This is a genomic window from Sphingomonas sp. (assembly GCF_024508665.1).
GTDB lineage: Bacteria > Pseudomonadota > Alphaproteobacteria > Sphingomonadales > Sphingomonadaceae > Sphingomonas.
The window spans coordinates 1-115343 of record NZ_JANINP010000003.1; the positions used below are offsets into that span (position 1 = coordinate 1).

Annotated in this window: 98 protein-coding genes, 2 tRNA genes and 1 pseudogene (1 of these 101 running past the window's edge); 46 read left to right on the plus strand and 55 right to left on the minus strand. The window is 64.8% G+C overall.

The window, feature by feature from the left end; genetic code table 11:
• From Q0L25_RS05270 to Q0L25_RS05280, 3 genes and pseudogenes are all read right to left on the minus strand, one after another.
• Window positions 1-330, minus strand: a pseudogene (locus Q0L25_RS05270) (hypothetical protein); the annotation flags it as partial.
• A gap of 246 nt (window positions 331-576) precedes the next feature.
• Window positions 577-1722, minus strand: coding sequence for an acyltransferase (locus Q0L25_RS05275; protein WP_296612239.1), 1146 nt, complete (start codon window positions 1720-1722; stop codon window positions 577-579).
• 4 nt (window positions 1723-1726) lie between these two features.
• Window positions 1727-2362, minus strand: a complete 636-nt coding sequence (locus Q0L25_RS05280; protein WP_296612241.1) for a 2OG-Fe(II) oxygenase — start codon at window positions 2360-2362, stop codon at window positions 1727-1729.
• 450 nt (window positions 2363-2812) lie between these two features.
• On the opposite strand from Q0L25_RS05280, the gene rpoB reads away from it, so the two are divergent.
• The 3 genes from rpoB (at window position 2813) to Q0L25_RS05295 (ending at window position 13940) form a co-directional block, all read left to right on the plus strand.
• Complete coding sequence (gene rpoB, locus Q0L25_RS05285) at window positions 2813-6931, plus strand: DNA-directed RNA polymerase subunit beta (RefSeq protein WP_296612243.1); 4119 nt, start codon at window positions 2813-2815, stop codon at window positions 6929-6931.
• Between the two features lie 183 nt (window positions 6932-7114).
• A complete protein-coding gene (gene rpoC, locus Q0L25_RS05290; RefSeq protein ID WP_296612244.1) occupies window positions 7115-11389 on the plus strand; it encodes a DNA-directed RNA polymerase subunit beta' in 4275 nt (1424 codons plus the stop codon).
• A 250-nt stretch (window positions 11390-11639) separates the two neighbouring features.
• The gene (locus Q0L25_RS05295; protein ID WP_296612246.1) at window positions 11640-13940 is read left to right on the plus strand and encodes a TonB-dependent receptor; all 2301 of its coding nucleotides are present in this window, start codon (window positions 11640-11642) and stop codon (window positions 13938-13940) included.
• A gap of 72 nt (window positions 13941-14012) precedes the next feature.
• Here Q0L25_RS05295 and Q0L25_RS05300 read toward each other — a convergent pair whose 3' ends face one another.
• Both Q0L25_RS05300 and Q0L25_RS05305 read right to left on the minus strand, forming a co-directional pair.
• Entirely contained in the window at window positions 14013-14495 is a 483-nt protein-coding gene (locus tag Q0L25_RS05300) for a DUF2846 domain-containing protein (protein ID WP_296612247.1), read from the minus strand.
• Window positions 14492-15133, minus strand: coding sequence for a hypothetical protein (locus Q0L25_RS05305; RefSeq protein ID WP_296612249.1), 642 nt, complete (start codon window positions 15131-15133; stop codon window positions 14492-14494). The genes Q0L25_RS05300 and Q0L25_RS05305 overlap by 4 nt, the downstream gene beginning before the upstream one ends.
• A 160-nt stretch (window positions 15134-15293) precedes the next feature.
• Between Q0L25_RS05305 and Q0L25_RS05310 the strand changes: the two genes are divergently transcribed.
• The 5 genes from Q0L25_RS05310 (at window position 15294) to Q0L25_RS05330 (ending at window position 18605) form a co-directional block, all read left to right on the plus strand.
• Complete coding sequence (locus Q0L25_RS05310) at window positions 15294-16226, plus strand: metallophosphoesterase (RefSeq protein WP_296612250.1); 933 nt, start codon at window positions 15294-15296, stop codon at window positions 16224-16226.
• Between the two features lie 29 nt (window positions 16227-16255).
• Entirely contained in the window at window positions 16256-16636 is a 381-nt protein-coding gene (locus Q0L25_RS05315; RefSeq protein ID WP_296612252.1) for a cupredoxin family copper-binding protein, read from the plus strand.
• 16 nt (window positions 16637-16652) lie between these two features.
• Entirely contained in the window at window positions 16653-17258 is a 606-nt protein-coding gene (locus Q0L25_RS05320; RefSeq protein ID WP_296612254.1) for a sigma-70 family RNA polymerase sigma factor, read from the plus strand.
• Entirely contained in the window at window positions 17255-17989 is a 735-nt protein-coding gene (locus Q0L25_RS05325; protein WP_296612256.1) for an anti-sigma factor, read from the plus strand. The genes Q0L25_RS05320 and Q0L25_RS05325 overlap by 4 nt, the downstream gene beginning before the upstream one ends.
• A 112-nt stretch (window positions 17990-18101) precedes the next feature.
• Entirely contained in the window at window positions 18102-18605 is a 504-nt protein-coding gene (locus tag Q0L25_RS05330) for a DUF1993 family protein (RefSeq protein WP_296612257.1), read from the plus strand.
• A gap of 39 nt (window positions 18606-18644) precedes the next feature.
• On the opposite strand, the gene Q0L25_RS05335 is transcribed toward Q0L25_RS05330, so the two are convergent.
• From Q0L25_RS05335 to Q0L25_RS05355, 5 genes are all read right to left on the minus strand, one after another.
• Window positions 18645-20402 (minus strand): phospholipase D-like domain-containing protein, encoded by a 1758-nt coding sequence (locus tag Q0L25_RS05335; RefSeq protein WP_296612259.1) that lies wholly within the window; start codon window positions 20400-20402, stop codon window positions 18645-18647.
• 68 nt (window positions 20403-20470) lie between these two features.
• A complete protein-coding gene (locus tag Q0L25_RS05340; RefSeq protein ID WP_296612261.1) occupies window positions 20471-21082 on the minus strand; it encodes an ATP-binding cassette domain-containing protein in 612 nt (203 codons plus the stop codon).
• Window positions 21072-21755, minus strand: coding sequence for a molybdate ABC transporter permease subunit (modB, locus tag Q0L25_RS05345; RefSeq protein ID WP_296612262.1), 684 nt, complete (start codon window positions 21753-21755; stop codon window positions 21072-21074). The genes Q0L25_RS05340 and modB overlap by 11 nt, the downstream gene beginning before the upstream one ends.
• Window positions 21756-21930: 175 nt before the next feature.
• Window positions 21931-22701, minus strand: coding sequence for a molybdate ABC transporter substrate-binding protein (gene modA, locus Q0L25_RS05350; protein WP_296612264.1), 771 nt, complete (start codon window positions 22699-22701; stop codon window positions 21931-21933).
• Window positions 22702-22732: 31 nt separating this feature from the next.
• Complete coding sequence (locus Q0L25_RS05355; RefSeq protein WP_296612267.1) at window positions 22733-23050, minus strand: antibiotic biosynthesis monooxygenase; 318 nt, start codon at window positions 23048-23050, stop codon at window positions 22733-22735.
• A gap of 106 nt (window positions 23051-23156) precedes the next feature.
• On the opposite strand from Q0L25_RS05355, the gene soxR reads away from it, so the two are divergent.
• Window positions 23157-23597, plus strand: coding sequence for a redox-sensitive transcriptional activator SoxR (soxR, locus tag Q0L25_RS05360; protein ID WP_296612269.1), 441 nt, complete (start codon window positions 23157-23159; stop codon window positions 23595-23597).
• Between the two features lie 4 nt (window positions 23598-23601).
• On the opposite strand, the gene Q0L25_RS05365 is transcribed toward soxR, so the two are convergent.
• The 8 genes from Q0L25_RS05365 to pnuC all read right to left on the minus strand — a co-directional run bounded on the left by Q0L25_RS05365 (window position 23602) and on the right by pnuC (window position 33953).
• The gene (locus Q0L25_RS05365; RefSeq protein WP_296612271.1) at window positions 23602-26985 is read right to left on the minus strand and encodes a glycosyltransferase; all 3384 of its coding nucleotides are present in this window, start codon (window positions 26983-26985) and stop codon (window positions 23602-23604) included.
• Between the two features lie 72 nt (window positions 26986-27057).
• Window positions 27058-28227, minus strand: a complete 1170-nt coding sequence (locus tag Q0L25_RS05370; RefSeq protein WP_296612273.1) for a glycosyltransferase — start codon at window positions 28225-28227, stop codon at window positions 27058-27060.
• Entirely contained in the window at window positions 28227-29174 is a 948-nt protein-coding gene (locus tag Q0L25_RS05375) for a hypothetical protein (RefSeq protein WP_296612275.1), read from the minus strand. The genes Q0L25_RS05370 and Q0L25_RS05375 overlap by 1 nt, the downstream gene beginning before the upstream one ends.
• Before the next feature lie 47 nt (window positions 29175-29221).
• Window positions 29222-29980 (minus strand): polysaccharide deacetylase family protein, encoded by a 759-nt coding sequence (locus Q0L25_RS05380; protein WP_296612277.1) that lies wholly within the window; start codon window positions 29978-29980, stop codon window positions 29222-29224.
• A 109-nt stretch (window positions 29981-30089) separates the two neighbouring features.
• The gene (locus Q0L25_RS05385) at window positions 30090-30770 is read right to left on the minus strand and encodes a spermidine synthase (protein ID WP_296612279.1); all 681 of its coding nucleotides are present in this window, start codon (window positions 30768-30770) and stop codon (window positions 30090-30092) included.
• A gap of 160 nt (window positions 30771-30930) precedes the next feature.
• Window positions 30931-32742 carry a translation elongation factor 4 gene (gene lepA / locus Q0L25_RS05390; protein WP_296612280.1) on the minus strand — a complete coding sequence of 604 codons (1812 nt, stop codon included), beginning with the start codon at window positions 32740-32742 and terminating at the stop codon, window positions 30931-30933.
• A 75-nt stretch (window positions 32743-32817) separates the two neighbouring features.
• Entirely contained in the window at window positions 32818-33351 is a 534-nt protein-coding gene (locus tag Q0L25_RS05395) for an ATP-binding protein (protein WP_296612283.1), read from the minus strand.
• Window positions 33348-33953 (minus strand): nicotinamide riboside transporter PnuC, encoded by a 606-nt coding sequence (pnuC, locus tag Q0L25_RS05400; protein ID WP_296612285.1) that lies wholly within the window; start codon window positions 33951-33953, stop codon window positions 33348-33350. The genes Q0L25_RS05395 and pnuC overlap by 4 nt, the downstream gene beginning before the upstream one ends.
• 251 nt (window positions 33954-34204) lie before the next feature.
• Between pnuC and Q0L25_RS05405 the strand changes: the two genes are divergently transcribed.
• The 3 genes from Q0L25_RS05405 to Q0L25_RS05415 all read left to right on the plus strand — a co-directional run bounded on the left by Q0L25_RS05405 (window position 34205) and on the right by Q0L25_RS05415 (window position 36485).
• Window positions 34205-34951: a penicillin-binding protein activator LpoB gene (locus Q0L25_RS05405; RefSeq protein WP_296612287.1), complete on the plus strand. Its 747-nt coding sequence runs from the start codon at window positions 34205-34207 to the stop codon at window positions 34949-34951.
• Between the two features lie 66 nt (window positions 34952-35017).
• The gene (locus tag Q0L25_RS05410) at window positions 35018-36316 is read left to right on the plus strand and encodes an FAD-dependent oxidoreductase (protein WP_296612289.1); all 1299 of its coding nucleotides are present in this window, start codon (window positions 35018-35020) and stop codon (window positions 36314-36316) included.
• Between the two features lie 92 nt (window positions 36317-36408).
• Window positions 36409-36485: transfer RNA gene (locus Q0L25_RS05415), tRNA-Pro, on the plus strand.
• A 150-nt stretch (window positions 36486-36635) separates the two neighbouring features.
• Here the strand turns inward: Q0L25_RS05415 and Q0L25_RS05420 are convergent.
• Genes Q0L25_RS05420 through Q0L25_RS05440 form a run of 5 tightly spaced genes read right to left on the minus strand, consistent with a single transcriptional unit; the run spans window position 36636 to window position 43913 of the window.
• Window positions 36636-39137 carry an ABC transporter permease gene (locus Q0L25_RS05420; protein ID WP_296612291.1) on the minus strand — a complete coding sequence of 834 codons (2502 nt, stop codon included), beginning with the start codon at window positions 39135-39137 and terminating at the stop codon, window positions 36636-36638.
• A 10-nt stretch (window positions 39138-39147) separates the two neighbouring features.
• A complete protein-coding gene (locus tag Q0L25_RS05425) occupies window positions 39148-41655 on the minus strand; it encodes an ABC transporter permease (RefSeq protein WP_296612293.1) in 2508 nt (835 codons plus the stop codon).
• Between the two features lie 25 nt (window positions 41656-41680).
• A complete protein-coding gene (locus tag Q0L25_RS05430; protein ID WP_066591359.1) occupies window positions 41681-42361 on the minus strand; it encodes an ABC transporter ATP-binding protein in 681 nt (226 codons plus the stop codon).
• A gap of 5 nt (window positions 42362-42366) precedes the next feature.
• Window positions 42367-43692, minus strand: a complete 1326-nt coding sequence (locus Q0L25_RS05435; RefSeq protein ID WP_296612295.1) for an efflux RND transporter periplasmic adaptor subunit — start codon at window positions 43690-43692, stop codon at window positions 42367-42369.
• Window positions 43689-43913 (minus strand): hypothetical protein, encoded by a 225-nt coding sequence (locus Q0L25_RS05440; RefSeq protein WP_066825277.1) that lies wholly within the window; start codon window positions 43911-43913, stop codon window positions 43689-43691. Before Q0L25_RS05440 ends, Q0L25_RS05435 begins: the two co-directional genes overlap by 4 nt.
• 307 nt (window positions 43914-44220) lie before the next feature.
• Here Q0L25_RS05440 and Q0L25_RS05445 point away from each other — a divergent pair, with 307 nt between their 5' ends.
• Together Q0L25_RS05445 and Q0L25_RS05450 are read left to right on the plus strand one after the other, a co-directional pair.
• The gene (locus Q0L25_RS05445) at window positions 44221-45600 is read left to right on the plus strand and encodes a sigma-54 dependent transcriptional regulator (protein WP_296612300.1); all 1380 of its coding nucleotides are present in this window, start codon (window positions 44221-44223) and stop codon (window positions 45598-45600) included.
• The gene (locus Q0L25_RS05450; protein WP_296612301.1) at window positions 45590-46906 is read left to right on the plus strand and encodes an ATP-binding protein; all 1317 of its coding nucleotides are present in this window, start codon (window positions 45590-45592) and stop codon (window positions 46904-46906) included. The genes Q0L25_RS05445 and Q0L25_RS05450 overlap by 11 nt, the downstream gene beginning before the upstream one ends.
• Window positions 46907-46935: 29 nt before the next feature.
• On the opposite strand, the gene dinB is transcribed toward Q0L25_RS05450, so the two are convergent.
• The gene (gene dinB, locus Q0L25_RS05455) at window positions 46936-48006 is read right to left on the minus strand and encodes a DNA polymerase IV (RefSeq protein ID WP_296612303.1); all 1071 of its coding nucleotides are present in this window, start codon (window positions 48004-48006) and stop codon (window positions 46936-46938) included.
• Window positions 48007-48106: 100 nt separating this feature from the next.
• Between dinB and Q0L25_RS05460 the strand changes: the two genes are divergently transcribed.
• From Q0L25_RS05460 to Q0L25_RS05470, 3 genes are all read left to right on the plus strand, one after another.
• Complete coding sequence (locus tag Q0L25_RS05460) at window positions 48107-49603, plus strand: S41 family peptidase (RefSeq protein ID WP_296612305.1); 1497 nt, start codon at window positions 48107-48109, stop codon at window positions 49601-49603.
• Window positions 49604-49700: 97 nt separating this feature from the next.
• Window positions 49701-50459: an NUDIX domain-containing protein gene (locus Q0L25_RS05465; protein WP_296612307.1), complete on the plus strand. Its 759-nt coding sequence runs from the start codon at window positions 49701-49703 to the stop codon at window positions 50457-50459.
• Window positions 50456-51205, plus strand: a complete 750-nt coding sequence (locus tag Q0L25_RS05470; protein WP_296612308.1) for an extensin family protein — start codon at window positions 50456-50458, stop codon at window positions 51203-51205. Before Q0L25_RS05465 ends, Q0L25_RS05470 begins: the two co-directional genes overlap by 4 nt.
• A 26-nt stretch (window positions 51206-51231) precedes the next feature.
• Here Q0L25_RS05470 and Q0L25_RS05475 read toward each other — a convergent pair whose 3' ends face one another.
• The 3 genes from Q0L25_RS05475 to Q0L25_RS05485 all read right to left on the minus strand — a co-directional run bounded on the left by Q0L25_RS05475 (window position 51232) and on the right by Q0L25_RS05485 (window position 53175).
• Window positions 51232-51786, minus strand: coding sequence for a hypothetical protein (locus tag Q0L25_RS05475; RefSeq protein ID WP_296612309.1), 555 nt, complete (start codon window positions 51784-51786; stop codon window positions 51232-51234).
• A gap of 227 nt (window positions 51787-52013) precedes the next feature.
• Window positions 52014-52280, minus strand: coding sequence for a hypothetical protein (locus tag Q0L25_RS05480; protein ID WP_296612867.1), 267 nt, complete (start codon window positions 52278-52280; stop codon window positions 52014-52016).
• 145 nt (window positions 52281-52425) lie between these two features.
• A complete protein-coding gene (locus Q0L25_RS05485) occupies window positions 52426-53175 on the minus strand; it encodes a Bax inhibitor-1/YccA family protein (RefSeq protein ID WP_296612311.1) in 750 nt (249 codons plus the stop codon).
• 320 nt (window positions 53176-53495) lie between these two features.
• Between Q0L25_RS05485 and thpR the strand changes: the two genes are divergently transcribed.
• Window positions 53496-54038, plus strand: coding sequence for an RNA 2',3'-cyclic phosphodiesterase (gene thpR, locus Q0L25_RS05490; RefSeq protein WP_296612312.1), 543 nt, complete (start codon window positions 53496-53498; stop codon window positions 54036-54038).
• A gap of 141 nt (window positions 54039-54179) precedes the next feature.
• Here the strand turns inward: thpR and Q0L25_RS05495 are convergent, their stop codons facing one another.
• A complete protein-coding gene (locus Q0L25_RS05495) occupies window positions 54180-54716 on the minus strand; it encodes a superoxide dismutase family protein (protein WP_296612313.1) in 537 nt (178 codons plus the stop codon).
• A gap of 132 nt (window positions 54717-54848) precedes the next feature.
• Between Q0L25_RS05495 and Q0L25_RS05500 the strand changes: the two genes are divergently transcribed.
• Entirely contained in the window at window positions 54849-56351 is a 1503-nt protein-coding gene (locus Q0L25_RS05500; RefSeq protein ID WP_296612315.1) for a DUF4403 family protein, read from the plus strand.
• 373 nt (window positions 56352-56724) lie between these two features.
• Here the strand turns inward: Q0L25_RS05500 and Q0L25_RS05505 are convergent, their stop codons facing one another.
• A complete protein-coding gene (locus tag Q0L25_RS05505; protein ID WP_296612317.1) occupies window positions 56725-57798 on the minus strand; it encodes a hypothetical protein in 1074 nt (357 codons plus the stop codon).
• A 91-nt stretch (window positions 57799-57889) separates the two neighbouring features.
• Here Q0L25_RS05505 and Q0L25_RS05510 point away from each other — a divergent pair, with 91 nt between their 5' ends.
• Window positions 57890-58249, plus strand: coding sequence for a hypothetical protein (locus tag Q0L25_RS05510; protein WP_296612318.1), 360 nt, complete (start codon window positions 57890-57892; stop codon window positions 58247-58249).
• Window positions 58250-58347: 98 nt separating this feature from the next.
• On the opposite strand, the gene Q0L25_RS05515 is transcribed toward Q0L25_RS05510, so the two are convergent.
• Window positions 58348-59055 (minus strand): VC0807 family protein, encoded by a 708-nt coding sequence (locus Q0L25_RS05515; RefSeq protein ID WP_296612320.1) that lies wholly within the window; start codon window positions 59053-59055, stop codon window positions 58348-58350.
• 214 nt (window positions 59056-59269) lie between these two features.
• Here Q0L25_RS05515 and Q0L25_RS05520 point away from each other — a divergent pair, with 214 nt between their 5' ends.
• The 4 genes from Q0L25_RS05520 (at window position 59270) to acnA (ending at window position 66537) form a co-directional block, all read left to right on the plus strand.
• Window positions 59270-59983, plus strand: coding sequence for a PDZ domain-containing protein (locus tag Q0L25_RS05520; protein WP_296612321.1), 714 nt, complete (start codon window positions 59270-59272; stop codon window positions 59981-59983).
• 95 nt (window positions 59984-60078) lie between these two features.
• The gene (locus tag Q0L25_RS05525) at window positions 60079-60468 is read left to right on the plus strand and encodes a DUF6632 domain-containing protein (protein ID WP_296612323.1); all 390 of its coding nucleotides are present in this window, start codon (window positions 60079-60081) and stop codon (window positions 60466-60468) included.
• Window positions 60469-60757: 289 nt separating this feature from the next.
• Window positions 60758-63547, plus strand: a complete 2790-nt coding sequence (locus tag Q0L25_RS05530; RefSeq protein ID WP_296612324.1) for a pentapeptide repeat-containing protein — start codon at window positions 60758-60760, stop codon at window positions 63545-63547.
• A gap of 299 nt (window positions 63548-63846) precedes the next feature.
• Entirely contained in the window at window positions 63847-66537 is a 2691-nt protein-coding gene (acnA, locus tag Q0L25_RS05535; protein WP_296612326.1) for an aconitate hydratase AcnA, read from the plus strand.
• A gap of 398 nt (window positions 66538-66935) precedes the next feature.
• Here the strand turns inward: acnA and Q0L25_RS05540 are convergent, their stop codons facing one another.
• From Q0L25_RS05540 to Q0L25_RS05555, 4 genes are all read right to left on the minus strand, one after another.
• Entirely contained in the window at window positions 66936-68627 is a 1692-nt protein-coding gene (locus Q0L25_RS05540) for an EAL domain-containing protein (protein WP_296612328.1), read from the minus strand.
• 74 nt (window positions 68628-68701) lie between these two features.
• On the minus strand, window positions 68702-69268 hold the full coding sequence (locus Q0L25_RS05545; protein WP_296612869.1) for a Smr/MutS family protein: 567 nt from the start codon (window positions 69266-69268) through the stop codon (window positions 68702-68704).
• 25 nt (window positions 69269-69293) lie between these two features.
• Window positions 69294-70544: a murein transglycosylase A gene (locus Q0L25_RS05550; RefSeq protein WP_296612330.1), complete on the minus strand. Its 1251-nt coding sequence runs from the start codon at window positions 70542-70544 to the stop codon at window positions 69294-69296.
• A gap of 264 nt (window positions 70545-70808) precedes the next feature.
• Window positions 70809-71456 carry a Tim44/TimA family putative adaptor protein gene (locus Q0L25_RS05555; RefSeq protein WP_296612332.1) on the minus strand — a complete coding sequence of 216 codons (648 nt, stop codon included), beginning with the start codon at window positions 71454-71456 and terminating at the stop codon, window positions 70809-70811.
• Between the two features lie 179 nt (window positions 71457-71635).
• Here Q0L25_RS05555 and secB point away from each other — a divergent pair, with 179 nt between their 5' ends.
• Genes secB through trpS form a run of 3 tightly spaced genes read left to right on the plus strand, consistent with a single transcriptional unit; the run spans window position 71636 to window position 74801 of the window.
• A complete protein-coding gene (gene secB / locus Q0L25_RS05560; RefSeq protein WP_296612334.1) occupies window positions 71636-72151 on the plus strand; it encodes a protein-export chaperone SecB in 516 nt (171 codons plus the stop codon).
• Window positions 72152-72179: 28 nt separating this feature from the next.
• Window positions 72180-73784, plus strand: coding sequence for a murein biosynthesis integral membrane protein MurJ (gene murJ / locus Q0L25_RS05565; protein ID WP_296612336.1), 1605 nt, complete (start codon window positions 72180-72182; stop codon window positions 73782-73784).
• A gap of 9 nt (window positions 73785-73793) precedes the next feature.
• The gene (trpS, locus tag Q0L25_RS05570; protein ID WP_296612338.1) at window positions 73794-74801 is read left to right on the plus strand and encodes a tryptophan--tRNA ligase; all 1008 of its coding nucleotides are present in this window, start codon (window positions 73794-73796) and stop codon (window positions 74799-74801) included.
• A gap of 221 nt (window positions 74802-75022) precedes the next feature.
• Here trpS and Q0L25_RS05575 read toward each other — a convergent pair whose 3' ends face one another.
• From Q0L25_RS05575 to Q0L25_RS05590, 4 genes are all read right to left on the minus strand, one after another.
• Window positions 75023-75727, minus strand: a complete 705-nt coding sequence (locus Q0L25_RS05575; protein WP_296612340.1) for a hypothetical protein — start codon at window positions 75725-75727, stop codon at window positions 75023-75025.
• Window positions 75728-76942, minus strand: a complete 1215-nt coding sequence (locus Q0L25_RS05580; RefSeq protein WP_296612342.1) for a toxic anion resistance protein — start codon at window positions 76940-76942, stop codon at window positions 75728-75730.
• Between the two features lie 123 nt (window positions 76943-77065).
• On the minus strand, window positions 77066-77965 hold the full coding sequence (locus Q0L25_RS05585) for a DUF4350 domain-containing protein (RefSeq protein ID WP_296612343.1): 900 nt from the start codon (window positions 77963-77965) through the stop codon (window positions 77066-77068).
• Entirely contained in the window at window positions 77965-78534 is a 570-nt protein-coding gene (locus tag Q0L25_RS05590; protein ID WP_296612345.1) for an NADPH-dependent FMN reductase, read from the minus strand. Before Q0L25_RS05590 ends, Q0L25_RS05585 begins: the two co-directional genes overlap by 1 nt.
• A 192-nt stretch (window positions 78535-78726) precedes the next feature.
• Here Q0L25_RS05590 and typA point away from each other — a divergent pair, with 192 nt between their 5' ends.
• Window positions 78727-80568 carry a translational GTPase TypA gene (typA, locus tag Q0L25_RS05595; RefSeq protein WP_296612346.1) on the plus strand — a complete coding sequence of 614 codons (1842 nt, stop codon included), beginning with the start codon at window positions 78727-78729 and terminating at the stop codon, window positions 80566-80568.
• A 72-nt stretch (window positions 80569-80640) separates the two neighbouring features.
• Here typA and Q0L25_RS05600 read toward each other — a convergent pair whose 3' ends face one another.
• From Q0L25_RS05600 to Q0L25_RS05610, 3 genes are all read right to left on the minus strand, one after another.
• Window positions 80641-81309: a peptidylprolyl isomerase gene (locus Q0L25_RS05600; RefSeq protein ID WP_296612348.1), complete on the minus strand. Its 669-nt coding sequence runs from the start codon at window positions 81307-81309 to the stop codon at window positions 80641-80643.
• A 71-nt stretch (window positions 81310-81380) separates the two neighbouring features.
• On the minus strand, window positions 81381-82808 hold the full coding sequence (locus Q0L25_RS05605; protein WP_296612349.1) for a GH1 family beta-glucosidase: 1428 nt from the start codon (window positions 82806-82808) through the stop codon (window positions 81381-81383).
• Window positions 82809-82905: 97 nt separating this feature from the next.
• Window positions 82906-83718 carry an SDR family oxidoreductase gene (locus tag Q0L25_RS05610; protein WP_296612351.1) on the minus strand — a complete coding sequence of 271 codons (813 nt, stop codon included), beginning with the start codon at window positions 83716-83718 and terminating at the stop codon, window positions 82906-82908.
• Between the two features lie 73 nt (window positions 83719-83791).
• On the opposite strand from Q0L25_RS05610, the gene Q0L25_RS05615 reads away from it, so the two are divergent.
• Entirely contained in the window at window positions 83792-84235 is a 444-nt protein-coding gene (locus Q0L25_RS05615; protein WP_296612353.1) for a helix-turn-helix domain-containing protein, read from the plus strand.
• Between the two features lie 65 nt (window positions 84236-84300).
• Here the strand turns inward: Q0L25_RS05615 and Q0L25_RS05620 are convergent, their stop codons facing one another.
• The 4 genes from Q0L25_RS05620 to Q0L25_RS05635 form a co-directional block, all read right to left on the minus strand.
• Window positions 84301-85206: a hypothetical protein gene (locus tag Q0L25_RS05620; protein ID WP_296612354.1), complete on the minus strand. Its 906-nt coding sequence runs from the start codon at window positions 85204-85206 to the stop codon at window positions 84301-84303.
• The gene (locus Q0L25_RS05625; RefSeq protein WP_296612356.1) at window positions 85203-85802 is read right to left on the minus strand and encodes a sigma-70 family RNA polymerase sigma factor; all 600 of its coding nucleotides are present in this window, start codon (window positions 85800-85802) and stop codon (window positions 85203-85205) included. The genes Q0L25_RS05620 and Q0L25_RS05625 overlap by 4 nt, the downstream gene beginning before the upstream one ends.
• 180 nt (window positions 85803-85982) lie before the next feature.
• The gene (locus Q0L25_RS05630) at window positions 85983-86471 is read right to left on the minus strand and encodes an ATP-binding protein (protein WP_296612357.1); all 489 of its coding nucleotides are present in this window, start codon (window positions 86469-86471) and stop codon (window positions 85983-85985) included.
• Complete coding sequence (locus tag Q0L25_RS05635; protein WP_296612359.1) at window positions 86468-86869, minus strand: EVE domain-containing protein; 402 nt, start codon at window positions 86867-86869, stop codon at window positions 86468-86470. Before Q0L25_RS05635 ends, Q0L25_RS05630 begins: the two co-directional genes overlap by 4 nt.
• Window positions 86870-87005: 136 nt before the next feature.
• Between Q0L25_RS05635 and Q0L25_RS05640 the strand changes: the two genes are divergently transcribed.
• The 3 genes from Q0L25_RS05640 (at window position 87006) to Q0L25_RS05650 (ending at window position 90627) form a co-directional block, all read left to right on the plus strand.
• On the plus strand, window positions 87006-87392 hold the full coding sequence (locus tag Q0L25_RS05640) for a hypothetical protein (RefSeq protein ID WP_296612360.1): 387 nt from the start codon (window positions 87006-87008) through the stop codon (window positions 87390-87392).
• A gap of 91 nt (window positions 87393-87483) precedes the next feature.
• On the plus strand, window positions 87484-87756 hold the full coding sequence (locus Q0L25_RS05645; RefSeq protein ID WP_296612362.1) for a DUF3297 family protein: 273 nt from the start codon (window positions 87484-87486) through the stop codon (window positions 87754-87756).
• 57 nt (window positions 87757-87813) lie between these two features.
• Window positions 87814-90627, plus strand: coding sequence for a hypothetical protein (locus Q0L25_RS05650; protein WP_296612364.1), 2814 nt, complete (start codon window positions 87814-87816; stop codon window positions 90625-90627).
• Between the two features lie 153 nt (window positions 90628-90780).
• Here Q0L25_RS05650 and Q0L25_RS05655 read toward each other — a convergent pair whose 3' ends face one another.
• The gene (locus tag Q0L25_RS05655) at window positions 90781-91509 is read right to left on the minus strand and encodes a DUF3142 domain-containing protein (RefSeq protein ID WP_296612365.1); all 729 of its coding nucleotides are present in this window, start codon (window positions 91507-91509) and stop codon (window positions 90781-90783) included.
• Between the two features lie 3 nt (window positions 91510-91512).
• Window positions 91513-93606 carry a hypothetical protein gene (locus Q0L25_RS05660; protein WP_296612367.1) on the minus strand — a complete coding sequence of 698 codons (2094 nt, stop codon included), beginning with the start codon at window positions 93604-93606 and terminating at the stop codon, window positions 91513-91515.
• 239 nt (window positions 93607-93845) lie between these two features.
• Between Q0L25_RS05660 and infA the strand changes: the two genes are divergently transcribed.
• The 7 genes from infA (at window position 93846) to Q0L25_RS05695 (ending at window position 98059) form a co-directional block, all read left to right on the plus strand.
• Entirely contained in the window at window positions 93846-94091 is a 246-nt protein-coding gene (infA, locus tag Q0L25_RS05665; RefSeq protein ID WP_026325702.1) for a translation initiation factor IF-1, read from the plus strand.
• Between the two features lie 76 nt (window positions 94092-94167).
• Entirely contained in the window at window positions 94168-94752 is a 585-nt protein-coding gene (locus Q0L25_RS05670) for a nucleoside triphosphate pyrophosphatase (protein WP_296612369.1), read from the plus strand.
• A 208-nt stretch (window positions 94753-94960) separates the two neighbouring features.
• Window positions 94961-95899, plus strand: a complete 939-nt coding sequence (locus Q0L25_RS05675) for a ribonuclease (protein WP_296612371.1) — start codon at window positions 94961-94963, stop codon at window positions 95897-95899.
• Entirely contained in the window at window positions 95896-96072 is a 177-nt protein-coding gene (locus tag Q0L25_RS05680) for a DNA gyrase inhibitor YacG (RefSeq protein WP_296612373.1), read from the plus strand. The genes Q0L25_RS05675 and Q0L25_RS05680 overlap by 4 nt, the downstream gene beginning before the upstream one ends.
• A 29-nt stretch (window positions 96073-96101) precedes the next feature.
• A tRNA-Phe gene (locus tag Q0L25_RS05685) sits at window positions 96102-96177 on the plus strand.
• 138 nt (window positions 96178-96315) lie between these two features.
• The gene (locus tag Q0L25_RS05690; protein ID WP_296612375.1) at window positions 96316-97452 is read left to right on the plus strand and encodes a GGDEF domain-containing protein; all 1137 of its coding nucleotides are present in this window, start codon (window positions 96316-96318) and stop codon (window positions 97450-97452) included.
• Window positions 97453-97717: 265 nt separating this feature from the next.
• Window positions 97718-98059, plus strand: coding sequence for a hypothetical protein (locus tag Q0L25_RS05695; protein ID WP_296612377.1), 342 nt, complete (start codon window positions 97718-97720; stop codon window positions 98057-98059).
• Here the strand turns inward: Q0L25_RS05695 and Q0L25_RS05700 are convergent.
• The 3 genes from Q0L25_RS05700 to ftsZ all read right to left on the minus strand — a co-directional run bounded on the left by Q0L25_RS05700 (window position 98043) and on the right by ftsZ (window position 103036).
• On the minus strand, window positions 98043-98663 hold the full coding sequence (locus Q0L25_RS05700) for a response regulator (protein ID WP_296612379.1): 621 nt from the start codon (window positions 98661-98663) through the stop codon (window positions 98043-98045). The genes Q0L25_RS05695 and Q0L25_RS05700 overlap by 17 nt on opposite strands.
• Window positions 98638-101331: a PAS domain-containing sensor histidine kinase gene (locus Q0L25_RS05705; protein ID WP_296612380.1), complete on the minus strand. Its 2694-nt coding sequence runs from the start codon at window positions 101329-101331 to the stop codon at window positions 98638-98640. The genes Q0L25_RS05700 and Q0L25_RS05705 overlap by 26 nt, the downstream gene beginning before the upstream one ends.
• Before the next feature lie 148 nt (window positions 101332-101479).
• Window positions 101480-103036 (minus strand): cell division protein FtsZ, encoded by a 1557-nt coding sequence (ftsZ, locus tag Q0L25_RS05710; protein ID WP_296612382.1) that lies wholly within the window; start codon window positions 103034-103036, stop codon window positions 101480-101482.
• A 172-nt stretch (window positions 103037-103208) separates the two neighbouring features.
• On the opposite strand from ftsZ, the gene Q0L25_RS05715 reads away from it, so the two are divergent.
• On the plus strand, window positions 103209-103769 hold the full coding sequence (locus tag Q0L25_RS05715; RefSeq protein ID WP_296612384.1) for a DUF2939 domain-containing protein: 561 nt from the start codon (window positions 103209-103211) through the stop codon (window positions 103767-103769).
• Window positions 103770-103771: 2 nt separating this feature from the next.
• Here the strand turns inward: Q0L25_RS05715 and Q0L25_RS05720 are convergent, their stop codons facing one another.
• Entirely contained in the window at window positions 103772-105931 is a 2160-nt protein-coding gene (locus tag Q0L25_RS05720) for a penicillin acylase family protein (RefSeq protein ID WP_296612386.1), read from the minus strand.
• A gap of 76 nt (window positions 105932-106007) precedes the next feature.
• Between Q0L25_RS05720 and Q0L25_RS05725 the strand changes: the two genes are divergently transcribed.
• Window positions 106008-107279 carry an amidohydrolase family protein gene (locus tag Q0L25_RS05725; RefSeq protein ID WP_296612388.1) on the plus strand — a complete coding sequence of 424 codons (1272 nt, stop codon included), beginning with the start codon at window positions 106008-106010 and terminating at the stop codon, window positions 107277-107279.
• An 11-nt stretch (window positions 107280-107290) separates the two neighbouring features.
• On the plus strand, window positions 107291-108391 hold the full coding sequence (locus Q0L25_RS05730; protein WP_296612389.1) for a heparan-alpha-glucosaminide N-acetyltransferase domain-containing protein: 1101 nt from the start codon (window positions 107291-107293) through the stop codon (window positions 108389-108391).
• Window positions 108392-108782: 391 nt separating this feature from the next.
• Here Q0L25_RS05730 and Q0L25_RS05735 read toward each other — a convergent pair whose 3' ends face one another.
• Window positions 108783-109562, minus strand: coding sequence for a transglutaminase family protein (locus tag Q0L25_RS05735; protein ID WP_296612391.1), 780 nt, complete (start codon window positions 109560-109562; stop codon window positions 108783-108785).
• 90 nt (window positions 109563-109652) lie between these two features.
• On the opposite strand from Q0L25_RS05735, the gene Q0L25_RS05740 reads away from it, so the two are divergent.
• Entirely contained in the window at window positions 109653-110285 is a 633-nt protein-coding gene (locus Q0L25_RS05740) for a YkgJ family cysteine cluster protein (RefSeq protein ID WP_296612392.1), read from the plus strand.
• A 174-nt stretch (window positions 110286-110459) separates the two neighbouring features.
• Here the strand turns inward: Q0L25_RS05740 and Q0L25_RS05745 are convergent, their stop codons facing one another.
• Window positions 110460-110651: a hypothetical protein gene (locus Q0L25_RS05745; protein ID WP_296612394.1), complete on the minus strand. Its 192-nt coding sequence runs from the start codon at window positions 110649-110651 to the stop codon at window positions 110460-110462.
• A 611-nt stretch (window positions 110652-111262) separates the two neighbouring features.
• Between Q0L25_RS05745 and Q0L25_RS05750 the strand changes: the two genes are divergently transcribed.
• The 3 genes from Q0L25_RS05750 to Q0L25_RS05760 are packed head-to-tail and all read left to right on the plus strand — an operon-like array spanning window position 111263 to window position 114106.
• The gene (locus Q0L25_RS05750; protein WP_296612396.1) at window positions 111263-112054 is read left to right on the plus strand and encodes a helix-turn-helix domain-containing protein; all 792 of its coding nucleotides are present in this window, start codon (window positions 111263-111265) and stop codon (window positions 112052-112054) included.
• Window positions 112029-113564, plus strand: a complete 1536-nt coding sequence (locus tag Q0L25_RS05755) for a GNAT family N-acetyltransferase (protein WP_296612398.1) — start codon at window positions 112029-112031, stop codon at window positions 113562-113564. Before Q0L25_RS05750 ends, Q0L25_RS05755 begins: the two co-directional genes overlap by 26 nt.
• Window positions 113564-114106: an AAA family ATPase gene (locus Q0L25_RS05760; protein WP_296612400.1), complete on the plus strand. Its 543-nt coding sequence runs from the start codon at window positions 113564-113566 to the stop codon at window positions 114104-114106. Before Q0L25_RS05755 ends, Q0L25_RS05760 begins: the two co-directional genes overlap by 1 nt.
• 135 nt (window positions 114107-114241) lie before the next feature.
• Here the strand turns inward: Q0L25_RS05760 and Q0L25_RS05765 are convergent, their stop codons facing one another.
• Together Q0L25_RS05765 and Q0L25_RS05770 are read right to left on the minus strand one after the other, a co-directional pair.
• A complete protein-coding gene (locus Q0L25_RS05765; protein WP_296612402.1) occupies window positions 114242-114988 on the minus strand; it encodes a methyltransferase domain-containing protein in 747 nt (248 codons plus the stop codon).
• Window positions 114948-115343, minus strand: partial view of a hypothetical protein gene (locus Q0L25_RS05770; RefSeq protein ID WP_296612404.1) — the final stretch only. 675 nt of this gene lie beyond the right edge of the window; the window shows 396 of its 1071 coding nt (coding positions 676-1071); its start codon lies beyond the right edge, outside the window; the stop codon is at window positions 114948-114950. Before Q0L25_RS05770 ends, Q0L25_RS05765 begins: the two co-directional genes overlap by 41 nt.

Below are 115343 nucleotides of genomic sequence, written 5' to 3' on the forward strand. Positions count from 1 at the left end.
GGCCGGCGCCGATCGCGCCGCCGAGGCGGTCCGCGTATGCGTCACCGTCCGCGTGGTCCGCGTCGCGGTGCGCGTCGTAGTGGCGGCACGCGGCGCCGGCGCCGCGGCAGGTTCGTCGGTCGTCGACGCTGCCGCCGTACCATCGGGCACGGTACGAACGACCGGTGGGATCGGCACGGTCGCCGATGCCGGCGGCGTGACGATCACCGGCTGTGCGGGTGCCGTCTGCGGCGTCGTATCCTGCGCGAATACGGGGGTTGAGACGAGCGCGGTAGCGACCAGCAGGGGCGCCAGTGCGCGGGCTTTGCGGGGGGCGAATTGCTGTTTCATGACGCTGTCAAAATGAGTGGAACCCGCCACCGGTTCCTCGTTTCGTCGCCGTCCGGCCGAGGTCATTTTTGCGATGAGCCGAGCAACCCGTTGAGCAACTTCGACAAAATTGGGTCATTCTTGACGAATGGAGGCTCATACGGAACGCCGGCACCGGCGACTTTCGCAAATATCCGATCTTCACAGGCTGGAGCAGGAAGAGGTTTTGGTGACGCCTGACGATCGCGGTGTGAGTCGGGCGCCGGATCAGGCGGCGCCGTCGAGCCCCGCCGACGGATGGATTTCACGCCGCTCGCGTCGTGGGGCAAAGCGGCGCGCGAGCCAACGGCGCGCCGGCAGATCATAATAGCGCTCGGCCACCGCCGCGATTGCGATTGTCACGGCGATATACAACGCGACGCCCGGCACGCCGAGCCTGGTCACCGACAAACCGAACCGGTGCAGCGTGAAATTGAGCGCGAGCAGGATGGGGAAATTGAGAATGTAGATTCCATAAGCGCTGCGCCCGGCGAAATTGCACAACGGCGCCAGCCAGCGAGGCGCTGGACCAGCCGATGCGAATACCAGCGCCGGCATCGCCAGGACCGCGATCAGGTCGAACGCCGGGCTGCCGTGGGCCGGCCGCATGCTCATGAAGGCGAGCATAGCGAGGATCGACGCCCACCAGGGCAGGCGCACCCAACGGAACTTGCCTGCCGCCCATAGCCGATAGGCCGCGACGCCCGCGAAAAAGCCGTAGACGACGCGCAACGCCCCGACGTGGAAGGTCTCAAACGCTCCCCCGCCTTCGAGCTTGGTGGGCAATGACAGCCCTAGGCCGAGCAGGGCGATCCCGATCACCACGAATACGGCAAGCAGCCGGTTGGTGAGCCGCGGCCCCAGCGTCGACCAGACTACGTTGATCACCAATTCCCACCACAAGGTCCAGGTCGTGCCGTTGAACGGATACGGATGGTGACCATGCCAGCTGAGCCGCGGGATGATCGGAAGCAGAAGCGCGGATGCGACCAGAGACGCGGCGAACTGGAGCGGCTCGGATATCCCGGAGCGGCCCATCATCGCCAATAGCGCGCCGACCGCGATCGCCAACGACAACAGGTATAGCGGATAGACGCGGATCAAGCGTAGCCGCATGAATCCCCCGCCGCCCAGTCCACGCCGCAACTCGCCCTCATAGGCGTAGCTGAGCACGAACCCGCTGATGGCATAGAACATGTCGACGACGAAATAGACGCCCGGCAGTATCCTCAGCACGTGCTCGCCCAGGCAATGATAGAGCAGGATCGCCAGCACGGCCACGCCGCGCAGCCCGTCGATCGTATGGAACAATGGCGGCTGCGAGGGAGAGGGCGCGAGCGATTTGCCGCTCGATAGCGCGATGGCGTCTGTCACGCCCTCACGCGGCCGGCGGGAGCAGCGGCGGCCAGGTCGCCAGCGCGACATGCCGCGCGCGGTCCGCTTCGACCCATGGCCCCCGTGCCCATCCGGTGAAGCTGGTGCGGGGCCCGCCCGCGGTCACCGCCGCCACCTGATGCTGCAAGTCGAGGCCGAGGCGGAACACGGCCAGCGAGCCAAGCACCCCGGCATGATAGGCGAACATCGGCTCCCGGGTCGATCTGCGTCGCAACTCGAACCGGCCGCCTTCATATGGCTCGGTCGTCAGGTTGACGACCATCGCCAGTCGCCGAATGCCGAGCCCGGCGTCGCGGTGCCAGCCGAGATTGTTCCCCGCCAGCATCTGAACCAAATGACCCTCGATATGCATGACCGGATCGCAGCCGGTTAATTGCTCGAGCCAACGCATGAACACGGGGCGGCCCAGCGCGAGGCAAAAGGGCAGACCGGACGGCACCGACAGATCGTTGCCGCGCAGACCGAATTCCTGCAGATTCACTTGCCGGAACGGCGCCTTAGCCGCGACGTCCATCAGCGAGTGGAGCAAGTCGGGAGCGAACACGTCGTGGAACACCGCTCCGCCCTGTCTGGCAATGGCATCGGCAATCGCGGCATTGGTCGCGGCATCGGCGAGCATTGTGGTTTCCTTGACGCCAATGCGTATCGGTGACCGGAACACCCTCGCCTCGGGATAGGGCACCTCGCCGGCTGGCCTCGCTTGTGCCGTCATCCCCGGTTGCCCCCGCCCCACCTCGAATCGCGCTGGTTCGCCCGACTCTATCGCGAAAATGGGTTATAGACTGCTCCGACAAGCGTAAACCCGTCGCGCCCACGGTAAATCTGCGGGCGGCGGTTTGACACTTTCCAACACGCTACCTATATCGCGCTCCTCACCACAGCTTTCGGGAAATGACACGGAGTCGCGCACCGGGTCGATCGAATTGAAAGCTGACGGTTCATACGACGCTGGAAGCTGCCCGTCCACGGCCGGAAACGGAAGTTGGATGCGCGGCTTTTTTGCGTCGCGATGCGTGCCCGCCTCGGGGATCCGGGGCACGAATTTTAAGCTGACGAGGCAAACACCCACATGGCGACCAAAGCGATCGAAGGCACCGCGAAGCGGCGCATCCGCAAGGTTTTCGGCAACATCCACGAAGTGGTGCAGATGCCGAACCTGATCGAGGTTCAGCGCGAATCCTACGAACAGTTCCTGCGCAGCGATCCGTCGATCGGCTACGTCTCCGGTCTCGAAAAGACCCTGCGCTCGGTCTTCCCGATCCGCGACTTCGCCGGCACCGCCGAGCTCGACTTCGTCAATTACGAGCTCGAGCCGCCGAAGTTCGACACCGACGAATGCCGTCAGCGCGGCATCACTTATGCGGCGCCGATGCGCGTCACGCTGCGCCTGATCGTGTTCGAGGTGGATCCGGATACGGAAGCCCGCTCGGTGCTCGATATCAAGGAGCAGGACGTCTACATGGGCGACATGCCGCTCATGACCGAGAACGGCACCTTCATCGTCAATGGTACCGAACGCGTCATTGTCAGCCAGATGCACCGCTCGCCGGGCGTGCTGTTCGACCATGACCGCGGTAAGACCCACGCCTCGGGCAAGTATCTGTTCGCGGCGCGCGTGATCCCCTATCGCGGCTCGTGGCTCGACTTCGAGTTCGATGCCAAGGACATCGTCAACGTCCGTATCGACCGCAAGCGCAAGCTGCCGGTCACGGCGCTGCTCTATGCGCTGGGCCTGACGTCCGAGGACATCCTCAACTATTTCTACAACCGCGTGACCTTCGTCCGCGGCCCGAACGGCTGGCAGATCCCGTTCCAGCCGGAGAATTGGCGCGGCGCCAAGCCGATGTTCGACATCGTCGACGCCAAGTCCGGCGAGGTCATCTTCCCGGCCGGCCAGAAGATCAGCCCGCGTGCCGCCAACAAGGCGCAGAAGGACGGTCTCGAGACCCTGCTGATCCCGACCGAGGAAATCTTCGGCCGCTATTCGGCCTACGACCTGATCAACGAGCAGACCGGCGAGATCTATATCGAAGCCGGCGACGAATTCTCGGCCGAGAATCTCGAGAAGCTCGACAAGGCCGGGATCGATCGCGTCGAATTGCTCGACATCGACCACGTCTCGACCGGTCCGTGGATCCGCAACACCCTCAAGGCCGACAAGGCCGAGGAACGCGAGCAGGCGCTGAGCGACATCTATCGCGTCATGCGTCCTGGCGAGCCGCCGACGCTGGAGACCGCCGAGGCGCTGTTCGCCGGCCTGTTCTTCGATCCGGAGCGCTACGACCTGTCGGCCGTCGGCCGCGTCAAGCTCAACATGCGCCTCGACTTGGATGCCGAGGACACGGTCACGACGCTCCGCACCGAGGACATCCTCGCGGTGGTCAAGACCCTGGTCGACCTCAAGGACGGCAAGGGCGAGATCGACGATATCGACAATCTCGGCAACCGCCGCGTCCGCTCGGTCGGCGAGCTGCTCGAGAACCAGTATCGCGTCGGCCTGCTGCGCATGGAGCGTGCGGTCAAGGAGCGCATGTCGTCGGTCGACGTGTCGACCGTCATGCCGAACGACCTGATCAACGCCAAGCCCGCGGTCGCCGCGGTGCGCGAGTTCTTCGGTTCGTCGCAGCTGTCGCAGTTCATGGACCAAACCAACCCGCTCTCCGAAGTGACGCACAAGCGTCGCGTCTCGGCGCTCGGGCCGGGCGGCCTCACCCGCGAGCGTGCGGGCTTCGAGGTCCGCGACGTCCATCCGACGCATTATGGCCGCATCTGCCCGATCGAGACGCCGGAAGGCCCGAACATCGGTCTGATCAACAGCCTCGCGTCGTTCAGCCGCGTCAACAAATACGGCTTCATCGAGACGCCGTACCGCAAGGTCGTCGACAACAAGGTGACCAGCGAGGTCGTATATCTGTCGGCGATGGAAGAGGCCAAGCACACGATCGCGCAGGCCAATGCCGAGACCGATGCCGACGGCAGGCTGACTGAGGAGCTCGTCTCCGCGCGTCAGGCCGGCGAATTCCTGATGGCGCTGCCCGAGAACATCACTTTGATGGACGTGAGCCCCAAGCAGCTCGTGTCGGTCGCGGCGTCGCTCATTCCGTTCCTGGAAAACGACGACGCCAACCGCGCGCTGATGGGATCGAACATGCAGCGCCAGGCGGTGCCGCTGGTCCGTGCCGAGGCGCCGTTCGTCGGCACCGGCATGGAAGAAACGGTGGCGCGGGACTCGGGTGCGGCGATCGCCGCCAAGCGTGCGGGCATCGTCGACCAGGTCGATGCTACCCGTATCGTGATCCGTGCGACCGGTGAGGTCGAGGCCGGCAAGTCGGGCGTCGACATCTACACGCTGATGAAGTTCCAACGCTCTAACCAGAACACCTGCATCAACCAGCGTCCGCTGGTGAAGGTGGGCGATGTGGTCAATGCCGGCGACGTGATCGCCGACGGCCCGTCGACCGAGTTTGGCGAGCTGGCGCTCGGCCGGAATGCGCTCGTCGCGTTCATGCCGTGGAACGGCTACAATTATGAGGACTCGATCCTCATCAGCGAGCGTATCGTCAAGGACGACGTCTTCACCTCGATCCATATCGAGGAATTCGAAGTCATGGCGCGCGACACCAAGCTCGGGCCGGAAGACATCACCCGCGACATCCCGAACGTCGGCGAGGAAGCTTTGCGCAACCTCGACGAGGCGGGCATCGTCTATATCGGTGCCGAGGTCGAGCCGGGCGACATCCTGGTCGGCAAGATCACGCCGAAGGGCGAAAGCCCGATGACGCCGGAAGAAAAGCTTCTGCGCGCCATCTTCGGCGAGAAGGCCTCCGACGTTCGCGATACCTCGCTGCGCGTGCCTCCGGGCGTGCAGGGGACCATCGTGGAAGTCCGCGTGTTCAACCGCCACGGCGTCGACAAGGATGAGCGTGCGCTGGCGATCGAGCGCGAGGAGATCGAGCGTCTCGCCAAGGACCGCGACGACGAGCAGGCGATCCTCGACCGCAACGTCTACAGCCGTCTTGCTGATCTGCTTGAAAACCGTCAGGGTATTTCCGGCCCGAAGGGCTTCAAGAAGGACACCAAGATCACCCGCGCGGTGCTCGACGAGTATCCGAAGTCGCAGTGGTGGATGTTCGCGTCGCCGAACGACAAGCTGATGGCCGAGATCGAGGCCATGCGGAAGCAGTACGACGAATCGAAGAAGGGGCTCGAGCAGCGCTTCCTCGATAAGGTCGAGAAGCTGCAACGCGGTGACGAATTGCCGCCCGGCGTGATGAAGATGGTCAAGGTCTTCGTCGCGGTGAAGCGCAAGATTCAGCCCGGCGACAAGATGGCCGGCCGTCACGGCAACAAGGGCGTGGTGTCGAAGATCGTTCCGATTGAGGACATGCCGTTCCTTGAAGACGGCACTCACGCCGACATCGTGCTCAATCCGTTGGGCGTGCCGTCGCGCATGAATGTCGGTCAGATTCTCGAGACGCATCTCGGCTGGGCGTGCGCCGGTCTCGGCAAGCGCATCGGCCAGACGGTGGATGCCTATCTGTCGAAGCAGGACGTCAAGCCGCTCAAGGAGACCTTGAAGAAGGTCTACGGCGAGAACGAAACCATCAAGTCGCTCAACGACAACGAATTGGTGGAGCTTGGCAGCAATCTGCGCAAGGGCGTGCCGATCGCGACGCCGGTGTTCGACGGCGCCAAGGAAGCCGACATCGAGGAGATGCTGGAGCTTGCTGGCGTCGACAAGTCGGGTCAGTCGGTGGTGTACGACGGCCGCACCGGCGATCAGTTCGATCGCAAGGTGACGGTGGGCTACATCTACATGCTCAAGCTGCACCACCTGGTCGACGACAAGATCCATGCGCGTTCGATCGGCCCGTACTCGCTCGTCACCCAGCAGCCGCTGGGCGGCAAGGCGCAGTTCGGCGGCCAGCGCTTCGGCGAAATGGAGGTCTGGGCGCTGCAGGCGTATGGCGCTGCCTATACGCTGCAGGAGATGCTGACGGTGAAGTCGGACGACGTGGTCGGCCGCACCAAGGTCTATGAGGCGATCGTCAAGGGCGACGACACGTTCGAGGCCGGCATCCCGGAGAGCTTCAACGTGCTCGTCAAGGAAATGCGCTCGCTGGGTCTGAACGTCGAACTCAAGAACGACGAAGCCGACCCGAACGCGCTGCCCGAGGCGGCGGAGTAAGCCACTCTAGCCCTCTCCCGCTTGCGGGAGAGGGTTGGGTGAGGGTCTTCTTTCTTCTTCTTTCTCATTGCGCCGATCGAAGAAGGAAGAAGGCCCTCACCTTCCCACCGCCTGAGGGCGGCGGGCCCCTCCCTCTCCCGCAAGCGGGAGAGGGGAAAGAATTTCAAGGAAGGGTTCATTCCCATGAACGAACTGACCAATTTCGCGAACCCGGTCGCCAAGCCGGAGACCTTCGACCAGATCCAGATCGGGATCGCGTCGCCGGATCGTATCCGCTCGTGGAGCTTCGGCGAGATCAAGAAGCCTGAGACGATCAACTATCGCACGTTCAAGCCCGAGCGTGACGGCCTGTTCTGCGCGCGCATCTTCGGTCCGATCAAGGACTATGAATGCCTGTGCGGCAAGTACAAGCGCATGAAGTACAAGGGCATCGTCTGCGAGAAGTGCGGCGTCGAAGTTACCGTCTCGAAGGTCCGCCGCGAGCGCATGGGCCATATCGAGCTGGCCGCCCCGGTCGCGCACATCTGGTTCCTGAAGTCGCTGCCGTCGCGTATCGGCCTGCTGCTCGACATGCAGCTCAAGCAGCTCGAGCGCGTGCTGTACTTCGAGGCCTATATCGTGATCGAGCCCGGCGTGACGCCGCTCGAGCGCTTCCAGCTGCTGACCGAGGACGAGCTCCTCGAAGCGCAGGACGAATATGGTGAGGACGCCTTCACCGCCGGCATCGGCGCCGAAGCGGTCCGCATCATGCTCGAGCAGCTCGACCTCGAAGGCGAGCGTGAACAACTTCTCCAGGAGCTGGCGACGACCAAGTCGGAGCTGAAGCCCAAGAAGATCATCAAGCGCCTGAAGGTCGTCGAGAGCTTCATCGAGTCGGGCAACCGTCCGGAATGGATGATCCTCGAAGTCGTACCGGTCATTCCGCCCGAACTGCGCCCGCTGGTGCCGCTCGACGGCGGCCGCTTCGCGACGTCGGATCTGAACGACCTGTATCGCCGCGTGATCAACCGCAACAACCGCCTCAAGCGCCTGATGGAGCTGCGCGCGCCGGACATCATCGTCCGCAACGAAAAGCGCATGCTGCAGGAAGCGGTCGACGCGTTGTTCGATAACGGCCGTCGCGGCCGCACGATCACCGGCGCCAACAAGCGTCCGCTGAAGTCGCTCAGCGACATGCTCAAGGGCAAGCAGGGCCGCTTCCGCCAGAACCTGCTCGGCAAGCGCGTCGACTATTCGGGCCGTTCGGTCATCGTGACCGGTCCGGAGCTCAAGCTGCACCAGTGCGGCCTGCCCAAGAAGATGGCGCTCGAGCTGTTCAAGCCGTTCATCTACGCCCGCCTCGATGCCAAGGGTCTGTCGATGACCCTGAAGCAGGCGAAGAAGTGGGTCGAGAAGGAGCGCAAGGAAGTCTGGGACATCCTGGACGAAGTGATCCGCGAGCATCCGGTTCTGCTGAACCGCGCGCCGACGCTCCATCGCCTGGGCATCCAGGCGTTCGAGCCGGTGCTGATCGAGGGCAAGGCAATCCAGCTTCACCCGCTGGTCTGCTCGGCGTTCAACGCCGACTTCGACGGCGACCAGATGGCCGTGCACGTCCCGCTGAGCCTCGAGGCGCAGCTGGAAGCGCGCGTCCTGATGATGTCGACCAACAACATCCTGTCGCCGGCCAACGGCAAGCCGATCATCGTGCCGTCGCAGGACATGGTGCTGGGTCTCTATTACCTGTCGATGCTCAAGGAGAACGAGCCCGGCGAAGGCATGCTGCTGGCCGACATGGCCGAAGTGCACCAGGCCCTCGAAGCCGGCGCCGTGACCCTGCACACCAAGGTGATCAGCCGCGTCCCGCAGACCGATGAGGAAGGCAAGACCTACCTCAAGCGCTACGAGACGACCCCGGGCCGCATGCTGCTCGGCGAGTGCCTGCCCAAGTCGCACAAGGTGCCGTTCGACACCGTCAACCGCCTTCTCACCAAGAAGGACGTCGGCGACGTGATTGACGAGGTCTATCGTCACACCGGCCAGAAGGAGACCGTGCTGTTCGCCGACGCGATCATGGCGCTCGGTTTCCGTCACGCGTTCAAGGCGGGCATCTCGTTCGGCAAGGACGACATGATCATCGCGCCGGACAAGGACAAACTGGTCGACGAGACGCGCGAGCAGGTGAAGGACTTCGAGCAGCAGTATCAGGACGGCCTGATCACGCAGCAGGAGAAGTACAACAAGGTGATCGACGCCTGGTCGCGTTGCGGTGACCAGGTCGCCAACTCGATGATGAACGAGATCAAGGCGGTGAAGAAGGATCCGGAGACGGGTCGTGAAATGCCGATCAACTCGATCTACATGATGGCGCATTCGGGTGCCCGCGGTTCGCAGGCGCAGATCAAGCAGCTCGCCGGTATGCGCGGCCTGATGGCCAAGCCGTCGGGCGAGATCATCGAGACCCCGATCATCTCGAACTTCAAGGAAGGCCTGACCGTCCTTGAGTATTTCAACTCGACCCACGGCGCCCGCAAGGGCCTCGCGGACACCGCGTTGAAGACCGCCAATTCGGGCTACCTCACTCGCCGCCTGGTCGACGTGTCGCAGGACTGCGTCGTCATGGAGGAGGATTGCGGTACCGAGCGCGCGCTCGAGATGCGCGCGATCCTGCAGGGCGGCTCGACCATCGCGTCGCTCGGCGAGCGCATCCTGGGCCGCACCACGGCCGAGGACGTGGTCGACAAGGACGGCACGGTCATCATCCCTTCGGGCACGTTGCTCGACGAGGCGGCAGTCGCGAAGATCGAGGCCACCGGCATCCAGGGGATGAAGATCCGCTCGCCGCTGGTCTGCGAAGCCAAGATCGGCGTCTGCGGCAAGTGCTATGGGCGTGACCTCGCCCGCGGTACGCCGGTGAATATCGGCGAAGCGGTCGGCGTCATCGCGGCGCAGTCGATCGGCGAGCCGGGCACCCAGCTGACCATGCGTACGTTCCACATCGGTGGCGCGGCGCAGCTCAACGAAACGTCCAACCTGGAGGCGCATGCCGACGGTACGGTCGAGTTCCGCGACCTGCGTCTGATCGTCGATCAGCGTGGCCGCCGCGTGGTGCTGAGCCGCTCGGGCGAGATCGCGATCAAGGACATGGACGGCCGCGAGCTCTCGGTCGATCGCATCCCCTACGGTGCGTACGTCATGTTCGACGATGGCCACATCGTCAGCAAGGGCGACCGCATGGCCGAGTGGGATCCGTTCACCATGCCGGTGATCACCGAGACCGGCGGCACGGTGAAGTATCAGGACCTGCTGGAAGGCAAGACCCTGACCGAACAGGCCGACGAAGCGACGGGCATCACCCAGCGCGTCGTCACCGAGTATCGCGCCTCGACCAAGTCGAAGGAGGATCTGCGTCCGCGCATGACCCTGACCGGTGCCGATGCCAACGAAGCCGCACGCTACATGCTGGCGCCGGGCGCGGTGCTGTCGGTCGACGACGGCGCCACCGTCCAGGCCGGTGACGTGCTTGCCCGTGTCGCTCGCGAGTCCGCCAAGACCCGCGACATCACCGGCGGTCTGCCGCGCGTCGCCGAACTGTTCGAAGCCCGCAAGCCCAAGGAAAACGCGATCATCGCGAAGGTCTCGGGCCGCGTCGTGTTCGGCAAGGACTACAAGGCCAAGCGCAAGATCGGGATCCAGCCCGAGGATGGCGGCGAGGTCGTGGAGTATCTGATCCCGAAGTCGAAGGTGATCGACGTCCAGGAAGGCGACTACGTCAAGCGTGGCGACAATTTGATCGGCGGTTCGCCCGATCCGCACGATATTCTCGAGGTGCTCGGCATCGAGCCGCTCGCGGAATATCTCGTGTCGGAAATCCAGGAAGTCTATCGACTCCAGGGCGTGAAGATCAACGACAAGCACATCGAGGTGATCGTTCGCCAGATGCTGCAGAAGGTCGAGATCACCGACGGCGGCGACACCACGCTGCTCGCCGGCGAACAGGTCGATCGCACCGAGATGGACGAGACCAACGAGAAGCTCGCCCCCGGCCAGCAGCCCGCCCAGGGCAAGCCGGTCCTGCTCGGCATCACCAAGGCGTCGCTGCAGACCCGCAGCTTCATCTCGGCGGCGTCGTTCCAGGAGACCACCCGCGTCCTCACCGAGGCGGCGGTCCAGGGCAAGCAGGACACGCTGATCGGCCTCAAGGAGAACGTCATCGTCGGCCGTCTCATCCCCGCCGGTACCGGTGCGGGCATGAACCGCCTGCGCGTGGCGGCCTCCAGCCGCGACGCCGCGCTCCGCGTCCAGCAGCGTGCGCTGCAGGAAGCGCTGATCGCGCCGAACTCGGCGGCCGAGGAGCGCGCCGCAGAGCTGGCGCGTGACGTGCGCGACGACACCGGCAGCGATGCGCTGGCCCGTGTCGCCCCGAGCGGCCACGGCACCGACGCCGATGCCGGCGAGTATCTGAACGAAGGCGAGTGATCGCCCGGTTCAGCACTTAGGCTGGCAGTGAAATACCGCCGTCCGGGAGACCGGGCGGCGGTTTTCTTTTGCCCGGGCGATATTGTTGCATGGTGGCATCAGGCCTTCGCTATTCGTGAGCCTTTCCACTTTCTTGCCCTGGGTTAGTCTTTTGGGGCCATGACGGCCATGTTACGACTTTGTGCAAGATCCGGGACACACGGATTCGATCGTGGCGGGGAATGCCGACCTTCGACTCCAAGGGGATTTCATGACCTCAAAGCCCAACCGAGCGCTTACGCGCCTCTTGCTCGCCGGCACGGCGCCCGCCCTGTTCCTGATCGCCGTCACGCCCGCCGCCGCGAAGATCGACGAGCCCAAGCCCGCCGCCACCCCCGACGCCGCGCCGCAGGACGACGCCGCCACGTCCGCGGACAAGGGCCTGGGCGATATCGTCGTCACCGCGACGCGCGTGTCGGAATCGTCGAAGAACGTGCCCGTCGCGGTCACAGCGATCACCGGCGAGAAGCTCGCCGTGATCAACTCGGGCGGGCTCGACATCCGCTTCCTGTCGTCGCGCACGCCCAGCCTTCAGGCGGAATCGTCGTTCGGCCGCACTTTCCCACGCTTCTACATCCGCGGCCTCGGCAATACCGATTTCGATCCCAACGCCGCGCAGCCGGTGTCGGTGGTCTATGACGACGTCGCGCTCGAAAACGCGATGCTCAAGTCGTTCCCGGTATTCGATCTCAAGTCGGTCGAAGTGCTGCGCGGGCCGCAGGGCACCCTGTTCGGCCGCAACACGCCCGCCGGCGTGATCAAGCTCGATTCCGCCAAGCCGACCGACGACAAGGTCGGCGGCTATGCCAGCGCGAGCTGGGGCACGTTCAACACGGTCAATGCCGAAGCGGCGCTCAACCTGCCGCTGGGCGGCGGTTTCGCCTTCCGCGCCTCTGGCCTGCTCCAGCGGCGTGACGATTGGGTGACCAACACGTCTACCACCGGCTTTGCCGACAAGAAGCTGGAGGGGTATCGCGACCTCGCCGGCCGGTTCCAGCTCGGTTATTCAAGCGGCAATTTCAACGCGCTGGTCAATTTCCACATCCGCGATCTCGACGGCACGCCGCGCGTGTTCCGCGCCGGTCTGTTCAAGCAGGGCAGCAACGATTTCTCGCCCGGCTTCGACCCCGCCAAGGTCGCGCTCGACGGCTATACCAGTCAGAGCATGACGCAATGGGGTACCAACCTCCGGCTCGATTATCATTTCGACGGCGTGGGCACGCTCTATTCGGTCACCGCCTATGAGAAGGCCAAGGTCGAAAGCACCGGCGATATCGACGGCGGCAACAATTACGTTTTCCCCGCGCTCGGGCTGAACAACGCGCTGTTCCCGTCGAACACCGGTGGGATCACCCGCCCGGCGGAGTTCAGCCAGGAACTGCGCTTCGTCAGCGACCGGTTCGACGGCTTCCAGCTGCAAGGCGGGCTCTATTATTTCCACCAAACGCTCAAATACCACGAATATGACTATAAATTCCCGGCCACGGGCAGCCGCGCGGCCGACCTCGACCAGGATCTTTTCCACGATAACAAGAACGAGAATTGGGGCGTGTTCGCTTCGGTCGAATACAAGCCCGTCGACAAACTCACGTTGCGCGCGGGCGGGCGCTATTCGCACGACCATAAAGACGACCTGATCACCGGCTATTCGCCCAATCTGTTCGGCGTCGTGCTGCCGAGCCGCGCCAAGGTGAGCGGCGGCGACTTCACCTGGGACGTCAGCGCGACATACGCCGTGTCGCCGCAGGTCAATCTCTATGCACGCGCCGCGACCGGCTATCTCGGCCCGGCGATCCAGGACCGCGTGACCTTCGGCAGCAGCCAAACCACGGCGGGCAAGCAGACCACCCTGTCGGGCGAAGCGGGCATCAAGGGCGAGACCGCGGATCGCACCGTGCGGTTCTCGTTCGACGGTTATTGGTGGCGTACCAACGATCTGCAGATCACCGCGGTCGGCGGCCTCTCCAATTCGGCGCATCTGCTCAACGCCAAGCGCGCGATCGGCTATGGCGTCGAGGCCGAACTCGACATGCGCCCAATCCCGCAATTGTTGCTGACCGCGAGCGGGAGCTACAATTTCACCGAGATCCAGGACCCGTCGATCACCGTCGGCGTGTGCGGATCTTTGTGCACCGTGACCGATCCGCTGGCGAGCCCGGGCCAGGCGATCATCGACGGCAATCGCCTGCCCCAGGCGCCGCGCTGGGTGGCGAACTGGACCGCACGCTATTCGATCCCGCTCGGCGACGGCCGCGAAATCTATGCCTATACCGACTGGGCCTATCGCAGCAGCATCAACTACTTCCTCTATGAAGCGAAGGAGTTCCGCGGGCGGCCGATGCTCGAAGGCGGGTTGAAGATCGCATATTCGACGCCGCGTTACGAAGTCAGCGCGTTCGCTCGGAACATCACCAACCAGTTCCGCGCGGTCAGTGCGATCGACTTCAATAACCTGACCGGCATGATCAGCGAGCCGCGGATCATCGGCGGCGCGTTCCGGGTAAAGTTCTGAAAGAAAGAGACATGAAAGACCCGGCCGCCAGAAGCGATTCCGGCGGCCGGGTCTCTTATTTGTCCGGCGATCTTACTTGTCGCCCTTCTTGTCGTCCTTGTCGTCCTTCTTACCGGCCCATAGGGTGAGGCCCTTGGCCTTCTTGGCGAAGGTTGCCTGATCCGACGGCGACAAGTTGGCGCGGCCCGCCATGATGCCCGCACCGATATTGCAGCGGACGAAATAGGTTTCGCCGGTTTCGACCTCGAGGTTCAGCTTGTCGGTCGCCTCACCCTTGGTGAAATAGAGATGCTTGCCGGGCGTCGCGCTGACGACGTGATATTTCCCTGAGCCAAGCCGCGCGATTTCCTTGTCGTCCTCATGCACGGTGCAGCCCAAGGCGGCGCCCATGATCGATCCGGGACGGAAGAAAACGACCTGGCCCATACCGGCGGCCGGCTGGCCCAGCGTGCCCGACTTGGTGGTGATCGCCGGACCGTCGGCGGCAATCGCCACACCCGTCCCGATTGTGACAGCGCCCGCTGCCAGCGCGATCGCGATAATCTTCTTGTTCATTGGCTCCCCTTTTCTGCCGTTGGAATGATGGTTGCGGGCGGCGTCCCACCGCATTGGGCAGTCACCGATTCCGGAATCGCGACATCGGCCGTGATCTTGGCATCTGCATGCGCTCCGTTGGGTACGTTCACTTCGCCACCGCTCATAAAAGCGAGAAACGGTCCCGCGACAGCCATGGCGACCGCAGCATTGGTGCTGTTATCCTTGCCGCGCACCGCAAATTTGAAATGGCCCAGCGGAATCCGCGTATCGCCGCATTGCAGGTAACGCGCTGCCAGGATCATCTCTCCGGCCTTGCCCATTCCCCGCGCCTTCGCGGCGTGGATCACTTCGCCCTGCCCCAGGGTTCCCGAAGGCAAAATGATTCTACCATTGCCGTCCAGCACGGGCGAGAGGAGCCGGATCGGAAAGGTTTCGCCGATTCGGCTAGTCTTCGAATTAAGCGGCGCGGCTACCTCGATCTCGACAGGCGTCATCGCCGCCACCCCACGCACTGGCGGCGCGGCCGTCGCAGGCAGCGGGACTGATGCCGGATTGGCCGGCGTGGCGGCCGGTGCGCTTTGCGGCGTAGTCTGCGCCACACCCTGAACCGCCGCCGTGGCGAACACCACGGCACACAGCACCACTCCGATTTTCATGCGCCCCCCCTGTACGCGCCATCTTGTCGCCGCAGCGCGCGCTGCGCAAGCGACAACCGGCACAAATTTCGCAGCGCGATGAAAGATTTCGATCGCCGCGGGAATAACCGTCCACCCACTGCCGTCTTGGCCATCGATCCCATTCGAAAGGCACCAGGGCATGACCGATGATCCACGCTTCCCCGACCGCCGCGAGGCGTTGAAATGCATGGCCTGGGCGGGCACCGGCGCGCTCTACGCGCTGAACGCCGGCATCGCTCGCAGCGCGATCCTGGACGGCGCCGGCGCGGGTGATGCACCGGCGGCGGACTTCACGTTCCTCCAGCTCAGCGACAGCCATATCGGCTTCGACAAGGCGGCCAATCCCGATGCGCGCGCGACCTATCGCGAGGCGATCGCCAAGGTGAAGGCACTGGCGGTCAAGCCCGACTTCATCATCCATACCGGCGACATCACCCAATTGTCGCGCGACGTCGAATTCGACGACGCGGACCAGATCCTGCGCGAGACCGGCATCCCCGCTTTCTTCGTCCCCGGCGAGCACGACATGGTCGACGAAGGCGGCGGCAAGGCGTTTCTCGATCGCCACGGTAAAGGCAGCAAGGGCGCCGGCTGGTTCAGCTTCGACCATCAGGGCGTGCATTTCGTCGGGCTGGTCAACGTTGCCGACCTCAAGCCCGGCGGCATGGGCAATCTCGGCGCGGCACAGCTGGCCTGGCTCAAGGCCGACCTGGCGGGCCGTAGTGCGTCCACGCCGATTGTGGTGTTCGCACATATCCCGCTCTGGACGGTCTATGAGCAATGGGGCTGGGGCACCGGCGACGCGCAAGCCGCTTTGACGCTGCTCAAGCGCTTCGGGTCGGTGACGATCCTCAACGGCCATATCCACCAGATCGTGCAGAAGGTCGAAGGCCAGATGACCTTCCACACCGCCCGCTCGACTGCTTTCCCGCAACCGGCGCCGGGCACCGCCCCCTCGCCCGGCCCGCAAGTCGTGCCGCCGGGCCAGCTCCGTTCGATGCTTGGCATCACCGACGTGACTTTCCGTCGCGGCGACCAGCGCATCGCGCTGATCGATTCCACTCTTGCCTGAACCTTTGGAGACTAGAGATGCACTCCCGTATGATGATCGCCGTACTCATTCCTGTCGCGGCGGTCATGACCTCGCTTGCCTCGGGCCGCGCCAATCCCCCTGTCGCGGCATCGGCCCGGGGCAAGACCTTGTCGGCTGTGCCCGCCAAGTCCGCCGGTCCGCTAGCGGTCCATATCTCCAACTTCACCTTCGGGCCGAAAATGGTGACGGTGAAGGTCGGCCAGACCGTCATCTGGACCAATGACGACGATATCCCGCATACCGTGGTGGCGACCGACAAGAGCTTCCGTTCGAAGGTGCTCGACACCGGCCAGTCGTTCAGCTTCACCTTCACCAAGCCGGGCCAGGTCGCCTATTTCTGCTCGCTCCATCCGATGATGACGGGCAAAGTGACCGTAACGGCGCGGTGAGACGGGGAGCGTAGAGGTGATCGGCGGCTTTCGCCCAAGACTGGTCGGCGGTCGGGACATGAAGCCCGGTCCCGAGCTGCGCTTTCGCGAGTTGATGCTGCCGCACCTCGACGCGGCCTATAACCTGGCGCGCTACCTGACCAACGACGCCGGCGTCGCCGAGGACGTGGCGCAGGAAGCCTTCCTACGCGCGTTCCGGTCGTTCGACACCTATCGCGGCGGCCCGCCCCGCGCCTGGCTGTTCGCCATCCTGCGCAATTGCTGGCGCGACAGGGTCGGCGAGCAGATCAAGCGCGAGCGCGTCGTCGTGTCCGATGCGAGCCTGTCCGAAGCGCAATCGGAGGCAATCGCCGCTGTTCCGGCTGACGGCGACACCCCGGAGGAATCGCTGGCCCGCGCGCGCGAGGTCGATACGGTACGGGGTGTGATCGCCGCTTTGCCCGAACCTTTTCGCGAAACCCTGATCCTGCGCGAGATGGAAGACATGTCGTATCGCGAGATAGCCTCGGTGACCGGCGTTCCGATCGGCACGGTGATGTCGCGGTTGGCGCGCGCCCGCGAGATGCTGGTGAAACTGTTGCTTCCGGCACGCGCTGCCTCGCAGCAGGAGCGCAAGGCATGACCTGTCCCGACCCGATGCTGCTCCACGCCTTGCTCGACGACGAGCTCGACGCCGCCAATGTCGCGGCGGTCGAGGCGCATCTGCGCACCTGCCCAGCTTGCGCGGCCGAATTCGAGCAATTGAAAGACCTCCACCAGATTATGGCCGACCCGGCATTGCGGCAGCCTGCACCTTCGAGCCTGCGCGACCGTATCGACGCCGCGCTGCCCGCCGCGCCGCATACGGCCAATCCGTGGCCCGCACGGCTCGGCTGGGGTGCTGGCGGCGCGATTGCCGCGGGGCTGGCGCTGACATTGGCCATCCCGCAGCAATCGGCAACGAGCGGGCTCGAGCAGCAGATGGTCGCAAGCCACGTCCGCTCGCTGCTCGCCGACCATCTGGTCGACATCCCGACCTCGAACCGCCACGTCGTCAAACCGTGGTTCAACGGCAAGATCGACTTCTCGCCGCCTACGCCGGACCTCAAGGCCGCGGGCTTCCCATTGGTCGGCGGGCGGCTCGATTATATCGGCGGCCGCGTCGTTCCGGCGATCGTCTATCGCCGCAACCTCCACACGATCAACGTCTTTGCCTGGCCTGCGGGCAAGGCACCGGCGGGCGAGACGATGGCGACGGACGGCTATACGCTCGTCCATTGGCGCCAGGGCGACCTCGATTTCTGGGCGGTGTCGGACGTCGCGGCGGGGGACCTCGACCAGTTCCGCGCGGCGTTCGTTGCCGCCACGCGCTGAATTTTTGGCGAAACGGTAAAAAACCGGCCGAGACGGGTTTTCATTTGCAACTGAGGTCTTATGTCCTCCCGCGGACGCCGATCGGCCGTCCGTTTCTCTAGGGGAGAATCCAGTGGCTACCGAACTTTACGCCCTCACCGCGCCTGTTTTCGTGCGCGCGCTGACCAATCTCGACAAGATCATCGACAAGGCCCGCGCCTTCGCCGCCGACAAGGGAATCGACGAGCAAGACCTGCTCGAAGCACGGCTGATCGAAGACATGGGCAATTTCATTTCGCAGATCCAGCGCGCGAGCGATTCGGCCAAGGGTTGCATGGTCCGGCTGGGCGGCGTCGAGAATGTCGTGATGGAGGACAATGAGGCGAGCTTCGACGACGTCAAGGCGCGTATCGCCAAGACGATCGACTTCGTGAAGTCGGTGCCCGCCGAGGCGATCAACGGCAAGGAAGATGCCGAGGTCGTGCTCAAATTCCCCAATGGCGAGTTCAAGTTTCCCGGGCGCGATTTCCTGATCGGGTTCGTTCACCCGAATTTCTATTTCCACGTCACGACCGCTTATGCGTTGTTGCGCATGAAGGGCGTGCCGATCGGCAAGATGGACTTCCTGGGCGGCTGATCGTCGCGGAGGCGGCCGGTGCCCGCTCGGCGCCGGCCGTCAGTGCCCGAACAGCAGCCGATCGCGCAGATACTGGCTGTCGGCCCGGTAATAGCGTTCGAACCAGGCCGGCTTACCGCTCAGCGCGGTCGGCTTGGCGAGCGTGAGCGGTGTCGCCTCGCCGGCCTTGGCGCCCTTCGGTTTGACCTTCGCATCCTTCATCTTCGAGCGGAAATGCAGGTGATCGAACAGGCGCACAGCCTCGATCGCATAGGCCGTGGCGACGATCGGATCCTGGATCATTACCAAATGATCGCCATTACCGCCCTCCCCGCTCGGCGAGAGGTTGGACGATCCGGTGAAGACCTTGGCGGTCGGCAGGCCGAAATCGGTGACGACGAACTTGTTGTGCAGGTTGATGCCTTTGCGGCCCTGCCACTCGGCCCCGAACGGCGGCGGCGCGTTCTTGGCGAGATAGCCGAAATCGACCACGCCGATCGTGCCGTCGGGCTTGTACACGTCGAGCCTGCTCGGTTTGGCCTCTGCTCCGGGCTTGGGCTCCGCGCTCGCCTTGTCGACCACGCCGTAGCTGAACACCGGCCGCTTCGCGAGACGATCGATCGCCGTCCGCACCGAGCCGCTCTTGGTCTGGTTGAGAAAGGCGATCGAGAAGAACACCGACGACGTGGCCTGATCGATCGCCGCGCCGACCGGCGACAGCCCTATTTCCTTGTCGGCATGCGGCGACAGCGCGATCTGGACGACTGGCTTGTCGGGCGTGGTGAAGGCGTACCATTTGCGGGCCATGTCCGATCCCGAGAACGTCTCCGGCTGATGGAACGCGGCATCGAAATAGTCGCCAAACAGTCCGGCGATGGCGGGATCGCTGAACAGCAGCGCATTGTTCGCCTGAATGTAGAAGCCGCGATAGCTGAAGTTGGTTGAGCCGAGCAGCACGCGTTGGGCCACGCCGTTGCGTCGCACGATGATCACCTTGTTGTGCTGCAGCCCATTGAAATGCATCCGAACGACCTGACCACCAGTGCTTGTCGACAGCCGCGCGGATGCCTTTCCTTCGGCGCCCGCTGGCTGGTTGTGGTCCTTGGGGCTATCGTCGATCACCGCGCGCAGCCGCGGCCCGAGCTTCTCGAGACGGTCGACCAGCCAGCCCAGATTCAAGTCATAGGCAAAGAAATCCACCGTCAGCGTCGTGTCCGCGACAGCCTCGTCGACCAAGGACTGCACGATCGCCGCCGCTTCGAAACCGAGCCAGGTATAGGGATTGTCGTCGCTCGGACTTGCCGGATCGAACGGGGGCGCGAAATCGAGGCCGGCGGCATTGGTCGCCGGCAGGATGTCGTCGCGATTCCCGAACTTGTCGCGATAGGCTTGGGACGATGCGAACGCCCGGGTGAAGCCGATATCGAGAAAACCCGGATGGGTGATGGGATTGAGGTTGATGTTGGCGACGAGTTGCGTGCCCGCAACCAACGACCCATCCGCCGGCATGTGCATCTTGGTCACGCGATAGGAATAGAGCCCGTCGATCGGATCATAGGGGAAATGGACCCAGCGAAACTTCTGAAAGGGCGCCTCGGTCGACGGGAATTGGACGTCGCCATTGATCTTGCTGCCTTCCGGATAGGAGAAGGCTAGGCGATTGCGCAACGGCGCGAACTCGGTCCCGCCTGGATGGAGGACCTCGATCGCGAAGCCGACGAAATCGGGTTCCGGCGCGTCGACGTCCATACCGATCAGGCACATGCGTTCGCCGCGCCACAATTTCAGGTGAAATCCGTCCTTGCTGGCGCTGTCCATCGCGTCGCCCCCCTGCCAGGTGAGATACGGGCCACTTTATCGCATCACACCATGACAGACCCGCGAATTCATGTCCGCATCGGATCGATCTCGACCATCGTCGTCGCCAGCCGCTCCGCCTGGGCTCGGTCATGGGTCACCATCAGGATCGGCAGGCGCAGCCGGTCGCGAATGTCGAGGATCGCGCGCTCCACCTCCTGCGCACGGTCGCGATCGAGCGAGGCGGTCGGCTCGTCGAGCAGCAGGAAAGCGGGGTCGCTGAGCAAGGCGCGACCGATCGCGACACGCTTCGCCTCTCCCCCCGATAGCGTCCGCGGCCAGCGATCGAGCAAATGGGCGATGTCGAGCAATTGGACGACATCCTCGATCGCTGCGGTCCGACCTGCGCCGTAGCCCAGGTTTGCCGCGACCCTCAGGTGCGGGAACAGCCGCGAGTCCTGAAAGACGTACCCCGCGCGCCGACGTTCGGGTGCGACATCGACGCCGGCGCCGAACAGCGCCACGCCACCGACCCGGATATGGCCGCGATCGGGCCGAAGCAGTCCCGCCACCATGTGGAGCACGCTGGTCTTGCCGGCGCCCGACGGGCCGAACAGCACGGTCAGGCCCTCACCGGTCTCCAGCCGCAGCGCGATCTCGGCATCGCCGAGCCGCTTCGAGATATCGAGGTCAAACGCCATGGACCATCGCCGCGCGCATCCGTCGCGCGAGCAATTCCGAGGCGACCAACGCCGCCAGCGCCACCGCGACCGACAATGCCGACAGCCGGAGCGCGATCGCATCGCCGTCGGGACGTTGCAGTGCGGCGTAGATCGCCAGCGGCAAGGTCTGGGTCTGCCCCGGCACGTTGGAGACGAAAGTGATCGTCGCGCCGAATTCGCCGAGCGACCGCGCGAAGCCGAGCACGGTCCCGGCCAGCACGCCCGGCAGGCTGAGTGGCAAGGTGATCGTCCGGAACACGCGCCACGGCCCCGCCCCCAACGTCCGCGCCGCGCCTTCGAGCCGGCGATCGACCGCCTCGATCGATAACCGGATCGCCCGCACCATGAGCGGCAACGCCATCACTCCGGCAGCGATCGCCGCACCGGTCCAGCGGAACAGCACACCGTTGCTCAAGAAACCGAATGGTCCACCAGGCGCGAAGGCGACCAGCAAAAACCAGCCCGTGACCACCGGCGGCACGACCAGCGGCAGGTAGACGATCGCTTCGATCAGGATCTTGCCCGGAAAGCGACCACGCGCGAGCAGCCAGGCGATCGCGAAAGCGATGGGAAGCGCCGCCAGCGTCGCGACCAGCCCGACCCGTAGCGACAGCGCGACGATGACCCATTCCTCGGAGGTCAAACCGCGCATTCCATTTCATCGTCACCCCGGACTTGTTCCGTGTTCGAGCTTCGGCTTGCCCCCGGCAAGCCAAGATCGTGTCCGGGGGACACGATCTCGCTCGAACACCAATCCTCCACAACGGAATCCAGCCGTTGTTGCACGTTGGATGCCGGGACAAGCCCGGCATGACGGCGTGGGGCCATCACTTTGCAGGCACCCCAAAACCAAACCGCGCGAAGATCGCACGGCCGCGCGGCGACAGCAGGAAGCGGCGGAAACCCTCGGCGTCCGGGTTGGTCGATCGCGCCAGCCGGGCGACCGGATACAGGATCGGCGGATGGCTGGTTGGCGGGAACACGCCAGCAACGCGTACTTTCGATGACGCCTTGGCGTCGGTCAGGTAGACGATCCCGAACGGCGCCGCGCCGCGTTCGACCAGCGCCAGCGCCGCGCGAACATTCTCCGCACGTACTATGTTGGGGGCGACCGCGGTCCAGGCGCCGAGCTTCTCCAGCGCCGTCTTACCGTATTTGCCTGCCGGTACGCTGTCGGGATCTGCCATCGCCAGCGGGCCGGCACCCAGCACCCGCGCGAGACGGGGGCCGCTCGTCGGAATCGAAGAATGCCGTCCTGCAGGCTCGACCACGACCAGCCGGTTGCCAACCAGATCGGCGCGCGTTCCCGGCGCGAGCAATCCCTTGGCCGCCAGCGCGTCCATCCACTCCTCATCGGCGGAGACGAACAGATCGCCCGGCGCCCCCGCCTCGATTTGACGTGCCAGGGTGGAGGATGCGGCAAATGAGATTACCGGCCGAGGGTGGCCCGCCCTCGCCCAGACATCCGCCGCGGCGGTCAGCGATTCCTGCAGACTGGCCGCGGCGAGAATGACCGGCGCTCGCGGAGATGGCCCGGCGCCGATCGACAGCGCGGCCAATCCGGCGAGGACGAGACGGCGCGTGAACGGCTGGATCATGCCGCCGCGCATACACCGCGCGGCGGACGCCTCAAAGCACGCGATAGGTGGCGATGTCGGCGCGGATTCCGTGCTTGGCGAAAAAGGCATTGCGATCGAAGCGCCGCTTCGCCTGATGGCGAGCGATCGCGGCGGCGACGATCGGAATAACTTCATCGCTTTCCCATTCGGCCACGGTCACGAAATTATACTCGCCGGGACCGCCGACCTGCTCGAGCAGGTCATGACGGACGAAGCCGGGCTGGGTACGCATCACGGCATCGGTTTCGTCGACCGCGTCGATGAACGCCTGACGCGCGGCATCCGGCACGATGAATTTATCGACGCGATAGAAGGGAGCGGTAGCCATGGACGATGTCTCCTGAGGATCGTGAACCCGGCGCCGAAGCGATTGCCGACGCCGCGAGACGCTCCTATGCAACCTCAAGTTTGGTTCAGGTCAAGGGGCTTTTCGCATGCAGGACATCCCGGCAATGCTGTCGGTCGGAGAGGTCGCGCGGCGCAGCGGCGTGGCGGTGTCGACGCTCCATTTCTACGAAGCCAAGGGCCTGATCAGCGCCGAGCGGTCGGGCGGCAACCAGCGCCGGTTCCGCCGCGGCGTGCTGCGCCGGGTCGCGGTGATCAAGATTGCGCAACGCACCGGCATCCCGCTCGGCGCGATCAAGGCCGCGCTCGACACGCTGCCCGCCGACCGCCCGGTCTCGGGAGAGGACTGGCGGCGCATGTCGGCGGCCTGGCGCGACGATCTCGACCATCGCATCGCCCAGCTCACCGCGCTGCGCGATCAGCTCGGCAGCTGTATCGGCTGCGGCTGCTTGTCGATGGAGGACTGTCCGTTGCGCAATCCGGCCGACCGCCTCGGCAAGCATGCCAGCGGTGCACGCCTGATCGAGTAGACGTCTAGCCCGCCGCCTGCACGCGCCCGGTGCGCTGCAGCTTGCCCCAGCCGACACGCGGACCGCGCAGCGCCTGGGTGATCGCTTTCAGCACGACATAGTACATCACCTGGCGGTAGCCGATCCGCTGCGGGATCAGCAGCCAGAGCAGCGACCATCTCTCGCGCCGTTCGAGCGCGAAGGCGACGATGGCCGAGAGCAGGTCGATCGCGGTGAAGATGAGCCAATAGGCCAGCATCTTCTCGATACTGTGCTGGGTCTGATCCCAGCCATGCTGTTCGACCGCGAGCCAGGTCAGCGCGAAGCTGACGATCAGCGCGAGGTCGATGATCGGGCTGATCGCGGCGAGCACGATCTGGAACAGGATCGCCTGGGGCAGGCCGATCCACGCCAGTCCGCGCGGGCGCCCGCGCCCGATGATCGAGCCGTGCTTCCACAAGCACTGCAGCGTGCCGTAGGCCCAGCGGAAGCGCTGTTTGGCAAGGCCCTTGAAACTCTCGGGGCTTTCCGTCCAGGCGACGGCGAATTGGTCGTAACGGACTTTCCATCCGGCACGCTGGATCGCGATCGTCAGGTCCTGGTCCTCGGCCAAAGTGTCGTCGGGATAGCCGCCGACCGACCGGATCGCCTCGAGCCGCCACGCCCCGACCGCGCCCGGCACCACGGTCATCGCGTCGAGGCTGGCAAGCGCGCGGCGCTCCAGATTCTGCGCGGTGATATATTCGAGCGCCTGCCATTTGGTGACCAGATTGACCCGGTTGCCGACCTTGGCATTGCCCGCCACCGCACCGAGCTTCGGATCGCCGAACCAGCGCGCCAGTCGTGCGATGGTGGTCGGCTCGAACTGGGTGTCGGCGTCGAGCGCAATGACGATCTCGCCGGTGGCCAGCTCAAGCCCCTGGTTGAGCGCGCGCGCCTTGCCGCCGTTTTCTAGCGTCAACAGGCGTACTCTCGGATCGTCGGCGAAAGCGTCGCGCACGATCGCGCTGGTGCGGTCCTTCGATCCGTCGTCGATCACGATGACTTCGATCCTGACATCGGTCGAGGCAAGCACCGTCCGGATCGACCGCTCGATCACCGCTTCTTCGTTATAGGCGGGGATCATTACCGTCACGAAGCGTTCGGGATCGATCGCGGGGAATATCGTACGCCCCTCGCGCCGCGCCTGGATCAGCGCGAGCGCCGAGAGGATCACGGCCCGCAGGATGCCGATCGAGATCGCGAAGAGAAATATCCAACCGAGCGCGGTGACGACGGCGCCGATCGTGCCGAACAGGAATAGATCGACTTGGGCCGCGGCTCGGTCGCCTGGCGAAATCGGCGGCATCGCCTGATCGCGCGACAGGCCGGCGAGCTCGGACACCGGCACCAAGGTGAAGCCCATGGCGCGCAGCTTTTCGATGATCGTCGGCAGCGCCTCGATCGTCTGCTGACGGTCGCCGCCTGCGTCGTGGAGCAGGACGATATTGTGGCTGCATTGCGAATCGTCGCCCGACGCACAGCCGGTGCCGCGCTTGGCGACTCCATCGACGACATTGTCGATGATCGCCTGGACGCCCGGCCGCTGCCAGTCCTCGGCGTCGACATGTAGGCCGACCGAGATATAGCCGCGCTGCTGCGCGGCGTAGACAGGACCAAGCTCGTCCGCCGTGGTCGGCTCCGCGTCGCCGAAATAGGGGGCGCGGAACAGGCGCAGCGAGCGCCCGGTGAAGGCCTGGAACAACCGCTGGTTGGCGTTGAGCTCGATATCGGTGTCTGTCGCGGAGGCGCCGGCGAGATTGGGATGGGTGTAGGTGTGGCTGCCGACTTCATGCCCCTCGCGCACGATGCGTTCGAGCAGCCCGCGTTCGGTCAGGCCATTCTCTCCGACCATGAAGAACGTCGCCGGCGCATTGTAACGCTTCAGGATGTCGAGAATCTTCGGCGTCCATTGCGGATCGGGTCCGTCGTCGAAGGTCAGCGCGATCTTGTTCGGACTATAGCCGGTCCGCTGGATCATATATTGGCTGGGCAGCTGCAGGAAATCGACTGCGGTGATGTAGCCGTCACGCAGGGTCGTTACCTTGCGCTGTCCGGCGGCCGGCGTCGCCGCGACCTTCAGAATTTCGCCGCGGCCCTCGATGTCGACATCGGTGCCGTTCGGGATCGCCTCTATTACATTGGCCGGCGGCAGCGTCGGATGCGATCGGCCAAAGATCGACCAGATGCCGGGATCTTCAGACCCCAGCCGCCACAAGGCGATGCCGCCCAGGCCTGCGCGCCGCAAGAAGCCGATCTGGTTGTAGGCCGATGCCGCGTCGAGGAACCAGACGACATGCTTCTTGCCGTCCTCCTCATAGGAGAAGCCCGAATTGCCGCTGGCGGGATCGAAGCTCGGCATGGCGTCCGATTCGCGCGCTATCTGCCACGCTTCTTCGACCGTGACCGGATCGGCACCGCCGGGATACCAATTATAACCGTAATTGCCGATTGTTACGACCAGCTTCGACGCCGAGACACCGCGCGCCGCATCGGCGACGGCACGCGCGAACCAGGCCTGCGACGCGACCGGCCCGGGATCGCCCGAATTTTCGTGCTCGTCATACGACATCAGGAAGATGCGATCGACGATCTTGGCATAGGCCGGCAGGTTCCACGACCTGTCTCCGACAGGCACCGCGATCGTTATCAGCCAGCCGTGCCGGTCGAACCGGGTGTTCGCCTCGTCGAGGAACGCCAGATAGTCGCGTTGCGCCGAAGGCGGCAGCTGCTCGAAATCGAACATCGCGCCGGCCGCATGGTTGCCCAGCAGCCAGGGCTCCAGCTTGTCGAGGAACGCCTTGCGCAGCTTCGGATCGTGCAGCATCGCCGCCATACCGCGCCCATCGAACTCGCCCTGGATGGCGTTCTGGATCATCGGCAGTACCAGCGGGCGGCGCGCGGCGCCGTTGATCACGGCACGCCCGGCGGTGTCGCTGAACACGGTGATCGTATGCTTCGGCCCGGTCACCGACACCCAGCCGGGAATCACCCAATCGAGATCGTTGATGTGCCGCCGCAGCGATTCGGCGCTCTGTCCGTCCCACGGCACGTGAAAGGCGATCGCCAGCGGCACGTTGCCGGCGGTCTTGGCTTCCTTCGACCGCGTCTCGCCCGTCAGCTTGCGGCCATACCAGTCGATGGTGCGGCCCGTGCGCTTGAGCAACGTATCGTGCGGGGGCGCCAGCCGGTGCAACGGTCGCTCGGTGTTGATCGGAAGCAACGGTTGCGTCGGAACGATCCCGATCGACGCTCCGAACACCGCCGCGGACAGTACCAGCAGCATGATGAAGGCAGCGACGCCGAGCGCGAAGCGCCGCCGCCGCCGGCCCGAGGGATCATAGAAGATTGGGGCGCCGGTCGCGGTCATCGGATGCGTGTCGTGGCACTGCCCGCGCCTGCCATCAAGTGGGTGCGTTCGATCGGCTCGATCGGCCGCGGATCACGCCGCCGCACGGGCGACCGATCGCTTGTACACCGCAAACAGATCGCTGAAATGCGCGTCCATCAATCGGACTTGCGGCGCCAACGCCGCCGCACGCCGACGCTCCGCCAGGAGATCTTCGCCAAGATAGGCCGTCAGCCGCTCGCCGAGATCGCGCGCATCGCACGCGGCGTAGCGAATGCCGCATCCTGGCCGGTGGTGGTCGGCGGCACCACCGCGATCGGGCAGGATGAGCGGCAGGCCGCTTGCCGCACCTTCGGCCGCGACCATGCAGAACGTCTCAGCCTCGCAGCCGTGGATCAATGCATCAGCACTGGCCAACATCCGCGCCAGCCGGGCGCGATCGGTGATCGCCGGGGCGACGATGATGTGCGGCGAGCCTCGCGTGGCGCGAATGACGCGCGCGCGGTCGCGCCCGGAGCCGAACAGGACCAGGCCGACGGCGTGGTGCGATCCCGCCGCGAGCACGGCCTCGCAGATCATCGGCCAGCGCTTCTCGGGCGCCATACGGCCGAGCCCGACCAGCAAGGTCGCCTCGGGCGGCAGGTCGCATTGTTCCAGCATCTCGCGGCGCAACTGTTCGTCGCGCAGATCTGGTGAGAAGATTCCGGGCTGCACCCCCATCGGGATGGTCTGGGCCTTGGCCACGCCGCCGGTGCGCAATCGCTGCGTCAAATCGTCGCTGGCACTGACCACGAAATCGAACTGACGGTCGAGCTTGCGCAGATGGCGCCAATACCAGTCGAGCCGGCGGTCGATCGTCTCGATCGAAAACAGCCCCTGCAGCCAGCGATACGGATAGGCCGACAGGAAGTCGCAATGCATGATCAGCGCGCGCGGCGCAGCGCCACGCCAGCGGCCGACCATGGATGCACTCGTCCAGGGCGAGGCAACCTCGACCAGATCGGGGCGCCACTGATCGAGCGCGGCGTGCAGCCGGCCCTCATCGTCGAAATAATGGTAATTGCGGTCGAGCGGGAACGGCGCGGCGGCGATCGTCGCGATGACCGCACCGGGCGCGACTTCCTCGATCTTGTCTTCCGGGCCGGGCGCCAGGATGACGATCTCATGCCCGGCGGGCGGCCCTGCCTGCAGCTTGCGCTCGACATAGGTCTTCACCCCGCCGCCGGCGGGCGTGTAGAAGGCGCAGACGTCGACGATGCGCATCAGCGTTGCTCGATGTTCAGGGCTTCACGCGCGAGGTCGGTGACGGCAAGCGCCGCGCCGATCACGACCTGGCCCGCAAACACCACGCCCGCGACCACCGCAACCGTATCGGCGATGTTGGGCACGTCGTGCAGCATGCCAGCGGCGAGCCCGGCGAACACAAGATCCTTGTTCGGCAGGAACGGCAGTCGCGTGACGAATTGGCGCGCGGCCGACAGCAGCAGCCACCAGCCGAGCGACACGCCGGGCATGACCATGGCCCATAGCAATCCGAACATCATCGTCACGGCGATCGACCGCGCCGTATGGATCGCCGCGATCCGCCAGAATTGCGCGCGCGACACCGCGAACAGGCGGTGGCGGAACAGCATCACGACCATCGACGAGGCGACCAGGAACACGCCCGACCACAGAATGTGCACGTTCATCGCGCCGAATTCGAGCGGCCCGGGCACCGCGATCGCCGCCAGCAGCAAGGCCAACGTGACGATATTGCCGGCCAGTGCCGACAGCACCGCGACGTCGCGCACCGCTCCGAACGGCGATCCCGGAATTGACGCGTTGCGGCGCGCCCAGAGATAGAATTGCAACTCGCCCGAATAGCCGAACAGCAATTCGTTCGAGGCAGATTTGCGGAGCAAGGCGACGAGCCCGCCGCCCAACGGCAACGGCCAGAGCCCGCGGAAGATGACATAGTCGGCGATCGGTTGGATCGCGAGCAGCAACGCCATGCCGATCCAGAAGGCGATCGATGTCGGCAGCAACTGGCCGAGCGCCGCTAGGTCCGCCCGGCCCAGGAAGCGTGCAACGACGAAAATGATCGCGATCGAGAGGATGGGCCCCGTCCAGCGGAGCCAGGGAGCAGTAGCGCGATCCCCCGCGCTGCGTGCCCAATCGGCAACCGTGGCGGCCTCCATTCCGCGTACGGCCCGTGACATGTCGTTCATTCGATCGCTACCTTACCCGTCCCTTTCCCGTGTTTGTCTCTGGCCGCTCACGCCCCCGCGGCCGGCAGGAATTCTCGGTATCGGGCAAAACGCGCGCCGCGCGACAAAGCGGCAATCGTTCGCGCAATACTGTCGGTCAGTGCCGGTACATTGGTGTCTCCAGGATGAACGGCAACCCTCATCCACGGTTTTCGCGGCAAAGCGGCGCGGGCCAACGTCGCCACGGCCAGCGACGAAGCGATGCGCCAGCGGCTGCGGCTGGCCCAGGTGATGACCGGTCCCTTCGCGACGACCTCGCCGGTCGTGGGGCGCCACACTTTCATGTGATCCTCGGCGAGCGCGAAGCCTTCCTCGCCCAGCGCCCGCATCGCGCCTTCGCCATAGAGCCAGGCCGGCGCGATGAATCCGGCCGCCGGTCGGCCGATGATGTCCTCGATCAGCTTGCGCCCATCCGCCATTCGCGCGCGCGCGATATCGCGGTCTAGCCCCAGGAACTCCCCCTCGCCCGCGGTCATCCGCTTGGCCTTGAACCTGGCCAGCGCGCCATCATGCTCGCTGCGATCGAGGTGGAACCAGCCATGAACGAACATGTCGACCCCCGTGTCCGACCAGGCGCGCAGTCGCGAGGCGAAGGGCGTGCCTGCGCGAATGGGGGAATCGCCCCAGTGATCGGGCACGACCAGCATCGCATAACGCGGCGCCGGCATGTCGCGCGAGACGAGGTCGGCGAGCCGATCGATCTTCCCCTCGAACTTGGGGGAGACGTCGTGGATCGAAACCAGCAGAGAGGGTTCAGGACGAGCCATCGGGCAGACAATCAGCGAAATATGGGGTGCGGGCGCCGCTAGGCCCGTTTCGGACGGACCGCAAGTGCAGGAATGTCGCAGTCTGTCGCCGTTTTTTGCATGCGAACAGCTAGTCGGCGCTGCGCGTCCCGAACCAGAGCACGTGCCGCGGACCCTTGCCGTTGCTGCGGGCGCGAGTCACGATCTCGTCCACCGCGAAGCCGCACGACGCGAATTTGCGGGCGAAGCGCGGGTCGGGCGCCGCCGACCAGATCGCGAGGATGCCGCCGGGGCGCAGCGCTCGCCAGGCATTCTCCAGCCCGCGTTCGGAATAGAGCCGGCCGTTGCTCGCGCGGGTCAGGCCGTCGGGACCGTTGTCGACGTCGAGCAGGATCGCGTCATACTGCGCCTGGCCGTTGTCGATGAGCGCCGCAACGTCGTCGCCGACGACGCTGACGCGCGGATCGTCGAGGCAGCCGGCGGCGAGCTCGGCCATCGGGCCGCGCGCCCAGGCGATGATCTCGGGCACCAGTTCGGCCACGGTCAGCTTGGCGTCGGCGCCCAACGAGCGCAGCGCGGCGCGCAAGGTGAAGCCCATGCCGTAGCCGCCGATCAGCAGATGCGGCGCCTTGCGTCCCTTGAGCCGCTGGCAGGTCTCGGTCGCCAGCACTTCCTCCGACCCGCTCATCCGGCTGTTCATCAGCTCGTTGCGGTCGAGCACGATCATGAAGTCCGCGCCGCGCCGAAACAGGCGCAGTTCGTCATTGGTGCCGGGAATGCGCGCGACGTCGATGAGTTCGCGGGGAATCATGATTGTCTATCTCCAGGCCGGAACGCCCGTTCGTCACCCCGGACTTGTTCCGGGGTCCAAGGTGCCGCGAGGGAAGCCCCCGAACCTCTTGCCCTCAGCCTGCCGCCCGTTGGACCCCGGCACAAGGCCGGGGTGACGGTTATCAGACTACGACCCAGGTCTAATTCTCGTCGCCCATCCTGAGCGCGGCGATGAAGGCCTCCTGCGGAATCTGCACCGAACCATATTCGCGCATGCGCTTCTTGCCTTCCTTCTGTTTTTCCAGAAGCTTGCGCTTGCGGGTTATATCGCCACCGTAACATTTGGCGGTAACATCCTTGCGCATCGCAGCAATCGTCTCGCGGGCGATGACCTTGCCGCCGATCGCGGCCTGGATCGGAATCTTGAACAAGTGGCGCGGGATCAGGTCCTTGAGGCGCTCGCACATGCCGCGACCGCGGCTTTCGGCGGTGCCGCGATGGACGATCATGCTGAGCGCGTCGACCGGCTCGTTATTGACCAGGATCGACATCTTGACGAGGTCGCCCTCACGATAGCCGATCTGGTGATAGTCGAAGCTGGCATAACCGCGGCTGATCGACTTGAGACGATCATAGAAATCGAACACCACTTCGTTGAGCGGCAGTTCGTAGGTCACCTGCGCGCGGCCGCCCACATAGGTCAGGTTCTTCTGGATTCCGCGGCGGTCCTGGCAGAGCTTGAGGATCGAGCCGAGATATTCGTCGGGGCAATAGATCGTCGCTTCGATCCACGGCTCGCTGATCAGCGCGATCTTGTTGGGATCGGGCATGTCGGCCGGGTTATGCAGCTCGATATGGCCCTGCCCGTGGGTCAGCTCGATCTGATAGACCACTGACGGCGCGGTGGTGATCAGGTCGAGATCATATTCGCGGGTCAGTCGCTCCTGGATGATCTCCAGATGCAACAGGCCGAGAAAGCCGCAGCGGAAGCCGAAGCCGAGCGCGGCGGAAGTTTCCATCTCGAACGAAAAGCTGGCATCGTTGAGACGCAGTTTCGAAATGCTCTCACGAAGCTTTTCGAAGTCGTTGGCGTCGACCGGGAAAAGCCCGCAGAACACCACGGGCTGGACTTCCTTGAACCCCGGCAACGGTTCGGCGGCGGGCCGCTTGGTGTCGGTCAGCGTGTCGCCGACGCGCGCCTGGGCCACGTCCTTGATCTGCGCGGTGATGAAGCCGATCTCGCCCGGGCCGAGATCGGTCAGTTGCTCGATCTTGGGCCGGAAGCAACCGACGCGGTCGACCAGATGCTGGGTGCCGGCTTGCATGAAGGTGACCTGTTGGCCCTTCTTGAGCACGCCATCGATCACGCGGACCAGGATGACGACGCCGAGATAGGGGTCGTACCAGCTGTCGACCAGCATCGCCTTGAGCGGCGCCGCCGGATCGCCCTTGGGCGGCGGGATGCGCTGGACCACCGCTTCGAGCACCTCGCCGATACCGATTCCCGATTTGGCCGAAGTCAGCACCGCATTCGACGCGTCGAGCCCGATCACTTCCTCGATCTCGAGCTTGACCTTCTCCGGCTCGGCGGCGGGCAAGTCGATCTTGTTGATTACCGGCACGATCTCATGGTCGTGCTCGATCGACTGATAGACGTTGGCGAGCGTCTGCGCCTCGACCCCCTGGGCGGCGTCGACCACCAGCAAGGCGCCCTCGCAGGCGGCCAGGCTGCGCGAGACCTCATAGGCGAAGTCGACGTGACCGGGCGTGTCCATCAGGTTGAGCGTGTAGGTCTCGCCGTCCTGCGCCTTGTAGGAGAGGCGCACGGTCTGCGCCTTGATGGTGATGCCGCGTTCGCGCTCGATGTCCATATTGTCGAGCACCTGTTCGGACATCTCGCGGTCGGACAGGCCGCCGGTCGCCTGGATCAGGCGATCGGCGAGCGTCGACTTGCCATGGTCGATATGCGCGATGATCGAGAAATTGCGGATTTTGTCGAGCGGCGTGGACACGGGAATCTTTGCATTGAAGAGGGATTTGCCGCGCCGATAGCAGGCATGCGGCCAAACGCCAAAACCCTGGATAGATCAGGCGCCCGACAGCGACTTCTCTGTGCCGAGGATCGCCCGGAGCGCGGTCAGGTAGCGCTGATCCCCCTCTCCGCTCACCATCGTCCAGCGCACGCCGCGGCGTTCGAGCACTTCCATCGACAATTCGTAGAAGCGCTGGCGCTTTTCCGGCGTGCCGAACATCCGCGTGCCGTCGTCGACCCAGGGCAGGTCGATATCGAACAACAGATAGAGATCGGCAAAGCCGTTCCACGAATCGAACCATGGATCGTGGCGGCCGAACAGCATCTCCGCCCAAACCTCGGTCATCAGCGGATCGGTGTCGAGGATAACCGGCGTCCGCCCGCTGGCGATCGCTTGCCGCGTCTGGGCGTCGTGCGCCTGTGCGATCGCGACCAGGTCGGCCATCGTCCAGTTGGTGCCGAACGCCTCGGTATAGGTGCGGCCATATTCGGCCACGCAAGCCGAGCCGAAATGGCGCGCCAGTTCGGCCGCGATGGTGGACTTGCCCGTGCTTTCCGGACCGTGGAGGCAGATCGAGCGAAGCTTCATGCCTCCGCCCCTTGCCGCGCGGCTCGCCAACGCGCCAGCCCCAGTACCGCAATTCCCAGCAACAGGACGTAGAGGCCGGTGGTGATCCACAGCGCCTTTGCCGCGTACAGGCCGATCGAGACCAGATTGGCGAGGATCCATAGCCACCAATTTTCGAGCTTGCGCACCGACATCAGATATTGCGCGGCAACACTGATCATCGCGACCGAGGCGTCCCACCAGGGAAAGGATGCGTCGGTGAAGCGGTGCATCAGCCAGCCCCAGCCCAGGATGGCGAGGACGATGCCGGCGGCCCAGGCTAGCCGCACCGTCCTGGTCAGCCGCTCGACCACGACCTCGCCCGCCTCGCGCTGCGACCGCCGCCACTGCCACAGACCGTAGAATTGCACGATCAGGAAGAAGACCTGGAGCAGGGTGTCGCTGTAGAGCTTGGCGCGGAAGAACACGACGCCATAGATCGCGACGCCGGCGATCCCGAAAGCGTAATTCCAGATGCTCCTGCGTGCCACCAGCCAGACGTTGATCAGGATGAGCAGCGCGGCGACGCCCTCGACCGGCGACATCTCGCTCAGGAATTCGCGCACGATGCCGAGCGATGCCATGAGGCTCGACGATAGCGCCGCGCCCGCCATCGGCAAGGTTTTCGCTGCACCGCCGCTATCGCAACGGGCTCAAACGCATGACGGAAAACGCCTATTTCGTGGCGTACCGCTCTGCTAGGAACCGCGGCAGGATGCAGGGCGGGTCGCATCTCCGGCATCGTAACGCGTTGCGCCACGGCAAGGGCCGGGCCGCGCAACTTGGGTCATCCGCGCCGACCGATCGAGCATCGTCGGCGCATGGGGAGGATTAGATGCGTAAGGTGACATTGGTGGCCGCTGCGGCGGCGATGGTGCTTTCGATTTCGCCGGCAATGGCCCAGCGCGACAGGTCCTCCGGCCGCAAGGATCAGGATCGCGGCATGCGCGAAATGCCGCATTGCGCCAAGCCTCTCGGCACGATCGCGATGGTCGAGCCGGAAAACCAGTGGTGGCGGCAGTACAACCTGGGCAGCCCCGAGGCGATCCTGAAGGTGTTCGTCCAGGAATCGCGTTGCTTCACGCTCGTCAATCGTGGCCGTTCGATGCAGAGCCGTGCGATGGAGCGCGCCCTGGCCGACAATGGCGAGCTGCAGGCTGGATCGAACATGGGCAAGGGCCAGGTCCGCGCGGCGGACTTCCTGCTCGAACCGAACATCGTCACCACGAACGACAATTCGGGCGGCAGCAATGTCGGCGGTGCGATCGGCGGCGTGCTCAGCCGCTTCGGCGGCGGCGGCGCGAACGTGATCGGCTCGCTCGCCGGCGGCATCAACATCAAGAAAGGTGAAGCCAACGTCACGCTATCGGTGGTCGACTCGCGTACTACCGAGGAAAGCGTCGTCGAGGGCTATTATCGCAAGACGGATGTCGGTTTCAGCGCGGCAACCGGCGCCAGCTGGTGGGGTGGCTTCGCCTCGGCCGGCGGCGGCGGCTATCAGAACACGCAAATCGGCCAGGTGATCGTGCTCGCCTATCTGGATGCGTACATCAAGCTGGTCGACCAGCTGGGCGGCCGGTAGCCCGTAGGCGGGTTGCCAAGGGATTGCGACACGCTAGGTTCCCCCTCCTGAACCACAGGAGGGGACATGCGTCACGTTGCGATCGTCGGTTCGGGTCCCGCCGGTTACTACACCGCCGAAGCGTGCCAGAAGCAGTTCGGCGATGAGGTCAGGATCGACATCATCGATCGCTTGCCTGTCCCCTATGGCCTGATCCGCACCGGCGTCGCACCCGACCATCAGTCGATCAAGGGCGTTTCGCGCCGGTACGAGGCCACCGCGCTGTCGGACAATGTCCGCTTCGTCGGCAACGTGACCGTGGGCAAGGAGGTTTCGATCGCCGAATTGCTCGAGCTCTACGATGCCGTCGTATTGGCGACCGGCGCGCCCGCCGATCGCGCCTTGGGCATTCCCGGCGACGACCTGCCCGGCGTGGTCGGGTCGGCCGCCTTTGTCGGCTGGTATAACGGCCATCCCGATTTTGCCGACCTCGCGCCCGTACTCGACGGCCCCGGCGCGGTGATCGTCGGCGCCGGCAATGTCGCGCTCGATGTGGCGAGGGTGCTCGCCAAGACCGGAGCCGAATTCTCCGGCTCGGACATCGTCGGTCATGCGCTCGACTCGCTCGAGCGCGCCAGGCACGAGCGCATCACCATCCTCGCGCGGCGCGGCCCGCACCAGATCGCGATGACGCCCAAGGAACTCGGCGAACTGGGGCACCTCGAACGCGCCGCTCCACGCGTCGATGCCGCCGACCTGCCGCCGGAAGCGGAGGATGCCGCGCTGGAGCCGGGCTTGCGCAAGTCGGTCGGGCATCTGCGCAGCTTCGCCGCGGCTCAGGTCGAAAAGCCGATCACGATCGAGTTCGATTTCTATGCGATGCCGATCGCGATCGAAGGCCACGGCAAGGTCGAGCGGGTAATCGTCGAACGCACCGCGATCGATGCCGAGGGCCGCGCCAATGGAACCGGCGAGACGTACGCAATACCCGCCGCGCTGGTAGTCAGCTGCATCGGCTATCGCACCCCACCCATCGAGGGCGTGCCCTATGACGCGAAGCTTGGACGCTTCGCCAATGACGAAGGACGGATCGCGCCGGGTCTGTACGCGGTCGGCTGGGCACGGCGCGGCCCGACCGGCACGATCGGGACCAACCGTCCCGACGGCTTCATGATCGCAGAACAGATCGCGGACGACACGGCGGAGGATTATGGCAAGAACGGCCGCGCAGGGCTCGACCTGCTGCTGCGCGATCGCAATGTCGACGTCGTCACTTTTCGCGACTGGCAGAAGATCGAAGCCGCGGAGATTTCGGCGGCGCGCGACGGATCCCCGCGCGAGAAGTTCACCAGCATCGATGCCATGCTCGCGGCGCGCGCGGAGTGACACAGCCGAGTGATACAAGCGCTTGCGCGACTCCACCCGCATGGTTATAGGCGCCCCCTCGCAAGCCCGGGTTCGCCCGGAGATGCGCCGGTCGGGGAATAGCTCAGCCTGGTAGAGCACTGCCTTCGGGAGGCAGGGGCCGGAGGTTCGAATCCTCTTTCCCCGACCAATTTCCCGGTAAGAGCGAACGTTCGGGGGACGTTCGCCCAGGAAATTCCCGAGCGACAGCGAGGGCAGTTAGCCCAACGCGATCCCAAAACAAAAAAACGCCGGGACGTCTCCGCCCCGGCGCCAAGTTATCCAGGCCCTCCCCTGAACCCTATTCGTAACGCAACGCCTTGATCGGGCTTGCCTGCGCCACGCGCACGGCATGTCCCGCGATCGTCCCCGCCGCGATCACCACTGCCAGCAAGCCCGCCTCGACGAAGGGCAGCGGCGTTAGCGTCACCCGCGTGTCGAAGCCGTTGAGCCAGCCGCGCATCAACCACCAGGCGACCGGCCAGGCGACAAGGTTGGCGATCAGCACCGGCCGGCTGAATTGCCACACCAGCAGCCGGACGATGTCGCGGGTGCGCGCGCCCAGCACCTTGCGGATACCGATCTCCTTGGTGCGCCGTTCGGCGGTGAATGCGGCCAGCCCGAACAAGCCGAGGCAACCGATTACCACCGCCAGGATCGCGAACATGCCGAACAATTGCGCGCTCTTCTCGTCGATATTGTAGAGATCGTGGATGATGTCCTCGACGAAGCGCGAATTGAGCGACAGGCCGGGCACCGAGCGCTTCCACACCCGCTCGACCGTCGCCTGCGCCGTCCGCGGATCGCCGTTGAAGCGAACCATCAGCTGATTGAAGGCGCCGTTGGTGATGTAATAATAAATGATCGGCTGCACCGGATCGCGCGCCGAACGATAGCGGACGTCGCTCACCACGCCGACGACATTGGCCGTGACCGGGCCCGCTTCGTTGCTGGCGATGATATATTGGACCTGCTTGCCGACGGCCGCCGCGGGCGACGGGAAGCCCAGCCTCCGGGCGGCCGATTCGGACAGCACCACGTTGACGCCGCGCGCCGTGAGCGCCTTTTCGGCATTGAGATCGGGCGGGTTCGGCAGGGTCGAATCGTCCATCGCCACCGTTTCCGAGAAATTGCGCCCGGCAAGCACGCGCACGCCCAACGTGTCGAAGGCGTGCGTGTCGACGCCATAGACGCCGAGCGTTACCGGCTTGCCGCCCGGCACGTTGACGTCGGTTGTCGAATTGTTGCCCGACGCGATGCCGAGCGACACGCGCGCCGCGTCGACGATACCAGGTTGCTTGCGCAATTCCTGGAGCAATGTCGGCGCCGCTGCCTCGACCGGCGCGCGGGCGATGCCGTTGAGCTGGAGCAACCCGTCGCGCTTGTAGCCCGCGTCGAGGTTGCGGGCATATTCGGTCTGTGCGTAGATCACTGAGGTGCAGATGATCAGCCCGATCGATACCGCGAACTGGGTGATGACGAGCAGGCTGCGCAGCCGCCCGCTACCTTCCGCATCGGCCGCCGACTTGTTCGCCTTGAGAATCCGCGCCGGCTCGAACCGCGACAGATAGAAAGCGGGGTACAGCCCGCCCGCCAGCCCGACCAGCACGGTCAGCGCGATCACCGGCAAGAGGATGCCCGATAGTCCGAAATAGCTGAACTGCATGTCGGCATTGAGGAAGGCGTTGAGCGGCCGGATGGCGAGTTCGGCCAGCGCCAGCGCGATCAGCATCGCGATCGACGAGACCAGCATCGATTCGCCGACAAATTGCGTGATGAGTTGCTGCCGGTTCGCGCCCAGTACCTTGCGCAGCGCGACTTCGCGGGCGCGCTGTGAAGCACGGGCGGTGGCGAGATTGGTGAAGTTCATGCAGGCCATCGCCAGGATCAGCAACGCGACGACGCCGAAGGTCAGCACAGATTGGCGATTGCCGTTGGGCCGGCCTTGCCCCTGCCCTTTGCTCAGATGTAGATCGCGCACGTTGATGAGGTGGAAATCCTCGAACTGGCCGGGATTGGTCACGGGGTTGCTGCCGACGTCATCGGGGATGTTGCGCTTTTTCCAGGTGGCCAATTGCGCCTGGATCGTCTGGGGGTCGGTACCCGGCTTGAGCCGGACGTAGATTTCTCCGTTCGACCACGTCCACGACGTCACCACATCGGGCGTCTTGCGGAAATACTCGAGCGGATCGATCCGCAAGACCGTGGTCATATCGAAATGGCTGTTCTTGGGCAGGTCCTTGAACACGCCCGTCACGCGGTAATCGGCGGTCATGTCGCCGCTGGAGACGGTGACCGTCTTGCCCAGCGGATCGCTGTCGCCGAACCGCGCTTCGGCCTCGCTCTCGCTCAGCACCATCGAATGCGGATCGTCGAGCGCGGTCGCGCGGTTGCCGCGCACGAAGGGTACGCGCACGACGTCGAACAGCGGACCGTCGGTAACGAACGCCTTCTTGGCAGCGGTCGGCGTACCGTCCTGAAGGAAGGTGACGTTCTGCGACGACGCCCACACTACCCGCCCGACCTGAGGGAAATCCTTCTTGAGCGCGCCGCCCGCGACATAGGCGGTTGTCAGCGAGGTACCCGGCTGCTGCCCGCCCGGAGAGGGCAGATATTCGGTCGCCAGCTCGTAGGTGTTCTCGGCCTCGGGCAGCCAATTGTCATAGCTGAACTCATAGCGGACATAGGTCAGGATGAGCAGGCACGCGGCCAGGCCGATCGCCAGTCCGGCAATGTTGATAACGGCATAGACGCGGTTCTTGAGCAGGGCACGGATGCCGACGGTCAGGTAGTTACGCCACATCGGGCCTCTCCTATTCGTAGCGCAGAGCGTTGATCGGGTTGGTGCGGGCGATGCGGATCGCATGCCCGGCGACGGTTGCCAGGGCGATGCCGAGCGTCAGCGCACCGGCGAGGGCGAAGGGAGTCGGCCCGAGCGCGATCCGGGTGTCGAAGCCGTTGAGCCAGTCGCGCATCAGCCACCAGGCGACCGGCCAGGCGATCAGATTGGCGATCAGCACCGGCCGGCTGAATTGCCAGACCAGCAGTCGCACGATGTCGAGCGTACGCGCGCCCAGTACCTTGCGGATGCCGATCTCCTTGGTCCGCCGCGCCGCGGTGAAGGCAGCCAGCCCGAACAGGCCGAGACAGCCGATCACCACGGCGAGGATCGCGAACGCGGCGAACAATTGGCCGCGCGCGGTTTCGCGATCATATTGCTCGCGAACCAGATCGTCGGCGAAGCTCGCCTTGAAGGGCACGTTCGGGATCAGGCGGCGCCAAAGCTGCTCGATCGAGTCGCGCATCGTACCGGGGGCGACGCCGGCGTACCGCACCGCGACCTGGTTGAAGCCGTTGCGCTGCATGACGAACGCGATGGGCTGCAACGGCTCGCGCAGCGAGCGGAACCGCGCATCCGATACCACGCCGACGATGGTGCACGGCACCAGTCCGAACTGGGGAAGCGTGAAGGCGCCGGACAATTGTTTGCCGATCGCGCTGCGGGCATCGGCGAAGCCCAGCCGCCGCGCGGCACTTTCGGTGGCGACGATGTTGAGGCCGCGCGCGACCAGCGCGCGTTCGGCATCCGGATTCATCGGATGCGGCGTGGTCGCGTCGTCGCGCCCATAGGTTTGCGAAAAATCGCGGCCGGCCAGGATCCGCATCCCCATTGCCGGGAAGAAGCCGGTCTGGACCGCATACAGGCCTAGCGACACCGCATTCGCGTTCCCCGGCAGGTAGAAACTGGAGATTGAATTGTTGCCCGGGGCGACCGCGATCTGTGTACCCGCCGCCGCGCGCACGCCGGGCAGCCGACGGATCTGATCGACCAGCGACAGCGCCTGATCGTCGGACACGCCGCGGAACGTCAGATTTTCGACCTGGAGCAGGCCGTCGCGCCGATAGCCCGCGTCGACCGTGCGGGCATAAACCGTCTGGGCGTAGATCACACTGGTGCAGACGATCAGCGCGATCGACACGGCGAACTGGCCGATCACCAGCACGTTGCGCAGCCGCCCGGAGCCCTGCGCGTCGGCCGCCGACTTGTTCGCCTTGAGGATCTTCGCCGGTTCGAACCGCGAGAGATAGATCGCCGGATAGAGACCGCCGATCACGCCGACGATCAGCACGAGCACGATGCCGGGCAACAACACGCCGTCCGATCCCAGATAATGGAGCTGGATGCCGGCATCGAGGAAGCGGTTGAAGAAGGGCAGGATCAGTTCGACCGCGGTGAAGGCCACCAGCAACGCGATCAGCGTTACGAGCACCGATTCCCCGACGAACTGAACGATCAGCTGACGCGGGCTGGCGCCAAGCACCTTGCGCAGCGCCACTTCCCGGGCCCGCTGCGAAGCGCGCGCCGTGGCGAGGTTGACGAAGTTGACGCACGCCATGCCCAGCACCAGCAACGCGATGACGGCGAAAGTGGTGACCGTGGCGTTGTCGTTGCCGGGGGTCATTGCCCCATTCTGCGCCTTGCCGAGATGCACATCGCGCAGATTGACCAGCTTATAATCCTGCGCGTCGCCCGGATTGTAGCGCTGGCCATCGGCCACAGTGTCGGGGATATTGCGCTTCTTCCACGCCGGGAACTGGGCCATGATCGCCGCCGCGTCGGCACCGGGACGAAGCTTGACGTAATGCCAGCCTTCCTGATCGTCCCAATTGGTCAGGACCTGGGTGCGATCGGCGAACTGGACGTCCATGTCGAACCGCGCGACCATCGTCGCGCTGAAGCTGCTGTTCTTGGGGATGTCCTGGAAGACGCCGGCGACGCGGTAATCGACATTGCCGGTATTATCGACGACCGTCAGCGTCTTGCCGATCGGATCGGCGTTGCCGAACCGCCGCCGCGCTTCGCTTTCGCTCAGCACCATCGAATGGGCGTCGTTGAGCGCGGAGCGCGCGTCGCCCTTCACGAACGGGACCTGGAGAATGTCGAAGATGTTGCCGTCGACCATTCTGAGCGTGCTTTGCGACGGCTCGCCGTCCTGGATCACGATCGGCGAGAAGGCGCGGACGAACACGATTTTCTCGATCTGCGGAAAGTCCTTCGCCAGCGCGCGGCCTGCCGCCAACGAGCTCATCTGGAGGTACATTTCCTCCCCGCCCTGCGGCGTGGCGTGATAATAGGTCTGGAGCTGATACGCGCGGCTGGCGCCCTTCATCCACCCGTCGTAGCTCTCCTCATACCGGACATAGAGCAGGATCAGGACGCAAGCGGCGAGCCCGATCGCGAGACCGAGAATATTGATCACCGCATAGACGCGGCTCTTGAGCAGCGAGCGGATGCCGACGGTCAGATAGTTGCGCCACATCGGGCTTCTCCAGACGAGATGAGGATCAGGCCGCGCGCCGGCGTTCCTGGAGGATGCGGCCGTCGAGCATGTTGACCACGCGGCTGGCGTAATCGGCATGCGAGGGCGAGTGCGTGACCATGACGATGGTCGAGCCCTGCGCATTCAGAGTCTGGAGCATCTTCATCACCTCCTCGCCGTGATTGGTGTCGAGGTTGCCGGTCGGTTCGTCGGCCAGGATCAATTTGGGCTCGGCGACGAGCGCACGGGCGACCGCCACGCGCTGCTGCTGGCCGCCCGACAGCTGGCTGGGGAAATGGCGGGCGCGGTGGGCGATGCCGACACGGTCCATCACTTCTTCGGTGCGGCGGCGGCGCTCGGCGGCGGGCACGGCATGATAGAGCAAGGCGAGCTCGACATTCTCGCGCACCGACAATTCGTCGACCAGGTTGAAGCTCTGGAAGATGAAGCCGATCGATTCCTTGCGGACATCGGCGAGCTTGGCTTCCGACAGGCCGGCGACTTCCTTGCCGTCGAACACATAGCTGCCGCTGGTCGGACTATCGAGCATACCCATCAGGTTGAGCAGGGTCGACTTGCCGCAGCCCGACGGGCCCATGATCGCGACGAATTCGCCCGGCATGATGTCGAGATCGATCGCGTCGAGCGCGGTGGTTTCCACGGTGTCGGTGCGGTAGGTCCGCGACAAGGCACGCATATGCAGCATCAGATTCACTCCTTCGCGTTCGAGAGGTCGAGCCGATCCTTGTCGGCGAAACCGGTATAGGGGCTGGTGATCACGCGCTCGCCGGCATCGAGCCCGTCGAGCACTTCGATGAAATCGGGATTGCGGCGGCCAAGCCGGACCTGGCGCTTGACCGCGCTGTTCCCGTCCGGGGCGACGACGAAGACATAGGCGCCACCACTTTCGTTGTAGAAAGCGCCGTTGGGGATCAGCTTGGCCGGCGCAGGGTCGCCCAGGGTCAGCTTCGCCTGCAGCGTCTGGCCGCGCTGTACGCCCTGCGGCTCATCACCGAGGAATTGCAGGTCGACCTGGAACTGGCCGTTCTGGACCTGCGGATAGATTTTCATCACTCTCGCGCGGAACGTCTTGCCGTTCCAGTCGACGCTCGCCGACTGGCCGACCTGAACGCGACCGAGATAGAATTCGTCGACCCCGGCCTGGAGCTTGTTGCGGCCCGGCGAGTCGATCTGACCGATCCGCTCGCCGCGCTGGAGCGATTGACCGATCTGGATCGAGAAGCCCGACAATTTGCCGGTGACCGGCGCCTTGAGGTTGAGCGCGTCGAGATTGGTGCGCGCGATGCCCAGGCCCGCCGACATCGACTTCATCGACGCCTTCTGCTGCTCGAGCTGACCCGACTGTAGCCGTTCATCGCTTGCCTGACTGCGCTGGAGCACGGCGAGGCGGCGCTGTTGATATTGGTAATTGTCGGTCGTGTCGTTGAACTGCTTGCCCGACACATAACCCTTGGCGGCCAGCGGCGCCTCGCGCTCGTACTGACGGCGCGCCGTGGTGAGCGCGAGCTGCGCATCGAGGATCGCGCGTTCGTTGGCGAGGCGAGTCTGCGACAGCGCGAGCTCCTGGCTGCGCATATTGTTGATCTGCTGCTCGACCTCGGTCTGGCGCGCGAGGGTCGAGAGCTGAAGCTCGGCATTGGAAAGCATCGCGATCGGCTGGCCGGCGACGACGTCGGTGCCGTCCTCGACCAGGACCTTGTCGACCCGCCCGCCCTCGATCGAGTCGATATAAACGGTGAGCAAAGGCGTGACCTTGGCGCGCAGCGGGATGAAATCCTCGAACCGCCCCGTCTGCACGGTCGAGATCGTCAGCCGGTTCTTGGTCACCGTCTGCGATCCAGCGCCTGGCATGAACCACCAAAACAGAAACGCGAGGATCAGCACGACGCCCGCGCCGATCCCGATCTTCGCATTGCGCGACAGGCCACGGCGTTCGACCACCTTGTCCATCTGGCTGCCGCTGACCGCCCGGTCAGTGGTCGCGGACGCCGCCGTCTTCAAAGAGGCGATATTCACGAACGCTCGCTCCCGATCTGCAGCAGGAATAAAGAGTGTCCGTTTCCGGACACGGGTGTCCGGAAACGGACAGTGTCGCTCTGGAGCGAGAAGGCGATCCGGACCGAGGAAATCTGGATCGCGGCGCTCCAGTGCGACGCCGGTTGAAAGAACAGCACCCAGCTCGCGCCGAGTAACACGAGCACCGTGAGGAGTTTGCGGTTGGCTGCCGTGTCTTTCATCGGATTTGTCCACCTTGTTGGTCTGCCGGGTACTCAGCAGGAAGCGTGCCAATTGGGGTTTTGGGGTGTTGGACAACCACAATCCTCCCCATCGCAGATGGGGAGGGGGATCAAGACGCGGAGCGGCTTGGTGGAGGGGAAAATGTCGAGCGTCATCCTCGCGGCTGCGCCGCTTCGGCCCCTCCACCCCTCGGCTCCGCCGAGCGGTCCCCCTCCCCACGCTACGCGTAGGGAGGATTGGGAGCTTTCACCTCTGGCACGGATTTTGATTGTCCGGTTCCGGACACCAGCTGTACGGAAGCGGGCAATGGCGACACCGGAATTCGATCTTTGCATCATCGTCGATGACGACGAGGACATCCTGGTGGCGGCTCGGCTCGCGCTGCGCGGGCTGTTTCGCGAGCTGATCACGGTATCCTCGCCGGAGCGCGCGATTGCCGCCACCGCGGGGCGCCAGCCCGACGTCATCCTGCTCGACGCCAATTTCGCGCGTGGCGCGACCGATGCGCGCGAAGGACTCGCCCTGCTCGACCGGCTGTTGACCAACGATCCTGACGCGATCGTGGTGATGATCACCGCGCATGCCGGGGTGAATGTCGCGGTCGAGGCGATGAAGCGCGGCGCGACCGATTTCGTGTCGAAGCCGTGGGAAAATGAGCGCCTGGTCCAGACCGTGCGCACCGCCGCCGCGCTGCGCCGATCCCGCGCGGCCGCCGACGCGCCCGCGCCGGCGCCGGCATCGTCGGGCACGGCTCGAGGGCCGTCGCCGCTGATCGGCAGCGCTCCATCGATGGCGCGCGTCCATTCGCTGATCGCCCGTGCGGCGCCGACCGAGGCGAACGTCCTGGTGCTCGGCGAGAACGGCACCGGCAAGGAACTGGTCGCGCGCGCGCTGCATCAGCAGTCGCACCGCGCCAACCGCGAGATGGTCACGGTCGACCTCGGCGCCATCGCCACCGAGCTGATCGACTCCGAATTGTTCGGTCACGTCAAAGGCGCGTTCACCGACGCGCGCACCGATCGCGTCGGCCGCATCCAGGCGGCCGATGGCGGCACCCTGTTCCTCGACGAGATCGGCAACCTGCCGCTCCATTTGCAGCCCAAGCTGCTGACCGTGCTCGAACAGCGCAAGGTCACTCCGGTCGGCGCGAACCAGCCGATACCGGTCGACATCCGGGTGATCGCCGCGACCAACATGACCCCGGCGATGCTGCGCGACGAGCGCCAGTTCCGCCAGGACCTGCTGTTCCGGCTCAACACGGTGGAGATCGACCTGCCGCCGCTTCGCGATCGCCGCGAGGACGTGCCGGCGCTGATCGACCATTATCTCACTCTCTATGCCGAGCGGTACAAGCGCCCGCGTCCCGAACTATCACCCCAAGCACTGGGAGCACTGGTGGCGCATGACTGGCCCGGCAACGTCCGCGCGCTGCGTCATGCCGTGGAGCGCGCGGTGATCCTGGCGGGCGATGGCCCGCTTGAGGCTGATGCCTTCGCCCTCGCCCCGACGTCGACGCCGCGGGTTACCGCGGAGCCGGCGGTGTCGGACCTCAATCTCGATCGGGTCGAGCGGCGGCTGGTCGAGGAAGCGCTGAAGAAGCACGGCTACAACATCTCGTCCGCCGCGCACGAATTGGGCCTGTCGCGGGCCGCGCTCTATCGCCGGATGGAGAAGCATGGGCTTTGATCGCCGCTTCGCGCTGATCCTGGTTGGCTGGCTGGTCGCCTGCCTGCTCGCATTGATCGCGCTGACGGTGGCGATCGCGACCCCGGGACTTGCCGCGGTCAGGATCGTCGCCGGGCTGTTGGTGCTCGCCATGGTGGCTGGCCTGCTTCACCATATCGACCGCACCAATCGCACCGTCGCGCGGTTTGTCGAGGCCTTGCGCTATGGCGATTTCTCGACCCGGTTCGACGGCCGCGGCGGCGCCGGGTTCGACACGTTGGGCGGAGCGCTCGACGCGGCGATGCGCGGGCTGCAAGCGCAGCGCGACCGAACGGTAGAGGAATTGCGCTTCCTCGAAGCCCTGACCGACGACGTTCCGGTGGCGCTGTTGACGGTGGATGCCGATCATGGCGTGACCTTGGTCAACAAGGCGGCGCGGCGTCTGTTCGCCGCGCACCAGGGCACCCGGCCGGAGGATTTCACCGTTTACGGGGAAACCTTCGCGGCGCGCCTGGCCGATGGCGCCGCGCCCGCCGCCGAATTGCTGTTGCTGCGATCGGCGGCAGGGCCGCAGCGTGCGATCGTCCGCAACGCTTCGCTCGAGCGGCTGGGACTGATGACGCGGGCGATCACGGTCGAGCCCGTGCAGGGGACGCTCGACGCGATCGAGATGGCGGCGCAGACCGACCTGGTCCGCGTGCTGACGCATGAGATCCTAAATTCGCTAACGCCGGTGACGTCGCTGGCATCCAGCACCGCGGAAGTGCTCGCCGAACCCGAGCCCGATCTCGATCTCGCGCGCACCGCCGCGGGGACGCTCGCGCGGCGCGCCGAAGGGCTGGAATATTTCATCCGCTCCTATCGCGCGGTCGCGCACGTTCCCGATCCCCGCCGGCAGCGGTTCAAGGCGGCGGCGTTCGTCCGCGACCTCGAACGCCTGTTCGCTGCCGAATGGCCCGACATCGCGCTCGAAACGGAGGTGACTCCCGATCTGGAGCTCGACGCCGATCCCGATCTGCTGGCCCAGGCTTTGATCAACCTGTTGCGCAACGCGGCCCAGGCGACGCGCGAACGCGACGCGCATCTGTTGGTCGAATTGAGGTTGCTTGGCGACAGCGCAGGGACGCGGATCCTGGTGTCCGACCGTGGGCCAGGTGTGCCGGAGGCAATGCGCAGCGAAATCTTCCTGCCGTTCTTCACGACGAGGGCCAAGGGAACCGGCGTCGGGCTCAACCTGGTACGGCAAATCGTCATCGCCCATGGCTGGACGATAGAGGTCGGCGAAGGTCCAGAGGGCGGCGCGGAGTTCAGGGTGTTCGTACGCTGAATAGAGCCCGCACCGAGTTCACGCTTAAATCAGCCTTCGGGCAAAAGATTTAGCTCCGGCTCCCCTGCCCCCTCTTTCTCCAATGTCGCCAGGGTCACGCCGACGAGCCTGATCCCGGCGCGCAGCGGAAACAAGGTCGCCACCAGACGCTCGGCCACCGCGATCAGGTCGGCATGGCTGGTAATCGCACCGCTCAGCGTCTTGCTCCGCGTGACGATGCGGAAATCGGCATAGCGCACCTTGACCACCACGGTCTTGCCCGTCGTCCGCGTGCGCTCGCACCATGCCCAGACCTGATCGGCCATCCGCCGAACCTGTTCAAGCACCTGATCCGGCGTGGTCAGATCGCGTTCGAAGGTGGTTTCCGACCCCGACGATTTGCGTGGCCGGTCGGGCGTGACCGCACGATCGTCCTCGCCATGCGCGATCTTGTGATACCACAGACCCGATTTGCCGAAATGCGCCTGGAGGAATGCCGGATCGCGCTCGCGCAGATCGGCGCCGGTGACGATCCCCAGCCGGTTGAGCTTCTCCGCGGTGCGTGGTCCGATGCCATGGAACCGTCCGACTTCCAGTCCCGCAACGAAATCAGCGCCGGTCCCGGGCGGGATGACGAACTGGCCGTTGGGCTTGTTGTGATCCGAGGCCAGCTTGGCGAGGAACTTGTTGTACGAGATGCCCGCCGAGGCGGTCAGCGCGGTCGCCTCGAAGATGCGCGCGCGAATCTCCCGCGCGGTGGCGGTCGCCGAGGGCAATTCGCGTAGGTTGGCGGTCACGTCGAGATAGGCCTCATCGAGCGACAGCGGCTCGACCAAAGGAGTATATTCCTCGAATATGTCGCGGATCTGGCGCGACACGCTGCGATAGACGTCGAAGCGATGCGGAACGAAAATCAGATCGGGGCATCGCCGCAACGCGACGACCGAGGGCATCGCCGATCGCACGCCGAACGTCCGCGCCTCATAACTCGCCGCCGCGACGACGCCTCGCCCGGTTGCCGATCCCACCGCCACCGGCCGGCCGCGCAGCGCCGGATCGTCGCGCTGTTCGACCGACGCGAAAAAGGCATCCATGTCGATATGGATGATCTTGCGTACCACAATGGATGAAATGACGCGGGCTCAGGCCCTTGGCAACCGTCGACGACCGGAGCAGGATGGCGCCGGCGCTCGCAGGGCGCGCCCAGTTGAGAGGGGTCGTATGAGAAATAGTCGTTTCGGCAGGGGCTTGAGCGCGGTCGCGGCGCTCGCGATGGTTTCGAGTTGCGGCGGCGGTGGCGGCAGCGGACCCGCCAGCGGCACCGGCGGCACCCCGACCCCCACGCCCACCCCGACTCCGACTGCGACTCCCACTCCGACCGCCGCGGGCTGCACGTTGCGCGAGCGCCAGGATTGGGCCTTCGCGCAGCTCAAGGAATGGTATCTGTTCCCCGACACGCTGCCGGCGAGCCTGGACCCCACGCCCTATACGTCGGTCGAGGATTATATCGACGCGCTGACCGCGACCGCACGCGCGCAGCACAAGGATCGTTATTTCACGTATCTGACCTCGATCGCCCAGGAGGACGCCTATTACAATTCAGGATCGAGCGCGGGCTTCGGCATCCGGCTGGGGCTGACCAGCACCAACCGCCTGTTCGTGACCGAGGCGTTCGAGGGTGGGCCGGCGCTGGCGGCCGGGATCGACCGCGGGACGGAGATCACGGCGATCGGTACCAGCAGTTCAAACCTGCGCTCCGTCAGCGACATCATGACCACATCCGGATCCGCGGGACTGAGCGACGCGCTGGGTCCAGACACCGTCGGCACGTCGCGTGTGCTTCGGATAGTGTCGTTGACCGGCGCGACCAGCACCGTCACGATAACCAAGACCGAATTCGCGCTCGATCCGGTGTCGAGCCGCTATGGCGCCAAGATCATCTCCGATGGCGGGCAGCAATTCGGCTACATCAACCTCAGGACCTTCATCAATCCGGCCGAGCAACCGTTGAAGGACGCCTTCCTGCGGTTCAGGACCAACGGCATCACCAACATCATCATCGATTTGCGCTACAATGGCGGCGGGTTGATCTCGGTCGCCGATTTGATGGGCGACCTGATGGGGGCCAATCGCGCACCGACCGACGTATGGGAATATATGACGTTCCGCCCGGAGAAATCGGCGAATAACAGCAACCACACCTTCACGCCGATGTCGCAGTCGATCGCGCCGACCAAGATCGCGTTCATCGGCGGCGGCGGCACCGCGTCGGCGAGCGAGCTCGTGATCAACGGTATGGTGCCCTATCTCCACGCCAATGCCGCGCTGATCGGCAGCAACACCTATGGCAAGCCGGTCGGCCAGATCGCGATCGACAAGACCGCGTGCGATGATCGCTTCCGCGTCATCGCCTTCGCGATCCAGAACGCGGCGCATAACGGCGCTTATTATGACGGGCTCGCCAGCTTCATGGAGGCGAGCTGCCAGGCGGGCGACGACATTTCCTATCAGTTGGGCGACCCCAACGAACAATCGACGCGCCGCGCGCTCGACTATCTCGAGGGCAAGAGCTGCACGCCGGTGACGGCGAGCGCCAGCGCGCCCGGGACGTCACCGCAAGTGAGCAAGGCTCAGCTGCCGGTGACCCAGCAATCGCGGCAATTGCTGACGCCCGATCGGCCCTCGACCCCGCAACGCGAAGTACCGGGACTTTTCTAGGATTCGGTAGCAGGCGGAGCTATCGCGCGGGCCAGCGTCCGCGGGGAAGGGTCGGCTAAAGGTTGCGGCAGGCTGGCTACGGGCTAAGTTGGCCGCAATGCCCGAAAGCCAGTCACCCATCCCCGCCGCGACCCTGGTCCTGATGCGCGATCGCGGCGGCATGGCGCCGGAGATCCTGATGGTCGAGCGTGCCAAGGCGATGGTGTTCGCCGGCGGCGCGCTGGTCTTTCCCGGCGGGCGAGTCGATCCGGGCGACCGGGCGCTGGCGGCCGAACTCAGTCGCGACGCCGAGGACGCGCCTGCGCGCATCGCCGCGATCCGCGAAACGATCGAGGAAGCGGGGCTCCCGGTCGGGCTCAGCCCCGCGCCCGATGCCGCGACACTGGCCGCGCTGCGCGAAGGCCTTCATGCCGGCGAAGCATTCGGATTGCTGCTCGATCGGCATGGCCTGTCGATCGATCTCGAGGCCCTGACCTGGTTCGCGCGCTGGTTGCCCGCGCACGCCCATATGCGGATCTTCGACACGCGCTTCTATCTCGCGCGCGCGCCCGAAAACGCCGCTGCGGCCACGGTCGACGCGACCGAGAATGTGCGCCTGTTCTGGGCGAGCGCGGCCGAGGTGCTGGCGGAGTGCGATGCCGGCCGCGCTACAGTGATCTTCCCGACGCGCCGCAACCTCGAACGGCTGGCGCAATATGGCAGCTTCGGGGAAGCGGTCGCCGCCGCGCACGCCTTTCCGCCGCGCACGATCACGCCATGGAGCGAAGAGCGCGAGGGCGTGCCGCATCTCTGCATTCCCGACGATCTCGGCTATCCGGTCACGAGCGAAATCCTGCATTCGGCGATGCGGGGATGACACGTCGCCGCAGGCGCCGTGCGCGCCGTACGCGCCGTGCCCGGGGGCGCGGCTGGATCACGCTCGCCGTTTTCGCCGCTGCGTTCGTGCTGGCGCTTGCCGTGCTTCATTTTCGTAACCGGCCGCAGGACCTGCCCTGGACGCCGCTCGACCTCGGCCAGCCGATCGGCCTGTTCACCGGGAGCAAGCTCGCCGCGCTCGACGGCGATTACCCGCAATGCCGGATGTTGCTCGAGCGCGCGGGCGTGCACTTCGCCGAACTCGAACCGATCGAGAAAGGGCAATGCGGCTATGCCGATGCCGTGCGCCTAGACCCCGGCGGCGCGCGGGCGATCGGGTTCGATCCGGCCAAGCCGGGCATGGCGTGCTCGGTCGCGGCGGCGCTGTCGATGTGGGAGTGGAACGTCGTCCAGCCCGCCGCCCTGCGCCATTTCGGCAGCCGGGTCGCGTCGTTCGAGCATTTCGGAACGTACAATTGCCGCCCGATCGCGGGCAGCACGCATCTGAGCCAGCATTCCTATGCGCGGGCGATCGACATTGCCGGGTTCGTGCTGGCGGATGGGCGGCGGATCACGGTCGCGCGCGACTGGCGGGGTGAGGACCAGAAAGCGGCATTCCTGCGCGAGGTTCGCGATGGGGCATGCGGGCTGTTTTCGACCACCTTGTCGCCCGACTATAACGCCGCGCATCACGATCACCTGCATCTCGACGAGCAGCCGCGCGGCGGGTGGCGGGCCTGTCGCTGAGCAGCATCAGGCCCGCCTGAGGACGTTCAGTTCGGCAAGGCCGCCGAGGTGTCGACCTTTTCGACCCAGGCCGGGAAGAAGCTCGGCTGACGGTTCGACCAGCCCGACGCGGTCGCCGCGGCCTCGCTGATCGACTGCAGCAGCTTGCGGCGCAGATCTGGATGCAGGTGCGGCAGCGCCGCCGCCGCGCAGAAGGCGCCGGGGAGCCATGGCCGGACTTCTGCACCGATCAGCCGCTCATAGAGAAAGCGATAGGCCGAGAAGGTGGTCAGCCGCCCCTGCCCCAGGTCGAACGCGGTGACCGTGATCAGCGGCGCCATGAAGATCTCGACCGAGTCGAGCCCGCTATCGTCGGGCACGATCGTGCGGATTTCGTCGAGCCGATCATAGACCCGCGCCTGGGCGCGAATCGACGCCGCCTCCACGGTATCGCGCGACCAACGCGACAGCGCGTCCTCTCGCTCCAGCCCGATATCCAGGCTGCGGCGCACGTAACGCTGCGTCGCTGCGGAGAAGCCCGCGAACTCCTTAATCTCGGCCAATGTCATCGCGCCGTCGGCCGGTTTCTTGCTGGCACTCATCTCGAACACCCCACCCGCTTACCAATGGAAGGGCATGATGCGCTCAGATGGTTAACGCCATGCTTAACGCGTCGTCGCCCTGCGTTCAGCATGGAATCATAGACCGTGTTGCGGCGCAACAAAGTTTGCGACGAAGCGAGGCCGACGCGCATATCTGTCGGCAAGTGAGGGTTTTGAGCAACGCTTTGTTACGTCGCCGGTATTCCCTGCCCACAATGGGCAGCGCTTCAGCTGTCCTGCTGGCGCTCCGCCTCCGCCGCTTGGTCGAAGCCCGAGGATTTGGGCGGCTCGCCCTTGTCGCCGGGCTGCGTCGCCGAGGGCGGGTCCGATGCGTCCATCGATTCATCGAGGCCGCGGTCGAGTTGTGCGTCCTCGTTTTCGGGATTCTTTTGCAGCCGCTTTTCGATCGACTTGTCCTGCCCGGCGTCCTGGCGAGGGTCTTGCGCGACGTGCTCGGCGCTATCCGCCTGTCGATCGCGATCGGTCGCTGGAATGTCGGTCACGTCACCCTCCTACTCGGTCCCGCATGGGGCCTGATGTTACGCAAACAAAACGTATCGACCGCGGATCGTGTTCCAACAAAAAGGCCCGGCGGATCGCTCCGCCGGGCCCATTTTCCGTTTCGCTGTCGCTTGCCGTTTAGTTGCGGTTCGAGCCGAACAGACGGAGGATGAACAGGAACATGTTGATGAAGTCGAGGTACAGGTTGAGCGCGGCCATGATCTTGACCCGCCCTTCATCCGACGTACCCGCGACATAGCTGTACATCGCCTTCGTCTTCTGCGTGTCCCAGGCGGTCAGGCCGGCGAAGATCAGCACGCCGAGCACGCTGATCACGAGGCCGAGCGGACCCGAATGCAGGAACATGTTGACCAGGCTGGCGACAATGATGCCGACCAGACCGATGATCAGGAAGGTACCGAACGCCGACAGATCACGCTTCGTGGTGTAGCCGTAGAGGCTCAGACCCGCGAAGCCGGCCGCGGTCGCAAAGAACGCGCCCGCGATCGACGAGGCGGTATAGGCGAGGAAGATCGTCGAGAGCGACGCGCCCAGCAAGCCGGCATAGGCCCAGAACAAAGCCTGAAGCGTGCCCGTCGCCATCCGCATCTGGCCGAAGCTCATCGCGAAGACGATACCGAGCGGCGCCAGCGTGACGATCCAGCCCAGCGCAGACAATCCGCCGGTCTGGAAATTGACCAGCGCGCCAATCGCGCCGGATGCATAGACGCCCATTGCGACGATGCCGGTCAGCAACACCGCCGAGGCCATGTAATTATAGACCGACAGCATGTACGACCGCAGCCCCTCGTCATACGCGGCGCCGCGCGCGTCGACCGCCGCGCCGAAGGGCGCCATGCCGGAACGAGGATCAGACCAATTGGCCATCGAAAACTCCTTTGCCCGGCCACAACGGCCGGATGCGGCCAATATCGTTGGTCCTGGTGCGCTATTCAAGCGAAACACGACACCCAGCAACATTCGGAAACAATCGAGGAATGGGGTAAGAGCCGTTTTCAGCTTTGCTGTGACGGCACCGGCCCGCTCCCCCACCCGACCTCCCATAGAATAAACTGGTTGGGTGGTCGGGTGGGGGAGCGGGCGCAGAAGCCCAAGGTTCCGGCGATGCGTAGCGTCGTTGGAATGGCTGCGGAGGGCGGCACCGCAATTGTTTCAGCTTTGCTGAAACAATTCTAAGCAGCTTGACCATGCATCGCCTGTTCGTCGCGCTCCGTCCGCCGCCCGATATTCGCCGCCGCCTGAGCGAGCCGATGGGCGGCGTCCCGCATGCGCGCTGGCAGGATGACGAGCAGCTTCACCTGACCGTCCGTTATATCGGCGAGGTCGACCGCCCGATGGCGGAGGACGTCGCGCTGGCGCTGGGCCAGGTCCATGCGGCGTCGCCGCGCGTGGCGATCCAGGGCGTCGGCGCGTTCGACAAGAAGGGCCGAGTCGATGCCTTATGGGCAGGCATCGCGCCGCAGGACGATCTGGCGCGGCTGCACAAGAAGGTCGACCAGGCGCTGGTCCGCCTGGGCCTGGCGCCCGAGGGACGTGCTTACCTGCCCCATATTACGCTCGCGCGCTTGCCGCGTGGTGCCGGCATGAGCCCGGCGATCGATCGCTGGCTGGCCGATCACGCCGCGTTTTCGAGCGAGCCGTTCGCGTTCACCCACCTGATCCTCTACGAAAGCCATCTGGCCGGCGAAGGCGCGCGCTACGAGCCGGTCGCGCGCTGGGCGCTGGGTTGAGCATCACCGTCATTCCCCAACGTCATCCCAGCGAAAGCTGGGATCTTGTCGGTCTGGGCGTGCGCTTGCGGCACAAGATCCCAGCTTGCGCTGGGATGACGGCTATAATTGCCCGATGACGCCTTAAATTCTGGCGATAGCCTACCCCTTCCCCAGCACCCCGCACGCCAGCCGCGCCCCGCTATTGCCCGACGGATCGGTCTTGAGGTCGTCGGCGGCCGCGTGGATCACCATCGCGGCGCCGTCGGCATCCATCAGCGCGTCGAAGCTGCCGCCCGCCAGCCGCGCGGTCAGCGTGCCGCGGCCGTCGGCGCCGATCATCAGATTGGGCATGTCGCCTTCGTGCGGCCCCTGCGGGTTCATCGATCCGTGCTTCATGCCGGTCGGGTTCCAATGCCCGCCCGCGCTCGCGAAATCGGGTGCTTCGCATTTGCCGACCGTATGCAGATGCGCGCCGTGCATCCCGGGCGGCAGGTCCTGTGCGTCGACCGAGACGCTGAGGCCACCATCGACTTCGCGCACCGTCACCTTGCCGACTTGCTTGCCCGCCGCGGTCATCAGCGTCGCGGTCGCGATCCGGCCCGCCGCCACGGATGGCGCTTCGGTGCTCGTCGCGTCGGTCGCGCATCCCGCCAGCACCATCGGTGCGAGCGCCATCATCGCCGCCAGTCCGCGCATCCCGTTTCTCCCTGTTGTCCGATCCCACAAGTATCGCGACGGCGCGATTGTTCCGCAAGCGCCGCACGCTGCGATTTTGCTCGAAGCTCGTCAGACCCATGCTATCGGAGCAGCCGACAGGGAGAACCAACAATGCGCGGCAAGTGGTTGCTGTTGCTGATGATCGCGTTGGCGGCCTGCGGCCGCGAGCGCAACGATCCGCGGCCGCCGCGGGTCGATACCGCGGCGGTCATGCCGAAGCTCGCCTCCACCCTGGTGGTGCCGGTCGACGTGCGCCTCGCCGACCTCGAAAGCGAACTCAACCGCGCCACGCCGCAGACCCTGTGGTCGATCGACCAGCGCGAGGAGAAATGCGTGCCGGCGCAACGGCTGACCGCCTGCGCGATCAAGCGCAAGGACGGCAGCTGCCGCATCGGCATCAAGAAACTGAAGGTCACGCCCGATCTGTCGTGCCGCATCGTCGGCCAGGTGACGCGCGGCCCGATCGCGCTGGGCGGGAGCGGCAGCACTATCGCCATCACCATGCCGGTCCGCGCCACGGTCAGCGCGCGCGACGTCGGCGGCATCATCAAGCGCGAGACCGCCACCGGCGCCGCCAGCGTCCGCGCAGTGGCGAAATTGGGGATGTCCCGGGCCTGGCAGCCGACCGCGACCGTGCGTATCGCCTATGACTGGACCAACCCGCCGGGCGTCACGATCCTGGGCAAGCGCATCACCTTCGTCAGCAAGGCGGATGCGAAACTGGCGGGCGTGATTGCCAGTCTCGAACGCAGCCTGCCGCAACAGCTGGCGAAAGTGCATGTGCGCGACCAGGTGGCGGCGGCGTGGCGTGGCGCCTTCAGCACGATCGAGCTCAATCACGACAAGCCGCCGGTATGGATGCGCATCACGCCGCAGCGTCTGGGAGTGCAGGGCTATAGCGTGCAGGGGCGCAACCTGTTGCTGACCGTCGCGGCCGAAGCCAATGCGGAAACTTTCGTCGGGATCAAGCCGGACGCGCCCAAACCGACGCCGCTGCCCCCCGCCTCTCCGCGGATCGGGCAACGCGGCCTCAGGTTCAACATCCCGGTCCTGGCCGATTATGGCGAGCTGGAACCGGTGGTCGAACGCGCGCTGGCCAAGCGCGCCGCGCGCGGCATCACCTTGCCCAAGCTCGGCGCGGTCGACGTCACCTTCGGCGACGTCACCATCTACGCGACCGAGAATGGCCGCCTGGCGGTCGGCGTGCCGGTCAAGGCGAAGCTGCGCAGCGGCTATCTCGGCGAACGCCATGGCGAGGTCTGGCTGACCGGCGTGCCGTTCAACGAGCCCGATTCCGAAGTCATCCGGGTCGACGGGCTGAAGATCGCGACACGCAGCGACAGCAAGGCGGTCGACCTGCTGGTCGCCTTGTTCACCGATCCGGAGACGGTCGGCGCGATCCAGGCCGCGCTGACCGAGAATTTCGCCAAGGATTACGATCATGTCCTGAGCGCCGCGCGCGGCGCGCTGGCCGAACGCCGCCAGGGCGATTTCCAGCTGAGCGCCAGGATCGATGAGGTCCATCACGGGCGGATCATGGTGACCGGCCGCGGCCTGTTCCTGGCGGTCGAGGCGCGCGGGGCGGCGAGCGTGCTGTATCGGCCGCGGCGGTGAGTGTGGAGAAACGGCTGGGGATGCTATCCGACCGTCACCCCGGACGCGTTCCGGGGTCCAACGGGAGGCCAGCGAGAAGCTCAAGGCTCATCGCATGCGCGCGCGGCACGTTGGATCCCGGCACAAGGCCGGGATGACGATGGAGTGAGGCACCTCTCGCGGCGCGCCAACATCGTCATCCCCGCGAAAGCGGGGACCCAGCTCCCAAGGCCGCGCCATGCGGCGCCGGCGCGTTTTCAGGCAGGTCCAGGAGATGGGCCCCCGCTTTCGCGGGGGTGACGGGAATTGGCCGAGATGAGGACGGGGTAAACCGCCTCCGCGCGAACCAACCTCTTAGCGCCTTAGCGACTTCGTGCGAGAAACTCAGGCGTCCTCACTCCCCCACCCGACACGCCCCGTCCCGCACGCCGCTGACGCTCCCCACCCCCAGCACGATCTTCGCCCGCCGCTCGAACGCCAGCGCCTGCCACCGGCCGCTATTCCCGACAGCCGTGCGGCTGCGCAGGAAGGTCAGGCTCATCAGCTCATATTGCTCGGGGTCGATCCGCCCGGCATCGATCAGGCAATTCCACGCCGCGACGTTCCACGGCCAGTCGTGCGCGATGCCGTCCGCGTCGATCGTCCGCGCCAGTGCGCCGTACCAGTCGATAATCGCGCGCAGCCGCGGCCAGCGCTCGGCCGGCGGCATCGCCGCCAGCTTGGCGCGGAGCCGCGCGATATCCTCATCGGCGGGAAAGCCGCCCTGCTGAACGCGCGTGTCGATCGCCCAGCGCACCTTGCGCATCGTGATCGGCTCGCCGGCAAAGATCCGCAACAGGTCGAGCCGCACCTGATCGAGCAAGGCGATATAGGCGTCGGCCTGGACCTGAAGCATCGCGTCATTCTCGAACAAGGCGGTCAGTTCGGCGGCGAGCGCGGGCGAGAGCGTGCCCCTGGCATCCTCCGCCGCCAGGATCGCGTCGCGGCATTTCTGCGCCACGGGCACCGCGCGGCAATCCTTCGAAAACAGCAACTTGCCGTATGTCGGCGCCAGTGCCTTGCGCGTGCGCTTGAAGTCGCGGCGATGCCGGAACTGCTTGCGCCACGCCACAAGCACGGGCTGCAGGCTGCCCGTCCCGAAATTCCACTGCGCCATCCCGACCGAGATCAGCTGACTGTCGAAATTGCCGGTCGGCGTCGCCCAGCAGCCGGAGGTCTCCGGGATCGACGTCTCATGCATCCGCGCGAAGATCGCCGCGCGGTCGAGCCCGATCTCGGCAAGGCGCGCGGCCGCGGCGGGATCGATGCGGATGGAGGGCGTGTCGGCAACAGGGCGACAGGGCGGCTGTTCCTGCGGCGGAGCCAACGCCACCGGCGGCTCGGTAGCGGCGGCCGGTTGTGTCTGCCCAAGCGCGGGCGAAGCCAAAGCAATCGACGCCGCTATCGCCGCCGATGCCCATGCTGGCACGCGTTTCTCCCGGGGTTCAGTCAAATGCAAATCCCGCCGGCCCGCTCATAGCCCGCTGGCAGTTGATCAGGCAGTGTCGTAAAGTGACGAAATGAGGCTGTTGCTTGCTTCGCTGCTGTTGCCGCTGATCGCGGTGCCGCATCCGTCGACGGGTAGTCCCCGAGGCGAAGCTTACGGCACCCGCGACGTGATCGTGATCGGCCGGATCGAGAATCTCGATTATCAGCTGGTTTACGATCCGGAGGATCTGTTGGGCCACGGCTGGATCACAGCACGCCTGCATGTAGCCCGCGTTTTGCGCGGGCATGTGCCGTCTTCCGTCCTGTCGGTGCGCTATTTCGCGCACTCGTACCGCTATGGCGAAGGCGACGTTCGGCTTCACCTGCGCAGGCGGAGCAAGGGCACCTACTTCATCTGCGCCGATGGCGGAGAGGGCGTCCGCTGTCGGTGAGTGGAGTTCCGTGGCAATCCCTGGCGACCGACAGGTCGTGCGAAATGCCATATAGCGCGGCGCATCTTTAGCCGGGCAATGCCTCCTGACCGCCGGCTTCACGGCTTAGCATCCGCCATTTCGCCGGCTCCTTGCGCCATCGCCGCCCGGCGCGCCTCCCCGCGGCGTCTCGCGCGCTGGGCGTAGAGAAAGGTCCATAGCGTCAGCGCGCCCATCGTCGCGTAGCCGACGATCGGGCCGACGATCAGGTACGTGCGAATGCTCAGCGCGAAGACCAAGACCACCGACACCGCGACATTGGCGAGCAGGCCCAGGCCCCAGACCAGGGTCATCACCGTCATCGTGCGGCGGAAACCGGCATGGACCCGGAGCGCCTCGAACGCCTGTGCCTCGTCGGCCGATTTGCGCATCATGCTCGCCCGCGCGAGCTGGTAGATCAGCGGCTTGCCGATCGCCGCCGAGCCGAGAAAGACGAGGGCGATCACTCCGGTGACGAGGTTCTCGCGCAGCTGCAGGAATTTGGGTCCGCCGCCGCCGATCATCGCCAGCAGCGACAGCACGATGCCGGCCACCACCAGCACCGACAGCGCGTCGACCCGGCGATGGCGCGCGAACTCGATCAGGCTCCACGCGATCGGCGGCGCCGACGAGAGGAGCAACGCCCGCACGTCGCCGAGCGGCCCCTCCGCATAGGTGTAGATCACGAACGGCAGGATGAAATTGACCAGTGCCTCGACGAGGATGTGGCCGCCGCTTGTGCGGAGCCAGGCCAGGATCCGCGCCCTCAACCCGATAGTCTCGTCCACTCGCGGCTTCCCTCGCTGTCGGCCGCCAAGGATAAGGCTGCGGGCGGAAGCTGCAAGATCGCGTGCTTCCGGCCGCATGGGCTCGGGCCCAGGGATCGGGTGTAAGGGTCGCGCGGCGCACCTTGCGGCGGGCGGACCGATGCGCGTAGTAACGGCCGTAGAAATCGGGGGATTTGGGAAAATGCGGCGTCTTATCCTGTGCTTGCCAGCGGCCATGTTGCTACTTGCGGCGGACAAGACGCCCGCACCCGACCCAGGACCGGATCCGACCTGGGAACGCGCGGTCCCGCTCGCCGAGGCGGCGATCAAAAGCGAGCTGATCGACCCGTCCTCGGCCCAGTTCGAATGGCCCTATAATTTCAGCAGCGGTTCGCTGAAGGGCCTGCTGACCAAAAGGCGCGCGGGCTGGATAACCTGCGGCTGGGTCAACGCCAAAAATCGCATGGGCGGCTATACCGGCAGGGTCTGGTTTATCGTGGTGATCAATAACGGTGTGGTTACCGACAGTGCGGTCGGCACCCCGGACGGCATCGACTATGCAAGTGCGACGTGCCCGAACCTGCTCAAGCAGGGTTTCCTGAAGCCGGCGCCGGGGCCAGTGCCGATGGCCGGAGCAACGCCGGCGCCCAGCCCCGAAGCCTTTGCCGCCGCCGCCGATGCGGGTGCGCGCGGCGCGGCGGCGCGCGGTGGGGTCGGCATTTCCTTCGTCCCGACGCCTTACGGGGCGATGATTGCCGCCGTCGCGCCCGGATCACCGGCGGAGACCGCGCAGCTGAAAGCCGGCGAAATGATCGAGAGCATCAACGGCATTTCGATCAAGGGTTTCGACAGCGGCACGATCATGAAGATGCTGTCCGGCTCGTCGGGCGACGTGGTGTTCGGCGTCGTGGGCGTCGGCCCCGTTACCATAAAGCGGCCCGCGAAATAGCGCCACGTCATGCCATCGCAACAAGCGCGGCATCCGGACATGGGCTTGCAAGCCTCCGCGAACAGGGTCAGCCTGTATGCCGGGAGGATCGTCCGATGATCGGCAAATATAGCCTGTTGCAGATTGCCCTGTTCGGGTTCGGGCTCGTGTCGTGCCTGCTCTATCCGCTGTCGATCGTCTGGCCGTCGGGCTGGTCGTGGCATGCTGGGCCGCCAATGGCGTCGCACTATTTCATGATGATCGTCGGCGTGTACGTGACGCTCGGCGTGTTCCTGATGCTCGCCGCGCGCAATCCCGCCGCCAACGCCTCGCTGATCTGGTTCGCCGTGGTGTCGAGCGTGGTGCACGCGCTGATCATGGCGGTGCAGGCAGCCGGCGATCCGATGCAGCACGGGCACTTGGTTGGCGACGTGCCGGCGTTGTTGGTGGGGGCGGTGGTGCTTGGGGGGTTGATGATGGCGCAGGGGCAGCGGCCCAGCGTTTAGGTTACGGGCAAAATTCAAGGCCGAGGGGAGTTATCGCCTTCCGCAGTAAATTTTGCGTCTATTGAATTTTCCCCGCAACCGCGGCGCACGCATTCAAGAGTTATGACACGTGCCACCGTAGTTCGCACCACAAATGCGCACTAATGAATGCATCGGACGCTCGTCACCGCGGTTCAAACGGGTATTTGCTATTACCGGGTGAAGCGGACGTCGCCAATCCGGATGCACTTCCATTGGACAGATCGATCTTCTCAGGAATAATGAGCAGGAACTAACGGGGGCAGAGCATTTGTCTGAATTATTCCAGTCCGAGCTAGGTGTTCATCTCAGCCGAGGGGTTAAACTTTCGGCAGGCTGGCGGGAGTTTGCAGCCAACGTTACCAGCGCCGCGATAGACTACGTAATCAAAGGCCCGGCGGACGCTGTATCCGGCGGTCTATCCGCCCTCGTAAAGCTCGCGACCTCGTTGGAACTCAGCTCAAATCCTGGCGAGAAAGCGTGGACGCTCGCAATTCTGGCATTCGCTTGGTCGATAGACCAAGTCAAGGATTCCGCCAATATCAATGCCGAAGACCTAAGAAATAGCCTTAACGAATCAATATCAACCTGCAAAGATGAATTTGATTCCGAAAGCATTTTTCTACCTAAATCCTTTCTTGAACGGCCTACCACTATACCAATTTATCAAATACTTCTGAGAGGTTTCTTGTCCTCCCTCGCATACAGCCCGAGCTCAACGGATGCCACCGAACTATCTTTTAAGATCGACGCCGCCTTTAACAGAGCCGTGTACGAAATGTGGTCAAGAAGGCCCGAGTTGTATACCCCAATAGCTGACGCCCTCAATGCTCCAGCCAGCGCCTCCGCGGAACTGTCATTAAACTGGACGGCCTACAGATCGCGATTAATATACGAGTTTGAAATACGGCCTATATTTGGTCAAGAAGAAACACGAATTTCTCTTTCCCAGCTCTATGTCCCTTTAAGGTGCACATGGAAAAAGGACGATGACGACGACAAAGACAATGATAGCGACGAAATTCACGATTCACCCATAGGAATTCTTGACGAAAAACTAAAGGATTGGCTGAACAACGATGATGCGTCGGACTGGATCAGATTAATAGGCGGTGGACCTGGCAGCGGAAAATCGACCACCTTAAAGTCCCTAGCTCGATACGCCGCGGACTTTGAGCGCTGGCGGCCATTATTCATACCATTGCAGCATATAAACCTTCAACGAGATTTGCGGGACGCAATCAATTCGTATTTCGTCGAAACTAGCGACAGCGCTTTTAATCAGCCACCTTTGACTAGGGCCTCTGCGGAAGACGGTCCGCCGCTACTCCTGCTATTCGACGGGCTGGACGAGCTCGCAGCGCCAAATGAATCGGCTAAGGATGTTGTAGGAGATTTCGCCAATCGCTTGAGCAGTTTAGTTGCAACGCTCGATGGCGGGGGGAAAAGGGTAGTGCGTGTCGTGGTAACAGGTCGCATGCCCGCATTTCAGGCCGCCCAGCGATATCTAATGCCGAGAAGCGATGGCGCTTTTGAAACCTACGGCTTCCTTCCAGCAGAGGAGATTTATGGCCAGAATCAAGAATTAAGAACATTAGATCAACGCCCGATATGGTGGGAGCAGTACGCCAAAGCGACCAATCAATCGACGGACATTCCGGAGGCCTTTAGGACGCCTAGACTAGCAGCAATTACCAGCGAGCCGCTGCTCTGTTACCTTCTCGTCCTCGCTGGTTATGCTACCGAGCAATGGGAACTAGCTGCCGACAACCGCAATCGTATTTATGCTGCATTGGTAAATTCAATCTACGAACGAGGCTGGGGTGATGGCGCGCAAAAGCGCCAGGGCGCAGGAAAAAGCCTCACCAAACACGATTTTAACCAGCTTATGGAAACAATTGCCTTAGCAGCGTGGCTAGGAGGAGATGCGCGGGTCGCGAGCGAAGAAATGTTTGACGCCGCCGTTTCGATAACCGGCACGGAAAAAGCTTGGGAAACATTCACAGCAGACAATGGTCACGATGTTACCAATTTAGCAATGAACTTCTATTTGAAGTCATCAGAAAAAAAGCAGAGAGGGTTTGAGTTTACCCATAAGAGTTTTGGTGAGTATCTAGCCTCTAGGGCAATAATCGGGATAGCCCGGGAGGTTTCCGATTTCTATCGAAAGAAACCGGATCACGCAGCTCGAGATTGGATGAATTCAACCAAATCTGGCGTTTTCAATGACGAAATACTAGCGTTCTGCATCGACGAAATGCGCCTAGCCATTTCGGATAAATCCGAAATTATATCGGTTTCAATAATAAAATCACTGAAGAATTCTTTTCAGGATTTAGCAGCAACGGTTTCTATCGACGGTTTTCCGGTTGAGTCTGATAGATCGAATTGGCGCCTGCGGGAAAAAGAACAGCGAACCGCAGAATGCGGGCTCTGGATAATTATAAACTCATGTGCAAGGGCTCTCGCCCAATCTACAGAACCCGAATCTGCATACGTCAGCATGAAGTGGCTGGAGGATGACGGATGGTCAAAATTGCTTCGTAGGTTGGGTCACGACCATGGCACAGGAGTGATATTCAGATGCATGAGTTACGTTGATCTGGAAGGGGACGCATTGTCGGAAATTTCTGCGACAGGATTGAACCTTGACGGAGCAAAGTTGAAAAATAGTGTTATATCTCGTTCCTATCTTTCCAACTCGTCTTTTGTTGATGCGGATATGGTCGATTTTCGTTTCTACAGGACGACGGTGTCAGGGGCAAATCTTTCGGGCGCGAATATTAAAGGCATTATAATTCATCAATCGATGGTTACTAGATTGACTATCTTACCGGATGAGATGTCACCTATTACTTTCTCGCCAGCTAGCTATTTTGCAATGGGTCGCGGTATGGACGAGCAACTGGATAGCAATCTCGCTCTCATGTGTAGTTCTTATTTTACTCGTGAATCTACGATCGATTTTGCTACACGTCGGCTAAATCGCTTGGAAAGCATTGGCGTTAGGGAAATTGAGGATTTAGTGGAAGACTGGAGAATTTACTCGGGCGAAGACTAGTGCTCGTTAAATTGTCGTCCGTTATAGCTAAAGCATCTAGGACACCCGGTACCTTTAACCGTACTGGTGACGTGGTTGCCGCGCCTATTTAACAGGGCGCAGGATGGGGCGCGGCAGACCAGCGATCGAAATCATCCTTACCCCACCCTTCCCCCACCCCCCTCCCCCTGCTATCGGCCCTCGCGACTCTCGCATTCGCCCGTCCGGGCGCGCCCGCGCGGGACGCTCGCCTTTTCAGGCTACAGCGCCCGCCTCCCCGCCGCGCCCGCGACCGGCCCTACAGGGAAAGGACCCTTTGAATGACCGCTATCGGCCAGGACACGCTCGGCACTCGCGACACGCTCTCAGCGGGCGGCAAGAGCTACGATTATTTCTCCCTGGCCAAGGCGAGCGCCAAGCTCGGCGACATTTCCCGCCTGCCTTTCTCGATGAAGGTGTTGCTCGAGAATCTGCTGCGCTTCGAGGACGGCGTGACCGTCACGCCGGAGGATTGCCAGGCGATCGTCGATTGGCAGAAGAACCCGGTCGCCCCGGATCGCGAGATCCAGTACCGCCCGGCGCGCGTGCTGATGCAGGACTTCACCGGCGTGCCCTGCGTGGTCGACCTGGCGGCGATGCGCGACGCGATCACCAAGCTGGGCGGCGACGCGGCCAAGATCAATCCGCAGGTTCCCGTCCACCTGGTCATCGACCACTCCGTCATGGTCGACGAGTTCGGCACGCCCAAGGCGTTCGCCGATAACGTCGACCTGGAATATGCCCGCAACTTCGAACGCTACGAGTTCCTGAAATGGGGATCGAAGGCGCTCGACAATTTCTCGGTGGTGCCGCCGGGCACCGGCATCTGCCACCAGGTCAATCTGGAATATGTGGCGCGCGGCATCTGGTCGTCGACCGAGAGCGGCGAGCATGCCAAGGGCAATGCGGCGATCGCCTATCCCGATACGCTCGTCGGCACCGACAGCCACACGACGATGGTCAATGGCCTGGGCGTGCTCGGCTGGGGCGTCGGCGGGATCGAGGCTGAGGCGGCGATGCTCGGCCAGCCGGTGTCGATGCTGATCCCCGAAGTGGTCGGCTTCAAGCTGACCGGTGCGCTTAAGGAAGGGATCACCGCGACCGACCTGGTGCTGACCGTCACCCAGATGCTGCGGCAAAAGGGCGTGGTCGGGCGCTTCGTCGAATTCTACGGCCCGGGCCTGGACAGCATGACGCTGGCCGACCGCGCGACGATCGCCAACATGGCGCCGGAATATGGCGCGACCTGCGGCTTCTTCCCGATCGACGACAAGACGCTCGATTACATGCGCCTGACCGGCCGCCCGGCCAAGACGATCGCGCTGACCGAGGCCTATGCCAAGGCGCAGGGCTTCTGGCGCGAGGCGGGGGCGCCCGATCCGATCTTCACCGACACGCTCGAGCTCGACATGGGCGAGGTCGTCGCGTCGCTCGCCGGGCCGAAGCGCCCGCAGGACCGCGTCAGCCTGAACAAGGTCGACGAGGTGTTCAACGGCGACCTCAGCAAGCTCTATCACAAGGAGCGCCCGGCGCGCGTCGCGGTCGAGGGCAAGGATCATGACGTGGGCGACGGCGACGTCGTCATCGCCGCGATCACCAGCTGCACCAACACCTCCAACCCGTCGGTGCTGGTCGCCGCAGGTCTCGTCGCGCGCAAGGCGCACGAAAAGGGCCTGAAGCCCAAGCCCTGGGTCAAGACCAGCCTTGCGCCCGGATCGCAGGTGGTCACCGACTATCTGGTCAAGTCGGGGCTGCAGGCCGATCTCGACGCGATCGGCTTCAACCTGGTCGGCTATGGCTGCACCACCTGCATCGGCAATTCGGGCCCGCTGGCAGCACCCATCTCTGCCGCGATCAACGAGAACGACCTGGTCGCCGCCTCGGTCCTGTCGGGCAACCGCAATTTCGAAGGCCGCGTGTCGCCCGACGTGCGCGCCAACTTCCTGGCCTCGCCGCCGCTCGTCGTCGCCTATGCGCTGAAGGGCACGGTGACCGAGGACATGGTCGAGACCCCGATCGGCCAGGGCAGCGACGGCAACGACGTGTTCCTGAAGGACATCTGGCCGACCAACCAGGAAGTCGCCGAGACGATGGCCGCGAATATCGACCGCGACATGTTCGAGAGCCGTTACGGCGCGGTCTATGAGGGCGACGAGAAGTGGCGCGCGATCGACGTGCTCGGATCGGACACCTACACCTGGCGCGCGGGATCGACCTATATCCACAACCCGCCCTATTTCGAGGGCATGGGGATGACCCCGGCACCGGTCGCCGACATCATCGAGGCGCGGCCGCTCGCCATCCTGGGCGATTCGATCACCACCGACCACATCTCCCCGGCCGGATCGATCAAGGCCGACAGCCCGGCGGGCACCTTCCTGCAGGAGCATCAGGTCAGCCGCGCCGACTTTAACTCCTATGGCGCCCGCCGCGGCAATGACGAAGTGATGGTGCGCGGCACCTTCGCCAACATCCGCATCAAGAACGAGATGGTCCCCGGCGTCGAGGGCGGGATGAGCCGCTATGACGGCGAGGTCATGCCGATCTACGACGTGGCGATGAAGTTCAAGGCCGAGGGCGTGCCGATGGTCATCGTCGCGGGCAAGGAATATGGCACCGGATCGTCGCGCGACTGGGCGGCGAAGGGCACCAATTTGCTCGGCGTTCGCGCGGTCATCACCGAGAGCTTCGAGCGCATCCATCGCTCGAACCTGGTCGGCATGGGCGTGCTGCCGCTGCAATTCGCCGACGGCGTGACGCGCCAGACCCTGGGCCTGACCGGGGACGAGACCTTCACCATCCGCAACGTCGCCGGCCTGCGCCCGCGCCAGGATGTCGAGGTCGAGCTGACGCGTGCGGATGGGTCGAAGGAAACATTCCTGACCCGCTGCCGGATCGATACGGTCAACGAGCTCGAATATTTCCTCAACGGCGGCATCCTGCAGTTCGTGCTGCGGAAGCTGGCGGCGTAAGCGAACCAAATCCTCCCCAAGCTTGCTTGGGGAGGGGGACCAAGACGCAAAGCGGCTTGGTGGAGGGGCCGCAGCCGCGCAGCGGCGAGGACGGGATTTGCCCCTCCACCACGACGCTGACGCGTCGCGGTCCCCCTCCCCCAGACAAGCTGGGGGAGGAGTTAGGGTGTACTGCGCCGTCGCCCGCGCGGCAGTAACGGGCCCCGCCCCCTTAGTTCGTCATGCCGGACTTGTTCCGGCATCCAACGAGCCGCGGAGCTTCGGCCTGTGGCGCTTTGGACCCCGGCACAAGGCCGGGGTGACGGTGGAAGTTGGGGATGGCTTTGGGAGTCGCCGCAGTCGCTGGCGACCGGCGACACGCCCTCCCTAGCCCCTCCCTTGCAGGGAGGGGAATGAGGTCACCGTACCGACACCACCGCTTTGCCGCGAGGACCGGTAGCGTTGCGCGACCACGCCAGGAACGCCTGCTCGTCCATGGGCTGCGCGACGGCATAGCCCTGGATGACGTCGCAGCCGATCACGCGCAGCATTTCCGCCTGGTCGTCCTGTTCGATCCCTTCGGCGACCGCCTCGCAGCCCAGGCCGTGGATCAGGCCGATCACCGATTGCGCGATCAGTCGGGCCTCGCGGCGCGTGGCGACATGTTCGACCAGGCTGCGGTCGAGCTTGATGCGGTCGATCGGCAATTGGCGCAGGCGCGACAGGCTGGAATGGCCGGTGCCGTAATCGTCGATCGCGATCGTCGCCCCGTCGGCGCGCAGCGCCGCGATCGCCTCGATAACGTCTTCCGAGCAATGCATCGCCAACGTCTCGGTGATCTCGAGTTCGAGCAGGCGGGCGGGTGCGTCCGCCGCCAGCATCGCCTCGCGCAAGCGGCGAAAGAACATCGCATGATCGAGCTGGCGCTGGCTGATGTTGATCGCCAGCCGCTGTTCGACGCCCAGATCGGCCCAGCGGCGGATCGTCTCGGTCACGCGGGCGGCAACCCATTCGCCGATCTCGACGATCAGCCCGGTCTCTTCGGCGCGGGGCAGGAAGCTACCGGGCAGCTTGACGCCGTCGGTCGGGTGTTGCCAGCGCAGCAATGCCTCGGCGGCCACGATGCGGCCATCGGTCAGCGACACCTGCGGCTGGTAGACCAAAGTGAATTGATCGCGGTCGACCGCGGTGCGCAGGTCGATTTCGAGCTGGGCGCGATCGGCGAGTTCGGCGGCCAGTTCCTCGGAGAAATGCTCGGCACGGCCGCGGCCGGTCGCCTTGGCATGGTACATCGCGGCGTCGGCGGCGCGCATCAGGTCGTGCAACGTGGTGCCGTGACCCGGCCGCATCGCGATGCCGATCGACGCGCCGATCTCGATCTCGGCTCCCGCAATGTCGAACGGCTCGGTCAGCGCGAACAGCACCCCGCGCCCGATCCGCGTGGCTTCGCGCGCGTCGTCGAGGCGCGGGAAGAACATGGTGAATTCGTCGCCGGCCAGACGGCCGATCAGTGGCTTGTCGCTAACCTCATCGATCGAAACGCTGTCGGCGACCGCGCGCAGGCGATTGGCGACCATGCCCAACAGCATGTCGCCGGTGGCATGACCCATCGTGTCGTTGACTGCCTTGAAGCGATCGAGATCGATGAACAGCAAGGCGGCGATCTGGCCGATCGGCATCTCGGCGAGCTGACGCTCGGCCGATCGCCGGAAATGGGTGCGGTTGGGCAAGGCGGTGACGGGATCGAACATCGCCAGCCGGTGGACGCTGTCCAGGTTCGCCGCGACTTGCTGGAACAGGCCGTGCATCGCCTCCGCGAGATGCGGGACGGCGGCGCCGATATCCTCCGGGATCGGGCTGTCGAGATCGCCATGCGCCGCCTTGGCGATGCGGGCTATGGCGGAGTCGATCGCCGCGGCGGTCGACGCGACCGAGCGCTCGGCGGCGGCCCAGGAAAGAACCGAACAGACGATCGCCGGGATCAGCGCGCGGCCCATCGTGTCGGCGCTGAGCTGGCCGTGCGAGGTCGCCAGCAAAGCGAGGATGAACACCACCGCGCCGGCGCACAGTGCGAATACGATCGCCCGGCCTTTCAGCGATGCTGATTCCATTGCGCCCGAACAATCCCTGTCTGGTGGGCTGTCGAAGCGCCCCCGTTTGAAGACAGCAATGTGACCGAAAAGGGTTAAGAAATTCGCCCCCCACGGGGTCTGCGCAGCACGATATAGAGTGCGCCCGACCCGCCATGACGCGGGTTGGCACCCCTGACGGCGGCGATCGAGTCGGCATGGCGCGACGAATGCAGCCAGTCGCCGACCGCCGCGCGGATTGCGCCGCGCGCGTGCGGCCGCTCGCTCTCGGGCCGTGGCGGCTTGCCGGTGATCAGCAGGATGACGCGGTCGCCGCGGGCGATCGAGCGGCCGAGCGCGTCGTCGAGCATGGCGTAAGCGGAGTTGAGCGTGTGGCCGTGGAGATCCACCGTCGCATCGGGCTGAACCATGCCGCGCGACAGGCGCTTGTCCCAGCTGCCGTCGAGGGTCGTGCCGGGGGTTGGCGCCACCAGAACGGCCTTGGTTTTCTTAAGCCCCTCCCCTTCAGGGGAGGGGTTAGGGGTGGGGCGGGACCTCGTAGAGGGCGTCGCCTGCGACTCCCCCACCCCAACCCCTCCCCTGAAGGGGGGGGGCTTTTCTGCCTTTTCCTGCTTCCCTGGCTTCGCCGCCTCTCGCCCCGGCATCGGCTTCACCGTCGCCATCACCCGCGCCCACAGCGCGCGTTCCTCAGCGCTGAGGCGTCGTTCCACTCCCGCCTCCCTGCAGGCGGGCGAGCGTGCCGACCGGGACGAGCAGGAAGGCGGTGCCATGGCCGGACATGCCGCCGGCGATCGCCTCGGCTTCCTTGCCCGCGCCCCAGAAGGTGTCGACGCGGTTGGCGCCCTTGATTGCGCCGCCGGTATCCTGCGCGATCCACAAACCGGTCGCGTCGGTGCGGTCCATCGACAGGAAGATCGGCGCACCAAGCGGAATGAACTTGGGATCGCTGGCGACCGTCACGCCGCCGGTCACCGGCAAGCCCATCGCGCCGAGCGGCGGGCCGTCGAGCAGGCGGAAAAAGACGTAGCTCTTGTTGGCGCGCATCACTTCGCGGCCTTCGTCGGGATGCGCGCGCAGCCAGGCGACGATGTCCTGCATCGTCGCGTGCCCCGGCTGGAGCATGCCGCGGTCGCGCATCAGCGCGCCGATGCCGGTATAATCGCGGCCATTCTGGCTGTCGTAACCGATGCGGAAGGTCGATCCGTCGGGCTGGCGCACTTCGCCCGATCCCTGGACCTGAAGAAAGAAGAGCGCGACCGGATCGGCCGCCCAGGCGATGATCGGTGCCTGGGTCATCGCGCCCGTCTCGATCTGGGTGCGGTCGTAATAGGGAACGAGGTTCTTGCCGTCGACGCGGCCGCGGATCGACTTGCCCTTGAGCGCGTCGGAGAATTTGCCGAGATCGACGTCGATCAGGTCGGCCGGGCGGCCATAGATCGGCACTTCGTAGCCACGACGACGTTCGCGCGACCCTGCGATTTCGGGGATGTAATAGCCGGTCGCGAACGCCTTGCCGTCGCCGACCTGGACGGTTTCGAAATTGGTGGCGAAGAAGTCCAGGGCGTCACGGTCGCTGGCCGATTGCGCGGCGTTGCAGGCCGGGGCCCAGTCGGCGCCGCGCGTCAACCCCGATTGGTCGGTGCGACGGACGAGTTCGCGGCAGCTCAGGCGAAAGGCGGCGAGCGCGCGGGCGGCGCGCGTTTGGCCGATCTCCAGGCTCGACACCGCCGGTCCCGCGACGACGCCCGCTCCTGCCGCATTCGCGCCGGCCGGGACAATGGTCGGATTGGCCACGGGCGGAAGCGGCTTGGCCGGGGTTGGCTTGCGCACCGGTGCCGGCGCCCCGGCGGTAGTCGACGGCGGCACGATCCGCCCACCGCACGCCGACAACAGCAGCGCCAGGCTCGTCATTACGATCAGCTTGCGCGTGCTATCCATTTCGAAACCCCCGTACCGACCCGATCCGTTGCTGAACCATTTCGGGTAATGGCGGGACTAGGCGCGCGAAACAAGCTCGCGGCGATCACGAAAATCCGATCTCCCCTCCCTGCAAGGGAGTGGATTAAGGGGTGGGTGCAGCGTCGGGCGAGGCTCGATGCCTTGTCCGATGCTGTTTTGCGAAACCGCCGATGAGTCTTTGAGCGCGCAGACGCGCGCACCCACCCCCAGCCCCTCCCTTGCAGGGAGGGGAGCAGGAAACGCTCACGCCTCGTCGGTGTCGGCCAGCTTCCAGTCGGGATCGCCGCTCCTGAGCGGGCGCGAGAAGGTCCAGACGTCGTGCGTCTCGACCGCGTCGGTCAGCGATCCGGCGACGACATTGCCCTCGGCATCGCGCGTCACCGCGGCGATATCGGCGTCGAATGCCACCGTCACGCGCGCGACCTTGTTGTCGACCGATGCGTCGGTGATGACCGCGCGCTCGATCGTCACCAGCCGGTTGTCGAGCACGTGACCGGCTTCCTTGCGCGCCTGGATCGCCTCGACAAAGGCGTCGCGGACATGGTCTTCGGTCAGCCAGCCGAGCGTTTCCTCGTCACCCTTCCAGAAGGCTTCGAGCACCATGCGATAGGCGTTCTTGGCGCCGTCCAGGAAGCCGGCGACGTCGAACGAGGGATCGGCATGGATCACCGCGCGCAGTCCGGTTTGCGCCGCGCTTTCGATCGTGCGCGGACCGGCATCGCGGAAATCGGGGCGCGGCTCGGCATTGCGGGCCAGGGTCAGCGGCGGGCCGGGGCGTTCCTCGGCGGGATTGCGCAGCACGGGCTCGTGCCCGGTCCGTTTGCCGAGCACGGCATACAGACGCAGGCCCAGGAACAGGGCAACCATGGCAAGGATAACGATATAAACCACCGGGCCTCCAGTTTGACCGCCTTGCAACATAGGCACAAGAAACGCGCTATTCAAATGTTCCCGTATGCGACCCGCCGTTGAACTGCCACGATCCCCCTGCTAGTCGCCGCTCACTTCGCGCGAGCCCAGGGGCCTCACCCCACGCGAAATACCCATTCAAGACGAGAAAGCAGCTACTCATGGACGAACAGGACATCACCGGCGCGACCGACGCCACGCTCCCCAACGGCGCCGACAACGGCCCGGCCATCGGCATGATTTCGCAATATGTGAAGGACCTGTCGTTCGAGAGCCCGACCGCGCCGGCGGTCTTCAGCTCGGAGAATCAGCAGCAGACGCCGCAGATGGACGTCGAATTCGGCATCGGCACAAGCCAGGTCGGCGACGAATTCCACGAAGTCACGCTGAAGATCGAGGTCCGGGCCAAAATGGGTGACCAGACCGCGTTCATCGTCGACCTGACCTATGCCGGCCTGTTCGGCGCGCGCAACGTGCCCGAAGAGCATCTGCGCCCGTTCCTGCTCGCCCAGGCCCCTACCCTGCTGTTCCCGTTCGCGCGCCGCATCGTCGCCGACGTGACCCGCGACGGCAATTTCACCCCGCTGCTGCTCGATCCGATCGACTTCGGTACCTTGTACCAGCAGCAGCTCGAAGCGCAGGAACAGCAGGCCGAAGGCGTCGTAGGCAACGCCTGACGCTCGCCGGTCCGGCGGGGACAAAAAGATGAATCTGGCGAAATCGCTGGGATCGGTCGGCGGGCTGACGCTCGTCAGCCGCGTCCTGGCACTCGTCCGCGATACGTTGCAGGCGACCTATGTCGGCGCGACCTTCGCGTCGGACGCCTTCTTCGTCGCTTTCCGCCTGCCCAACATGTTCCGTGCCTTGTTCGCGGAAGGCGCGTTCTCGGCCGCGTTCATCCCGATGTTCAACCGCAAGGTGGCGGAAAAGGGTGAACTGGCCGCCGGAATCGCTTTTGCCGAAGCGGCTTTGTCGGTTCTTTTTCCGATATTGGCGGTGCTGACGGTGGTCATGCTGATCGCGGCATGGCCGATCACCATGGGCCTGTCGGGCGGCTTCACCCATCAGCATCCGACCCACGACCAATTGGCCTTTGCGGTCGAATTGTCGCGCTGGACGATCCCGTATCTGATGCTGATCTCGCTGGTCTCGCTGTTGGGGGGAATTCTCAATTCGCTCAACCGCTTCTGGGTCAATGCGGCGGCGCCGATCCTGCTCAACATCTCGATGGTCGCGGCCTTGTGGTTCTTCCACGGCAAGGGGGCGGAAGCGACGCTCGAGACCGCCCGCGCGCAGGCGATCTCCGTCACCGTCGGCGGTGCGCTCCAGCTCGCCTGGCTGATGTTCGCCTGCCGCCAAGCCGGTGTCAGCCTGCGAATCCGCAAGCCCGTCATCAGCGACGACATGCGGCAATTGCTGAAACTGATCCTGCCGGCCGCGATGGGCGCCGGCGCGGTGCAGGTCAATCTGGCGATTTCGAGCTCGCTGGCCGGCGGTCTGCTCGACCAGGGGTCGATCTCATATATCTATTATGCCGACCGACTGAACCAGCTGCCGCTGGGGCTGATCGGCATCGGCCTCGGCACCATTCTACTCCCCACCGTCTCGCGCCTGCTCTCGACGGGCAAATATGACGAGGCGATGGAGACGCAGAATCGCGGCATCGAGCTCGCGCTGTTCCTGACCTTGCCGGCGACGGTCGCGTTCATGGTCAGCGCGCAACCGATCATCCGCGGGCTGTTCCAGCACGGCGCCTTTACCGCACAGGCGACCAGCGCCAGCGCCTGGGCACTGGCCGCTTTCTCGGTCGGCCTGCCCTCCTACGTCCTGGTGAAGGTACTCACTCCGGGCTTCTATGCCCGGGAGGATACCAAGACGCCGGTCCGCTATGCGATGATCTCGGTCGCGGTGAATCTGGTCGGCAATCTCATCCTGATCCCGACGATCCACCATGTCGGGCCGCCGCTCGCGACGGCGATCTCGTCCACGGTCAATGTCGGCATGCTCTATTGGACGCTGAGGAAGCGCGGACATTTCGTCACCGATGCCCGGCTGCGCCGCCGCGTCCCGCGCCTGCTGCTCGCCGCGATCCTGATGGGCCTGGCGCTCTGGGCGGCCGAACGTTTCGTCGACCCCTACCTGACCGGAAGCCTGATCCGTCGTGCCCTTGGCCTCACCGCGCTGGTATCGGCAGGCGGCGCGGTGTACGCGGTCGCCTGCTTCGTCACCGGGGCCTATCGGCTCAGCGACCTCAAGGCATTGCTCGGCCGCCGGCGTCCGGCCAAGGCGACGGGCCAGGAACAACTTTAAGGGATTCACATGCGCGTCGTTTCCGGCATCCAGACCACCGGTCGCCTTCACCTCGGCAATTACCTGGGGGCGATTAAGCAGTGGGTGGCGATGCAGGACCAGGTCGCCGAAGCCGGCGGCGAGTCGATGTACTTCATGGCCGATCTGCACGCGCTGACCGACCGCGTCGCGCCCAGGGAACTGGCCGACAACACGATCGAGATGACCGCGACGGTCCTCGCCGCCGGGCTCGATCCCGACAGGTCGATCATCTGGAACCAGGCGCGCGTGCCGGCGCATAGCGAGCTGACGTGGCTGCTCAACAACGTCGCGCGTGTCGGCTGGCTCAATCGCATGACCCAGTTCAAGGACAAGGCCGGCAAGGACCGCGAAGGCGCCAGCGTCGGGCTGTACGATTATCCCGTGCTGATGGCGGCGGATATCCTGCTCTACAAGGCGACGCACGTGCCGGTGGGCGACGACCAGAAGCAGCATCTGGAACTCACGCGCGACATCGCGACCAAGTTCAACAGCGACTACGGAGTGGAAGTTTTCCCGCTGCCCGAGCCGATGATCAGTGTCGCCGCGCCGCGCATCATGAGCCTGCGCGATGCGACCGCCAAGATGTCCAAGTCGAATCCGTCGGACATGACGCGCATCAATCTCAACGATTCGGACGACGAGATCGCGCAGAAATTCCGCAAGGCGAAGTCGGATGCGGAACCGCTCCCCGAGGCGGTCGAGGGGCTGGAAGAGCGGCCAGAGGCGCGCAACCTGGTGACGATCTATGCCGCGCTGGCCGACATCGCGCCGGCCGAGGTGCTCGCCCAATATGGCGGCCAGGGCTTCGGCCAGTTCAAGCCGGCGCTCGCCGATCTGGCGGTGGCGAAGCTCGGGCCGATCCGCGATCGGCTGATCCGCCTGCTCGACGATCGCGGCGAGGTCGTGCGGGTCCTTGAGCGGGGCGCCGAGCGCGCGCGGGCGATCGCAGGGCCGGTGCTGCGCGAAGCCCAGGACGCGATGGGGTTGCAGCTGTAACTTGCTACTCTCCCTCTCCCCTTGTGGGCGCATCAGGTCGGTCATGCCCCCGGCGTGACCTAAACAGCGCGGGGCGCTGTTTACCTGATGCGGGAGGGAGCCGCGAAGCGGCGGAAGGGTGAGGGGGAGTGACGAGCGATGTCGCCTGTGACGCCCCCTCACCCTTCCCACGCCTTCGGCGCGGGCCCCTTCCCTCTCCCACAAGGGGAGAGGGAAATTGATCAAACCGTGCTCTTGTCGCCCTGATACTTGATCTCGAGATAGCGCCCGCGCGTCGACAGCGCGTCGAGATCGCCTTGCGCCAGCTGCGCCGCCATCTCGTCGATCTCGCGGCCGATCACGCTCAAGCCTTCGACCAATTGCTGGTCGGGACTCTTGCCGTTGCGCTCGACGCCGCGCAGCGCCGAGGGGACGCGTTCATAGCCCTTGATGAACTCGGGCAATTGCTCGCCGACCAGCTTGCGGATTTCCGCCGCTGCGGGCTCATTCTCGTCGAGCCCGGCCAGCTGCGGGGTCAGCGCGTCGAGCTTGATCCCGATCTGGTCGACCAGGTTGATCGCCGGCGCCGGTAGAGCCGGACGCTGTGCATCGAGCCAGCGCCCGGTCTGCGCCGGCAGCGCCTTCAGATCGACCTGGCGCAATTTCTCGAAGGTGGGCGCGCGCCGCGCCGGGGTTGCGAGCAGCACCATCGTCGCGACGACCATCGCCACGATCATCAGCAGGAAGCCAAACATGCCGATCGGCCCGACCACGAGGCCGAACACTACGGCCAATCCGACGATCGCCGCATCGGCGATCGCCGCCCGCGTCAGCCGCTGGCCGACGTCATTGACCCGCGCGCTCCGCCCGGGGCCGGCGCGATAGCGTTCCGAGGTCCGGTCGAGCGTCTCGCGCGCCCGTGCGATCACATCGTCGGTAGAGGACATTTACACCGCCTCGAGCTTGAAGCTGTCGGCCTGCGGACCCTGCAGCGCCGCCTGCGACTGGCCCTCGGCGCGGGCAATATAGCCCTTCGACTTCTCGACCTCGGTGGACAGCGTGTTGACCGTCGTCTTCATCGAATCGAGCGCCTTCATCTTGAAGGCGTCGATCGCGTCCATCGTGTCGTAGATATTCTGGAACGCGCGCTGCAACGTCTCGACCGGAATGGTCGACGCGGCCGCCTGCTCATGGATTTGCGCGGTCTGCGACTTGAGCAACTGGCCGGTCGAATCGATGATGTTGGCCGTCGTCGTGTTGAGCTGCGTGATCTGCTCAAGCACCAGTTTCTGGCTGGTCAGCGCCTGCGCCACGGTGACCGCGGTGCGCAGCGCCGAGACGGTGGTCGTCGACGCACGGTCGACGCCCTTGATCAACTCGACATTGTTCTTCTTGACCAGATCGAGCGCCAGATAGCCCTGTACGGTCACCGCCATCTGGGTGAGCAGATCCTGCGTCCGCTGCCGCGCATAGAAGAGAGCGCTTTCGCGCAACGCCTTGGCCTTGGCCGGATCGGTCGCGTCGAGATCGTTGGCCTTGTCCTCCAGCTTCTGATCCATCGTCTTGGCGAGATGGATCATCTGTTCGAGCCGGCCCATCGCCGCCCACAGATTGGCGCGTTCGGTCTCGATCGCGGCATTGTCCATCAGCAATTCGTCCTTGCCCGAGGCAAGGCTCTTGAGGATCGCCGAAATGTGCGTCTGCGACGATTTATACTTGTCGAAATAGGTGTTGAGGCCACCGCCGAAAATCTTGTCGAGCAGCCCGCGCCCACCCGTCAGCAGCTTGCCGTTATTGCCCGGATCGAGTTTTTCGATCGTCTGGCGCAACTGGATCAAGTCGGCGCCGACGCCGGTGTCCTTGTCCATCGCGCGCACCGGGCGATCGAGGAAGCGGTTCGATTGCGACGCCGCCTCGCGGATTTCCTTTTGCCCCATGCTGGTAATCGCATCGACGCGCTTGCCGAATTCGGGCGAGTCGACGTCCTGCGCCACGAGATCGTCGACGAAGGCGTCGACGCGGCGCTCGAGTTCGCTCCGCTTGGCGTCGTCGACCGGCACCAGCCCCGCCGCCTTGGTCGCGGATACCGCGGCAACCGGCTCGGGAGGCGTCAGCACCAGGTCCGGTTCGGCCGTGACGGTTTCGGTCGGAGTCGTCGCCATTCTCAATCCCTCTTCGCGATGGTCCGTGGAGTCTGGCCACGAATGGTCGCGCGTTCAAGTGTGTTGCTTATGTAACACGCATCCGTCGAAAGACAAGGGTCGCTTGGTGCCCGCGATCCGGCGCTATTTGACGGCTTCGACGGCCGGCACGGCGCTGGTTGCAAGCCAATAGACCACATTCCGGATGAAACGCTTGTTCCCCTCGGCGCCCGGCGCGTTGAAGCCGATCGGGTGTTTCTTGGGCCCTGCCAGTTGCGCCGACCACGCACCGGCCTCGGCCAACAGGACGACACGTCCCTTCCCTACCGCCAGCGTCGCCCCGCGCAGGTCGCTCCCCGTCATCGGCCGTGGCGGCTTGTCGGTGACCAGCATCGTCCAGCTCTTGTCGAAGCGCAGCAGCGGCGTGGCGGCAGAGGGCGCAGTGAAGGCCGCGCCGTAAAAGGTCTGAATTTGCGGCAGCCCGTGCGTCAGCGGGCCGTCGACCAGCCCGCCATTCGCCAAGCTGAAATATTCTTCCCTGGGAACATGTTGCGCAGCGTACATCTCAATATCGAAACCGAACGACGCCGCCAAAGGACGCAGGCTGCCGGCATAGGGCGGGTGATCGGCAACCATCAGCAGCGCACCGCCGGCTTTTACCCAATCGGTGATCGTCGCGATCTCCTGCGACGTGAAGGCGGAGGTCGACTGGTATTTGGGGCGGTTGGGGGGATCGTTCGGGTTGAGCGGCTCGGCGATCACCAACACCCCGGCCCCGGCCAGATTGGCCGCCGAGATCGGCTTCGCGAAGTCGCGCACAACGTAACCGTCATGTGCCAGCAGCGCCCCGAACGGCGCATAGTTTCCGGCAAGCGTCTGATTCTCGGCGTGGCCGGCATCGATCAGCACGACCGGTCCCTTGCCGGCAGCGAATGCCGGATCGCTGACATTGGTATTGGCATCGGGGTCGACAACCTGCTGAGCGAACCCCGGCGCGGCGACGGCGAACAGCAGAAATAGCGCCGCGGTCGTGATCCTGGACATCAATTCCCTCCACGGGCGGCCTTTAGCGCCCGGCCCCACCATAACAGCTCGTCGAACAATGCCGACAGGCGTCTGTCTTCTATTTCACCCGCATTGAACCGATCGCCCTCGCGCAACTTTGCCGCGCCCTGCAGATGGACCGCGGCGCTCAGCGGTGCCATCTCCATCGCCGCGGTTACTTGCCGCAGCTGTTCGACCGATCGCGCGCCGCCCATACCGCCATGGGCGACAAACGCGACGGGCTTGCGGCCCCATTCGGCATAGACGGTGTCAAGCGCGTTCTTGAGCACCGCGCTTATGCCGTGATTATATTCGGGCGCGACCAGGATATAGCCGTCGGTGGCACCGATCCTTTCCGCCCAGGCCCGCTGTTTCTCGCCGGTATAGCGCCCGGTCGCGGGCGGATTGGGCGCGGCGAACATCGGCAGGTTCCATTCGGCCAGGTCGAGCAACTCGGCATCGAACTCGACGCGTGAGGCGATCCGCTCCATCACCCACTTGGCGATCGGCAGCGAGATGCGTCCTTCGCGCACGCTGCCTACGATGACCGAAATGCTGAGCTGCGCCATAACTGCCTTTCCCAAATCACCGGCCCGTCATTGCCGGGCGCCGCGCATGGATCAAGCGCTAGGCTCAGTATGGCTTTGGTCATTGCGCCGTCTCGAATGACGGCATGTGTACCCACGCCCCTTCCCGCACCGCACAAATTACGCTATGCGCGCCCCCGAACCCGCCTTCGGGCGCCCCAATCAGGATATCTCATGAGCCTCCGCAACGTGGCGATCATCGCCCACGTCGACCACGGTAAGACCACGCTTGTCGACCAGTTGTTCCGTCAGTCCGGCACGTTCCGCGACAACCAGCGCGTCGAGGAACGCGCGATGGATTCGAACGACCTCGAGAAAGAGCGCGGGATCACCATCCTGGCGAAGCCGACTTCGATCGTGTGGAAGGACCCGAAGAGCGGCGTCGATACGCGGATCAATATCGTCGACACCCCCGGCCACGCCGATTTCGGCGGCGAGGTCGAGCGCATCCTGTCGATGGTCGACGGCGTCATCCTGCTGGTCGATTCGTCCGAGGGCGCGATGCCGCAGACCAAGTTCGTGACCGGCAAGGCGCTGGCGCTGGGCCTCCGCCCGATCGTCGTCGTCAACAAGATCGACCGCGCCGACGAGCGCACCCAGGAAGTGCTCGACGAGGTGTTCGACCTGTTCGTCAGCCTCGACGCGACCGACGAGCAGCTCGACTTCCCGGTCCTGTTCGCTTCGGGCCGTAACGGCTATGCCAGCGAGGATCCGCTGGCGCGCTCGGGCACGCTGACCCCGCTGTTCGAGAAGATCGTCGAGCACGTCCCGCCGCCAAGCGTCGATGTCGACGCGCCGTTCACCTTCCTGGTCACCCTGCTCGATCGCGACAATTTCCTCGGCCGCATCCTGACCGGCCGGGTGAATTCGGGCGTGGTCAAGCTCAACCAGCCGATCCATGCGCTGGACGATGCCGGCAACATCATCGAGACCGGCCGTGCGTCGAAGCTGATGTCGTTCCACGGGCTCGAGCGCGTTCCCGTCGAGGAAGCGCGCGCGGGCGACATCATCAGCCTCGCCGGCCTGGCGGTCGCGACCGTCGCCAACACGATCGCCGATACCAGCGTGACGGAGGCGCTGCATGCGCAGCCGATCGATCCGCCGACTTTGTCGATGCGCTTCGCCGTCAACGACAGCCCGATGGCCGGCCGCGAGGGCAGCAAGGTCACCAGCCGCATGATCCGCGACCGCCTGGAGCGCGAGGCCGAGTCCAACGTCGCGATCAAGATCACCGAGAGCGAGGACCGCGACAGTTTCGAGGTCGCCGGCCGCGGCGAACTTCAGCTCGGCGTGCTGATCGAGACGATGCGCCGCGAGGGCTTCGAACTCGGCATCAGCCGTCCCCGCGTGCTGTTCCGCGAGGACGAGAACGGCAAGCGCACCGAGCCGTACGAAACGGTCGTGATCGACGTCGATGACGAATATTCGGGCACGGTCGTCGACAAGATGAACCAGCGCAAGGGCGAGCTGGTCGACATGCGTCCGTCGGGCGGCGGCAAGACCCGCATCACCTTCTCGGCGCCGTCGCGCGGCCTGATCGGCTATCATGGCGAGTTCCTGTCGGACACGCGGGGCACCGGCATCATGAACCGGCTGTTCGAGAAATACGGCCCGCACAAAGGCAATATCGAGGGCCGCAAGAATGGCGTGCTGATCTCCAATGGCGCCGGCGAAGCGAACAGCTATGCGCTCGGCCCGCTCGAGGAACGCGGTATTCTGTTCGTGGGCCATGGCGAGACGCTGTACGAAGGCATGATCGTTGGCGAGAACGCCAAGACGGATGACCTCGAGGTCAATCCGATGAAGGCGAAGCAGCTGACCAACTTCCGCGCCTCGGGCGGCAAGGACGACGCCATCCGCCTGACCCCGCCGAAGAAGATGACGCTGGAACAGGCGATCGCCTATATCGACGACGACGAGATGGTCGAAGTCACGCCAAAGTCGATCCGGTTGCGCAAGCGCTATCTCGATCCGCACGAGCGCAAGCGGGCAAGCCGGGCAAAGCAGGCAGCGTAAGGCTGACCCTTCGATCCGACCAGTCGGTCAGCAAGGCCCCGCGCGGTTAAGCATCGCGCGGGGCTTTTGCTGTCACTTCATCCCGGCGAACAATTCCCACACTTTCGCGCGCCCGGTCGGCTTGGGCGTGCCGTCGAGCCGTTGCGCACGGATGATCGTCACCGGCTTCACCAGCATCTGGCCCTTCATCGCGCCTTCGCCGCCGGGGCTGGTCGGCATCGCCAGGATTTTCTTGACCACGTCCATGCCGCCGACGATGCGGCCGAATACGGCGTAGCCGGGCGAACCGGGCCGGGCGTCCATGTTGGGGCTCGCACCGACCATCAGCGAGAAATTCGCGGTTCCGGAATTGGGATTGTCGTAGCGGGCCATCGAGACCGCGCCGTCGACATGATGCAGTCCGGTCTTGCTGGTCGGCTCGAGCGGCACCGGCTCGAGCCGGCGGCGAGCGTCCGTGTCGATCCCACCCTGGACGAAGCCGAGATTGGGCGCGCCCTTGCGCCGCGCCGCGCGGTAGAAGCGCGTGCCGTCGAGCCGGCCGTCATCGACATACATCAGGAAATTGGCGCCGGTCTTCGGCGCGTGCCGGACATCGATGGCGAGCGTGATCACGCCGGCCGAGGTGATCATCCGGACCCGGACGATCGGCGGCTCCTTCGGCGCGGCGGCCTTTTGCGGCGCGGCCGCGGACACGCTCGCGCCCAGCGCCAGAGCCAGGACCGTCAGCTTCGCGAAGCGCACATCACGTCTCCCAAATACGCAGGAGCCGCCCGATACCCGATCTCGCGCCGCCGGAAACCCCCAATCGGTCGCTAAACCAGCGCGTTGCGCCTGATCAATTCGCGATACCAGGCAGCACTCAGCTTGGGGATACGCTGCTGCGTCTTGAAGTCGACATAGTGCAGCCCGAACCTCTTGCCGTAGCCGTCGGCCCATTCGAAATTGTCCATCAGGCTCCACAGGAAATAGCCGGCCAGCGGTAGTCCCTCCGCCGTGGCACGCTGCGCCTGTCCGATATAGTTGCGCAGGTACATCACGCGGTCGGCATCGTCGATCCGTCCATCCGTCACCGGGTCGTCCGCCGAACAGCCGTTTTCGGTGATGTAGATCGCTTTCGGCTTCCACAGTTCGGTCGCATTACGCACCGCCCAATAAGCGGATTCGGGCCCGACGCGGAGCCAGGGCGAGGCCATATGTGGCGAAGACGCCAGCATCGGCAGGACGGTATAGCCCTGCGCATTGGCGTCTGCCCGAACGAATTGCGGCGCGTAGACGTTGATCCCAACGAAATCGAGGCGGCTGCCGATCGCCTTCATGTCGCCGTCCTCGACCTTGGGCGCCGCCGCGCCCTGCGCCGTCAAATAACTGTCGAGATAGCGTCCCTCCATCACCGCGGTCAGCGCGGCGGCATTGACCTCGCGCATCGCCTTGCGCGCCGCGTCGATATGCTCGGGGGTCTCGATGACCGGCACGGTGATTGAGGGGTTGTCGGCGAGCCCGACCTTGGTCCCCGCCTTCGCGCTCGCGCGGATTGCCTGGACGCCGAGCCCATGCGCCAGCACGCCGTGATGACGCACCTGGTTGACGCCGGCGGGGTCGAGCTTGAGTCCGGGCGCGTGGATACCTTCCTTGTGGCCGAGATCGGTGAAGCAGGCGAATTCGTTGGTCGTCATGAAATGCTTGACGCGGTCGCTGAGCTTGCCCGCCATGAAGCCGGCATAATCGGCAAAGGCCTTGGCGGTGTCGCGCGACTGCCACCCGCCGGGCAATGCCGCGGGCAGATCCCAGTGGAACAAGGTGACGTAGGGCGTGATGTCGTTGGCCAACAGGTCGTCGATCACGCGGTTATAATGGTCGACCCCCGCCTGGTTGGGCTGGCCACGTCCTTCCGGGAAGATGCGCGACCAGGCCAGCGACATGCGGTAGGTCGAGACGCCGAGCGCCTTGAGCAATTGATGATCCTCGCGATAGCGATGATAGCTGTCGCAGGCGATGTCGCCGGTATCGCCATTCGCGACCTTGCCCGGCGTATGCGAGAAGATGTCCCAATTGGTTTCGCCGCGGCCGTCTTCCTTGACGGCGCCCTCGACCTGATAGGCTGCGGTCGCGCAGCCCCATTTGAAGCCCTTGGGAAAGCGGCGCTCGGCGAGCGATCCGGCGGCCAGTGCGGGGCTTGCCGCCGCCATCGTTGAGAACGTTCCCAATATCGCGCCGACCTCACGCCGGGAAAATTCTGCCATGCGCCTCTCCTGTTCTTGGAATGGCGCGCAGCCTAATCACGGCCGGCAGCAAATGCCAGTGCCGGCGGGGCGCCCGGCGAGCGGGCGCCCAGGCGGTTCAGGCCAACGCGGTCTCGCGATAACGGTCGGCAACCGCGCGGTTGCTGAGCTTGCCGCCCAATGCGGCGCGCGATGCCTGCATCGCTTCCCATTGCGGCAGATCGGCGTCCGGAAGCGGCGGGATCGTCACGGTCTCGCGGCGGTCGAACCCGGTCAGCGCCGCATCGACGAGATCATCGACCTCCATCACCCATTCGGGCGGAATCGCGTTGACGTCCTTACCCGACCGTTCCCAGATCTCGGTCCGCGTCGCGCCGGGCAGGACCGCCTGCACATAGAGGCCCTTGGCGCCATATTGGGCCGCGAGGCTCTGGCTCAAATTGAGCAGAAAAGCCTTGGACCCGGAATAAACGCCGTCGAACATCTCCGGGATCAAGGCGAGGACCGAGGCGAGATTGATGATCGCTCCCTCTCCGCGCGCGACGAACGCCTTGCCGGCGGCGCCCGCCAATACGGTGGGTGCGGTAATATTCAGCGCGACGAGCCGCTCAATCTCGATCGGATCGACCGAGATCGCGTCCCCGGTCATCGACAGGCCGGCATTGTTGACCAGCAAGGTGATTGCCGGATCGCTGGCAAACCGTTCCGCCACGCGCGCCAGATCGGCGCGATCGGTGAGGTCGGCGCGAACCACCTCGATCGTGCGGCCGGTTTCGCCGCGCAGCCGTTCGGCCAGCGCCTCCATCCGTGCCTGATCGCGGGCCACCAGGATCAGGTCATAGCCGCGATGGGCGAGGCGATCGGCATAAACCGCGCCGATGCCGGTCGACCCGCCGGTGATCAGCGCAGTCTGGTTGAGAGCTTGAGTCATCGAATTTCTCCTTTTTGCCCGGCACTGAGTCGAGCGACTTGCATTTTGATAGTTCCGTGACTATCATTTTGCAATGGACATCGAGAAATTATCCTTTGGCATCTGCCCGGTCGGTCGTGGACTGGCGCGAGCGGGTGATGCCTGGAGCATGCTGATCCTGCGCGACGCGGGGCTTGGCAAAACCCGGTTCGACGATTTTCAGAAGAGCCTGGGGATCGCGCCCAACATCCTGACGCGGCGGCTGGCCGCCCTGGTCGACGCGGGAATGCTCGAGCGCCGGCGCTACAGCGAACGCCCGCCACGGGACGAATATGTGCTGACCGAGGCAGGCCGCGATTATATGCCGGTGCTGCAAGTTCTGGCCGGCTGGGCGCGCAAGCATTTCGGCGAAGGCGCGATCAGCGAGTTGGTCGAGGCGAGCAGCGGGCGGACGATCACCCCACTGGTGGTCGATGCCGAGACCGGCATACCTCTGTCCGAGATCGCAGTGTCGCTGCGCCAGCCGGGCGCCGCCTGAAGACGCCTTATTCAGGCGGGCGACGGAACTGCCGAAATTGGAGGAAGACAGCCCCGTCTAGGCCCTCAACGATCGGGCGCGCTCTGCCCTTCGTCGTGCGCGTTCGATGGCAATGGCTGGCCCGACTGCAACCGCCACCGCTGTAATCGCTCGGCGCGGCGCTGCATCCACAACTGACGGCGCGCCTGACGCCGCTCGAATCGCTCCTGCGGCGTGAGCGCGTTGCCCATCGCAGCGTCAGGCACAGTGCCGCCGGGACGCGCGGCGCCCGGCTTGACCGGATCGCCCGCAGACGCAGCCAATGCGGATCTCGCCTCAAGCCGCTTTTCCACCTGAGCGGCGACGCGCGGATGGGTAGCGAGATAATCGGCTTTGAGCTTGGCGATCTCCGCCCTGCGCTCGGACGGCGGCAGCGCCCTGATCCGGCGCCATTCGGCCACTGCTGCCTGACGCTGCGCCGCGGGCATGGCGCGGAACCGGGCCATCAGCGCACGGCGCACCAACGGCCGATTTACCGGCAGCCCCGCCGCGATCCGTGCCTGGCGCTGCGCGCGCCATCGGTCGAGCGGTGCCGGATCCGGCGACACCGTCGGTTGAGGCTCGGGAACCGTCGCCAGCGCCTGTGCTTGCCCGACCTTCGGCTTCGGCCTTTCCGCACGCACCACATGCTTCGGCTTTGTCACCTCCGGCTCGGCGACGGTGCGGGTAATGCCGGGGATCGCGATCGGCAGCTTGCCGAACCAGCCGGTCGCCGCTGCCGTCGCGCTGGCCAGGACCAGCGCACCGGCGCCGAACAAGACGCGGCCATGCGCCCGCCAGCCCACGCGCGAGGTTCGCCGCGGCGGCACGCGAGCGCCGACAGTCGCCGCCGAGACGATATCGGCGGCAAGACCGGATCGCATCGCCGGTACCGTGAAGCGATCGAGCGCGGCGCGTTCGGCGGCGGTGAAATCCATCTCGTTCGCGCTCATGACGCGATCTCCCCGGTCAGCGAGGTCAGCCCTCGTGCCGCCAATGAAGCGCGCATCGCGCCGCGCGCGCGCAACAACAGCGACTCGAACGCCTTCAGGTTGAGCTCCAGCGCCTCGGCCGCCATCGAATTGGGTAACTCCTCATAATAAGTCAGCACGATCGCAGCGCGATGCCGCTCGCTGAGGTCGCCGAGCGCGGCACGCGCCGCGCGGCGCAAGTGTTCTTCCTCGACCTGGGCGTCCGCCCCCGGCGCTTCGTCGGCGCGTTCCGGCTGCTCTTCGTCGCTGGCGAAGCGCCGCCGCCTGAGCCGGTCGAGGCATTGATTGACCGCAACCCGCGTCAACCACGCCGCAATCCCCGCCTGCCCCGGCCGCCAGCGTTCGGCCGACGCCCACAACCGCAGCAGAGCCTCCTGCGCGATATCCTCGGCCTCCGCCGCGTCGCCGATCATGCGATAGGCGATGCGATGGAGCATCGCGGCATGGGCGTCCACCACGCGGCCGAACGCCACGGCATCGCGCCCGGCGATACGCGTCATCAACGCATCGTCGTTATCGGCCGGCGCGGCGTCCCGCACGGCGCTGGTGAACCGCATCAACACGTATCCAGTCTGGCTCCTGCCAGCTTAACGCGCGATGGCGCCGAACCCTTCGACAAATTCGGCAAGATCAGAATCGTCATGCCGGGCTCGTCCGGCATCCAACGCGCCACAACGGACGGAGTCCATTGTGGAGGGTTGGACCCCGGAACAAGTCCGGGGTGACGAAAGGGTTACCTACGAAGCCTCATGCCGGATGATCGCAAAGCCTTCATCGGCCTGCGGCGGCACGAAGTGCGCGGTGAACTGGTCGAACTCGGCATCGCTTGCCTGATAAGCATGCGTGCCCGCCGCGTTGCGCGCATGAAGGCGTTGCCGGCACAGCTCATCGGGCAGATCGAGGAAATGCAGCGTCGCGGTGATTCCCGCCGCATCAGCCAGTCCGCGCATCCACGTCCGACTGGCAATTGTGTTGGCCGGAAAATCGAGAATGATCGTCAGGCCGCGCTTCAACAGGTCGACGATCAACGGCGCGATCGCTGTCCGCAGCCGATCGCTTTCGCGCCGATAGTCGTCGAGCGAGGTGATCTGCGCCGGATAGAGCGTCGCCAGCCACTGATCCTCGGCCAAGACGAGCCCGCCCGTCTCGACCGCCAGCTTCGCGGAAAGCGTCGACTTTCCAGCGGCGATCTTGCCCGTGATCAGTTGGAGGGCACCCGCGCTCATCCCTGCGCCATTTCCATCAGCACCGCCCATTCATCGTCGCGGACCGGCGTCACCGACAGCCGCGACTGCCGCAGCACCTCGATTTTCGCGAGGCGCGGTTCCGCCTTCATCTCGGCGAGCGTGACGTGATGCTTCAACGGCCTGACCGGCTTGACCGCGACCGATGCCCAGTCGCCTTTCTCGCCATCGGGTTTCCAGGTGCGCGTGATCTCCATGATCCCGGCACAGGCCTTTTCGGTGTTCGAATGATAGAGGATCGCCTGGTCGCCTACCTGCATGTCCTTGAGGAAATTGCGCGCGGTGTAATTGCGGATGCCGTCCCATTCGGTGCCGCCGTCGCGGACCAGCTGATCCCAGCCATAGACTTCGGGCTCCGACCGCAGGAACCAGTACGCCATCCGCTATCTCCCTACCTAAATCCCAAGTGAATGCCCGTCTCAGCGGCCATTCAGACCGACTCGCATAGAAGGATGCAACAGGCTCGGACAGTCTGCGTTTAGTCTGTCGGAACCGAGTGATGATTGGAGGTTCGAAATGAACAAGCTTCTGACCAAGGCCGTCCTGGGCGCAACGCTCGCAGCCACCGCGCTGACCGCGGCAGCCCCTGCAGATGCGCAGCGTTATTATCATCGCTGGCACCGTGGCGGCGACAGCACCGGCGCAGCGATCGCGGGCGGCGTTGTCGGTCTGGCGCTGGGTGCGGCGATCGCGTCGTCGGCGAATGACCGTTACGACCGCGATTATTATTATCGCAGCCGCGGCTATCGCCCTGATTACGATGACTATTATTATCGCCAGCGCGGCTATTATCCGACCGACGGCTATTATGCCTATCGCTATCGCGACTATCGCCACTGCTGGGTCGAACGTCGCTACGACCCGTATTGGGATCGCAGCGTCCGGGTCCGCGTCTGCAACTAAGCAGCCGCTGAACTGAGCGGAACGGCGCGGGAAGCCACGGCTTTCCCGCGCCGTTTGCTTTTTGCAGCAGGTCACGGCAATAGCCCGCGCCATGACCGATACGCCCCCCGATCACTTGTCGAGCAATCCGCGCAGCCCCTTCTTCGACCAGGAGGCATTGCAGCGCGGCGTCGGCATCCGTTTCAAGGGTTCCGAGCGCACCGATGTCGAGGAATATTCGATCTCGGAAGGCTGGGTCCGCGTCGCGCTCGGCAAGAAGGTCGATCGCCACGGCAATCCGCTGACCATCAAGCTGACGGGTCCGGTAGAGGCCTATTTCCACACCGCGGCGGAATCGGACGAGGGCGCCGACGGGGCCGAATAAGACCCGTCATCGAAGCGTAGCAACCGCGTCCTATCCGCCCCGGATGAAGGGGAGACGATGATGAGGATGCGCGCGTTAATCGGACTGGTCGCCGGGCTCGGCGCCGCGGCATCGGCGCAGCAACTGCCGACCGGCCAGTCGCTCTCCCCGCTCGCCGCGCCCGGGGCGGTGTTCCGTCCGCTGGTCTCGCGGGTCGGCCCGCACCCCGATTATATCGCCGATGGCGCCGCCGCGATCGCGGTCAGTCCCGATCGCCGCGAGATGCTGGTGCTGACCAGCGGGTTCAACCGCTTCAACGGCCCTGACGGGCAGGTCGTCGCCGCGCAATCGGGCCAATATGTCTTCGCCTATCGCATCGACCGCGCCGGCGCGCGGCTCGAGCAGACGCTGGTCGTACCCAATGCCTATTCGGGCATCGCCTGGACGCCCGACGGACGCGGCTTCGCGGTTGGTGGCGGCGTGGACGACGTCGTCCACCTGTTCCGCCGCGGCAAGACGGGGTTCGCGCCAGCCGGCACTCCGATCAAGCTCGGTCACGCGACGGGCAATGGCGTCGACGTCAAGCCGCAAGCGGCGGGTGTCGCGATCAGCCCCGACGGCAAGCGCCTGCTGGTCGCCAATTACTATAACGATTCGGTCACGTTGATCGACCTCGCCAGCCGCGCGATAATCACCGAACAGGATTTGCGGCCGGGCAAGATCGATCCCGCCGCGTCCGGCCAGCCCGGCGGCGAATTCCCCTTCGCGATCATTTGGCGCGACAATGGACGCGCCTATGTCTCGGCGCCGCGCGACCGCCAGATCGTCGCGCTCGATATCGCCGGTCGCGCGATCCGCGTCGCCAAGCGTATCGCCACGATCGGCGAGCCGACCGCGATGCTGATCGCCCCGCGCACGCACCGCCTCTACGCGACCGAGGACAATGCCGATCGTCTGGCAATGGTGGATATGACCACCGACACCTTGACCGGCGAGCCGCGGCTCGGCTTGCCGGACAGCCTGTCGGCGGGGCCGCTCGGCAAGGGGATCAATCCCAACGGCCTGGCGCTCACGCCAGCCGGCACCTTGCTGGTGACTTATGGCGGGATCAATGCGGTGGCGATGGTCACGCCGGGCGCGACGGCGGCCGAGGTGGTCGGCGTCGTGCCGACGGGCTGGTATCCCAGCGCGGTCGCGACCAGCGCCGACGGCGCGCGCGTCTTCGTCGTCAACCGCAAGAGCCCGCCCGGCCCCAACCCGCGCGGCTGCGCGCCCAAACTCGCGGTCGAGAAGGCGCAGCCGAGTGCCTGCGGCGCGGCCAACCAATATATCTTCCAGTTGGAAAAGGCAGGACTGCTGCAGTTCCCGATGCCCGACGGCCGGGCATTGGCGAAGACCACGCTGCAGGTCGCCGAAAATATCGGCCTGTCCAACGCCACGGCGCGCCGCGCGGCGGAGGCGCGGATGGCCGAGGTCGCCAAGCGCATCAAGCATGTTGTCTTCATCGTGAAGGAAAACCGCACCTATGATCAGGTGCTCGGTGACCTGGAGATCGGCAATGGCGACCCGAGCCTGGCGATCCTGGGCGAGGCGCTGAGCCCCAATCACCACGCCATGGCCCGCAATTTCGTGACGCTCGACAATTTCTACGATTCGGGCGAGCAATCGAGCACCGGCTGGACCTGGACCACCGCGGCGCGCGTGCCCGATTTGCTCGAAAAGACCGCGCCGGTGAATTACGCGGCACGCGGCCTGGCCTATGAATCGGAGGAAGCGGACCGCAACGTCGCGACCAGCCTGAGCCTCGCCGAGCGCCGCAAGGCCGATCCACGCCATCCAAACGATCCCGATTTGATGCCCGGCCCGGCCCTGCTCAACGCGCCCGATGCCGATGACGACAAGCTGCCCGGCCAGGGCTATTTATGGAACGCCGCGATCCGCGCCGGGCTGACCGTGCGCAATTACGGGTTCTCCGACGCGTCGGTCTATGACAGCGAATCCCCCGGTTTCGTCCCCTTGTTGCGCGAGCCGTTCAAGGACAAGCACACGATCTGGACGCCCGCCGACCGTGATCTCGCCAGCCGCAGCGACCCGTATTTCCGCGGCTTCGACCAGAAACTGCCCGATTATTGGCGCATGCTCGAATGGCGGCGCGAATTCGACCAGCAGGACAAGGCGGGGACGATGCCCGCGCTCACCCTGCTGCGCCTTAGCCACGATCATTTCGGCGACTTCAAGGAAGCGGTCGACGGCGTGAATACGGTCGAGACCGAGATGGCCGATAACGATTATTCGGTCGGTATGGTGTTGGAACGCATCGCCAATAGCTCGTTCAAGGATTCGACCCTGGTGTTCGTGATCGAGGACGATGCGCAGAATGGCGGCGACCATGTCGACGCGCGACGCAGCATTGCCTTCGTCGTCGGGCCGTATGTGAAGCAACGCGCCCTGGTCTCGACGCGCTACACCACGGTCAGCATGTTGCGCACGATCGAGGCGGTGCTCGGGCTGCCGCCGCTCGGGCTCAACGATGCGCTGGCGGCACCGATGGCGGATGTGTTCGACCTCAATCAGAAGGACTGGAGCTTCCGTGCGAAGGCCGCCGACGTGCTGCGCGGGACCAAGCTGCCGATCCCGGCCGACCGCTTCGTCGCCGCGAAGACAGCCGCGAATGCCTGCCCCCCGCGCGATGCCGGCTGGTGGGCGGCGGCGATGCAGGGGCAGGATTTCACCAGCGAGGACCGGCTCGACACGTCGCGGTTCAACGCGGCGTTGTGGAAGGGGCTGGCGGATGGGCCGGAGCCGCTGGCGCGCAGTGGTACGGATTTGCGGGCCAATCGGGCAAGCCTGCTGCAACGAGCGGCGGCCGGGCGAGTGTGTCGGGCATCTTAACGAGCCGCCGACTTCCTACGCATCCCCGGCGAATAACCGACGCGATTCAATAACAGCCGTCACCCCAGCGAAAGCTGAGGTCTCGTGCAGTATATCAATCGCCTGAGATCCCAGCTTTCGCTGGGATGACGGGACGAACGTCCGAGAGGCGGTCTACTCTTTACCTTCGGCCTCGATCGGATTGACCAAAAACGTGACATACCCCCGAAACCACGGGTTGGCCTCCAGCCCTGGGGTAGGCTGCCATTCGCCCCCCTGCAGCAGGCCGATGCGGAACGGCAGCTTCAGCCGATCCAGCTTGGCCAGATACGCCTGATACCCCGGAATGACATGCCGCCCCTGATAGATTTGCAGTACCGCCTCATCGACGACGCCCGCGAGCGCATCGAGGCCCTTGGGATCGCCGTTCGCGCTCCAGTCGAGCAGTCCGGTGATCCCCAGCCGGCAATCCTTGGGGAGCCGTGTCCGAAGCCCGCGCAGAAACGCGGCGTAATCCTGCAAATGCCGCGTCCGCGCGTCGAAATCGATCTGCACGCCGACAACCCGGTTGCCGCCCGCTCGCCACCGCGCCAGCGCCGCGAGCAATTGGTCGTAAATGGCGGGCGACCAGGCGAGCGTCTCGACCCGCACCACCATCCAGACGTCGCGATTGCCAAGGTGCGGAACCGCCGCGCGCTGCACCGCGTAGCGGACCGGGTCGGTCGCCTCGATCTGGCCCTGCAACAGATACAGCCGTTTAGCCCTCGCCAGCGCCGGCTGCGCCCGCACCCCCGCCCATAGCCACACGGCATCGTAAGCTGGCGCCACCGCCCGATCGCGCGCGATCGGTACCGGCAGCAGGGCGATCCCCAATGCCGCGACGGCGAGGACGGCGCGGATCACCGCCTACCAATAATAACGCAGCTCGCGCGCCCAACGCGACTTGGGGTAATCGCTCTTCAGCCGGGCGAACCACGCCTTGCGCACCGCCTTGTCGACGTCGGTTCCGCCGCACGAATTGTTACCAGACGGCGCGTAGCAATTGACCGCCCGGAACAAGGCATAGGCCTTGTCGTCTGCCGGTGCCTTGGCGTCGGCGGCGATCGATTTGTAGACCTCCAGCCGGGAATAGACCGGTCCGGCGAACAGCGTCTTCGTCCCGCCGAGATCCTGCTTGGGCGGCTGGCTGTCGAGCACGAACTGGTCGAACCCATTGGCGCGGAAGAAGTCGGCCAGGCAGAGCCGCGCATGCGGGCTGCCGGGCGCTGCCGCGAGATCGGCGGCGGTGCGCCTGAGCGTCGGGCAGTCGATATCGGTCGGCTGGGTCGGCCTTAGGAACAGCCCGAGCGGCAAGGCTTCCGATCCCAGCAGATCGTAGAAATTGGTGTCGCTGGCAGCACCCGCCGGCACCAGCGCGAGGTCGGTGCCGAAATCGCGATACGCGCCTCGGCTCAATTCCTTGTAGAGCAGGGTGAACAGCGCCAGTTGGCGTTCGTGCGCCGCCTTCGCTCCGGTCGCCTGTTTGCGCAGCAGCCCGGCATCGGCGACGTTGGTCAACAGGATCCCACGCAGCATCGCGTCGTCGACGGGCGAGTCGGGCGCGAATACCCGCGCCAGCCCGCCGGTCCGCTCGTCATGCCAGGCGAGCGCGAGTTCGAGCGCGGAATGCTGCGCGTCGAGCTTCGCGCCGGGCAGCATCTCCAGCCAGAAGCCGCGCGCATTGCGATCGCCGACGGCCTCCAGCGCCATGCCGCGTAACATCTGGCGGCTGAACTGCACCTCGTTGAAGCTCGATTGGCGCGCGGCGTCGGGGATCAGCTTGAGCACCTCGGCCGGTTTCTTGCCGATATAATATTGATGCGCGGCGACCAGATAGTCGAACAGCGCCTGATTGCCGGCGAACGCCGCGCGCTGGCCGTTGATCTCGGCCAGCGTGATCGGATCGGTGCAGCAGCCGGCGCTGACCTCGTCGTCCGCCATCCGCATCCGCTTGAGGTCGAGCACGGCGAGCAGGGTCGGATCGCGCGTGTCGCCGATCGTCAGATCGGGCAGCAGCTTGGTGTCCATTTCCTCGGCGAGATCGACGTCGTTGAATCCGCGCACCGCCGCCGGCTGCGCGAACAAGGCGACATATTGCTGGGCGAGCAGGTCGCGTTTGCTGCCGAACCAATAGACGCGCCGCAACAGGCCGCGCGCCGACCCCGCATAGAGCCCGTTGGGATAGTCCTTGAGATAGGCGCGCAGGCCGGCGTCCGCGGCGGCGACGACTTTCTGGTCGACCGTCTTGAAATCCTTCGGGATGCCATATTCGTCGAACAGGCCGACCTGGATGCGGTTCACCTCGACCCGCGCCGCCATGTAGCGGGCGGTCTCGCGCAGCCAGCCGTCACGCGCGCCGCCCAGGCTGGCGAAGCGTGTCCCCGCCGCATCGAAATCGCCGTCGTAAAAGGCCTGCGCGCCGGCCAGATAGGTGGCGAACGCCTTGCCCGCGGGCGACTTCACTTGCCCGTCGAGCGCCGCGCTGACGCTCGCGCCGGGCTTGGCGCAATCGGGATTGAGCGACTTGCGTGCGGCGATCAGCGCCGCGCCCTCGCCCCCCGGCAATCTGGCGGCGTTGACCGCCGCCTCGAACGCCTCCGCGCCGCTACCGTTGGACCGGCAACGCGACCCTTCGCCCGAGGAATAGTCGCTGTCGCTATTGTCCGGCCGCACCGCCAGCCAGCCCGACAAGGTGCGCCAGTCGAACAAGGCGCCGAGCGGCTGCGGCGGCGCCCCCTCGCCCGGCCTGGGCAGCGACCCGCGCCGATCGAACAGCAGCATCGTGAGGTTGGTCCGCGTATCGTTGCCCGGCCCGAGCATCGCCATGTCGTCGCAGCCGGTGAGGTTGGCGTGGTTCAGCCGCCAGGACGGCGAACAGCCGAAATCGCCGCTGGCATCGGCGGGAAGCGGGATGGCGAAGCAGGCAGCGGCAGCGGCAAGCGAAACGCAGAGACGGCGCATGGCAAAGACCCCCGGTGAACGACGAAGATTAAAAATGCCATGCCGCCAACATCTTGCCTAGGAAGATTGCGTCATCGCCGGCGATTTCGCGCGGACAGCTTGCCCTTGCCGGTCGGGGCGCTCATCGCCATATCCTCGAGCGTTCCCCGCCCGCCCCGGCAGGGCAGCTTCCCTTTTCGTCCCCCATCCGCTAAGGGCGCGCGTCACGCGGCGCTGCCCGCATACTCATGAGGCATTGTTTGGCTAAAGAAGAACTTCTCGAAATGCGTGGCCAGGTAGTCGAACTGCTGCCCAACGCCATGTTCCGCGTCCGGCTGGAAAACGACCATGAGATCCTGGGTCACACCGCCGGCAAGATGCGCAAGAACCGCATCCGCGTGCTGGTCGGCGACGAAGTGCTTGTCGAGCTGACTCCGTACGACCTGACCAAGGGTCGCATCACCTATCGCTTCATGCCGGGCCGCGGCGGACCGGGGCCGCAATAATGCCCCGCCGCCCCAGCGAAAGCTGGGGTTCTATGCGGCTTGAGATGCCAGCTTTCGCTGGCATGACGCCCCAACAATGAAACTCGTCCTCGCCTCCACGTCTCCCCGCCGGCAGGAATTGCTAGCGCGGATCGGGATCGTGCCCGCGCGCCTCGCGGCGCCCGATATCGACGAGACTCCGCTGAAGGCCGAGGCGCCGCGTGCTTATGTCGCGCGGCTGGCCGAGAACAAGGCGCTGGCGGTCGAGCGCGCGCCGGACGAGGTCGTGCTGGCCGGCGACACCACCGTCGCGGTCGGGCGCCGCATCCTGGAAAAGCCGGTCGACGAGGCCGATCTGCGCCGCATGCTCGGGCTGCTGTCGGGGCGGCGGCACCATGTTTATTCGGGCGTGTGCGTGATCGGCGCCGATGGCCGGCCGCGCGTTCGCGTCGCCGACACGATCGTCGCGTTCAAGGCGCTCTCCCCGGCCGAGATCGACTGGTATGTCGCGAGCGGCGAAGGCATGGGCAAGGCTGGCGGCTATGCCATCCAGGGCAAGGCCGAGGCGTTCGTCCGCTATCTGGCCGGCAGCCATTCCAACGTGGTCGGCCTCCCGGTGTTCGAGACGCGCTCGTTGTTGACCTCGGCGGGCCTGCCGCTGGATCAGTCAGAGGCCGACTGACTTGGAACGGCATCCATCTCGGGGGCAGCTTGAAGGAATGGCTCCAATCGAGATGACGGCACTGCCACGCCTCACTCCCAACCGTCACCCCGGGCTTGTCCCGGGGTCCACCGCGCCGCAGGCCCGGTTCGCAGTTGGTTGCGCGGTGGATGCCGGGACGGGCCCGGCATGACGAAGTTGACGATCGATCGTCTCCCGAAAGCACGGCGTGACTGAGTGGCTGTATGAGGCCGGGATCGGCGAAGCGCGCGCCGCTCTGGTCGAGGACGGCACCATCCTGAAAGCGCGGATCGAACGGCCGGGCGGGCTCAAGCTCGGCGCAGTGCTCGACGGCCAGTTGATCGAACGCGTCGCCGCCGGGCTGAGCCGCGTCGAAACCGCCGAGGGCGCGGCGGTGATCGAGCGCTTGCCGCCTGGCATTACCTTGGGCGCGCGGCTGACAGTCGAGGTCGTGCGCGAAGCTATTCCTGAACCGGGCCGCCCAAAGCTCGCCAAGGTCGCGGCGAGCGACGCCGAACCGCGCGCGGCCGACGATTTGCTCGCTCGGTGCCGGGCGAGCGGCTTTCCCGTCCGTATGCTCCGCGCCCATGAGCTGGACGCGCTCGAAGCCGCAGGCTGGTCCGAAGTGCTCGACGAGGCCGAGACCGGGGAGATCGCCTTTCCCGGTGGCGCGCTGCGCATGTCGCCCACGCCCGCGATGACCCTGTTCGATGTCGACGGGCCTGGCGCCCCTGCCCCACTGGCGCTCGCCGCGGCGCGTGCGGCGGCGATGGCGATCATGCGGCTCGATATTGGCGGATCGATCGGGATCGACTTCCCGACCCTGGGCAACAAGGCCGAGCGTCAGGCGGCAGCGGAGATGATCGATGCCGTCCTGCCCCAGCCGTTCGAACGCACCGCGATCAACGGCTTCGGATTCCTCCAGATCGTCCGCCCGCGCCGCCGGGCGTCGCTTCCCGAGCTGCTCCGCGCCGACCCTGTCGCCTCCGCGGCGCTGGCGCTGTTGAGGGCGATCGAACGCACGCCGCCGCCGGTGCCGCCGGTCCAGTCCGCCGGACCGCGCGTCGCCGGCTGGCTGGCCGCGCATCCCGACCTGGCCGATGAGTTGTCGCGGCGGACCGGCGCCCCCATCTCCTTCACGTCATGACCAAGGCCAATACCTGCCCGCTCTGCGGCAAGACCACCGACCCGGCATACAAGCCGTTCTGCAGCCGTGGCTGCAAGGACCGCGACCTGCTGAAATGGCTGGGTGAAGGATATCGCATTCCGGCGGGACCCGCCGGTCCGGAAGCACTGGACAGCGAGGTTTCGAGCGATTAGAGCGCCCGCTTCCGCGCTTCGCCGGATATGCCCAAGTAGCTCAGTTGGTAGAGCATGCGACTGAAAATCGCAGTGTCGGTGGTTCGATTCCGCCCTTGGGCACCATTCCTTAACAGCTTCGAGGCATGGTCCCGCAACTATCTAGCCGGAACTAGGTAGAATTCCGGAGCCCGGAAGGCCCGGCGGCGGGACGAATATTAACCGCGACCGTGGAACATGCCGCTTCGGAAAGGAGCGGCGCGCGTGGACGGAAGCAGGGCAAGGGTGCCGGACGGCACCTATATCAAATTGGTTGCCAGCCTGTTCTCGACCCTGTTGCCGACGGCGATCATGGCGATGTCGTTCCTGGGGGTCGCCGCGCTGATCACCAGCCAGACGCCGGACACCACGCTGACCCTTTTGATGGTTGCCGGATCGGTGGCCGCCGCTGCACGGCTCACCGTCGTGCTGCTCTATCGCCGGCGCGTCGCCGACCCGGCGCTCGGCGTCGAGACCGCGCGGCATTTCGAGCGCCACTTCGCCACGGCGTATCTCGCCTTCGCGCTCATATTCGGCCTGTTCGGGGCGCGCGCCTTCATGATCGCCGCCCCGGCGAGCCGCATGGCAATCGTGGGGCTCTTGTTCGGTTATGGCGCCGGCGTCGCGGCCGGCCTGTCGATGCGGCCCTGGATCAGTGTGCCGAGCATGCTGGTCGCGATCGTGCCGACCATCGTCGTCGCCTGGTCTTTCCCGGACATCACTTTTTGGGCGACCGGGGCTTTGCTCGCGGTTTTTCTCGCCGGCGGGATCCAGAGCGTGTTCGCCCGTTACCGTCAGGCCGCGGCAGATATTACCCGGCGCCAGTTGTTCGCGACGCTGGCGCGCTCCGACCACCTCACCAACCTGCCCAACCGCCTGAGCCTGCGCGAGCGTTTCGACATCTCTGTCGCCAACAGCGGCCCGCGCGACACGATCGCGGCCCACTGTCTGGATCTCGACCGGTTCAAGCCGGTCAACGATCGTTACGGCCACCCGACCGGCGACGCGTTGCTGAAGGCGGTATCGGGCCGGCTGCAGGGATTGTTGCGCAAGAGCGATTTCGCCTCGCGGATCGGCGGAGACGAATTCGTCGTGGTGCAAGCCCAAATGGCGCATGCCGGAGAGGCGCAGCTTCTGGCGCGCCGGATCGCCAAAGCGATCGCCCAGCCTTATTCGATCGACGGCCATGATATCTCGATCGGCACGAGCATCGGTTATGCCGAGACGATGGCAGCCGACGCGGATCTCGATCGCCTGATCGCCCAGGCCGATGCGGCGCTTTGCGGCATCAAGAGCAAGGGCGGCGGCATTGCCCGGTTCGAACCGGCCAGCGTCGAAGCCGATCTTCGTCTCAGCGCCTGAATATCCCCGGCACGATCGATCGACTTGCCGCGGCACACGTCACGGCTTTGGGCCGAAATTATCGGCCAACATCGCAAGACCATTGATCGGCGCTTCGAGATTATTCCGCCGCGCGGTGAAATACCTAACCGGTTGGTACCCGAGCGGTAACCGCGGACGCGCAAAGATGACCTCATAGAGGCGCTGCTACGTAGGTTTACCTAGCCGACTAATCGGCACGGGCGGATTAGCCTGCCGCAGCCCCGTTGCATCTGGATGTCGCACCTTGCCCTTCGATCTGATCGTCCTGCTGATCTCCGAAAGCGACCTGCGCAGCGCGTTGACTGCGCGGCTGACGATGATCGGCATCAATGTCGTCACGATCGGAGCGGACCAACTGGTGCGAGGCTTGCACGGCCTGGCGGTCACGACCGCCGTGCTCGTCACCGACGATGGTCCTATCGGCCAGGCTGCCGCCGAAGTGTCCCCGCCATGGCTGCAGGTCATTATCCTCAACGGATCGTCCGGCGAACTCGACGATCGCCCGGTGCGACTGCCCCGGCGCGGTGCCACGCGCCGGCTGGTCGAGATATTGGACGGCTGGCGGGCGTCTAGCCCGTCGCGATGAGGCCGGCGGCGAACGCGACCCGGAGCGCCTCGGACAAACTGCGCACGCCCATCTTGGTCATCAGGTTGGCGCGATAGATTTCGACCGTGCGGGGACTGATCGCGAGATCATAGGCGATGATCTTGTTCGATCTCCCCTCGATCAATCCGGTCAGGACGTCGCGTTCCCTGGGCGACAGCACCGCCACCTTGGCGCGCGCGGTTTCGACCTGCGCCGACCCGGTGCTGTCGTGCTCCAGGCGGTCGAAGGCCTTGTCGATCGCCTCCATCAGGGCGTCGGCCTTATAGGGCTTTTCGAGGAAATCGAACGCTCCGGCCTTCATCGCCTGCACGGCAATATCGATATTGCCCTCCCCGGTCAGGATGATGGTCAGGAATCGCGCGGGAGGAGACGCGGCCAGTTCCTGCAGGACCTCGATCCCGTTTTTTCCGGGCATGTGATAATCGAGCAGCAGCACGCCCGATTCCAGTTCGGCAACGCGCTCCAGAAACTGATCGCCCGAGCGGAAATTGCGCACGACGAGGTCGGAACGCAGCGAGAGGAGGCCGTGCAGCGACGCCCGCACGGCATCGTCGTCATCAATCAGGTAGATGTTCCGGATCATCTTCCAGCTCCTTGAACACCGGCAGGGTGAAGCGGAACACCGCCCCTCCGTCCGGCTGGTTCTCCGCCGTCAGGACGCCGCCATGCGCCTCGACGATACGTCTCGAAATGGACAGGCCGATTCCCATTGCCGTGCCCGACTTGGTGGTTGAGAAACGCCCGTAGACTTGCTCGCTCAGCGCTTCGGGAATGCCGGGGCCCGTATCCATGATCGCCAATTCGACCAGGTCGTCGGGTTTCGATTGCGACTGGATCACGATCCGTCGCGGACCGCCGGTGTCGAGCGAACGCAACGCTTCGACCGCATTGCGCAACAGATTGACCAGCACCTGCTGGATCTGAACGCGGTCGGCGAAGATCCTGTCGCAGGCCGGATCGAGTTCGTAGACGAGCTCGATCTCTTCGCGCCGAGTGCCGAAGAAGACCAGAGCGACCGCATCCCTGACGACCTCGTCGAGCGATTCGGAGCGCATTTCGATGTCGCGCTTGGCCAGGAAGTCGCGCAACCGCCGGATGATGTCACCCGACCGTTGGGTTTGCTCTTCGGCCATGTGCAGCAGATCGGCGACGCGCTCGCCGCCTCCGCCCTGCTCGATCAGCATCCGAGCCGCCGCGATGAAATTGCCCGTCGCGCTGAGCGGCTGATTGAGTTCATGCGCTAGGTCGGCCGCCAGCTCGCTCATGCCGCGTTGGCGCGAGATATGCGCCAGTTCCGCGCTGAGCTCGGACAAGCGCTGTTCCTCGAACAGGCGCCGGGAAACGTCGCGGACGATTCCAGTGAAGATCCGCTCCTCTCCGATGCGCGCCTCTCCGACATTGAGTTCGATCGGAAACTGCGCACCGTCCGCACGCCGCGCGGTCAATTCGCGAGTCACGCCGATGACCTTGCGCTCCCCGGTCTTGAGGTAGCGAGCGATCGCCGCGTCGTGACCCGACGCGAACATATCGGGCATCAGGATCTTGACGTTGCACCCGATCATCGACGCTGCCGAATAGCCGAACATTGCTTCTGCGGCCGGGCTGAAACTCTTGATGATGCCATGGTCGTCGATGACGATCGTCGCGTCCGGTACCGTCCTGATGATCGATTCGAGCTGCATCTCGGTCTCACGCCGGTTGCGGTGCGTGACGTCGACCAGCGAGCCGATCGTTCGGATCAGATTGCCGCGCTCGTCGAACAGACAGCGCGACGTTCCTTCGAGAATCCGCGGCGGCCCGTCCGGCGAGAGGAAGTGATATTGGAAAGCAAAGCGATCCAGCCGATCGGCGACGACGCGATCGATCGACGCCATTACATCGACCAAATCCGCGGGATCGACATGGTCGCGCCACGCGTCGAAACTGTCGATCGTACCCTGGGCCAGACCCAATCGCTGCTCGGACCCTGGCGACCAGCTGATCCGGCCGGTCGCGACGTCCCACTCGAACACGCCGATCTCATTCACCTCCGCGGCGATTGCGAGGCGATGCTCGCTGGCGCGCAATTCTTCCTCCGCCCGGACCCGCGATGTCAGGTCGAGCATCTTGAGTACGACGACGTCGTCGCCGTCTGAGCGTCGCAGGTATCGCCGTCGCTCCAGAATATTGAGCTCGGTCCCGTCGCGGCTGCGCTCGACGAATTCTGCATCGCCGTCGGCGAGCGGCAATTCGGCACCGACGCTGCGGCGCGGACGTGATTGCAACAGTTCGTGCTTGTTCCGCCCCACCGCTTCGCTGTCGGTCCAGCCGTAAAGTTCGGCGCAGCCCCGCGTCCAATGGAGGATCGTCCCGTCCGGCCGGACCAGCGCGATGGCAGCGCTGTCGAGCGCGGCGCTGAGGTCGCCCAGCGCCAACCGCTGACGGGTCAGCCGGTCGGACACCAGCAACAGGATCGTGCCGATGATCAGCATGTTGACCAGGATCGCGATCAAGGCGGCACCTTCGGGCGGTGCGCTGCCGGTCCTGATCGACCATTGTTCAAGGACGACGGGGACAGCGGGCAGAACGAACAGAATCGGCAGGACCAACCAGCCCAGTGGCTGACGCATCCGGTCGCCCGACAAGAGGCCGGTCCACCCCGCCTCATGTTTCCACCACAGGAAAGAGCAAGCAATCGCCAGCGACGCCAGACCGGCCGGTAACGGTGCGACGAAGAACTGGTTGAGGAGAGCAGCGTGATGGATCCACATCAGCGCGGTGGTCGAATAGAGACCAAGGCAAAGCGCCAGCGCCGCCAGTACGTTCGCGACCCGGTCGAGCAGCGGCGATTGCCGCCGCGCAATCAATATGGCCGCGGCCAGCGACACGAAGGACAGGAGCGAATTGGATCCCGGACGGCCCGGATTGGCAGCGGTCGAGCGCGCGAGTTGTTCGGGAAAGAGCAACCGGTCGACGCCGGGCCGGATCCCCAATCCGGATTCGGCGACGATCATCGCGACGAGGACCAAAACGGCAACCGCAGCGACCATAGCGCCGCGCCGGCCAAGGATCGCCATCACTATCGCGAAGGAAAGCAGCAAATAACCCGTAGTCGTCAGCGGCCAGGCCGGCGCGTAGCTCGCTCCGAACGAGGCAAGCGTTGGTGCTTCGAACAACCAGCCCAATAACGATAGAGATGCGGCCAGCGCGGCAATTCCGGCCAACGCCAGTGCTACTTTGTCATGTCTCGATGCGTCGTTCGCACGACGCATTCGACCAGGCATTCGTCCCCATCCTTATGCCACCCGCCAGGCGGGGCGGCCTCTATTATTTTCGCCGCTGTTCAGCATCCCGGAATATTGGTGGAATTACAATAAGCTTGGCGAAATATTTTAGACTAAATAGTTCATTATGACCCGATCACACCGCTAGCGAAGGCCGGCCGCCACGATAGGCGATCATCGAGTGGCGACCGAAACCCAGCCGCAAGGTCATCGCGCGGAACAAGGCCTTCACCGCGCTGGCGATCTGCTCGACCAGACTGGCGCGCCGGGGATCTTCCAGTTCGAAGTCGCCGAGCCAGAGTTCGTCCATCGTGCAGGCCTTGAGGTTGACCGTGACGGGCGGCTCGTCGCGCCGTTTGTCGGGGGTATCTGGCTGCGTCGACGACGGCAGCCGATCGATCAGGTCGAGCAACGGCGTGTCACTTACGACAGGTTCGACGAGCGCAGCGGTGAGATCGCCAGGGCTGCTCACCGCCGCCGCGCCGAGCGGCAGCGCAGGCTTTGGCGCTGCAGCCGGGGGCGCGACGATGTCGGCCTCAGGCGTCGCGATGAAGAGAGGCTTCGCCAAAGCCACGGCCGCCGCGATCGGTGGCGAAACGTCTGCCGGCAGCTCGATCGATTTAGCCGTTCCGGACATGGAAACGGCCGGTTGAGACTCGGCGACCGGCGCGTAGATAGCGGCAACCGGCCCTACGGCGGATCGGACCAACGCAGCCTGCGAGCGCGCCTGGGGCCGATGACCTTGTGCAATCAGGGCGACGCGAACGATGCCGTCGAGCGACTCCGACACCGATGCTCCCCAGGCGAGCTCGACGTCCGGCGACGCCTGATCGGCGATCGTCGCGACGATCGCGTCGAGCTCCATCAGCGACATGTCGGTACCGCCGCTGATCGAGATCATCAGCTTTCCAGCCCCGGCGATCTCGTCGTCGATCAACGGGCAGGCCATCGCGCGTTCCGCCGCGAGGACCGCGCGGTCGGTGCGGTCGGTGCGCTCGGTCGCCTCGCCGAACCCGATCACCGCCCGGCCCATCTCGGCGACCACGTTGCGCATTTCGGCGAAACCGATCTGCTTGAGCCCCGGCGTCACCAGCAGGTGCGCGATCCCGCCGACCACATCGGCAAGCACCGCGTTCGACTCCAGCATGGCCGCTTTGAAAGTCATCTCGAGATCGCCGATGCCCAGCAGCCGCTGGTTGGGAACGACGATGATCGCGTCGACCAAGGGCTCGAGCGTGGCGATGCCCTGATCCGCCCGGCTCGCCCGCCGCAATCCTTCAAACTCGAACGGCCGCGTCACCACCGCGATGGTCGGAATGCCGCGTAGCCGGGCGCGCTCGGCGAAGATCGGCGCCGCGCCGGTGCCGGTGCCCCCGCCCATTCCGGCAGCGATGAAACAGAAGTCGACATTCTCGAGTGCGGCGTCGATTTCATCCGCGACTTCCTGCGCGGCGGCACGACCGACCTCTGGCCACGCGCCCGCGCCCAGCCCCTGTGTCGCCATCGGGCCGAGTTGCAGTTGCTGGCGGACGCCCAATGTGCGCAGCGCCTGAGCGTCGGTATTGGCGGCGATCAGCTCCACATTCGGCAGGTTTTCGTCGACCAGACCGGCAACGCCGTTCCCGCCCGCGCCGCCGACGCCGAAAACGGCGATGCGCGGCATCACAGCCTCGATAGTGTCCATAAAACTCATGACCGTTCCCCGACTCGCTGCACTGTCGGGACTCGTATCGCGGCATCTATGGTTAACGCGCCACGCTGGGAATCTACTATCGTAGAATCCCGCAACGCATTGGTACGGTGAGCAGCGACATTGCCCGGAGAAATCCGCCGCCCTAGATCAGGCGTGGGGCCGAAAGGATCGCATGCGCAAGGGCTGGACCATCGCAAGCGGCGCCGCGCTCGCACTGTTCGCGCTGGCTTATGGCGCGTCGCCTTATGTCGCGGTGCGCGGTTTCGTCGCCGCGGCGAGACAAGGCGACGCCGAAAAGCTGCGGGGCGCGGTCGACTTTCCGGCGGTGCGCGCCGACCTGAAGCCGCAAGTGGCGGCGGCGGTGACCACACGGATGCAGCGCGATCCCCAGATGCGGGGCAATCCGTTCGCCGGGCTCGGCGCGATATTGATGCCGTCGATCCTCGACCGGATGATCGACAGCGTCGTGACGCCCGAGGGGATCGCGGCGTTGGTCCGCGCGGGGAAGGTGGGCCACGCCGAAACGGAGTCCGCGGCGCCACGGCGGGTCGACTACGACTTTCATTACATCGCGCTCAACCGTTTCGATGTCGCTTTGCGGCGCCAGGGCGCGGCCGGTGATCCGGTTACTTTGGTCTTCCAGCGACGCGGCCTGTTCGCATGGAAACTCGTCCGCATCGCCCTGCCGCAGAGCAGCCTGATCGGTCCCGCGGAAGCGCCACCGGCCTCCTGATCCTATTCGCCCGGTCGGTAGCGCCGTTCGACATGGCCCTTGAGGTCTTCCGGGTAGAAATAGACCGGGCGCAGCCGCCCCTCGGCATAGCGGCCGATCTGGTCGGCAAAGTGGCGCGAGGCGGGGTCGCCGCTCTGGCCGCCGGCCATCACCGCCATCGCTTTTACGCGCGGGCCGAATTCCACCACCGCGACGAAGCTGTTGCCGCTGGTGCCGTAATAGCGCTTGGTCCCTGGCCAGGTCCTGGCGCCGAACGAGGCGAGGCTGCCCCATTGCGCGGAGGTGAAGGGCACCGGCGTCGAATCCCCGGCATCGTCGAAATGCGGGGCGATCGAATCGTCGAGCCGCTGGAAGCGATTGATCTGGCGCCACGGCACGCGCCAGTCGCCGAAATCGCGCTTGAGCCGGTCGGCGGCCGCCGCCAAGGCGTCGAGCTTGTCGCCCGGTTTGACGCGCGTGGCGATATAATCGGGCACGTTCATCCGCTCGGCCTGGGCGAAGCTGCCGACTTCTCGCCATAGATGGTCGCCCCAGAATACCGCCAGGCTGGTCGCGGTAGAATCATAGCCCCAGCGATAGTCCCAGCTGCGTAGCAGCGCGACCGGATCGGCCAGCCTGGCGCGGCGCGGATCGTCGGCGGGGAGTGCATCCCATGCCTTGACCAGTCCGGGGATCAGTTCGGCGAAGGCGGGCAGATAGCTGTCGAACGCCGCAACCCGCAGTTTTTCCGGCGTCCAGCCACTCTTGCCCTGGAGCAACAGGTCGGCATGCGTACCGCGCGCATTGGATCCAATCTGGTCCATGTAGCGCGGATAATTCGCCGCCTTCGGGCTATCCGGCCCCGCCGCGTCCCATGGCCAGTCGTTGGTATTGTGTACCCAGCCGACCCGCGGGTTGAGCACGCTCGGCAAGCTGGGCAGCGTGTGCAAACCCTTCCAGTCGGTCGCGGGATCGCTGCCGTCGACCGGGCGGGTATAATCGAAGCGATTGTCGCGCAGCGGCATGAATTGCGGCATCAGGAACGCGATCTCGCCCTTGCTGTCGGCGAACAAGGTGTCGTTCGACGAGTTCGCTCGCCGCGAGGCGACCTGGAGGAAGCTCTTGAGGTCGCTGGTCTTGGTCCGCAGCCAGCTCTGTTCGAGCGCGGGCACCGGCTTCCACATCAAGGCCTCGGCGATCCAGCGGCCGCTCTTGATCGCGACGATCGGGCCGTGATGGGTTCGCCATGTGGTAAAGCTACGCTCACCCAAGGATCCGTCGGATTTGCGATAGCGCAGGGTCACCGTCTTGCCTGTCACCGGCCGCTCAGCACTGCCGTAGCGATAGACGTAACCGCTGCCGCGCTTCGTCACGCGCTCGGCGAATTCGTCGACATTGTCGACGGTGGACGAGGTGTGCATCCAGCCCGCCTTGGCGTTGAACCCCTGGTAGATGAAGAATTGTCCCCAGGTCGACGCGCCATAAGCGTCGAGGCCCTGCGCGCTCGACATCTGTGCTTCGGAGCGGAAGTAGAAACTGGTGTGCGGGTTGATCAGCAGCAGCGCCTTGCCGTCCGAGGTCAGCTTGGGTGCGATGGCGATGCCGTTCGATCCGGAAGGTTCGCGCGGTACCATGCCGAGTTCTTCGGGCGTCGGCGGCGTCGGCTTGCCGTAGAAGGTCTTGAGATCGCTGAGCGAAATACGCTCGATATCGCCGCCGATACTGCCTTCGGTAAAGCTGAGCGCCATCCAGGGTTCGAAGTGGGTGAGCACCTTGGGCTTGGTGCCGGGATGCGTCGCCAGGTAGAAATTGAGCCCGTCAGCCCAGGCATTCATCAGCGACTTCAGCCAGGGCGCGCTGGCGGCATATTGCGCCTTCAACTCGGCGGGCTCGACATAGAGGCGCTGACGCAGGTCGCTCCAGATCGCGTCGTCATCGGCGTCCGGCGCCTCCGCGGTGCGGCCGAGCGCGGTGAGGTAATTGGCCTCGACGCGCGAGAAATCGTCCTCGGCCTGGGCGTAGATCAGCCCGAATACCGCATCGGCGTCGCTCTGCCCGCGGACGTGCGGGATGCCCCAATCGTCGCGGGTGATGGTGACGCGCGCGGCCTCGGCTCGCCATCGCGCCATGTCGGCGGAAGCGGGGTCGGGCGCGGTCGGCGCCATGGTCAGGACAGCGGCCATTAGTACGGGGGCTAGGAGCGGGAAGCGGAGGGCTCTATCCATGCCGGCAGCGTAACGCGACACCGGGGAGAAAACCATGCGCTGGCTGGCTCTTATATTGGCGATGCTGCTTGGGCCTGCAGCCGCCCTCCCCGCGGCCGAGGCGCCGAGGCAAATGGTCCTGCTGAAGCCCGCGCGCGTGTTCGACGCGATCGACGGCAAGACGCATGCCGGCTGGCAAGTTCTGGTCGAAGGCGACCGTATCGCCGCGGTCGGACCCAACCTGTCGGCGCCCGCCGACGCCAAGGTGATCGAGCTGCCCAGCGAGACCTTGATGCCCGGGATGATCGAGGGGCACGGGCACCTGTTCCTCCACCCCTATAACGAGACGAGCTGGGACGATCAGGTGCTGCACGAGCCGCTTGCGCTGCGCACCGCGCGCGCGGTGGCGAGCGCCAAGGCGACATTGCTCGCCGGCTTCACCAGCGAACGCGACCTCGGCACCGAAGGCGCGGGCTATGCCGATGTCGGGCTGAAAGCGGCGATCGATCAGGGAATCGTGCCCGGCCCCCGCCTCAACGTCGCGACGCGCGCGATCGTCGCGCTGGGCGCGTACGGCCCCAAGGGGTTCGAGCCCGGCGTCGCCATCCCGCAAGGCGCCGAGGAAGTGTCGGGCGTCGAGTCGATCGTCGCTGCGGTGCGCCGCCAGATCGCCGGCGGCGCCGATTGGGTGAAGCTCTATGCCGATTATCGCTGGCGTCCGGGCGAGGACAGCCGCCCCACCCTCAGCCTGGAGGAAATGAAGGCCGCGGTCGCCGCCGCGCACGATGCCGGCCGCCCGGTCGCGGTCCATTCCGCGACAGCCGAAGGGATGCGCCGCGCGATCGCCGCGGGAGTCGATACGATCGAGCATGGCTATGGCGGCACGCCCGAGATTTTCGCGGAGATGGCCAAGAAAGGCATCGCGCTTTGCCCGACGCTCGCCGCATCGGACGCCACGTCGCGCTATCGCGGCTGGACCGGGGCCGAGCCGGCGCCCGAAGCCGTACGGATCAACCGCAAGAGCTTCCAGATGGCGATGAAGGCCGGCGTCCATATCTGCATGGGCGGCGATGTCGGCGTGTTCGCGCACGGCACGAATGCGCGGGAAATGGAGCTGATGGCGGCGGGCGGGATGAGTCCCGCCGACGTGCTGATCGCCGCGACCTGGGGCAATGCGCGCTGGTTCCACCTCGACTCCAAGCTCGGCGCGGTCAAACCGGGGCTGCTCGCCGATTTGATCGCGGTCGACGGCGACCCGACCGCCGACATCGCCGCGGTCCGCCATGTGCGGATGGTCATGAAGGGCGGCATGGTGGTAACGGGTTGAACACAATGGACATGTCGAAACCCACGCGCATTCGCGACGAACCGCTCGACGCGCTGCGCGGCTTCGCGATCTTCGGGATGGTGCTTGCCAACCTGCAGGGGTCGGAGGAGCACGCTTTCTGGTGGATCAATCACGCGGAATGGAACGGCCTGACTTTCGCCGACCTGGTGTTCCCGATGTTCCTGCTCGCGGTCGGCCTCGCCTTGCCGCTGACGATGGACGGGCGGATGCCGCGGCCGTCGATCGCGAAGATCGTGCGGCGATCGGCGCTGTTGTGGCTGATCGGTTTCGGGATCGGCATGATCGTCCATTTCAGCCTTAGGCTGGAGGATATCCGCTTCACCGGCGTGCTGGAGAGGATCGGCGTGGTCTATCTGATCTGCGCGATCACGTGTCGCCAGACGACGAGCTGGAAAGCGGCCGCCATCGCTGCCGGCGTGCTGATGCTGGTCCATGGCGTGCTGCTCCATTTGCCCGCCCCGGGCGACCTGATCGCCAGCATGGCGCCGGGCGAAGGGATGAGCGGCTGGCTCGACCGCGCGATCCTGGGCGGCACGCGGCTCTATGGCCATCCCGATAACGGCCCGCCCTTCGATCCCGAGGGGCCGCTGTCCACCCTGTCGGCAATCGCCACGACGATGATCGGCATGGCGGTGCAGCGCATGTCGGTGCGCCGCAAGAAGCCGGTGATCATGATCATCGCCGTCGCGGTTTTGTGCCTGGGCCTGACGCTTGCCGCCGCCTGGTTCTGGCCGATCAACAAGAATTTGTGGACGCCGACCTTCACGCTGATCAACGCCGCGATCGGGCTGGGCTTGCTGGCATTGCTCAAGATCGTCTGGCCGCGGATCGGCGCGTCGCGGGTCGCGCAGACGGTGGCGGCGCTCGGCGCGGTGTCGCTGACGCTGTATGTCGTCCATGACGCGGTGGCGATAGTGATGATGAAGGTGCCGGCGGGTGGCGCGCATCTGGGGGCGAGGTTGCTGGCGGTGATCGCGGCGACCGGCCTGCCGCTCGATTGGGTGTCGATGCTGTATGCGGTGATTCTGGGCGGGGTCTCGATCGCTATCGCGCTGGCGCTGCGGGCGCGGGGGTGGGTTTTGCGGGTTTAAAGTTACCTCAGCGTCCCCTCCCGTCACCCCAGTGAAAGCTGGGGTCTCTGGCGGTGACGCGATGCGGCTTGAGATCCCGGCTTTCGCTGGGATGACGAGTTATGGAAATGGATCGCTTTACGACGACGGCTTATTTGGGTTCTCCGCCCCGCACCCAAATCGTCATCCCCGCGCAAGCGGGGACCCATCTCCTACGCGCGCGTCTGAATTATGACCGTCGTGGAATGGGATAGTCCGGGAGATGGGTCCCCGCTTGCGCGGGGATGACGGTAGATAGTTCAGCCCCTCCCCTTCAGGGGAGGGGTTGGGGTGGGGGCTCTCCACAGGCGATTGGCTTGGGGCACTCCCCCACCCCCAACCCCTCCCCTGAAGGGGAGTTTCTAGCTGCCCCTCACCCCACCCGCTCCACCTTCACGCTCTGCGACAAACACTCCGCTTCGCCGAAGATGGTCATGAAGCTGATATCGGTGGCATCGCGCCCCACCCCGATCCGCACCAGCCCCTCAACCGGCGCCAGGCCGGTGGGGTCGATCAGCCGCCAGGCGCCGTCCAGCCACACTTCGACCACCGCATGGAAATCGGGCGGGTCGAGGCGCCAGGCATAGGCCGCGACCATGCGCGCGGGGAGGTCGGCGGCACGGGCGAAGGCGATCAGCAGGTGCGCGAAATCGCGGCACACGCCGCGATGCGCGACATAGGTGTCGGCGGCGGTCGTGGTCACGCTGCTCGACCCGACGACATAATCGAGATGCCCGCGGATCCATTCCGCCATCGCCTCGACTCGGTCGCCGCCGGCCACCGCATCGAACTCGCGCCGGACGAGCGCGTCGAACCGGTCGGATTCGCAATAGCGGCTGGGGAACAGGAACGGCACGACCTCCGCCGGCAACAGCTTGACGTCGTCGGCGGCCAGGCCGTGGAGCGTCGCCCCGGTGCGATCGACCTCCACCGTCGCGGTGTAATGCGCGGTCACCCGCCCCTCCCCCCGCGTCCAGGTGCGCCGCCCCAGCCCGTTGTCCGCCGCGATCGGACGCAACGCCTCCACCCCGCCGATGCGCAACAGGTCGGTGACCAGGCGCTGATCGGGCGTCTGCGCCACTTCCAGCGCGAACAGCAGGTCGGCGGGCGCGGCAAGCCAATAGTCGAGCCGGGCGTCGATGGAGAGGCGCATGGAGTCTTTCTGGAAAGGAGTCGCTTCGTTCCTATCCGATAACCGCCCCGCCCGGCTATGCTCGGGATCAGTGGAGGAGAGGAGGCGCGCATGCCATCCCATGACCCGATACCGGCCCGGATGACGGCCGATACGCGGTTCAGTTACCGCTGCACGCGCTGCAACAGCTGCTGCGTCGACAAGCGCATCCAGGTCAATCCGTATGAGATCGCGCGGCTCGCGCGCAATCGCGGCGTCTCGACCGCCGAGGCGCGGCAGACCTTTACCACCGCCGACAGCGCCTTGCGCCAGCGGGAGGACGGGCGCTGCATCTTCCTGGGCGATCAGGGCTGTACGGTCCATGTCGACCGGCCGCTGGTCTGTCGCCTGTTCCCGCTGGGCCGCGTGATCGATGCGGCGGGCAAGGTGCATTTCGTGCCCTATCCCGATCCCCTGGCCGCGCACGGCGAGTTCGGAAAGGCGGGCGTGGTCGCCGATTATCTGGAGGCACAGGGCGCGACCGCGTTCATCGCCGCGGCCGACGCCTATTTCGCCTTTTTCTGCCGCGCCAATGAGCGGATGGGCGCGGCCACGCCCGCCGCCGCGGACCCCGATCGCGACCTGCTCGACATCGACAGCGAGCTCGCCGCCGCCTGCGCCGCGGCCGGGATCGCGGAGCCCGACGATCTGCTCGAACGGATGTGGCTGCACATCAGCCTGCTCGACGAAATGCTCGGTGATTGAGCATCGCGCGGAAAAGTGGGCACCGGTTTTCCGCGAAAGCGATGCGACCACGAATAACGCCCAGTCGGACAGCGACCGCCGCGCCGCTGCCCCGGACAAAACAAAGGCCGCGCGATCCCATCGGACCGCGCGGCCTGTTTGTTTCGGTGGCGGGTCGCCCCGCCGCCGCGCCGATTACTCGGCGACGTTGCTGCCGTTGGCAGTGACGTCGCTGACGTTCTCGTCGGTGATGTTGGTGGTGTCGGTCAGGTTCACGTCGTCGGTGTTGGTGACGACGACGGCGTTGTCGGCCGTCTTGTTGCCGCCGCAAGCCGCGAGGCCGAGCACGACAGGAGCAATCACCGAAAGAACTACGAGCTTCTTCATGGACAAACCTCCGTAATATCCAGGCCGCGCCCCCGCTCGGCACAGCGCCTCGCGAATTGGTCCTGGGTAAGTCCGGCGGTGCCTATGGCGCAATTCCCATCGGATTGGTAGGGGAAAATGCACCGTTCGTCGCAAGAGAGGGGGAGCGGGTTGTGGCTGCGGCCTGGTCGTTAGGTGCATTACGCTTTGTTTGGGGCGCGATTTAGCACGTTGAATAGGCCCGCATAGTAACCCACGGCCGATCCGCCCCAGGATTGTAAGTTGAAGGTCTGTAATGCTCTAGGTTCGGACGTTCGACCTCTTCACGGCTCGTCGCAGCAGCCGAGTTTGGTTCACATGACGAGGATGACGGAGACTGATGAGCCACGGTATGGGGAGAATGAAAAGGTGTTGCAATCTCAGATTATTTAGACCCGTTCGCCATTGGGCGCTTCCGGCTTTGGCAGGAACAGCGCAGTGACTGGCATATAACGAATGCCGCCCCTGGGCCGCCGCATTTCAACCATCCGACAATCGAGACCGGCATATCGCTGCGCCGCACAATCCCCTGGCATCGAATATGCCGTTGAGGTAATATTCTAAGAAGATATTGAAAGAGGCACGTGGCGCGAATGAAGGTAGTCGGCAAAGTCTTCGAGGCCAAGGCCGGTGATGCGCCGGAAAGCGACACTCATATTGGTCAGCGCCTTCGGGAAATTCGGAAGCTCGCTGGTCTGACCCAGGAGCAATTGGCGGCACGCCTCAACATCGGGCAGGCTGCGCTGTCGCGGGTGGAGGGCCGTCGCGATATTCTTGTCTCAACTCTTCGCGATTATCTCTCGGCACTCGGCGCGACCGTTCGCATCGATGCTCGCTTCGACGATGCCTCGGCGCTTGTTACCAGCATGCGCGAAGCGGATTTTCGCTTCGAAGCAGTCGACGAAAATCAGTTGGTATTGCCGATCGTCGGCGAGGAGCGGTTACCACCGCGCCGGGATGTCGTTTTCAGCATCAAGCCCGATTATTGCGACAAGATTGTCAGCGGCGTAAAGACCATAGAACTCCGGCGGCGGTTTCCCATGTCGGTTCCGGCTGGAACAACCGCTTTGATCTACGCCACAAGTCCGACGCGCGCGCTGCTCGGCATCGCTGAAATTGGGCAGGTTCATCGTTGCGCGCCCAAGGAGATCTGGGATAGTTTTTCCGATCGCGCCTGTATCGCGCGTAAAGATTTTGACACTTATTTTGAGGGGGTTGAGCGCGGATACGCGATCGAACTGAAGCGCGCTAGACCGCTTCGCCGCGCGCTCGAACTTAGCGAATTACGCGATCGATTTAATTTTGAACCCCCGCAGTCCTTCCTCTACGCGACGCAACAGATGCGGGAAGCTCTCCACTATGAGTGTTCCGAAATATCTCATTGATACAAACGTCTTCATCGGCCTCGAAGATCATGCCGAGGTTTCACCCAATTTCGTGTCGCTTCTTCAACTGACGGCGCGTTTTGGCGTCGGCGTTTACGTCCATGCGGCTGCGATCGACGATATCAAGCGCGATCGTAATGACGATCGGCGCCGGGTCTCACTCAGCAAGATCCAGAAATTTCCCGTTATCGAAAAAGTCATCGGCCTCGAAGAGGCAGCCCTTGCGACAAGATTTGGTCCGCTCCGCAAACCGAACGACGTCGTCGATGCGACTCTGCTTCACGCGCTAGATCTAGGTGTCGCCGACTTTTTGGTCACCGAGGACCAAGGTCTGCACGAACGCGCCCGTCGGGTATCGGCAACCTTGGGCGATCGGGTCCTGTACGTCGCGGATGCTGTTTCGCTCCTCCGTACGACCTACGAGCCGATCAAGGTTTCGCTGCCCGCGATCAAAGAGATCGATGCGCACACGATCCCTATGAGCGATCCCATTTTCGCGAGCCTGCGCGCTGACTATCCGCCGTTTGACGACTGGTGGCGAGAAAAGTGCGTCAAGGCCATGCGTAAATGCTGGGTTGTCATTGACGAAGGCACGCTTGCAGGTCTGATCGTTCGCAAGGACGAGAGACCCGGTGACACCGATGCGATCCTGCCGGGCGATAAAATCTTGAAGGTCTGCACCTTTAAGGTCCGGCCCGAGAGCCGCGGGGTGAAGCTTGGCGAACTGCTGCTCAAACAGGTGCTCTGGTATGCTCAATCGAACCGACACGACGTCGTCTATCTGACCACCTTTCCCGGCCAAGCCACGCTCATCGACCTCTTGGAATATTATGGGTTCATACATACCCACGACAATCCGAACGGCGAGCGAGTCTATGAGAAGGCGCTGCTTCGCGAAAGGTTACTTCCGGAACCGGGAAAATCCCTGTTCGATCTCGCGCGTCGCAACTATCCGCGTTTCGCGACCGGGAACGGCGTGAGCGCATATGCCATTCCGATCCAGGAAGGCTATCACGAAATACTATTTCCTGAGCTGGTAACGCGAAGACAGTACAGCCTGTTTCAATCGCCAGCCGAGACCGGGATGCAGACCCCAGGCAACACGATCCGAAAGGTCTATCTATGTCGTGCACAGCAGCAGATCTCACAGCCTGGCGCGTTGTTGTTTTTCTACAAAGGCAAATCAGTCGGCACGCCATCGCAAGCGATAACGACCGTCGGCATCTTCGAGGAAATGGCGCTGGCGCGGTCGCCGGAGGAACTGCGACGGATCGCCGGCGGTCGCTCCGTCTATAGCGACAGCCAACTCACGCAAATGGCACCTTCTGGGTCTCGCCCGGTTAAGGTGATCAATTTCCTGCTGGCCGGGCACATCGCGCCAGCCGTTTCTCTCACCACGCTACAGAACGAAAACGTGTTTGCGGATCACCCGCCGCAATCGATCAAACACCTCGAGCCAGCGCAGTTGCGGTCGGTCCTGAGCCACATAGATTTCGGGTTTTCGGTCTAATGCGCAGGATCGGGTTACTCGGCTTGTCCGGCGTTGGAAAATCGACGTTGCTCAAAGCCATCGCGAGTCACGTCGATTTCATGCACCTCCAGGCGAGCGACCTGATTAAGGCAGAGCTGCAGTTCCGCGCTGATCAGCCGCAGAGTTCAGAAGATCTGAGAACAGGAGCGGTAGTTGAAAATCAGGCTTTGCTGATTTCGGGTTTCAATCGTGCAGTCGAACATGCCACTGTCCCGATCGTTTTTGACGGTCATAGTATTATCGACGGACGCGATGGTTTGATCGAGATACCAAGCGAGGTATTCGCGGCGTTAGGCCTCGCGGCAATTTGCTTTCTTGAAGCAGAGCCCTCCGTCATCGCTACCCGCCGCTGCAACGACGCTCGACGTCAGCGACCTAACCGGAACGTCGATGTTCTTCGTGGCCACCAAGCCATCGCGCAAGCCGCTGCCCGACGCATCGCTTATGAGATTGGATGTCCCTTTCGTGTGATTTCCGACGACGAACACGATCTTCTTAGACAGCTGATAAGTCAGGACTGAAGAGGTCAGCACGCAGCTCTCCGATTGCTTCGTTAAATCCATGCCGCCTACCATCGCGCTTAACTTCTGTGCGGGAATACGGTTCTACCTGCATAGATCGCCTGCACCTGTTACCGTAATGCCGAATCAAATTTGCTATTTGATGCGACACCAGTAAGCGTCGACGAAGCTTCCATCGGGGGGAACTGAACTAAGTTTTGGCGCTGCGGACGCTTCAGTGACCTGCGTCGGCGAACGGCCTTCGATCGTCAGGACGAGTAATCCTGCCTTAGCAATCATGTCCTTCTGATCGTCTCTCGACAATATAAGCGAAGGAAGCGCGCTTGCTCGCCCGTCCGGCGATAAAAATTCAGCATTGTCCTGGTCCGCCGCTTGTCCATTGGGTCGAAATCGGCTTGCCCACTCGAAAGATGGTGTTGTGAAAATAGCTGTCCCATCGGGCCGAAGAAGTCGTTTGATCTCGTCCCAAAGCTTCCGATCGTTATAGGGGTCGGCGAGGCTGGCAACTACCAAGCCAGCTGTCGCGGTTGGGAGGCCAGTCTGTCGTGCATCCGCGTTCACGAGTGTGACGGAAGCGGATGCAAGATGGTTGCTATATGCCAGCATCGCTGGGGATTCATCCACAAGAACCAGAGGGCGAACATTCCACCAGGCTACCGATTCCGGGATCGAAGATCTGCCGGCGCCGAGCTCAACGATGATCCCGTTTGTCGGCTTTTCCGGTGCGAGACTACGAATGAGCTGGATGCTTGCGGCTCTGAAGGCCGCGCAAGTTGGATGGAGCTCGGCGTTATAATAATGATCGGCTACCGCATCATACACGCCTTTGGAGAGGTCGCTATTAAGATTTGATCGCTGCAGAGTACTTGTTGAGCTCTTCACGTAACACCTTCAACCTAGCCCGCAGGCCGCATTCAAATGCTGCTTTCGCAATCGCTGCCGCAAGGGCCGTGGCGGATTTAGCATCTCCAAAGGCGCCTATCGAATCACAATCCGCGAAAAACAGACCAACCGGGAGGCCGTCGGGGCTGTCGGTGCCATCTTGCGCGGGAGCGCGAAGAACGGAACATAAATAGGAGGGGCGTTGTCGTGTGAGCCGACTGGCCTCCTCTCGAGTCATGCCCCAGTCGCACATCAAGGATTCGCGATCAGTTCGAACGTCCCCCTCCGCCAGGTGGGTTTCAGTGCGCCACGATCTGCCAACGATACCGAAGCGCTTCGAGAAAGTTCGACCAGC

Excerpts from the sequence above, each read along its gene's own strand:
- Q0L25_RS05280 (WP_296612241.1), bottom strand. The coding sequence starts at position 2,362 with ATGCTCGCCGATGCCGCGACCAATGCCGCGATTGCCGATGCCATTGCC.
- rpoB (WP_296612243.1), top strand. The coding sequence starts at position 2,813 with ATGGCGACCAAAGCGATCGAAGGCACCGCGAAGCGGCGCATCCGCAAG.
- rpoC (WP_296612244.1), top strand. The coding sequence starts at position 7,115 with ATGAACGAACTGACCAATTTCGCGAACCCGGTCGCCAAGCCGGAGACC.
- Q0L25_RS05295 (WP_296612246.1), top strand. The coding sequence starts at position 11,640 with ATGACCTCAAAGCCCAACCGAGCGCTTACGCGCCTCTTGCTCGCCGGC.
- Q0L25_RS05300 (WP_296612247.1), bottom strand. The coding sequence starts at position 14,495 with ATGAACAAGAAGATTATCGCGATCGCGCTGGCAGCGGGCGCTGTCACA.
- Q0L25_RS05305 (WP_296612249.1), bottom strand. The coding sequence starts at position 15,133 with ATGAAAATCGGAGTGGTGCTGTGTGCCGTGGTGTTCGCCACGGCGGCG.
- Q0L25_RS05310 (WP_296612250.1), top strand. The coding sequence starts at position 15,294 with ATGACCGATGATCCACGCTTCCCCGACCGCCGCGAGGCGTTGAAATGC.
- Q0L25_RS05315 (WP_296612252.1), top strand. The coding sequence starts at position 16,256 with ATGATGATCGCCGTACTCATTCCTGTCGCGGCGGTCATGACCTCGCTT.
- Q0L25_RS05325 (WP_296612256.1), top strand. The coding sequence starts at position 17,255 with ATGACCTGTCCCGACCCGATGCTGCTCCACGCCTTGCTCGACGACGAG.
- Q0L25_RS05335 (WP_296612259.1), bottom strand. The coding sequence starts at position 20,402 with ATGGACAGCGCCAGCAAGGACGGATTTCACCTGAAATTGTGGCGCGGC.
- Q0L25_RS05340 (WP_296612261.1), bottom strand. The coding sequence starts at position 21,082 with ATGGCGTTTGACCTCGATATCTCGAAGCGGCTCGGCGATGCCGAGATC.
- modB (WP_296612262.1), bottom strand. The coding sequence starts at position 21,755 with ATGCGCGGTTTGACCTCCGAGGAATGGGTCATCGTCGCGCTGTCGCTA.
- modA (WP_296612264.1), bottom strand. The coding sequence starts at position 22,701 with ATGATCCAGCCGTTCACGCGCCGTCTCGTCCTCGCCGGATTGGCCGCG.
- Q0L25_RS05355 (WP_296612267.1), bottom strand. The coding sequence starts at position 23,050 with ATGGCTACCGCTCCCTTCTATCGCGTCGATAAATTCATCGTGCCGGAT.
- soxR (WP_296612269.1), top strand. The coding sequence starts at position 23,157 with ATGCAGGACATCCCGGCAATGCTGTCGGTCGGAGAGGTCGCGCGGCGC.
- Q0L25_RS05365 (WP_296612271.1), bottom strand. The coding sequence starts at position 26,985 with ATGACCGCGACCGGCGCCCCAATCTTCTATGATCCCTCGGGCCGGCGG.
- Q0L25_RS05370 (WP_296612273.1), bottom strand. The coding sequence starts at position 28,227 with ATGCGCATCGTCGACGTCTGCGCCTTCTACACGCCCGCCGGCGGCGGG.
- Q0L25_RS05375 (WP_296612275.1), bottom strand. The coding sequence starts at position 29,174 with ATGAACGACATGTCACGGGCCGTACGCGGAATGGAGGCCGCCACGGTT.
- Q0L25_RS05380 (WP_296612277.1), bottom strand. The coding sequence starts at position 29,980 with ATGGCTCGTCCTGAACCCTCTCTGCTGGTTTCGATCCACGACGTCTCC.
- Q0L25_RS05385 (WP_296612279.1), bottom strand. The coding sequence starts at position 30,770 with ATGATTCCCCGCGAACTCATCGACGTCGCGCGCATTCCCGGCACCAAT.
- Q0L25_RS05395 (WP_296612283.1), bottom strand. The coding sequence starts at position 33,351 with ATGAAGCTTCGCTCGATCTGCCTCCACGGTCCGGAAAGCACGGGCAAG.
- pnuC (WP_296612285.1), bottom strand. The coding sequence starts at position 33,953 with ATGGCATCGCTCGGCATCGTGCGCGAATTCCTGAGCGAGATGTCGCCG.
- Q0L25_RS05405 (WP_296612287.1), top strand. The coding sequence starts at position 34,205 with ATGCGTAAGGTGACATTGGTGGCCGCTGCGGCGGCGATGGTGCTTTCG.
- Q0L25_RS05410 (WP_296612289.1), top strand. The coding sequence starts at position 35,018 with ATGCGTCACGTTGCGATCGTCGGTTCGGGTCCCGCCGGTTACTACACC.
- Q0L25_RS05420 (WP_296612291.1), bottom strand. The coding sequence starts at position 39,137 with ATGTGGCGTAACTACCTGACCGTCGGCATCCGTGCCCTGCTCAAGAAC.
- Q0L25_RS05425 (WP_296612293.1), bottom strand. The coding sequence starts at position 41,655 with ATGTGGCGCAACTATCTGACCGTCGGCATCCGCTCGCTGCTCAAGAGC.
- Q0L25_RS05430 (WP_066591359.1), bottom strand. The coding sequence starts at position 42,361 with ATGCTGCATATGCGTGCCTTGTCGCGGACCTACCGCACCGACACCGTG.
- Q0L25_RS05440 (WP_066825277.1), bottom strand. The coding sequence starts at position 43,913 with ATGAAAGACACGGCAGCCAACCGCAAACTCCTCACGGTGCTCGTGTTA.
- Q0L25_RS05445 (WP_296612300.1), top strand. The coding sequence starts at position 44,221 with ATGGCGACACCGGAATTCGATCTTTGCATCATCGTCGATGACGACGAG.
- Q0L25_RS05450 (WP_296612301.1), top strand. The coding sequence starts at position 45,590 with ATGGGCTTTGATCGCCGCTTCGCGCTGATCCTGGTTGGCTGGCTGGTC.
- Q0L25_RS05460 (WP_296612305.1), top strand. The coding sequence starts at position 48,107 with ATGAGAAATAGTCGTTTCGGCAGGGGCTTGAGCGCGGTCGCGGCGCTC.
- Q0L25_RS05465 (WP_296612307.1), top strand. The coding sequence starts at position 49,701 with ATGCCCGAAAGCCAGTCACCCATCCCCGCCGCGACCCTGGTCCTGATG.
- Q0L25_RS05470 (WP_296612308.1), top strand. The coding sequence starts at position 50,456 with ATGACACGTCGCCGCAGGCGCCGTGCGCGCCGTACGCGCCGTGCCCGG.
- Q0L25_RS05475 (WP_296612309.1), bottom strand. The coding sequence starts at position 51,786 with ATGAGTGCCAGCAAGAAACCGGCCGACGGCGCGATGACATTGGCCGAG.
- Q0L25_RS05485 (WP_296612311.1), bottom strand. The coding sequence starts at position 53,175 with ATGGCCAATTGGTCTGATCCTCGTTCCGGCATGGCGCCCTTCGGCGCG.
- thpR (WP_296612312.1), top strand. The coding sequence starts at position 53,496 with ATGCATCGCCTGTTCGTCGCGCTCCGTCCGCCGCCCGATATTCGCCGC.
- Q0L25_RS05495 (WP_296612313.1), bottom strand. The coding sequence starts at position 54,716 with ATGCGCGGACTGGCGGCGATGATGGCGCTCGCACCGATGGTGCTGGCG.
- Q0L25_RS05500 (WP_296612315.1), top strand. The coding sequence starts at position 54,849 with ATGCGCGGCAAGTGGTTGCTGTTGCTGATGATCGCGTTGGCGGCCTGC.
- Q0L25_RS05510 (WP_296612318.1), top strand. The coding sequence starts at position 57,890 with ATGAGGCTGTTGCTTGCTTCGCTGCTGTTGCCGCTGATCGCGGTGCCG.
- Q0L25_RS05520 (WP_296612321.1), top strand. The coding sequence starts at position 59,270 with ATGTTGCTACTTGCGGCGGACAAGACGCCCGCACCCGACCCAGGACCG.
- Q0L25_RS05525 (WP_296612323.1), top strand. The coding sequence starts at position 60,079 with ATGATCGGCAAATATAGCCTGTTGCAGATTGCCCTGTTCGGGTTCGGG.
- acnA (WP_296612326.1), top strand. The coding sequence starts at position 63,847 with ATGACCGCTATCGGCCAGGACACGCTCGGCACTCGCGACACGCTCTCA.
- Q0L25_RS05540 (WP_296612328.1), bottom strand. The coding sequence starts at position 68,627 with ATGGAATCAGCATCGCTGAAAGGCCGGGCGATCGTATTCGCACTGTGC.
- Q0L25_RS05545 (WP_296612869.1), bottom strand. The coding sequence starts at position 69,268 with ATGGCGACGGTGAAGCCGATGCCGGGGCGAGAGGCGGCGAAGCCAGGG.
- Q0L25_RS05550 (WP_296612330.1), bottom strand. The coding sequence starts at position 70,544 with ATGGATAGCACGCGCAAGCTGATCGTAATGACGAGCCTGGCGCTGCTG.
- secB (WP_296612334.1), top strand. The coding sequence starts at position 71,636 with ATGGACGAACAGGACATCACCGGCGCGACCGACGCCACGCTCCCCAAC.
- murJ (WP_296612336.1), top strand. The coding sequence starts at position 72,180 with ATGAATCTGGCGAAATCGCTGGGATCGGTCGGCGGGCTGACGCTCGTC.
- trpS (WP_296612338.1), top strand. The coding sequence starts at position 73,794 with ATGCGCGTCGTTTCCGGCATCCAGACCACCGGTCGCCTTCACCTCGGC.
- Q0L25_RS05575 (WP_296612340.1), bottom strand. The coding sequence starts at position 75,727 with ATGTCCTCTACCGACGATGTGATCGCACGGGCGCGCGAGACGCTCGAC.
- Q0L25_RS05580 (WP_296612342.1), bottom strand. The coding sequence starts at position 76,942 with ATGGCGACGACTCCGACCGAAACCGTCACGGCCGAACCGGACCTGGTG.
- Q0L25_RS05585 (WP_296612343.1), bottom strand. The coding sequence starts at position 77,965 with ATGTCCAGGATCACGACCGCGGCGCTATTTCTGCTGTTCGCCGTCGCC.
- Q0L25_RS05590 (WP_296612345.1), bottom strand. The coding sequence starts at position 78,534 with ATGGCGCAGCTCAGCATTTCGGTCATCGTAGGCAGCGTGCGCGAAGGA.
- typA (WP_296612346.1), top strand. The coding sequence starts at position 78,727 with ATGAGCCTCCGCAACGTGGCGATCATCGCCCACGTCGACCACGGTAAG.
- Q0L25_RS05605 (WP_296612349.1), bottom strand. The coding sequence starts at position 82,808 with ATGGCAGAATTTTCCCGGCGTGAGGTCGGCGCGATATTGGGAACGTTC.
- Q0L25_RS05610 (WP_296612351.1), bottom strand. The coding sequence starts at position 83,718 with ATGACTCAAGCTCTCAACCAGACTGCGCTGATCACCGGCGGGTCGACC.
- Q0L25_RS05615 (WP_296612353.1), top strand. The coding sequence starts at position 83,792 with ATGGACATCGAGAAATTATCCTTTGGCATCTGCCCGGTCGGTCGTGGA.
- Q0L25_RS05620 (WP_296612354.1), bottom strand. The coding sequence starts at position 85,206 with ATGAGCGCGAACGAGATGGATTTCACCGCCGCCGAACGCGCCGCGCTC.
- Q0L25_RS05625 (WP_296612356.1), bottom strand. The coding sequence starts at position 85,802 with ATGCGGTTCACCAGCGCCGTGCGGGACGCCGCGCCGGCCGATAACGAC.
- Q0L25_RS05630 (WP_296612357.1), bottom strand. The coding sequence starts at position 86,471 with ATGAGCGCGGGTGCCCTCCAACTGATCACGGGCAAGATCGCCGCTGGA.
- Q0L25_RS05635 (WP_296612359.1), bottom strand. The coding sequence starts at position 86,869 with ATGGCGTACTGGTTCCTGCGGTCGGAGCCCGAAGTCTATGGCTGGGAT.
- Q0L25_RS05640 (WP_296612360.1), top strand. The coding sequence starts at position 87,006 with ATGAACAAGCTTCTGACCAAGGCCGTCCTGGGCGCAACGCTCGCAGCC.
- Q0L25_RS05645 (WP_296612362.1), top strand. The coding sequence starts at position 87,484 with ATGACCGATACGCCCCCCGATCACTTGTCGAGCAATCCGCGCAGCCCC.
- Q0L25_RS05650 (WP_296612364.1), top strand. The coding sequence starts at position 87,814 with ATGATGAGGATGCGCGCGTTAATCGGACTGGTCGCCGGGCTCGGCGCC.
- Q0L25_RS05660 (WP_296612367.1), bottom strand. The coding sequence starts at position 93,606 with ATGCGCCGTCTCTGCGTTTCGCTTGCCGCTGCCGCTGCCTGCTTCGCC.
- Q0L25_RS05670 (WP_296612369.1), top strand. The coding sequence starts at position 94,168 with ATGAAACTCGTCCTCGCCTCCACGTCTCCCCGCCGGCAGGAATTGCTA.
- Q0L25_RS05680 (WP_296612373.1), top strand. The coding sequence starts at position 95,896 with ATGACCAAGGCCAATACCTGCCCGCTCTGCGGCAAGACCACCGACCCG.
- Q0L25_RS05700 (WP_296612379.1), bottom strand. The coding sequence starts at position 98,663 with ATGATCCGGAACATCTACCTGATTGATGACGACGATGCCGTGCGGGCG.
- Q0L25_RS05705 (WP_296612380.1), bottom strand. The coding sequence starts at position 101,331 with ATGCGTCGTGCGAACGACGCATCGAGACATGACAAAGTAGCACTGGCG.
- ftsZ (WP_296612382.1), bottom strand. The coding sequence starts at position 103,036 with ATGAGTTTTATGGACACTATCGAGGCTGTGATGCCGCGCATCGCCGTT.
- Q0L25_RS05715 (WP_296612384.1), top strand. The coding sequence starts at position 103,209 with ATGCGCAAGGGCTGGACCATCGCAAGCGGCGCCGCGCTCGCACTGTTC.
- Q0L25_RS05720 (WP_296612386.1), bottom strand. The coding sequence starts at position 105,931 with ATGGCCGCTGTCCTGACCATGGCGCCGACCGCGCCCGACCCCGCTTCC.
- Q0L25_RS05725 (WP_296612388.1), top strand. The coding sequence starts at position 106,008 with ATGCGCTGGCTGGCTCTTATATTGGCGATGCTGCTTGGGCCTGCAGCC.
- Q0L25_RS05730 (WP_296612389.1), top strand. The coding sequence starts at position 107,291 with ATGTCGAAACCCACGCGCATTCGCGACGAACCGCTCGACGCGCTGCGC.
- Q0L25_RS05735 (WP_296612391.1), bottom strand. The coding sequence starts at position 109,562 with ATGCGCCTCTCCATCGACGCCCGGCTCGACTATTGGCTTGCCGCGCCC.
- Q0L25_RS05740 (WP_296612392.1), top strand. The coding sequence starts at position 109,653 with ATGCCATCCCATGACCCGATACCGGCCCGGATGACGGCCGATACGCGG.
- Q0L25_RS05745 (WP_296612394.1), bottom strand. The coding sequence starts at position 110,651 with ATGAAGAAGCTCGTAGTTCTTTCGGTGATTGCTCCTGTCGTGCTCGGC.
- Q0L25_RS05750 (WP_296612396.1), top strand. The coding sequence starts at position 111,263 with ATGAAGGTAGTCGGCAAAGTCTTCGAGGCCAAGGCCGGTGATGCGCCG.
- Q0L25_RS05755 (WP_296612398.1), top strand. The coding sequence starts at position 112,029 with ATGAGTGTTCCGAAATATCTCATTGATACAAACGTCTTCATCGGCCTC.
- Q0L25_RS05760 (WP_296612400.1), top strand. The coding sequence starts at position 113,564 with ATGCGCAGGATCGGGTTACTCGGCTTGTCCGGCGTTGGAAAATCGACG.